The sequence below is a fragment of the Micromonospora sp. NPDC047644 genome (assembly GCF_040704315.1).
GTDB lineage: Bacteria > Actinomycetota > Actinomycetes > Mycobacteriales > Micromonosporaceae > Micromonospora.
In genome coordinates, this window is record NZ_JBEYSY010000011.1 from 173,015 (window position 1) to 285,504 (window position 112,490).

The 112,490-nt window shown below is 71.4% G+C and carries 108 protein-coding genes, 1 tRNA gene and 1 other RNA gene (2 of these 110 running past the window's edge); 65 read left to right on the forward strand and 45 right to left on the reverse strand.

All coding sequences use genetic code 11. From position 1 onward, the window contains the following. The 7 genes from ftsE to AB0877_RS19765 all read left to right on the forward strand — a co-directional run. Positions 1-470, forward strand: the 3' portion of a protein-coding gene (ftsE, locus tag AB0877_RS19735; protein ID WP_030331491.1) for a cell division ATP-binding protein FtsE. It extends 211 nt beyond the left edge of the window; 470 of the gene's 681 nt are visible here — the last part of the coding sequence; its start codon lies beyond the left edge, outside the window; its stop codon occupies positions 468-470. 67 nt (positions 471-537) lie between these two features. After that, entirely contained in the window at positions 538-1,413 is an 876-nt protein-coding gene (gene ftsX, locus AB0877_RS19740; RefSeq protein ID WP_366610459.1) for a permease-like cell division protein FtsX, read from the forward strand. 218 nt (positions 1,414-1,631) lie between these two features. Beyond that, positions 1,632-2,111 carry an SsrA-binding protein SmpB gene (gene smpB / locus AB0877_RS19745; RefSeq protein WP_357690599.1) on the forward strand — a complete coding sequence of 160 codons (480 nt, stop codon included), beginning with the start codon at positions 1,632-1,634 and terminating at the stop codon, positions 2,109-2,111. 104 nt (positions 2,112-2,215) lie between these two features. Next, positions 2,216-2,591: a transfer-messenger RNA gene (gene ssrA, locus AB0877_RS19750) on the forward strand. A gap of 69 nt (positions 2,592-2,660) precedes the next feature. After that, positions 2,661-3,338, forward strand: coding sequence for a hypothetical protein (locus AB0877_RS19755; RefSeq protein ID WP_366610461.1), 678 nt, complete (start codon positions 2,661-2,663; stop codon positions 3,336-3,338). Between the two features lie 159 nt (positions 3,339-3,497). Beyond that, positions 3,498-4,022 (forward strand): hypothetical protein, encoded by a 525-nt coding sequence (locus AB0877_RS19760; protein WP_366610462.1) that lies wholly within the window; start codon positions 3,498-3,500, stop codon positions 4,020-4,022. A gap of 44 nt (positions 4,023-4,066) precedes the next feature. Next, complete coding sequence (locus tag AB0877_RS19765) at positions 4,067-5,020, forward strand: hypothetical protein (protein WP_366610464.1); 954 nt, start codon at positions 4,067-4,069, stop codon at positions 5,018-5,020. Between the two features lie 29 nt (positions 5,021-5,049). Here the strand turns inward: AB0877_RS19765 and mdlC are convergent, their stop codons facing one another. Next, positions 5,050-6,645 (reverse strand): benzoylformate decarboxylase, encoded by a 1,596-nt coding sequence (gene mdlC, locus AB0877_RS19770; RefSeq protein WP_366610466.1) that lies wholly within the window; start codon positions 6,643-6,645, stop codon positions 5,050-5,052. A 310-nt stretch (positions 6,646-6,955) separates the two neighbouring features. On the opposite strand from mdlC, the gene AB0877_RS19775 reads away from it, so the two are divergent. Together AB0877_RS19775 and AB0877_RS19780 are read left to right on the forward strand one after the other, a co-directional pair. Next, a complete protein-coding gene (locus tag AB0877_RS19775; protein ID WP_112582369.1) occupies positions 6,956-7,546 on the forward strand; it encodes a YqgE/AlgH family protein in 591 nt (196 codons plus the stop codon). Between the two features lie 88 nt (positions 7,547-7,634). After that, positions 7,635-7,707, forward strand: a tRNA-Ala gene (locus tag AB0877_RS19780). A gap of 74 nt (positions 7,708-7,781) precedes the next feature. Here the strand turns inward: AB0877_RS19780 and AB0877_RS19785 are convergent. Next, positions 7,782-8,042, reverse strand: a complete 261-nt coding sequence (locus tag AB0877_RS19785) for a YciI family protein (protein WP_366610467.1) — start codon at positions 8,040-8,042, stop codon at positions 7,782-7,784. A 130-nt stretch (positions 8,043-8,172) separates the two neighbouring features. Next, on the reverse strand, positions 8,173-8,295 hold the full coding sequence (locus tag AB0877_RS19790) for a 50S ribosomal protein L36 (RefSeq protein WP_366610469.1): 123 nt from the start codon (positions 8,293-8,295) through the stop codon (positions 8,173-8,175). 124 nt (positions 8,296-8,419) lie between these two features. On the opposite strand from AB0877_RS19790, the gene AB0877_RS19795 reads away from it, so the two are divergent. Then, complete coding sequence (locus tag AB0877_RS19795; protein ID WP_366610471.1) at positions 8,420-8,764, forward strand: SdpI family protein; 345 nt, start codon at positions 8,420-8,422, stop codon at positions 8,762-8,764. A 108-nt stretch (positions 8,765-8,872) separates the two neighbouring features. Beyond that, the gene (locus tag AB0877_RS19800) at positions 8,873-9,037 is read left to right on the forward strand and encodes a hypothetical protein (RefSeq protein ID WP_366610472.1); all 165 of its coding nucleotides are present in this window, start codon (positions 8,873-8,875) and stop codon (positions 9,035-9,037) included. A 58-nt stretch (positions 9,038-9,095) separates the two neighbouring features. Here the strand turns inward: AB0877_RS19800 and mgrA are convergent, their stop codons facing one another. Then, positions 9,096-10,091: an L-glyceraldehyde 3-phosphate reductase gene (gene mgrA / locus AB0877_RS19805; RefSeq protein WP_366610474.1), complete on the reverse strand. Its 996-nt coding sequence runs from the start codon at positions 10,089-10,091 to the stop codon at positions 9,096-9,098. A 70-nt stretch (positions 10,092-10,161) separates the two neighbouring features. On the opposite strand from mgrA, the gene AB0877_RS19810 reads away from it, so the two are divergent. The 8 genes from AB0877_RS19810 to AB0877_RS19845 all read left to right on the forward strand — a co-directional run bounded on the left by AB0877_RS19810 (position 10,162) and on the right by AB0877_RS19845 (position 18,712). Then, a complete protein-coding gene (locus tag AB0877_RS19810; protein WP_366610476.1) occupies positions 10,162-11,142 on the forward strand; it encodes an aldo/keto reductase in 981 nt (326 codons plus the stop codon). A 5-nt stretch (positions 11,143-11,147) separates the two neighbouring features. After that, positions 11,148-11,645: a hemerythrin domain-containing protein gene (locus AB0877_RS19815; protein WP_030331463.1), complete on the forward strand. Its 498-nt coding sequence runs from the start codon at positions 11,148-11,150 to the stop codon at positions 11,643-11,645. Positions 11,646-11,700: 55 nt separating this feature from the next. Further along, complete coding sequence (locus tag AB0877_RS19820) at positions 11,701-12,945, forward strand: histidine kinase (RefSeq protein WP_366610477.1); 1,245 nt, start codon at positions 11,701-11,703, stop codon at positions 12,943-12,945. Beyond that, positions 12,942-13,592 (forward strand): response regulator transcription factor, encoded by a 651-nt coding sequence (locus tag AB0877_RS19825; protein WP_355005536.1) that lies wholly within the window; start codon positions 12,942-12,944, stop codon positions 13,590-13,592. The genes AB0877_RS19820 and AB0877_RS19825 overlap by 4 nt, the downstream gene beginning before the upstream one ends. Positions 13,593-13,668: 76 nt before the next feature. Next, the gene (locus tag AB0877_RS19830; protein WP_366610478.1) at positions 13,669-14,745 is read left to right on the forward strand and encodes a hypothetical protein; all 1,077 of its coding nucleotides are present in this window, start codon (positions 13,669-13,671) and stop codon (positions 14,743-14,745) included. Between the two features lie 58 nt (positions 14,746-14,803). Then, positions 14,804-16,264 carry a sigma 54-interacting transcriptional regulator gene (locus AB0877_RS19835; protein ID WP_366610480.1) on the forward strand — a complete coding sequence of 487 codons (1,461 nt, stop codon included), beginning with the start codon at positions 14,804-14,806 and terminating at the stop codon, positions 16,262-16,264. 2 nt (positions 16,265-16,266) lie between these two features. Then, complete coding sequence (locus tag AB0877_RS19840; RefSeq protein WP_366610481.1) at positions 16,267-18,219, forward strand: VWA domain-containing protein; 1,953 nt, start codon at positions 16,267-16,269, stop codon at positions 18,217-18,219. Between the two features lie 28 nt (positions 18,220-18,247). Further along, positions 18,248-18,712, forward strand: coding sequence for a hypothetical protein (locus tag AB0877_RS19845; protein WP_366610483.1), 465 nt, complete (start codon positions 18,248-18,250; stop codon positions 18,710-18,712). Positions 18,713-18,821: 109 nt separating this feature from the next. On the opposite strand, the gene AB0877_RS19850 is transcribed toward AB0877_RS19845, so the two are convergent. After that, on the reverse strand, positions 18,822-19,952 hold the full coding sequence (locus AB0877_RS19850; RefSeq protein ID WP_366610485.1) for a helix-turn-helix domain-containing protein: 1,131 nt from the start codon (positions 19,950-19,952) through the stop codon (positions 18,822-18,824). 52 nt (positions 19,953-20,004) lie between these two features. On the opposite strand from AB0877_RS19850, the gene AB0877_RS19855 reads away from it, so the two are divergent. Further along, the gene (locus tag AB0877_RS19855) at positions 20,005-21,309 is read left to right on the forward strand and encodes an MFS transporter (protein ID WP_366610487.1); all 1,305 of its coding nucleotides are present in this window, start codon (positions 20,005-20,007) and stop codon (positions 21,307-21,309) included. 48 nt (positions 21,310-21,357) lie between these two features. On the opposite strand, the gene AB0877_RS19860 is transcribed toward AB0877_RS19855, so the two are convergent. Both AB0877_RS19860 and AB0877_RS19865 read right to left on the reverse strand, forming a co-directional pair. Next, a complete protein-coding gene (locus tag AB0877_RS19860; protein ID WP_366610489.1) occupies positions 21,358-22,071 on the reverse strand; it encodes an RICIN domain-containing protein in 714 nt (237 codons plus the stop codon). Between the two features lie 64 nt (positions 22,072-22,135). Then, complete coding sequence (locus AB0877_RS19865; RefSeq protein WP_366610492.1) at positions 22,136-22,606, reverse strand: YbaK/EbsC family protein; 471 nt, start codon at positions 22,604-22,606, stop codon at positions 22,136-22,138. Positions 22,607-22,699: 93 nt separating this feature from the next. Here AB0877_RS19865 and AB0877_RS19870 point away from each other — a divergent pair, with 93 nt between their 5' ends. From AB0877_RS19870 to AB0877_RS19885, 4 genes are all read left to right on the forward strand, one after another. After that, positions 22,700-24,097 carry an FAD-binding oxidoreductase gene (locus AB0877_RS19870; RefSeq protein WP_366610494.1) on the forward strand — a complete coding sequence of 466 codons (1,398 nt, stop codon included), beginning with the start codon at positions 22,700-22,702 and terminating at the stop codon, positions 24,095-24,097. Beyond that, complete coding sequence (locus AB0877_RS19875) at positions 24,094-25,437, forward strand: class I SAM-dependent methyltransferase (protein WP_366610496.1); 1,344 nt, start codon at positions 24,094-24,096, stop codon at positions 25,435-25,437. The genes AB0877_RS19870 and AB0877_RS19875 overlap by 4 nt, the downstream gene beginning before the upstream one ends. A gap of 102 nt (positions 25,438-25,539) precedes the next feature. Further along, on the forward strand, positions 25,540-26,097 hold the full coding sequence (locus tag AB0877_RS19880; protein WP_355005525.1) for a helix-turn-helix domain-containing protein: 558 nt from the start codon (positions 25,540-25,542) through the stop codon (positions 26,095-26,097). Further along, positions 26,090-26,959 (forward strand): SRPBCC family protein, encoded by an 870-nt coding sequence (locus tag AB0877_RS19885; protein WP_366610499.1) that lies wholly within the window; start codon positions 26,090-26,092, stop codon positions 26,957-26,959. Before AB0877_RS19880 ends, AB0877_RS19885 begins: the two co-directional genes overlap by 8 nt. 125 nt (positions 26,960-27,084) lie before the next feature. On the opposite strand, the gene AB0877_RS19890 is transcribed toward AB0877_RS19885, so the two are convergent. Further along, positions 27,085-27,402: a helix-turn-helix transcriptional regulator gene (locus AB0877_RS19890; RefSeq protein ID WP_366610500.1), complete on the reverse strand. Its 318-nt coding sequence runs from the start codon at positions 27,400-27,402 to the stop codon at positions 27,085-27,087. After that, complete coding sequence (locus AB0877_RS19895) at positions 27,399-27,764, reverse strand: type II toxin-antitoxin system RelE/ParE family toxin (RefSeq protein ID WP_366610502.1); 366 nt, start codon at positions 27,762-27,764, stop codon at positions 27,399-27,401. The genes AB0877_RS19890 and AB0877_RS19895 overlap by 4 nt, the downstream gene beginning before the upstream one ends. 92 nt (positions 27,765-27,856) lie before the next feature. Between AB0877_RS19895 and AB0877_RS19900 the strand changes: the two genes are divergently transcribed. From AB0877_RS19900 to AB0877_RS19915, 4 genes are all read left to right on the forward strand, one after another. Beyond that, complete coding sequence (locus AB0877_RS19900) at positions 27,857-28,090, forward strand: zinc-ribbon domain-containing protein (protein WP_366610503.1); 234 nt, start codon at positions 27,857-27,859, stop codon at positions 28,088-28,090. 315 nt (positions 28,091-28,405) lie between these two features. Next, the gene (locus tag AB0877_RS19905) at positions 28,406-30,661 is read left to right on the forward strand and encodes an EAL domain-containing protein (RefSeq protein ID WP_366610505.1); all 2,256 of its coding nucleotides are present in this window, start codon (positions 28,406-28,408) and stop codon (positions 30,659-30,661) included. 50 nt (positions 30,662-30,711) lie between these two features. Then, the gene (locus AB0877_RS19910; RefSeq protein WP_366610506.1) at positions 30,712-31,470 is read left to right on the forward strand and encodes a MerR family transcriptional regulator; all 759 of its coding nucleotides are present in this window, start codon (positions 30,712-30,714) and stop codon (positions 31,468-31,470) included. 53 nt (positions 31,471-31,523) lie between these two features. Further along, positions 31,524-32,294 carry a hypothetical protein gene (locus AB0877_RS19915; protein WP_366610507.1) on the forward strand — a complete coding sequence of 257 codons (771 nt, stop codon included), beginning with the start codon at positions 31,524-31,526 and terminating at the stop codon, positions 32,292-32,294. A 7-nt stretch (positions 32,295-32,301) separates the two neighbouring features. Here AB0877_RS19915 and AB0877_RS19920 read toward each other — a convergent pair whose 3' ends face one another. Beyond that, positions 32,302-33,669, reverse strand: a complete 1,368-nt coding sequence (locus AB0877_RS19920; RefSeq protein WP_366610509.1) for a serine hydrolase — start codon at positions 33,667-33,669, stop codon at positions 32,302-32,304. A 225-nt stretch (positions 33,670-33,894) separates the two neighbouring features. Here AB0877_RS19920 and AB0877_RS19925 point away from each other — a divergent pair, with 225 nt between their 5' ends. Then, positions 33,895-34,179: an antibiotic biosynthesis monooxygenase gene (locus AB0877_RS19925; RefSeq protein ID WP_355005518.1), complete on the forward strand. Its 285-nt coding sequence runs from the start codon at positions 33,895-33,897 to the stop codon at positions 34,177-34,179. Between the two features lie 6 nt (positions 34,180-34,185). Here AB0877_RS19925 and AB0877_RS19930 read toward each other — a convergent pair whose 3' ends face one another. Then, on the reverse strand, positions 34,186-35,763 hold the full coding sequence (locus AB0877_RS19930) for a gluconokinase (RefSeq protein WP_366610511.1): 1,578 nt from the start codon (positions 35,761-35,763) through the stop codon (positions 34,186-34,188). Between the two features lie 133 nt (positions 35,764-35,896). On the opposite strand from AB0877_RS19930, the gene AB0877_RS19935 reads away from it, so the two are divergent. From AB0877_RS19935 to AB0877_RS19945, 3 genes are all read left to right on the forward strand, one after another. Next, positions 35,897-37,042 carry a hypothetical protein gene (locus AB0877_RS19935; protein ID WP_366610512.1) on the forward strand — a complete coding sequence of 382 codons (1,146 nt, stop codon included), beginning with the start codon at positions 35,897-35,899 and terminating at the stop codon, positions 37,040-37,042. Positions 37,043-37,087: 45 nt separating this feature from the next. Further along, positions 37,088-37,621 carry a hypothetical protein gene (locus tag AB0877_RS19940; RefSeq protein WP_366610513.1) on the forward strand — a complete coding sequence of 178 codons (534 nt, stop codon included), beginning with the start codon at positions 37,088-37,090 and terminating at the stop codon, positions 37,619-37,621. A 94-nt stretch (positions 37,622-37,715) separates the two neighbouring features. Further along, a complete protein-coding gene (locus AB0877_RS19945) occupies positions 37,716-38,930 on the forward strand; it encodes a hypothetical protein (RefSeq protein ID WP_366610514.1) in 1,215 nt (404 codons plus the stop codon). Between the two features lie 24 nt (positions 38,931-38,954). Here the strand turns inward: AB0877_RS19945 and AB0877_RS19950 are convergent, their stop codons facing one another. Next, on the reverse strand, positions 38,955-39,392 hold the full coding sequence (locus AB0877_RS19950) for a VOC family protein (RefSeq protein WP_366610516.1): 438 nt from the start codon (positions 39,390-39,392) through the stop codon (positions 38,955-38,957). A gap of 96 nt (positions 39,393-39,488) precedes the next feature. Here AB0877_RS19950 and AB0877_RS19955 point away from each other — a divergent pair, with 96 nt between their 5' ends. Beyond that, the gene (locus AB0877_RS19955; RefSeq protein WP_366610517.1) at positions 39,489-40,253 is read left to right on the forward strand and encodes an alpha/beta hydrolase; all 765 of its coding nucleotides are present in this window, start codon (positions 39,489-39,491) and stop codon (positions 40,251-40,253) included. Positions 40,254-40,263: 10 nt separating this feature from the next. Here the strand turns inward: AB0877_RS19955 and AB0877_RS19960 are convergent, their stop codons facing one another. After that, a complete protein-coding gene (locus AB0877_RS19960; protein WP_366610519.1) occupies positions 40,264-43,347 on the reverse strand; it encodes a DUF3427 domain-containing protein in 3,084 nt (1,027 codons plus the stop codon). Positions 43,348-44,090: 743 nt separating this feature from the next. Between AB0877_RS19960 and sepF the strand changes: the two genes are divergently transcribed. Then, positions 44,091-44,444, forward strand: coding sequence for a cell division protein SepF (sepF, locus tag AB0877_RS19965; RefSeq protein ID WP_366610521.1), 354 nt, complete (start codon positions 44,091-44,093; stop codon positions 44,442-44,444). A 16-nt stretch (positions 44,445-44,460) separates the two neighbouring features. After that, on the forward strand, positions 44,461-45,297 hold the full coding sequence (locus tag AB0877_RS19970) for an SLATT domain-containing protein (RefSeq protein WP_366610523.1): 837 nt from the start codon (positions 44,461-44,463) through the stop codon (positions 45,295-45,297). Between the two features lie 146 nt (positions 45,298-45,443). On the opposite strand, the gene AB0877_RS19975 is transcribed toward AB0877_RS19970, so the two are convergent. From AB0877_RS19975 to AB0877_RS19985, 3 genes are all read right to left on the reverse strand, one after another. Next, positions 45,444-46,004, reverse strand: coding sequence for a GNAT family N-acetyltransferase (locus AB0877_RS19975; RefSeq protein ID WP_366610525.1), 561 nt, complete (start codon positions 46,002-46,004; stop codon positions 45,444-45,446). Beyond that, on the reverse strand, positions 46,001-47,425 hold the full coding sequence (locus tag AB0877_RS19980; RefSeq protein ID WP_366610527.1) for a hypothetical protein: 1,425 nt from the start codon (positions 47,423-47,425) through the stop codon (positions 46,001-46,003). The genes AB0877_RS19975 and AB0877_RS19980 overlap by 4 nt, the downstream gene beginning before the upstream one ends. Before the next feature lie 203 nt (positions 47,426-47,628). Beyond that, positions 47,629-48,147, reverse strand: a complete 519-nt coding sequence (locus tag AB0877_RS19985; protein ID WP_366610528.1) for a flavoprotein — start codon at positions 48,145-48,147, stop codon at positions 47,629-47,631. Positions 48,148-48,359: 212 nt separating this feature from the next. On the opposite strand from AB0877_RS19985, the gene AB0877_RS19990 reads away from it, so the two are divergent. Continuing rightward, the gene (locus tag AB0877_RS19990; protein WP_366610530.1) at positions 48,360-49,466 is read left to right on the forward strand and encodes an FAD-binding oxidoreductase; all 1,107 of its coding nucleotides are present in this window, start codon (positions 48,360-48,362) and stop codon (positions 49,464-49,466) included. Positions 49,467-49,665: 199 nt separating this feature from the next. Here AB0877_RS19990 and AB0877_RS19995 read toward each other — a convergent pair whose 3' ends face one another. Beyond that, positions 49,666-50,544 (reverse strand): cellulose binding domain-containing protein, encoded by an 879-nt coding sequence (locus AB0877_RS19995; protein ID WP_366610532.1) that lies wholly within the window; start codon positions 50,542-50,544, stop codon positions 49,666-49,668. A gap of 206 nt (positions 50,545-50,750) precedes the next feature. Between AB0877_RS19995 and AB0877_RS20000 the strand changes: the two genes are divergently transcribed. Beyond that, positions 50,751-51,656 (forward strand): hypothetical protein, encoded by a 906-nt coding sequence (locus AB0877_RS20000; protein WP_366610534.1) that lies wholly within the window; start codon positions 50,751-50,753, stop codon positions 51,654-51,656. A gap of 55 nt (positions 51,657-51,711) precedes the next feature. On the opposite strand, the gene AB0877_RS20005 is transcribed toward AB0877_RS20000, so the two are convergent. Together AB0877_RS20005 and AB0877_RS20010 are read right to left on the reverse strand one after the other, a co-directional pair. Then, positions 51,712-52,080 (reverse strand): DUF4180 domain-containing protein, encoded by a 369-nt coding sequence (locus AB0877_RS20005; protein WP_366610536.1) that lies wholly within the window; start codon positions 52,078-52,080, stop codon positions 51,712-51,714. Further along, on the reverse strand, positions 52,073-52,519 hold the full coding sequence (locus AB0877_RS20010; RefSeq protein ID WP_366610538.1) for a helix-turn-helix domain-containing protein: 447 nt from the start codon (positions 52,517-52,519) through the stop codon (positions 52,073-52,075). The genes AB0877_RS20005 and AB0877_RS20010 overlap by 8 nt, the downstream gene beginning before the upstream one ends. Before the next feature lie 168 nt (positions 52,520-52,687). On the opposite strand from AB0877_RS20010, the gene AB0877_RS20015 reads away from it, so the two are divergent. After that, a complete protein-coding gene (locus AB0877_RS20015) occupies positions 52,688-56,017 on the forward strand; it encodes an AAA family ATPase (RefSeq protein WP_366610540.1) in 3,330 nt (1,109 codons plus the stop codon). A 144-nt stretch (positions 56,018-56,161) separates the two neighbouring features. On the opposite strand, the gene AB0877_RS20020 is transcribed toward AB0877_RS20015, so the two are convergent. Genes AB0877_RS20020 through AB0877_RS20030 form a run of 3 tightly spaced genes read right to left on the reverse strand, consistent with a single transcriptional unit; the run spans position 56,162 to position 58,614 of the window. Next, on the reverse strand, positions 56,162-57,022 hold the full coding sequence (locus AB0877_RS20020; protein ID WP_366610542.1) for an ABC transporter permease: 861 nt from the start codon (positions 57,020-57,022) through the stop codon (positions 56,162-56,164). Next, on the reverse strand, positions 57,019-58,032 hold the full coding sequence (locus AB0877_RS20025; RefSeq protein WP_366610543.1) for an ATP-binding cassette domain-containing protein: 1,014 nt from the start codon (positions 58,030-58,032) through the stop codon (positions 57,019-57,021). The genes AB0877_RS20020 and AB0877_RS20025 overlap by 4 nt, the downstream gene beginning before the upstream one ends. 27 nt (positions 58,033-58,059) lie before the next feature. Further along, positions 58,060-58,614: an NAD(P)H-dependent oxidoreductase gene (locus tag AB0877_RS20030; protein ID WP_366610545.1), complete on the reverse strand. Its 555-nt coding sequence runs from the start codon at positions 58,612-58,614 to the stop codon at positions 58,060-58,062. 131 nt (positions 58,615-58,745) lie between these two features. Here AB0877_RS20030 and AB0877_RS20035 point away from each other — a divergent pair, with 131 nt between their 5' ends. After that, positions 58,746-59,261: a GNAT family N-acetyltransferase gene (locus AB0877_RS20035; RefSeq protein WP_366610547.1), complete on the forward strand. Its 516-nt coding sequence runs from the start codon at positions 58,746-58,748 to the stop codon at positions 59,259-59,261. Positions 59,262-59,286: 25 nt separating this feature from the next. Here AB0877_RS20035 and AB0877_RS20040 read toward each other — a convergent pair whose 3' ends face one another. Then, a complete protein-coding gene (locus tag AB0877_RS20040; protein ID WP_366610549.1) occupies positions 59,287-60,273 on the reverse strand; it encodes an aldo/keto reductase in 987 nt (328 codons plus the stop codon). 83 nt (positions 60,274-60,356) lie between these two features. Next, positions 60,357-61,109 carry an SDR family oxidoreductase gene (locus AB0877_RS20045; protein ID WP_366610551.1) on the reverse strand — a complete coding sequence of 251 codons (753 nt, stop codon included), beginning with the start codon at positions 61,107-61,109 and terminating at the stop codon, positions 60,357-60,359. Between the two features lie 102 nt (positions 61,110-61,211). Between AB0877_RS20045 and AB0877_RS20050 the strand changes: the two genes are divergently transcribed. After that, on the forward strand, positions 61,212-62,054 hold the full coding sequence (locus tag AB0877_RS20050) for a helix-turn-helix transcriptional regulator (RefSeq protein ID WP_366610552.1): 843 nt from the start codon (positions 61,212-61,214) through the stop codon (positions 62,052-62,054). A 95-nt stretch (positions 62,055-62,149) separates the two neighbouring features. On the opposite strand, the gene AB0877_RS20055 is transcribed toward AB0877_RS20050, so the two are convergent. Both AB0877_RS20055 and AB0877_RS20060 read right to left on the reverse strand, forming a co-directional pair. Further along, a complete protein-coding gene (locus AB0877_RS20055; protein ID WP_366610554.1) occupies positions 62,150-63,001 on the reverse strand; it encodes an aldo/keto reductase in 852 nt (283 codons plus the stop codon). 97 nt (positions 63,002-63,098) lie between these two features. Further along, positions 63,099-64,064 (reverse strand): LysR family transcriptional regulator, encoded by a 966-nt coding sequence (locus AB0877_RS20060; RefSeq protein ID WP_366610555.1) that lies wholly within the window; start codon positions 64,062-64,064, stop codon positions 63,099-63,101. A gap of 52 nt (positions 64,065-64,116) precedes the next feature. Here AB0877_RS20060 and AB0877_RS20065 point away from each other — a divergent pair, with 52 nt between their 5' ends. After that, on the forward strand, positions 64,117-65,028 hold the full coding sequence (locus AB0877_RS20065; protein WP_366610556.1) for a serine hydrolase: 912 nt from the start codon (positions 64,117-64,119) through the stop codon (positions 65,026-65,028). Positions 65,029-65,182: 154 nt separating this feature from the next. Then, the gene (locus AB0877_RS20070; RefSeq protein ID WP_366610557.1) at positions 65,183-66,163 is read left to right on the forward strand and encodes an MBL fold metallo-hydrolase; all 981 of its coding nucleotides are present in this window, start codon (positions 65,183-65,185) and stop codon (positions 66,161-66,163) included. A gap of 41 nt (positions 66,164-66,204) precedes the next feature. Here the strand turns inward: AB0877_RS20070 and AB0877_RS20075 are convergent, their stop codons facing one another. Genes AB0877_RS20075 through AB0877_RS20085 form a run of 3 tightly spaced genes read right to left on the reverse strand, consistent with a single transcriptional unit; the run spans position 66,205 to position 68,596 of the window. After that, complete coding sequence (locus tag AB0877_RS20075; RefSeq protein WP_366610559.1) at positions 66,205-66,744, reverse strand: DUF1697 domain-containing protein; 540 nt, start codon at positions 66,742-66,744, stop codon at positions 66,205-66,207. Between the two features lie 29 nt (positions 66,745-66,773). Beyond that, positions 66,774-67,442 carry a response regulator transcription factor gene (locus tag AB0877_RS20080; protein ID WP_366610561.1) on the reverse strand — a complete coding sequence of 223 codons (669 nt, stop codon included), beginning with the start codon at positions 67,440-67,442 and terminating at the stop codon, positions 66,774-66,776. Further along, a complete protein-coding gene (locus AB0877_RS20085) occupies positions 67,439-68,596 on the reverse strand; it encodes a sensor histidine kinase (RefSeq protein ID WP_366610562.1) in 1,158 nt (385 codons plus the stop codon). The genes AB0877_RS20080 and AB0877_RS20085 overlap by 4 nt, the downstream gene beginning before the upstream one ends. A gap of 169 nt (positions 68,597-68,765) precedes the next feature. Between AB0877_RS20085 and AB0877_RS20090 the strand changes: the two genes are divergently transcribed. The 3 genes from AB0877_RS20090 to AB0877_RS20100 are packed head-to-tail and all read left to right on the forward strand — an operon-like array spanning position 68,766 to position 73,015. Next, positions 68,766-69,515, forward strand: coding sequence for an ABC transporter ATP-binding protein (locus tag AB0877_RS20090; protein ID WP_366610563.1), 750 nt, complete (start codon positions 68,766-68,768; stop codon positions 69,513-69,515). Beyond that, positions 69,509-71,938 carry an ABC transporter permease gene (locus tag AB0877_RS20095; protein WP_366610564.1) on the forward strand — a complete coding sequence of 810 codons (2,430 nt, stop codon included), beginning with the start codon at positions 69,509-69,511 and terminating at the stop codon, positions 71,936-71,938. The genes AB0877_RS20090 and AB0877_RS20095 overlap by 7 nt, the downstream gene beginning before the upstream one ends. A gap of 42 nt (positions 71,939-71,980) precedes the next feature. After that, complete coding sequence (locus AB0877_RS20100; protein ID WP_366610566.1) at positions 71,981-73,015, forward strand: hypothetical protein; 1,035 nt, start codon at positions 71,981-71,983, stop codon at positions 73,013-73,015. Between the two features lies 1 nt (position 73,016). On the opposite strand, the gene AB0877_RS20105 is transcribed toward AB0877_RS20100, so the two are convergent. From AB0877_RS20105 to AB0877_RS20120, 4 genes are read right to left on the reverse strand one after another with little or no spacing between them, the layout of a single operon-like run. After that, positions 73,017-73,580 carry a heme-binding protein gene (locus tag AB0877_RS20105; RefSeq protein ID WP_366610567.1) on the reverse strand — a complete coding sequence of 188 codons (564 nt, stop codon included), beginning with the start codon at positions 73,578-73,580 and terminating at the stop codon, positions 73,017-73,019. A gap of 32 nt (positions 73,581-73,612) precedes the next feature. Then, a complete protein-coding gene (locus AB0877_RS20110; RefSeq protein WP_366610569.1) occupies positions 73,613-74,365 on the reverse strand; it encodes a hypothetical protein in 753 nt (250 codons plus the stop codon). A 2-nt stretch (positions 74,366-74,367) separates the two neighbouring features. Continuing rightward, positions 74,368-75,159, reverse strand: coding sequence for an ABC transporter permease (locus AB0877_RS20115; protein WP_366610571.1), 792 nt, complete (start codon positions 75,157-75,159; stop codon positions 74,368-74,370). Next, entirely contained in the window at positions 75,156-76,052 is an 897-nt protein-coding gene (locus AB0877_RS20120; RefSeq protein WP_366610572.1) for an ATP-binding cassette domain-containing protein, read from the reverse strand. Before AB0877_RS20120 ends, AB0877_RS20115 begins: the two co-directional genes overlap by 4 nt. Before the next feature lie 132 nt (positions 76,053-76,184). On the opposite strand from AB0877_RS20120, the gene AB0877_RS20125 reads away from it, so the two are divergent. The 4 genes from AB0877_RS20125 (at position 76,185) to AB0877_RS20140 (ending at position 80,207) form a co-directional block, all read left to right on the forward strand. Beyond that, entirely contained in the window at positions 76,185-77,438 is a 1,254-nt protein-coding gene (locus AB0877_RS20125) for a histidine kinase (protein WP_366610574.1), read from the forward strand. Then, positions 77,417-78,157: a response regulator transcription factor gene (locus AB0877_RS20130; protein WP_366610627.1), complete on the forward strand. Its 741-nt coding sequence runs from the start codon at positions 77,417-77,419 to the stop codon at positions 78,155-78,157. Before AB0877_RS20125 ends, AB0877_RS20130 begins: the two co-directional genes overlap by 22 nt. 252 nt (positions 78,158-78,409) lie before the next feature. Continuing rightward, on the forward strand, positions 78,410-79,711 hold the full coding sequence (locus AB0877_RS20135) for a DUF234 domain-containing protein (RefSeq protein WP_366610575.1): 1,302 nt from the start codon (positions 78,410-78,412) through the stop codon (positions 79,709-79,711). Between the two features lie 145 nt (positions 79,712-79,856). After that, positions 79,857-80,207 (forward strand): hypothetical protein, encoded by a 351-nt coding sequence (locus tag AB0877_RS20140; protein ID WP_366610577.1) that lies wholly within the window; start codon positions 79,857-79,859, stop codon positions 80,205-80,207. Positions 80,208-80,309: 102 nt separating this feature from the next. On the opposite strand, the gene AB0877_RS20145 is transcribed toward AB0877_RS20140, so the two are convergent. Then, the gene (locus tag AB0877_RS20145) at positions 80,310-81,089 is read right to left on the reverse strand and encodes a D-Ala-D-Ala carboxypeptidase family metallohydrolase (protein WP_366610579.1); all 780 of its coding nucleotides are present in this window, start codon (positions 81,087-81,089) and stop codon (positions 80,310-80,312) included. Between the two features lie 304 nt (positions 81,090-81,393). Between AB0877_RS20145 and AB0877_RS20150 the strand changes: the two genes are divergently transcribed. After that, on the forward strand, positions 81,394-82,032 hold the full coding sequence (locus tag AB0877_RS20150) for a hypothetical protein (protein WP_366610581.1): 639 nt from the start codon (positions 81,394-81,396) through the stop codon (positions 82,030-82,032). Between the two features lie 42 nt (positions 82,033-82,074). Beyond that, the gene (locus AB0877_RS20155) at positions 82,075-82,536 is read left to right on the forward strand and encodes a PPOX class F420-dependent oxidoreductase (protein WP_366610582.1); all 462 of its coding nucleotides are present in this window, start codon (positions 82,075-82,077) and stop codon (positions 82,534-82,536) included. Positions 82,537-82,725: 189 nt separating this feature from the next. Here AB0877_RS20155 and AB0877_RS20160 read toward each other — a convergent pair whose 3' ends face one another. Further along, entirely contained in the window at positions 82,726-83,958 is a 1,233-nt protein-coding gene (locus AB0877_RS20160) for a serine hydrolase domain-containing protein (protein ID WP_366610583.1), read from the reverse strand. A gap of 97 nt (positions 83,959-84,055) precedes the next feature. On the opposite strand from AB0877_RS20160, the gene AB0877_RS20165 reads away from it, so the two are divergent. The 3 genes from AB0877_RS20165 to AB0877_RS20175 all read left to right on the forward strand — a co-directional run bounded on the left by AB0877_RS20165 (position 84,056) and on the right by AB0877_RS20175 (position 86,232). Beyond that, positions 84,056-84,649, forward strand: a complete 594-nt coding sequence (locus tag AB0877_RS20165; RefSeq protein WP_366610584.1) for a pentapeptide repeat-containing protein — start codon at positions 84,056-84,058, stop codon at positions 84,647-84,649. A gap of 297 nt (positions 84,650-84,946) precedes the next feature. Continuing rightward, a complete protein-coding gene (locus AB0877_RS20170; RefSeq protein WP_366610586.1) occupies positions 84,947-85,786 on the forward strand; it encodes a hypothetical protein in 840 nt (279 codons plus the stop codon). Positions 85,787-85,902: 116 nt separating this feature from the next. After that, positions 85,903-86,232 carry a hypothetical protein gene (locus AB0877_RS20175; protein WP_279517138.1) on the forward strand — a complete coding sequence of 110 codons (330 nt, stop codon included), beginning with the start codon at positions 85,903-85,905 and terminating at the stop codon, positions 86,230-86,232. Positions 86,233-86,280: 48 nt separating this feature from the next. Here the strand turns inward: AB0877_RS20175 and dacB are convergent, their stop codons facing one another. Together dacB and AB0877_RS20185 are read right to left on the reverse strand one after the other, a co-directional pair. Continuing rightward, positions 86,281-87,864, reverse strand: coding sequence for a D-alanyl-D-alanine carboxypeptidase/D-alanyl-D-alanine-endopeptidase (dacB, locus tag AB0877_RS20180; protein ID WP_366610587.1), 1,584 nt, complete (start codon positions 87,862-87,864; stop codon positions 86,281-86,283). A 66-nt stretch (positions 87,865-87,930) separates the two neighbouring features. After that, positions 87,931-88,647 (reverse strand): aquaporin, encoded by a 717-nt coding sequence (locus AB0877_RS20185; RefSeq protein WP_357227241.1) that lies wholly within the window; start codon positions 88,645-88,647, stop codon positions 87,931-87,933. A 339-nt stretch (positions 88,648-88,986) separates the two neighbouring features. Between AB0877_RS20185 and AB0877_RS20190 the strand changes: the two genes are divergently transcribed. Continuing rightward, positions 88,987-89,268, forward strand: coding sequence for an adhesin (locus AB0877_RS20190; RefSeq protein ID WP_179782354.1), 282 nt, complete (start codon positions 88,987-88,989; stop codon positions 89,266-89,268). A gap of 9 nt (positions 89,269-89,277) precedes the next feature. Here AB0877_RS20190 and AB0877_RS20195 read toward each other — a convergent pair whose 3' ends face one another. Then, on the reverse strand, positions 89,278-90,348 hold the full coding sequence (locus AB0877_RS20195) for a hypothetical protein (RefSeq protein ID WP_366610588.1): 1,071 nt from the start codon (positions 90,346-90,348) through the stop codon (positions 89,278-89,280). 91 nt (positions 90,349-90,439) lie between these two features. On the opposite strand from AB0877_RS20195, the gene AB0877_RS20200 reads away from it, so the two are divergent. From AB0877_RS20200 to AB0877_RS20210, 3 genes are all read left to right on the forward strand, one after another. Beyond that, positions 90,440-91,318 carry a sulfotransferase domain-containing protein gene (locus tag AB0877_RS20200; RefSeq protein ID WP_366610589.1) on the forward strand — a complete coding sequence of 293 codons (879 nt, stop codon included), beginning with the start codon at positions 90,440-90,442 and terminating at the stop codon, positions 91,316-91,318. A 233-nt stretch (positions 91,319-91,551) separates the two neighbouring features. Further along, complete coding sequence (locus tag AB0877_RS20205; RefSeq protein ID WP_366610590.1) at positions 91,552-91,944, forward strand: cupin domain-containing protein; 393 nt, start codon at positions 91,552-91,554, stop codon at positions 91,942-91,944. A gap of 257 nt (positions 91,945-92,201) precedes the next feature. Further along, positions 92,202-94,001, forward strand: coding sequence for a glycoside hydrolase family 15 protein (locus AB0877_RS20210; RefSeq protein WP_366610591.1), 1,800 nt, complete (start codon positions 92,202-92,204; stop codon positions 93,999-94,001). A gap of 38 nt (positions 94,002-94,039) precedes the next feature. Here AB0877_RS20210 and AB0877_RS20215 read toward each other — a convergent pair whose 3' ends face one another. Beyond that, the gene (locus AB0877_RS20215) at positions 94,040-95,230 is read right to left on the reverse strand and encodes a threonine synthase (RefSeq protein WP_366610593.1); all 1,191 of its coding nucleotides are present in this window, start codon (positions 95,228-95,230) and stop codon (positions 94,040-94,042) included. Between the two features lie 206 nt (positions 95,231-95,436). Here AB0877_RS20215 and AB0877_RS20220 point away from each other — a divergent pair, with 206 nt between their 5' ends. The 3 genes from AB0877_RS20220 to AB0877_RS20230 all read left to right on the forward strand — a co-directional run bounded on the left by AB0877_RS20220 (position 95,437) and on the right by AB0877_RS20230 (position 97,468). After that, the gene (locus AB0877_RS20220; RefSeq protein ID WP_366610595.1) at positions 95,437-96,225 is read left to right on the forward strand and encodes an aldo/keto reductase; all 789 of its coding nucleotides are present in this window, start codon (positions 95,437-95,439) and stop codon (positions 96,223-96,225) included. Positions 96,226-96,350: 125 nt separating this feature from the next. Next, positions 96,351-96,503 carry a hypothetical protein gene (locus AB0877_RS20225; protein WP_238666485.1) on the forward strand — a complete coding sequence of 51 codons (153 nt, stop codon included), beginning with the start codon at positions 96,351-96,353 and terminating at the stop codon, positions 96,501-96,503. Next, the gene (locus AB0877_RS20230) at positions 96,503-97,468 is read left to right on the forward strand and encodes an N-acetylmuramoyl-L-alanine amidase (RefSeq protein ID WP_366610597.1); all 966 of its coding nucleotides are present in this window, start codon (positions 96,503-96,505) and stop codon (positions 97,466-97,468) included. Before AB0877_RS20225 ends, AB0877_RS20230 begins: the two co-directional genes overlap by 1 nt. A gap of 73 nt (positions 97,469-97,541) precedes the next feature. Here AB0877_RS20230 and AB0877_RS20235 read toward each other — a convergent pair whose 3' ends face one another. Both AB0877_RS20235 and AB0877_RS20240 read right to left on the reverse strand, forming a co-directional pair. Beyond that, positions 97,542-99,092 (reverse strand): SulP family inorganic anion transporter, encoded by a 1,551-nt coding sequence (locus tag AB0877_RS20235; protein ID WP_366610598.1) that lies wholly within the window; start codon positions 99,090-99,092, stop codon positions 97,542-97,544. Positions 99,093-99,262: 170 nt separating this feature from the next. Further along, on the reverse strand, positions 99,263-100,384 hold the full coding sequence (locus AB0877_RS20240) for a cellulose binding domain-containing protein (protein WP_366610599.1): 1,122 nt from the start codon (positions 100,382-100,384) through the stop codon (positions 99,263-99,265). A gap of 299 nt (positions 100,385-100,683) precedes the next feature. Between AB0877_RS20240 and AB0877_RS20245 the strand changes: the two genes are divergently transcribed. Beyond that, positions 100,684-101,790, forward strand: coding sequence for an FAD-dependent monooxygenase (locus AB0877_RS20245; RefSeq protein WP_366610600.1), 1,107 nt, complete (start codon positions 100,684-100,686; stop codon positions 101,788-101,790). Between the two features lie 130 nt (positions 101,791-101,920). Continuing rightward, a complete protein-coding gene (gene ctaD / locus AB0877_RS20250; protein WP_210780947.1) occupies positions 101,921-103,681 on the forward strand; it encodes a cytochrome c oxidase subunit I in 1,761 nt (586 codons plus the stop codon). 857 nt (positions 103,682-104,538) lie between these two features. Here ctaD and AB0877_RS20255 read toward each other — a convergent pair. The 4 genes from AB0877_RS20255 to AB0877_RS20270 are packed head-to-tail and all read right to left on the reverse strand — an operon-like array spanning position 104,539 to position 110,440. Then, positions 104,539-105,786, reverse strand: a complete 1,248-nt coding sequence (locus AB0877_RS20255) for an MFS transporter (protein WP_366610602.1) — start codon at positions 105,784-105,786, stop codon at positions 104,539-104,541. Between the two features lie 40 nt (positions 105,787-105,826). After that, complete coding sequence (locus tag AB0877_RS20260) at positions 105,827-106,408, reverse strand: isochorismatase family protein (protein WP_366610603.1); 582 nt, start codon at positions 106,406-106,408, stop codon at positions 105,827-105,829. 50 nt (positions 106,409-106,458) lie between these two features. Continuing rightward, on the reverse strand, positions 106,459-107,745 hold the full coding sequence (locus tag AB0877_RS20265; RefSeq protein WP_366610605.1) for a nicotinate phosphoribosyltransferase: 1,287 nt from the start codon (positions 107,743-107,745) through the stop codon (positions 106,459-106,461). A gap of 16 nt (positions 107,746-107,761) precedes the next feature. Then, entirely contained in the window at positions 107,762-110,440 is a 2,679-nt protein-coding gene (locus tag AB0877_RS20270) for a LuxR C-terminal-related transcriptional regulator (RefSeq protein WP_366610606.1), read from the reverse strand. 194 nt (positions 110,441-110,634) lie between these two features. Here AB0877_RS20270 and AB0877_RS20275 point away from each other — a divergent pair, with 194 nt between their 5' ends. Both AB0877_RS20275 and clpS read left to right on the forward strand, forming a co-directional pair. Continuing rightward, positions 110,635-112,185, forward strand: a complete 1,551-nt coding sequence (locus AB0877_RS20275; RefSeq protein WP_366610607.1) for a hypothetical protein — start codon at positions 110,635-110,637, stop codon at positions 112,183-112,185. 148 nt (positions 112,186-112,333) lie between these two features. Beyond that, positions 112,334-112,490, forward strand: partial view of an ATP-dependent Clp protease adapter ClpS gene (gene clpS / locus AB0877_RS20280; RefSeq protein ID WP_088946433.1) — the 5' portion only. The gene runs 134 nt beyond the window's last position; the window shows 157 of its 291 coding nt (coding positions 1-157); the start codon lies at positions 112,334-112,336; its stop codon lies off the right edge, out of view.

The window sequence follows — 112,490 nt, forward strand, 5'->3', positions numbered from 1 at the left end:
GCTCCTGGAAGCGACCCCACTTCCGGCGCTCGATCGGCTGCGTCTTCCAGGACTTCCGGTTGCTGCCCAACCGCACCGCCTACGAGAACGTGGCGTTCGCTCTCGAGGTGATCGGCAAGACGAAGGCGGTCGCCCGCCGGGTCGTGCCGGAGGTGCTGGAGCTGGTCGGGCTCGGTGGCAAGGAGCACCGCTACCCGCACGAGCTCTCCGGTGGTGAGCAGCAGCGGGTCGCCGTCGCCCGGGCGTTCGTGAACCGTCCGCTGATCCTGCTGGCGGACGAGCCCACCGGAAACCTGGACCCGGACACCTCGATCGAGATCATGCGCCTGCTGGACCGGATCAACCGCACCGGCACGACCGTCGTGATGGTCACCCACGACTCCAACATCGTGAACCAGATGCGCCGCCGCGTCGTTGAGATTGAGAGCGGTCGCATCGTGCGTGACCAGGCCCGCGGCGTCTACGGGTGAGCCGGCGCTCCACCCCTGCGCAGCCTGACGACGAACACCTCATGCCGGAGACCCGGAGGAAATCCCGATGCGCGTGAAATACGTCCTGTCCGAGGTACTGGTCGGACTGTGGCGCAACGTGACCATGTCCATCGCGATGATCATCACGATGGCGGTCTCGCTGACCATGCTCGGCGCCAGCGGTCTCATGTACCGCCAGGTCGACGACATGAAGGACCTCTACTACAAGAACATCGAAGTCTCGATCTTCTTGACCCAGGAGGTGACCGAGCAGGAGCGCACCGAACTCCAGACCAAGCTCGACAGTGACCCCCTGGTCAAGGACGTCCTCTACGTCAACAAGGACGAGGCGTACAAGCGCTTCAAGGAGATGTACCAGGACGCGCCGGACCTGGTGAACGCGGTCAAGCCGGACCAGTTGCCCGAGGCGTTCCGGCTCAAGCTGAACAACCCGGAGCAGTACAAGAACGTCTACGACCAGTACAAGGACACCGCGGGTGTCGAGGAGATCATCGACCAGAGTCGACTGCTCGACAAGATCTTCAACATCCTCACCTCGATCCAGAACATCGCGCTGGCTGCCGCCGTCGTGATGGCGATCGCCGCCCTGCTGCTGGTCGCGAACACCATTCAGGTGGCCGCGTACAGCAAGCGGCGTGAGGTGGCGGTCATGAAGCTGGTCGGCGCGTCCAACTGGTTCATCCAGGCGCCGTTCGTGCTGGAGGCGGTGGTGGCCGGCCTGATCGGCTCACTGCTCGGTCTGGTGGCCCTGGTCGCGGCGAAGTATCTGCTCTTCGACGGGTCGTTGAGCGCGTTGCAGGGTCTGCTCTCGCCGATCACCTGGGGCGACATCCTGTTCATCTTCCCGCTGATGGCCGGCGTCGGTGGTCTGGTCAGCGCGGGTACCGCCTGGATCACCCTGCGGTTCTACCTGCGGGTCTAGGCACCGTACGGGTCGTCCCGTGGTCTCCCAAGGACCCTCCCGCAGCCGGAAATAAACGGCGCGGGAGGGTCCTTGTGATTGAGGCTCATTCGGGCGGTCCTCACGATGGCACGACCTGCCTGACGGCCAGAGCCCGAATAAGCCTCATTCGGGTAGCATGATCGGTTGTCCGGCCGGGCTGAGCCCGGCCGCGGACGCCAGGAGAGGGGGTGGCACCGATGCCACGGGAAAAGGGGCGCAAGGTGGTCGCCTCCAACAAGAAGGCGCGTCACGACTACGCCATCCTCGACACGTACGAGGCGGGCATGGCGCTGACCGGCACCGAGGTCAAGTCTCTGCGGGCTGGTCGGGCGTCACTCGTGGACGCGTTCGCGCAGGAACGTGACGGCGAGTTGTACCTGCACGCGATGCACATCCCGGAGTACACCCAGGGCACCTGGACCAACCATGAGCCCCGGCGTACCCGCAAGCTGCTGCTCAACCGGGTCGAGATCGACAAGCTCGTCGGCAAGACCCGCGAGGGTGGCTTCACCATCGTCCCGTTGCAGGTCTACTTCTCCGACGGCTGGGCGAAGGTCGAGATCGCCCTGGCCAAGGGTAAGAAGTCGTACGACAAGCGTCAGGACCTCGCCAAGCGGGACGCGGACCGGGAGATCGCCCGGGTGTCCGGTCGACGCGGCAAGGGCATGGACGACTAGTTCGTCCCGTTTGTCCGGGTCGGCTCGTCGGCCCGGGGCTCGGGATGAAAGCCGTTGCGGCAGGCGTTAGTCTTGTCAGTGCCACCACATCGGTGGCCTGTCGAGGGGGTGACTGGTTTCGACTTCGTACGCAGCGACAGGGGAAGCGAGCCGAGGAAGCCGACGTCGTCTCGAGAATCGGTCGTCGGAAACTTATAAGCGCCAAGCACCAACGCGCTGACTTCGCTCTCGCCGCCTGAGGCGAGTAGTTGAGTCTGTCGGCCTGGGAACGCCTTCGTCCCAGTAGCCGGCATCAGCTAGGAGGCTGGCCAATCGGACCCGGTCGCGGGGTCCGTGCGGCGAGATTAATCAGCGACTGGGCCCGTCACACCAACTTGCTCGCGTGAGCGGTGGGGCCGAGTAGAGGCATAGCGAGCTGCGCTCGGAGAAGCCCTGACAAACCGGCGAAGGACCCGGGTTCGATTCCCGGCACCTCCACCACCTCGAACGAAGCGCCCCGGCCCAACAGCCGGGGCGCTTTCGTGTGGAGCGGGTCTTACGCTGCCCCCTGTGACCAACCAGGAGTTGCGCCTGTCGGTCGGCGCGTCGCCCGGCCAGCGCGTCGTGGCGGTGGTGTTCGGTGTCCTGCTGGCGGCGGTGGGCGCGGCGTTCGTGGCACTGCCCCTCGTCGCCGATGGGCTGCTGCGCCGGCTGACCGGCCCGGGTGACCCCTTCGCCTCCTATGAGGAGGCTCGCGACCTTCCTCCGGGGTTGCTGCCGCCCGCGCTGCGCGACTCCGCCGACCCGAACCAGTCCGGTCCGAGCCCGCTCATCGGCCTCTGCGGCCTGCCCTTCGTCCTGCTCGGCCTCTATCTGGTGCTGCGGGTGCTCCGTACGGCCGCCTGGTTGGACGGCAGCCGTGCTCGGGTACGCGGCGCGCTGCGCACCCGCACCGTCGACCTCGCCACCGCGCGGATCGAGTCCGGCGCGGTGTCGTACCGCGAGGCGGACGACGACGGCCCGACCTCCGGGCGGCAGGTGCGGGCCGTCCTCGCGACCGACCGGGGGAGCGCACGCGGGGTCACCATCCCCCTGCGCGGCATGGGCCTGCCCGTCTTGCCGCCGTCCGAGCTGCGGGCGCTTGCCGACGCCATCACGACACATCGGCCAGGCGACGAGTGGGCCGGCGAGGCGCACGCCGTGGCCGACCACCTGCGCCGGCTGGCAGAGCGCCCGTCGGCCGACTGAGGCGCTCGTACGCCCCGGCAGGCCGGTGTGGGGGCTGGAGACCACTACAGCGGGGCTGGTGGGGTCAGCGGGGTCAACGGGGCAGATGAGACGAGCCGGGGCCCTGGACAGGGCGGGCCGGGCAGCCTCACCATCGCGGTATGGGGTAGCAGAGCCGCCGTGCGGGAGGTGCCAATGGTCACCGGTCCGGTCCAGCAGCCGTCAGTCGTCGCCCACGCGCGCGTCGCACATCCGGCGGGGCTTCCCGCCGATCCTCATGCCCTCGGTCTGCCCGGCATGCCGCGCCCGGCCGGCCTCGCCGGTGACGTGCATGCCCTCGGCCGGGCCGTCGCCGTCGCGAGCACCGAGCCGCGCTGGCGCGAGGAAATTCTCCTTCGGCTGCGTCCGGTGCGCCACGGCTTCGCCGAGCACGTCCGGGTCACCGAAGGTCCCACCGGCCTCTACCGGGAGTTGCTCAGCCAGTCGCCCCGGCTGGACCACGGGGTGCGGCTGCTGACCCGGGAGCACGTGGCGATCGTCGCCGCGATCCTGGCTGTTCAGCAGATCGCCGAGCGGCCCGAGACGCGCCCCGATGAGCTGCGGCACCGGGCCGGGCACCTGCTGCGGCGGTTGGCCCGGCACCGGCGGCGCGGCGCCGACCTGCTCTGGGAGGCGTACCAGACGGATCTGGGTGGCGAGACCTGACTCAGGTCGGGAACCGGCCGGTCGGCGGGGGCGTCGAACCGTTCATGAATCGGCTCGCCCTGCTGCTCGTACCCCCGCTGTTGCTTCTGGTGGGTTGTGCCGCGACCGACGCCGGTCCGGTCGGCGGCCCGCCCGGCCGCACGGACGCGGCGGAGGCGTTCGACCGGCGGGCCGCTCAGGTCGCCGAGGCGTGGCGGCCCGGCGTCGAGTGGCGCACGGGTTACGTGCCGTTGGAGGGGCCGACCCTGCTCACCGGTGACCCGGGCTTCACCCCCGAGACCGAGGCGGCGTTCCGGGCCGGGTGGTACCGCGAGCAGGTCGGCATACCGCCCACCCGGGTCGGCGGCGAGATCCGGTTTCCGGACGGACGGTTGACGCTGCCGTTGGTCAGTGCCGCCGAGGCGTACCGGCAGCTCGACCAGGGTGATCCGCTGCCCTGCCCGGGGCGGCCGAAGCGGCCCGGACGGCCCACCCCCGGCGGCCCCACGGTCGAACCGGGGCCCGACGGGTGGGTCACGAGCAGCACGCAGACCGCCTGCCTCCCGCTCACCGTCACCGCTGTCACGTTGGGCGCCGTGCCGGTGCGGACGAGTCGTGGAGTGGCGCAGGTCCCGGCCTGGCTGTTCACCATCAAGGAGCTGACCACGCCGGTGGTCCGGCTCGCCGTCGCGCCGACGGCGGTCACCCCGGTGCCCGAGCCGACCACGCCGGCCCCGCCGCTGCCGGACGGGTTGGTGGCGGCCCAGAACCTGGGCGCCGTCGACGGCGCCCGGTTGACAGTGCGCCTCGGCGTCGGCGCGTGCGACACCGGGATCACGCCGTTGGTGTGGGAACGGCCGGACGTCGTGGTGGTCGGTGGCGGCGTCACCCGGGCCACCGGCGAATGCATCGACCTGCTGAAGGTGGAGCCGGTGACCGTGACCCTGGCGACACCGCTGGGCAGCCGACCGGTGCTGGACGTCTCCACCGGTGCCCCGCTGTCGATCGGACCGCGCTGACCCGGCTCATCGGACCGCGCTGACCCGGCTCAGAGGATGCTGGGCACTTCGGTGCTGATCGGTACCGGCACCACGGTGGGCCGGTCGGCGCGCAGCCCGGCGGCGAGCGCCGCGCCGAGTTGGTCGGGGGTCTGGGCCACCTGCGTGGCACAGCCGTAGCCGGCCGCGATCGCGACGACGTCCAACCCCGGCAGGTCCAGGCCGGGCACCCCGGGAGTGTGCTTCAGCTCGGCGAACGCCTTGAGGATCGCGTACTGCTGGTTGACCGGGACGACGACCACCACCGGCAGTGCCAGGCGCGCGGCCGTCCAGAGTGCCTGCACCGAATAGTGAAGCGATCCGTCGCCGATCACCGCCACCACCGGGCGACCGCGCCCGGTGTCCCGCTCGGCCAGGGCGATGCCGACGGCCGCCGGCAGGCCGTAGCCGAGGCCGCCGCTGGCCATCGTGAAGTACGACGCCGGGCGGGTGATCCGCAGCTGACGACGCAGCGCGGACAGATTGGATGGTGACTCCTGGACCAGCACGCCGTCGGGCGGCCAGTGTGCGGCCAGTGCGGCGAACAGGGCGTCGGCGCTGAGCGGGGTGGTGATCTCCGGCGGCGCGAGCGCGTCCCGCCGCCTCGGTGCCGGCCGGTCGCTCGGCGGCACCCCTTCGAGCAGCGCCGCCAGGGCCAGTCCCGGGTCACTGAGCAGGCTGTCACCGACCGGGGCCCGCGCGGCCTCGTCGGCGTCGTCGGTGACGTGCAGCAGGCGGGCCCCCTCGGGCAGGTGCCCGCCCGGCACGTACGGGTAGTAGCGGAACACCTGGGCGCCGACGACCAGCACCGTGTCGTGCCCGTGCAGCGCCTCGGCGAGCGGACCGATCGCGTACGGCAGCACGCCGCGAAAGTGCGGGTGGTCCTCGGGGAACACCGCCCGTTCGGTGGCGGGCGCCGACCAGACCGGCGCGGCGAGCCGCTCGGCCAGCGCGACCGCCGTCGACCAGCTCGCGGAGCGGTCCACCCCCGGCCCGTACACGAGCACCGGGTTGCGGCTCTCGGCCAGCACCCGGACGAACTCCTCCAACCGCTGCGGGTCCGGCGCGAAGCGGGTGGCCACCGTTCGCGGCGCGGGCGGCGGGTCGGCCGGCTGGGCCCAGTCGTCCATCGGCAGGGAGAGGAAGACCGGCCCGGCCGGTGGCTGCACCGCCGTCGCGTACGCCCGCAGCACCGCCGCGGGGATGTCCTGCGCCCGGGCCGGCTCGTAGGACCACTTCACGTAGGGCTGCGGCAGTTCGGTGGGCCGGCGGCTGGCCAGCCGGGGTTCCAGGAGCAGCATCTCCCGGGTCTGCTGGCCGGCGGTGACGATCAGCGGGGTCTTGTTGTGCCAGGCGGTGACCAGGTTGCCCATGCCGTTGCCGGTGCCCGGCGCGGTGTGCAGGTTGACGTGGGCGGGCATCCCGGTGGCCTGGGCGTAGCCGTCGGCCATCGCGACGGCCGTCGCCTCGTGCAGCGCGTGGACGTAGTGGAAGTCGGCGGGGAAGTCCTGCAGGAACGGCTCCTCGGTGGAGCCGGGGTTGCCGAAGACAGTGGTCATACCGAGGGTGCGGAGCACGTCGTACGTCGCGTCCCGGACAGTAGCCATCGCACCCGCCTCCGTCTCGCGGGCAGGGGCAACCGCGCTCGCCCTCCCGATCAGCCGAATCTATCGGGATGTGACGGACCTTTCGGGCGTTTCTCGGCCGTCGGTGGCCCCGATTGGTCGATCACCGGGACGTCCGCCACCGGGTGCGTCTCAACTGTCCGATCACCCGCCGGTCAGACCTTAGCCAGCACCCAGCACGCAGGCTATGGTGCCAGGCATGGCGTTGACAGCGCGGCTGAACCCGATGCGGCGGGCGGATCCGGTCGATGACCGGCGCCCGGCGCGGGCTCACGGTTGACGGGTGTGTGGCATGCAGGGAGAGGGCCAGGCGATCGGCGGACGAGCGATGGAGTCGATGACCGGGCGGCTGCTGGTCGCGACTCCGGCGCTCAAGGACCCGAACTTCGACCGTACGGTGGTGCTGCTGGTCGCCCACGAGCCGGGCGGCGCGCTCGGCGTGGTGCTGAACCGGGCCACCGAGGTGCCGGTCGCCGAGGTGCTCGGTGACTGGAGCGACCTGGCCCGCCACCCGGCCGTGCTGTTCGAGGGTGGCCCGGTGCAGCCCGACTCGGCCATCTGCCTCGCCCGGATGCGGCACCCGATGCGCCGGGTGAAGGGCTTCCACCAGGTTTCCGGAGCGGTCGGCACGATCGACCTCTCGGTCGACCCGGAGCGGCTGCGGGAGAGCATCGGCGGCATCCGGGTCTTCGCCGGCTACTCCGGCTGGGGCAGCGGCCAGTTGGAGCAGGAGATCGCCGACGGGTCCTGGTTCGTGCTGGACGGGCTGCCCGGGGACGCCTTCGTCGACCGGCCCGACGACCTGTGGCCGATGGTGCTGCGCCGGCAGGGCGGGATGATGGCCGCGGTCGCGCACTTTCCGCCGGACGTGGCGCTCAACTGACCCGGCCGGGCGGGGGACCCCGCGAGATGACCATGCGGGCCGGTCTGTGTATAGTTTCCCAGTGCCCGGGCGACCGGGACGACAGCAAGGGGCCGTGGCGCAGCTGGTAGCGCACCACACTGGCAGTGTGGGGGTCAGGGGTTCGAGTCCCCTCGGCTCCACCCTTGAGAACGCCCTGGTCGGGATAATCCGACCAGGGCGTTCTGCTGTTGCTGGCGATTCTGCCGCAGCGTGGCTACCGCACGATCGGTGACCACTCCCGCTGGCTGACGATCGTCACGCCGGGGGTCCGGTAGTAGGGATCTTCGGCGACGACAGCGGCGAAGGCTTCGGCGTCCGGGACGTCGAAGATCAGCAGTGCTCCGGAGTCGTCGGCGAACGGACCGGCCATGACCAACTGGCCCCCCTGGTGCAGGGCTTGGAGACGCTCCCGGTGCGCCGGTCGGGCGGCGAGCCGGTCGGGTTCGTCGCCGAAGGACAGCTCCAAGATGAACACCGGTTCCTCCTCGTCGGGGTGATCTTCCGAATCACCCTAGTCGATCCGCCGGGCCGCTCCAGCACGCAGAACGCCCCGACCGGATGACCCGGTCAGGGCGTTGGCGACTGGATGTCCGCTAAGGGCGCAATCAGCCTTGGCGGCTCTTCCACTGCGGGTTGGCGCGGTTCACCACGACCACCCGGCCGCGACGGCGGACCACCACCGAACCCGGCTTCTGCGTGAGCGCACGCAACGAGCTACGTACCTTCATGTCTGCCTCCTCGGTGCTAGCGGTTCCGAGTATCGAAACGCCGCACCCACCCGGGGGATTCCCGCCCCCTACGCTGATGGTTGGCGATGTGCGAGGAGGTACGGAAGTGTGGCCCGGGGCTTTTGTGACTGTCGTCTACGCGTTCCTCGGATGGCTCGTGGCGTACACCGCCCGGGTCGCGCTGCGACCGACGGTGAACAGAAACCGCAGCCCCGGCGTACGGACGCCGGCCACGATGCGGTCGGCCGAGCACTGGGACGCCGCGCACCAACGGGTCGCCCGCCCCCTGCGCCGCACCGGCATCCTGCTGGCGATCGCCTCTCCGCTGCCGATTCTGCTCGGGGCCGCCTACGGTGATCCGCCGGTGATCGCGGCCGTACTGGTGCTCGCCCTGCTCGTCGTGCCCTACCTGCTCTACCTGGCCTACCGCGCCGATCGCGCCGCGGCGGCCGTCGACGGGAAACGGTGACCAGAGCCGCCGTCGAACCTTTGCCGCCTGCCGGCCGTACCAGTGGGCGGAGGTCATCCTCGTGCCCGTACGCAGGCTCGTCGCCACGGTGCTGGTCGCTGCTCCGACGTGGTGTTTCGCGGTGCCGAGGCCACCGGTGCCACGGCCACCCCCACCCCGGCGAAGGCCGCCGCGACGAAGAGCGCGCCGCGTACCGCCGCGAGTGGTCCGGTCGCCACCGAGGCGGCGGTGGCGGCGCGCAGCACCGGTGGGCCGGCAGTGCGAGGTGCGTAACCACCGGGCCGGGCGGTGCCGGATCTGGTGAACCGACCCGCCCGGAACCCGACGGTGTTCAGCCCAGGTGGCGCTCGATCTCGGCCAGCTCGTCGGCCGTGAAGTCGAGGTTGTCCAGGGCGGCGATGTTCGTCTCCAACTGCTCGACGCTGCTCGCCCCGATGATCAGGCTGGTCATCCGCGGGTCACGCAGCGCCCAGGCCAGCGCGAGCTGCGCGAGGGACTGGCCGCGCCCGTCAGCGACCGCGCCGAGCCCACGGATGGTGGCCATCTTCTCGTCGCTGAGGTCGCTCTCGTTGAGGAAGACGCTGGTGCGAACCCGCGAGTCGGCCGGGATGCCGCCCAGGTAGCGGTCGGTCAGCAGCCCCTGCGCCAACGGGCTGTACGCGATGCAGCCCGCACCGACCTGCTCCAGCGTGTCGAGCAGGCCGTCGGACTCGGCCCAGCGGTTGAGCATCGAGTACGACGGCTGGTTGATCAGCAGTGGCGTACCCAGCTCACGCAGGATCGCGGCGGCGCGCGTGGTCTGCTCCGAGTTGTAGTTCGAGATGCCGACGTAGAGCGCCTTGCCGGAGCGGACGATGGCGTCGAGCGCCCCCATCGTCTCCTCCAGCGGGGTGTCCGGGTCGAACCGGTGCGAGTAGAAGATGTCGACGTAGTCCAGCCCCATCCGGCCCAGCGACTGGTCCAGCGACGAGATCAGGTTCTTGCGCGAGCCCCACTCGCCGTACGGGCCGGGCCACATCAGGTACCCGGCCTTGCTGGAGATGACCAACTCGTCCCGGTACGGCTTCAGGTCGGTGGCGAGCATCCGGCCGAAGTTCTCCTCTGCCGAACCGGGCGGCGGGCCGTAGTTGTTGGCCAGGTCGAAGTGGGTGACACCCAGGTCGAAGGCGCGGCGGACGATGTCGCGCTGCCGTTCGAACGGGCGGTCCGGACCGAAGTTGTGCCACAGCCCGAGCGAGACGGCAGGCAATCGCAGGCCACTGCGTCCGCTGCGCCGGTAGGTCATGGTGTCGTAGCGGTCATCCGCGGCGAGGTAAGTCACGATCATGAGCCTAGCTCCGGCCCGCCCTGGCGTGGATCGGGCGTGGAAACCAGGACATCGGGGTAGTTTCGACGCCATGCGTTTCATTGCGCTCGACACCCCCAAACCGCTGTCCAAGATCGGGTTGGGCACCTGGCAGTTCGGCTCCCGGGAGTGGGGGTACGGCCCGGACTTCGAGCGGCAGGCGGCGCAGATCGTCCGGCGAGCCGTCGAGCTGGGCGTGACGGTCTTCGACACCGCGGAGATCTACGGCTTCGGGCGCAGCGAACGCATCCTCGGCGCGGCCCTCGGCGCCGACCGGCCGAAAGTCGTCGTCGCCAGCAAGATCCTGCCGGTGCTGCCGGTGGCCGCTGTGGTGCAGCAGCGGGCGGTCGCCTCGGCGGCCCGGCTCGGCGTCACCAGCATCGACCTCTACCAGCTGCACCAACACAACCCGCTGGTCGCCGACCACACCACGATGCGCGGCATGCGGACCCTGCAGGACATCGGGCTGATCGGCGAGGTCGGCGTGAGCAACTACGGGCTGCGTCGCTGGCAGATCGCCGAAGCGGCGCTCGGCCGGCGGGTGCTCAGCAACCAGGTCCGCTACAGCATGCTGGACCGCGCGCCCGAGCAGGACCTGCTGCCGTACGCGCGGCAGGCCGGCCGGGTGGTCATCGCGTACAGCCCGCTGGCGCAGGGCTTCCTCTCCGGCCGCTACGACGCCAAGAACCCGCCGAGCGGTGCGGTCCGGCGTGCCAACCCGTACTTCCTGCCGGAAAACCTGGAGCGCGGCGCGGCCCTGATCGACACCCTGCGCCAGGTCGCCGACGCCCACGACGCCACCCCCAGCCAGATCGCGCTGGCCTACCTGCTGCGCCACCCGAACGTGCTGGCCATCCCCGGAGCTTCCGGGGTCGAGCAGATGGAACGCAACGCCGCCGCCGCGGACATCGACCTCGCCGACGACGAGCACACGGCGCTGGCCGAGGCGGCGAAACGCTTCCGCCCGATCACCGGGCTCGCCGCGATGCCGGCGATGCTGCGTGCCCGGTTCGGCAACCCAACCGGAAAGTGAGCACAGTGGACGACATCACCGCGCTGATCCTGGACGACCACGCCGCCTTCCGGCGTGGTTTCGCCCGCCTCGACGACGCCCGCGACGAGCAGGAGATGCTCGCCATCTGGGACGCTCTCGCCCTGCACCTGGACATCCACGCCGAGGCGGAAGAGGCGATCCTCTACCCGCACCTGGTCAAGCACGGCGACGACGGCGAGGACGAGACCGCCGACGCGATCGGCGACCACAACAAGATCCGCGACGCCATCGCCGAGGCGAAACTGCACCCGGTCGGCTCGGACCAGTGGTGGGAGGCGGTCGGCACCGCCCGCCGGGAGAACAGCGAACACCTGGCCGAGGAAGAGGACGAGGCGCTGCCCGACTTCCGCCGGCACGCCAGCACCGAACTCCGCGCCGAGCTGGGCCAACGTTGGCTGACCTTCTACGGCGAGCACAAAAACGGCCGCAACCTGCCGTTCCGCGACAAGGACCCGCAGCAGTACGTCGCCGACCACCGCTGACATCTCCCCGACGCGGGGGAGTCGGCGGGACCCGTCCGGGCCGCAGAATGACGAGGTGACCCTCCGAGCGGCGCTGGCCCCGCTGGTCGCCGGCACCACCTGGCGACGCGGCGTGTTCCTGCTGCTCGGCGGCGTGCTGGCACTGCCGTACGGGCTGCTCGCGGTGACCTTCGCGCAGCTGCTCGCCGACTCGGCGATCCCCCGTCCCATGGTCTACGTCCTACTGGTCGTCGCCGTACTGATCGCCCTCGTCCCGTTGCTGCTGGACGGCAGTCGGGCCTTGGAGATCGCCGCCGTCCGGGCCCTGCTCGGCGTCGACCTGCCCGACCCCGCACCCGGGCACCACGGCGACCGGGAGACCCGGCTGCGCAGCGCGCTCTGGATCGCCACCCACCTCATCGTCGGCGCGCTGGTGATGATCGGGTTGTTCAGCGCACTGCCGATGGCACTGGCGTTCATCGCCCAACAGTTCGGCATCGGCACCGAGCTGATCAGCCGGGAACAGTTCGGGCCCCTGGACGGAGAGGACAGTGGCTGGCTGACGGTGACCGGGGTGCTCCTGCTGGTCGTCCTCGGCTATGCCGTCGCCGGGCTCGGCGCGCTCGCCGGAATCATGGCACCGGTGCTGCTCGGCCCGGCCCAGGCGGAGCGGATCGCCGCCCTCGAAGCGCGGGCCGCCCGGCTCGCCGAACGCAACCGGCTGGCCCGGGAGCTGCACGACTCCGTCGGTCACGCGCTGACCGTTGCCACCCTCCAGGCCGGGGCCGCCCGCGAGGTCATCGACACCGACCCGGAGTTCGTCCGGCGGGCGCTCACCGCCATCGAGGACGTCGGGCGGACCGCGATGGACGACCTCGACCACGCGCTCGGGCTGCTCCGGGAGAACGGACGTGACCGGCCCGTGGTGGCGCCGCAGCGTACCCTCGCCGACCTGGACCGGCTGGTCACCGACGCGCGCGCGGCCGGCCTGGCCGTGCACGCGCAACGCGCCGGCGACCCGACCCGGGTGCCCGCTGTGGTCTCCCGGGAGGGCTACCGGATCGTCCAGGAGGGACTGACCAACGCCGCCCGGCACGGCCGCGGGCCGGTGACGGTACGCGTGGACCTGCGCGGCGACGCGCTGGAGCTGGAGCTGACCAACGCGGTGCGCCACCCCGACCAGGGCCGGCCGGGGCGGGGCGGTCGCGGCCTGGACGGCATGCGGGAGCGGGTGCTGCTGCTCGGCGGCCGGCTGACCGTGGGCCCGGACGGCGACCAGTGGCTGATCCGGGCCCGCCTGCCCTACGAGGAGACGACATGACCACCGGAGTGCTGATCGTCGACGACGACGAGCTGATCCGGGTGGGGCTGCGCGCCATCATCGACGCCCAACCCGACCTGCGCGTGCTCGCCGAAGCCGCCGACGGGGCCGAGGTGCCGCCGCTGGTCGCCCGGCACCGGCCCGACGTGGTGCTGATGGACGTACGGATGCCCGGCATCGACGGCATCCAGGCCACCCGACACCTGATGGCCACCTCCGCCGACCCGCCCCGGGTGCTGGTGGTCACCACCTTCGCCAACGACGAGTACGTCTACGAGGCGCTGCGCGCCGGCGCCTCGGGGTTCCTGCTCAAACGGGCCCGGCCCGCCGAGGTGGTGGAGGCGGTCCGGGTGGTCGCGGCCGGCGAGTCACTGCTCTTCCCGGCCGCGATCCGCCAGCTGGTCGGGGCGTACGGGCCGGCCGGCGGCGACCGGTTGAGCACCGCCCGGCTCACCGAACGGGAGGCCGAGGTGCTGCGGTTGATGACCACCGGCCGGTCCAACCCGGAGATCGCCGCGCACCTGGTGGTCGGGGTGGAGACGGTCAAGACGCACGTCGGCAACGTGCTGGCCAAGCTGGGCGTCCGCGACCGTACGCAGGCGGTCATCGCCGCCTACGAGTCCGGCTTCGTCACCCCGTCCGGCTGAACGGTCCCTCCACCGGGGGAGCGGGTTCACCACCGGCCGGGAGGGAATCCGGCGGCTGTCGGTCGAGGCTGAGAGCATGACGACGATCGATTACTCGCCACCCCGTTCCGACTCCCGCTGGCCGGACCCGCTCGCCCCACTGGCCGCCGGTTGGCTCGGCCTGTGGGGCGTGCTCGCCCTGCTCAGCACCCTCACCGGCACCGGCTACCCGTTCGGTCCGAACGACCCCAACGGCGGCGACGTCAGCCTGCTCCGCCTGGTGCCGGTGGAGGTGGCCACCCCGCTCTTCGCCGGTGTGCTGCTCACCGCCGCGGTGGCCGCCCTGGCCATGAGCCGCCCGGCGGCGCGATCACCCGGCCCGCTGCGGGCGCTGCTCGCCGGCTACGGCTGGGCGGTCGCGTTCGCCCTTGTCCTGGTCGTGCCGGACGTCCGAGTGCTGATCGTCCTCGGCTACCTGCCGATACTCCTCGTCGGCGCGCCGTTCGGCTGGCCGCCCATCGACTACTCCGATGTCTTCAACTGGGCGCTGTTCGCCCGGTTCGCGGCGTTGGCCGGCGGGCTGCTGCTGGTCGGGGCGGTACTCGCCTGGCAGCGCCGTACCGCCGGGGCCTGCGTCGGCTGCGGCCGCGCCGCCACCGGCCAGCGGTGGACCACCCCGGCCGCCGCCACCCGCTGGGGTCGGTGGGCCGCCGGCATCGCCGCGGTGATCCCCCTGACGTACGCGGTGACCCGGTTCGCCTGGGCGGCCGGCATCCCGCTCGGCATCTCCCGGGAGTTCCTGACCGAGATGCAGGACACCGGGCTGGTCTGGGCCGGGCTCGGGCTGGGCGCCTTCGCCACCGTCGGCGCGATCCTCACCCTCGGACTGGTGCAGCGCTGGGGCGAGCGGTTTCCGCGCTGGATGCTCGGCCTGGCCGGCCATCGGGTGCCGGTGAAGCTGGCCGTGGTGCCGGCCACCCTGGTCGCCATCTCCGTGACCGCGGCCTCGCTGGGACTGCTCAGCAATCCCGAGTTCTGGCGGCTGACCGGCGGATTCAGCATGACCGGGGCGCCGATGCTGCTCTGGCCGCTGTGGGGCGTGGCCCTCGGCGTCGCCACGTACGCGTACCACCTGCGCCGTCGCGGTGCCTGCCGGCGCTGCGACCGGGGCTGAGGGTGGAAGCCGGGGGTGCCCCCTGATGCCCGGGGCGCCCCCGCGAATGTGAGCTAGCGTGGGTCGGGTGACTGCGCCTACCCCGGTAATCCCGGTTCCACCGGCCGACCTGCCCGGCACGCTCGGCGCGCTACGGGCGGCCGGTCACCAGTACCGCACCGTCAAGCAGGAACTCCGCGACAACCTCCTCGCCCGGATGCGCTCCGGCGAGACCCGTTTCCCCGGCATCGTCGGCTACGACGACACAGTGCTGCCCGAGGTCGAGCGGGCCCTGCTCGCCGGGCACGACATGGTGCTGCTCGGCGAGCGCGGCCAGGGCAAGACCCGGCTGATCCGCTCACTGGGCGCGTTGCTCGACGAGTGGACCCCCGTTCTGCCCGGCTCGGTGCTCAACGAGCACCCGATGCACCCGCTCACCCCGGCGTCGGTCGCCCAGGTCGCCGAGGCCGGTGACGACCTGCCGCTCGGTTGGCTGCACCGTTCGATGCGGTACGGCGAGAAGTTGGCCACCCCGGACACCAGCGTCGGGGACCTGATCGGCGACGTCGACCCGATCCGCATCGCCCAGGGTCGTACCCTCGGCGACCCGGAGACCATCCACTTCGGGTTGGTGCCGCGCACCAACCGGGGCATCTTCGCCGTCAACGAGCTGCCCGACCTGGCCGAGCGGATCCAGGTGGCGCTGCTCAACGTGCTGGAGGAGCGGGACATCCAGGTTCGCGGCTACCAGCTGCGCCTGCCGCTGGACCTGCTCCTGGTGGCGAGCGCCAACCCGGAGGACTACACCAACCGGGGCCGGATCATCACTCCCCTCAAGGACCGGTTCGGCGCGGAGATCCGCACCCACTACCCGGTCGAGTTGGAGTTGGAGCTGGCGCTGATCCGCCAGGAGGCCGACCTGGTCGCCGAGGTGCCGGAACACGTGCTGGAGGTGCTGGCCCGCTTCGCCCGCGCCGTCCGGGAGTCGCCGTCGGTGGACCCGCGCTCCGGTGTCTCCGCCCGCTTCGCCATCGCCGCCGCCGAGACGGTCGCCGGTGCCGCGCTGCGTCGCGCCGGTCTGCTCGCCGCCTCCGAAACCCCGGACGGACGCCCCGAGGCCGCCGTCGCCCGCGTCGGTGACGCGGTGTCGGTGACGAGCACCCTGCGCGGCAAGGTCGAGTTCGAGAGCGGCGAGGAGGGCCGGGAGACCGAGATCCTCGCTCACCTGCTGCGTACGGCGACCGCCGAGACGTTCCGGGCCCGCCTCGCCGGGCTGGACCTGTCCGGGTTCACCGCCCTGGTCGAGGACGGCGCCGCGATCGAGACCGGCGAGTTGGTCAGCGCCGCCGAGCTGCTGCGTCAGGTCGGCACCGTACCCGGGTTGGCGAAGGTCCTGGACCGGCTCGACCTGGGCGACGCGCCCACCTCGGAGGAGGCCGCTGCCGCCGTCGAGTTCGTGCTGGAAGGGCTGCACCTGACCCGCCGGCTCGGCAAGGACGTCACGGACTCGGGGCGCACCGTCTACGGCGGCCGGGGCTGACCGTGGCCGGCAACCGGTTCCGTTACGGGCAGTGGAACGGCGGGCCCGACCCGCTCGCACCCCCGTACGACGTGCGCGAGGCGGTGGACGCGGTCGGTGCCGAGGTGCTGGCCGGTGGCAGCCTGCGGGAAGCGCTGCGTGATCTGCTGCGCCGTGGCCCGCAGGGACGGGGTGGCCTGGACGACCTGGCCGCCCGGGCTCGACGGCTGCGCCGGGAGGCGCTGCGCAGGGGCGACCTGGACGGGGCGGTGACCCGGGCCCAGGCCCTGCTCGACCAGGCACTCGCCGCGGAGCGGGACGAGCTGCGGGGCCGCGACGACGACGCCGCGCGGTTCGCCGAGGCGGTGCTGGACAATCTGCCGCGCTCGACGGCGCGGGCGGTGGAGGAGCTGTCCGGCTACCAGTGGGCCAGCGACGATGCCCGCCGCGCGTACCAGCAGATCCTCGACCAACTCCGCGACGACGTGCTCGGCCAGCGCTTCGCCGGGATGCGCGACGCGGTGCGCGCCTCCGCCGACCCGGCCGCCCAGCAGCGGCTCGCCGAGATGATGGGCGATCTGAACGACCTGCTGGCCCGGCACGGTCGCGCGGAGGACACCACCGACGCGTTCGCCGAGTTCATGCGCCGACACGGCGACTTCTTCCCGGAGAAGCCGGCGAACGTCGACGAGTTGATCGACGTCCTGGCCCGACGTGCGGCCGCCGGTCAGCGGCTGATGAACTCGCTCTCCGAGCGGCAGCGCGCCGAGCTGGCCGGCCTCATGCAGCAGTCGCTCGGCGACCGCCTCGCGGGGGAGTTGTCCGCGCTCGACGCGAACCTGCGCGCGCTGCGACCCGATCTGCGCTGGGGGCGGGGCGAGCGGGTCCGCGGCGACCAGCCGCTGGACTACGCCGACGCGGCCGGCGCGCTGGGTGAGATCGGCGACCTGGACGACCTGTTGGACCAGCTCGACCAGGAACACCCGGGGGCGACCCTCGACGACGTGGACGTCGACGCGGTGGCGCGCACGCTGGGCCGGGACGCCGCCGACGACGTTCGCCGGCTGCGTGACCTGGAGCGGGAGTTGCGTCGCCAGGGTTGGGTCAGCCGGGACGCGGAGGGGCTCACGCTGAGCCCGAAGGCGCTGCGCCGGCTCGGCGGGACCGCGCTGCGGCAGGTCTTCGCGGAGCTGACCGCCGGGCCGCGTGGCCAGCACGACCTGCGCTCGGCCGGTGCGGCGGGCGAGGTCAGCGGCGCGTCCAGGCCCTGGCAGTACGGCGACGAGCAACCGTTGGACGTGGTCCGCACGTTGACCCGGGCAGTCAGTCGGGCCGGGCCGACGGTCCCGGTGCAGCTCGCGGTGGACGACTTCGAGGTGGTGGAGACCGAGAGACGGGCCTCGGCCGCTGTGGTGCTCTGCGTCGACCTGTCGTACTCGATGATCTCTCAGGGTCGTTGGGGGCCGATGAAGCAGACGGCGCTGGCGTTGGCGCACCTGATGGAGACGCGCTTCCCCCAGGATGCGCTGCAGATCGTGGGCTTCGGCCGGGAGGCGATGACGCTCACCCAGCAGGAGTTGGCGGCCGTGGAGCCGGACATGGAGCAGGGCACCAACCTCCAGCACGCGCTGCGGTTGGCGGGCCGGCACCTGCGCCGGCACCCGGACGCCGAGCCGGTCGTGCTGGTGGTCACCGACGGCGAGCCGACGGCGCACCTTGACCCGGACGACGGGGAGGCGCTCTTCCACTGGCCGCCGCTGCCGGAGACGATCGAGGCGACGGTCCGTGAGGTGGACCGGCTGAGCCGTTACGGTGCCACGCTCAACCTGTTCATGCTCGGTGACGACCCGGGCCTGCGACGCTTCGTCGACGCGGTGGCCCGCCGCAGTCGGGGTCGCATGTTCACGCCGGACACCGACGACCTGGGCGAGTACGTGGTCAGCGACTACCTCCGCTCCCGCCAATCCCGCCGCTAACTTCCGCCGCGGCGGGTTGACTGGGGGGATGGAGAGCGGGGGATTGCGGCGGGCCTACGGTGCCCTGTTCGCGGAGGTCGACGCCGGCGGGTTCGGTCCGGCCCCGGAGGGGCAGCTCACTGCCGAACAGATCGTCGCGCATCTGGTCGCCAACGACGAGCTGATGATCCACGCCACGGAGGCGTTGCTGGCCGGGTCGCCGTTCGCGTACTACGAGTTGGAGGAGGACGTGCACCGCCCGCAGCTCGACGCGCTCGCCGCCGAGCAGGGTGGCCTGCGTGGCCTGACCGCCCTGTTGCACGGCACCAGCGACCGGCTGTGCGGGCTGGTCGACCAGCTCGGCCTGGCCGCGGAGACCCCCGTCGAGACGCACCTCCGCGAGGGCTTCGACCTCGTGGTCGACGAGCCACTGCCCTGGTCCCGCACCCTGGACCTGCACACCCGGGTGCACCTGCCGAAGCACCAGTCCCAACTGCACCTGCTCCGCTCCTGAGCGGCGGCGGTCCGGGCGGCGGCTGATTACTGTGACCCGGCGCGGGGCGCCGTGGTCTGTTGAGCGTGATGTCTGTGAGTCATCTTGATGACCCACAGACATCACGCTCTCAAGTAGTGCTGCCCGGCCCCGCCCCTGGTGCCCCGTGCCCCTGCTCCACGCGATCTTGCACTTCCTGTCCCCGCAATTGGTGCATACCGCCCAGACGAACGACCGAAAGTGCAAGATCGCGGGCGTGGGGCGGGGGCGTGGGGCGGGGGTGGAAGGTGCGGCGGTAGGTGGACGGGGCCACGCCGATGCGTTGGTGCAGTTGTTGACGTAGGGCGGCGGTGGTGCCGAAACCGCAGCGGTGGGCGATCTGGTCGACGGTGAGGTCGGTCGTCTCCAGCAGCAGTCGCGCGTGGTCGGTGCGCTGGTGCAGCAGCCACTGCGCCGGGCTCAGGCCGGTCTCCGACCGGAAGCGTCGGGTGAAGGTGCGCACGCTCATCCGTGCCTGCTCGGCCAGGTCGCGTAGCGCGATCGGTTCGTGCAGCCGCTGCCGCGCCCACTCCCGGGTGCCCGCCGTGCTGGTGTCGGTCGCCTTGGGTACCGGCTGCTCGATGTACTGCGCCTGACCGCCGTCGCGCCACGGCGGCATGACGCAGCGGCGGGCCGCCCGGTTGGCCACCTCGCTGCCGTGGTCGAGGCGGATGACGTGCAGGCAGAGGTCGATGCCGGCGGCGACTCCGGCCGAGGTGAGCACCCGGTCGTCGGCGATGAAGAGCACGCCCGGGTCGAGGTCCACCCGGTCGTGCAGGCGGCGGAACTGCTCGGCGTACGCCCAGTGGGTGGTCGCCCGCCGCCCGTCGAGGAGTCCGGCGGCGGCGAGCACGAACGCTCCGGTGCAGATCGACATGATCCGGGCACCCCGGTCGTACGCCGCGCGCAGCGCCTCGGTCACCTCCGGCTGCACGGTGCCCGAGGACAGGACGGTGCCGTCGTGAATGCCGGGGACGATCACCGTGTCGACGGTGTCGAGCAACTCCAGCCCGTGGTCGGGGAGCACCTGGAAGCCGGCCGTGCTGCGTACGGGCTGCCCATCAGGGGTGCACACCCGGACGTCGTAGAAGGGTGTCCCGTCGGCGGCCCGGGCCGTGCTGAAGACCTGGGACGGGGTGCCGAGGTCCAGGCCGACCACCTGGTGCAGGGCGAGCACGGCGATCCGGTGCGGGCGAACGGTCATGGCCCGATTATTGCGCATGATGGCTTTCCGGCCACTCGTCGAGGTGGGTGGACCGGCTCAGACTTGTCCGGTGACCAAGAACCGCCGTCTGCATCCCGCCTGGCTGGTCGCCGCCGTCGCCTTCGTGGCGCTGGTCGGCGCTGCCGGCTTCCGCGCCACCCCGTCGGTGCTGCTGCACCCACTGCACGAGGAGTTCGGCTGGCCGCTGGCCACGATCTCCGCGGCCGTCTCGGTCAACCTGCTGCTCTACGGGCTCACCGCGCCGTTCGCGGCCGCCCTGATGGACCGGTTCGGCATCCGCCGGGTGGTCTCGGTGGCGTTGCTGCTGGTCGCCGCGGGCAGCGGTCTGACGGTCTTCATGACCGCCAGTTGGCAGCTTCTGCTCTGCTGGGGCGTGCTCGTCGGGCTGGGCACCGGCTCGATGGCGCTGGCGTTCGTGGCCACCGTCACCGGCCGTTGGTTCGTGCACCGGCGGGGCCTGGTCACCGGAGTGCTGACCGCCGGCGGGGCGGCCGGGCAACTGGTGTTCCTGCCACTGGTCGCCATCCTGGTACGCGATCACGGCTGGCGTACCGCCGCACTCGTGGTGGCCGTGGCGGCGCTGGCGGTCGTACCCCTGGTGGTGTGGCTTTTGCGCGAGCACCCGGCGGATCTCGGTCTGCCCGCCTACGGGGCGACCGAGGTCGTCGCGGCGCCGCCGGCGACCGGCGGCGCGGCGACCCGGGCGCTCGGCGCGCTGGCCACCGCGGCCCGGACCCGACCGTTCTGGCTGCTGGCCGCAGGCTTCGCGATCTGCGGGGCGACCACCAACGGCCTGGTCGGTACCCACTTCGTGCCGGCCGCGCACGACCACGGCATGGCCCAGACCACGGCGGCCGGGTTGCTCGCCCTGGTGGGGCTCTTCGACATCGTCGGCACCATCGCCTCCGGCTGGCTCACCGACCGGGTGGACAGCCGGTTGCTGCTCGGCCTGTACTACGCGCTGCGCGGGTTGTCCCTGCTGGTGCTGCCGAGCCTCTTCTCCGGCACGGCCGAGCCGAGCATGTTGGTGTTCATCGTCTTCTACGGCCTGGACTGGGTGGCCACGGTGCCGCCGACGGTGGCGCTGTGCCGGGAGTACTTCGGTGGCGCGGGCGCTGTGGTGTTCGGCTGGGTGTTCGCCGCGCACCAACTGGGCGCGGCGGCCGCCGCCACCGGCGCGGGGCTGGTCCGGGACCGGCTGGGCGACTACGCGATGGCCTGGTACGTGGCGGGCGCGCTGTCGATCGGGGCCGCCGGGCTGTCGTTGCTGTTGCGCCGCCGACCGGGCCGAGCGGTGCCGGAGGCCGTGCTGCTGGCCGCGACCGCGCCCAGGGCGTGGAGCTTCCGGGGTTGACCCGCGCTGAACCTGACGGCCGCACGGGACGTGCGACGCGTCGGCCGGTCAGCTCAGGGTCCACTGCTGGGCCGGCCGGCCGTCGCACTGTCGCTGCCGGATGTCGTCGCCCGCCTCCACGGCGTCGTCGTCGGCCTGGGCGCACCTGTTGCTGTGCGCGGCGATGAGCAGGACCGCGCTGGTGCCGGTCCCGCCGAACCGCCACTGCTGGTTGGCCCCACCGTGGCAGGGGAACTGCAGCAACCGCGCGCCGTCGTCCTGACTGCCACCCTCGACGTCGAGGCACTGCCCGTACGCGGCGTTGGTCAACGTCAGCACACCCGTGCCGGCCGGGCTGATGACCCACTGCTGCTCCGGGGTGCCGGTGCACACGGCCAACTCGGCCTTGGCCTCCTTGCCGTCACCGTCGAGCCCCAGGCAGAGGCCCGAGGCGGCGCGCAGCACCCGGGGCCCGGTGGGCGGTGCGGCCGGCGTGCTGGCCGACGGGGTGGGTGACGGCTCGGCCGGCGCGGTCGGGCTCGGCTCGCCGGCCGGCTCGCTGGGCTGCGCCGCGCTGGACGGCGTACCGACCGATGCCGGCACGGAAGGCTCGTCGTCACCGTCGAGCAGCCCGGTGGCGAAGACGACCCCCAGGAGTACGCCGACGGCCCCGACCGCCGCCGCGACGCGCAGCAGCGGATCGGCCAGCGGGCCGGAGCGCGGTGCCCGGTGCCCGCCGTAGACGGTGCCGGCGGGGTCGGGGCGTTCCTCGGGCGCGGACATACGCGCCATCCTCACCCACGACGTCGCGCCGGAGCCAGCCCGGCGGTGCGGGGGGCGGCGAGGCTCAGCGGGTGGGCTGCTCGTCGGTGACGTCGGCCACCGTGGCGTCGAGGGCGGCGATCGCGGTGTCGGCGTCGATCGCGATGGCGAGACCCCGCTCGCCGGCACCCAGGGTGATCTCCCGGCCGCGCAGTCGCTCGTCGGCGACCACCGGCCAGGCGGTGCTCGCGCCGAACGGGGTGATGGTGCCGCGTTCGTAGCCGGTGGCGGCCAGTGCGCCCGCCGCGTCCGGCATGGAGAGCCGGTGCACCCCGAGCAGGGCGCGAAGCTTGGGCCAGGAGATGACCCGGTCGCCGGGGGTGAGCACGAACAGGTGATCGTCTTCACCGCGCCGGACCACAATCGTCTTGACCACGTCGGGGACGCTCACGCCCCGGGCGGCGGCGGCCTCCGCGAGGCTGCCGACGGCACCGTGGCTGACCAGCCGATACGGCAGTTGGGCGGCGTCCAGGGCGGTGATCGCTGGCGATGGCATGCCCGCCACGGTAGCCGTCGGGCCCGCCACCGGACGGGAAACTGCCACCGCCGACATCCCACGGTTTCCACAAGGCGAGCGTAAGGTGATCACATGCGCGCTGAGCGTGTGGATCACCCCATTGACCATGATCAAGCGGTGGACACGCTGCGACGGTCGTACGCCGCGGTGCCCACGGGCGAGCCTGTCCGGCTGGCCAAACGCACCTCCAACCTGTTCCGCCCCCGGTCCGCTCCCCGGACTCCGGGGCTCGACGTGAGTGGCCTGAACGGTGTGCTGTCGGTCGACCCGACCGGTCGCACCGCCGACGTGCAGGGCATGTGCACCTACGAGGACCTGGTCGACGCGACGCTGCCGCACGGCCTGATGCCGCTGGTGGTGCCGCAGTTGCGCACCATCACGCTGGGCGGCGCGGTGACCGGCCTCGGCATCGAGTCGACCTCGTTCCGCAACGGCCTGCCGCACGAGTCCGTCCAGGAGCTGGACGTGCTCACCGGCTCCGGCGAGATCGTCACCGCCCGACCCGACGGCGAGCACGCCGACCTGTTCACCGCGTTCCCCAACTCGCTGGGCAGCCTCGGCTATGCCACCCGGCTGCGCATCGAGCTGCAACCGGTCGGCCGGTACGTGGCGTTGCGCAACGTCCGGTTCACCCAACTGGAGGCGCTGACCGACGCGATCGCGGAGGTGACCGCCACCCGGTCCTGGGCCGGCGAACCCGTGGACGCGATGGACGGGGTGATGTTCAGCCCCGGCGAGGCGTACCTGGTCTTCGCCACGTTCACCGACGGGGCCGACCCGCCCAGCGACTACACCGGTCAGGCGATCTACTACCGGTCGCTGCGCCAGCGCACCCGCGACGTGCTCACCGCGTACGACTATCTGTGGCGCTGGGACACCGACTGGTTCTGGTGCTCGTCGGCGTTCGGCGCGCAGCACCCGGTGGTGCGCAGGCTCTGGCCGGCGCGTTACCGGCGCAGCGACTTCTACCACCGACTGGTCCGGCTGGAGCACCGCCACCAGGTGGCGGCCCGGATCGACCGGCTGCGCGGGCAACCGGCCCGGGAGCGGGTCGTGCAGGACGTGGAGATCCCGCTGGACCGTACGGCCGACTTCCTGCGCTGGTTCGCAGGCAGGGTGGGGATGAACCCGGTGTGGCTGTGTCCGTTGCGACTGCGTGAGCCGGCGGGGCCCGGTTCGGCGCGGTCCTGGCCGCTGTATCCGCTGCGGCCGGGGCAGGACTACGTCAACATCGGGTTCTGGGGGAGCGTGCCGATCGCGCCGGGCGCCGCCGACGGCGACGTCAACCGCACGATCGAACGCAGGGTGTCGGAGTCGGGCGGGCACAAGTCGCTCTACTCCGATGCGTACTACGACCGGGACGCCTTCGATCGCCTCTACGGCGGCGACACGTGGCGCGCGGTGAAAGACCGCTACGACCCGGACCACCGGCTGACGGGACTGTACGAAAAGGCGGTAGCACGAGCATGAGCCTGACCGACAGAGATCAGGGGGCGGCGAGCGTCCCCGCCACCCCGCCGGCGGGGGGCCGGCACACGGGTCCGACCGTCGCGGATGTCGTCCGCGCGGTCACCACCGGGCCGTTGCCGGTGCGGATCACCGGGTACGACGGCAGCGCCGTCGGCCCGTCCGACGCCGGCATCACCCTGGCGATCCAAACCGAGCGTGGGCTGTCGTACCTGCTCACCGCGCCCGGCGACCTGGGCATGGCCCGGGCGTACGTCAGTGGCGACCTGGCGTTGCAGGGCGTGCACCCGGGTGACCCGTACGAGGCGTTGCGGGTGCTCAAGGACGAGCTGCGGTTACGCCCACCGTCGCTGGCGGAGGGGTTGGCGCTGGTCCGTGGGCTGGGCTGGGAGCGGCTGATGCCGCCGCCGGCGCCGCCGCAGGAGGCGCAGCCCCGCTGGAAGCGGGTGGTGAACGGGCTGCGGCACTCGCGGGTGCGGGACAGCACGGCCATTTCGCACCACTACGACGTCTCGAACGCCTTCTACGAGAAGGTTCTCGGCCCGTCGATGACGTACACCTGCGCGGTGTTCCGTTCTCCGGACGACACGTTGGAGCAGGCCCAGGCGGCGAAGTACGACCTGGTCGCCGGCAAGCTGGCGCTGAAGAAGGGGATGCGGCTGCTGGATGTCGGGTGCGGCTGGGGCGGCATGGTGCGGCACGCGGCCCGCGAGTACGGCGTCAAGGCGCTCGGGGTGACCCTGTCGAAGGCGCAGGCGCAGTGGGCGCAGGCCGCGATCGAGCGGGAGGGGTTGACCGAGCTGGCGGAGGTGCGATACCTCGACTACCGGGACGCGCCGGCCGAGCAGTTCGACGCCATCTCCTCGATCGGGTTGACCGAGCACATCGGGGTGCGTAACTACCCGACCTACTTCGGGGCGCTGCGCACCCGGCTGCGCCACGGCGGGCGGCTGCTCAACCACTGCATCACCCGCGCGGACAACCGCGCGCCGCACCGCTCGGGAGCGTTCATCGACCGGTACGTCTTCCCGGACGGTGAGCTGGCCGGTCCGGGTCGACTGGTCAGTGAGGTGCACGACGCCGGGTTCGAGGTGCACCACGAGGAGAACCTGCGCCAGCACTACGCGCTGACGCTGGCCGCCTGGTGTCGCAACCTGGTCGAGCACTGGGACTTCTGCGTCTCGGAGGTGGGCGCGGGCACCGCCCGGGTGTGGGGGCTCTACATGGCCGGGTCGCGGATGGCGTTCGAGCGCAACGGCATTCAGTTGCACCAGGTGCTGGCCACCCACAACGGCCCGAACGGCGTGAGTGGCTACCCGCTGCGACCGGACTGGTTGCCCTGATCACCCGCTGACCGTCGCCTGAAGCCGCGTCGAGAAAAAGTCGGCGCGGCTTCTCGCGAAGCAATTGACAAAGAAGTTTTGTACGTACAAACTGATTTTGCCATGAGAGACGTCCTGTACCTGGAGCAGATCGAGCAGGCCGAAGTCCTGCTCAAGCCGCATCGCGTCGAGGTGCTGCGGCAACTGGCCGAACCGCGCACCTGCACCGAGGTCGCGGCCCGACTCGACCAGACGCCACAGCGCGTCTACTACCACGTCAAGCAGCTCGTCGCGGCCGGCCTCGTCGAGCTGGTCAACGAACGCAAGGTCCGCGGCATCACCGAAGGCATCTACCAGGCCGCCGCCCGCTCCTACTGGCTCTCGCCGCGACTCGTCGGCCGGATCGGCCTGCGCCGGGCCCGCGACGAACTGAGCCTGGGCTACCTGCTCGACCTGATGGAGGAGGTCCAGGCCGACATCGCCGGCCTGGACCGGGCGGCACCCGAGCTGCCCTCGATCGGGGTCTCCGGCGAGATCCGGGTGCCGGCCGAGCAGCGTCAGCAGTTCCTGCACGACCTGCAAACCGCGCTTCAAGACCTGTTCACCCGCTACGGCGGCAGCGAAGGGGACGCCTTCAAGCTGGCCGTCGCCTGCTATCCGAAAGGAAACGACAATGAGTGAGCCGATGAAGGTCAAGGCCCGTCTCTCCGCGCCCGTCGGGCGCGTCCGGCAGGCCCTGACCGACCCGGCCGAGCTGCGTCTCTGGCTGGCCGAGCACGCCGAGGTCGAGCTGCCCCGGCGGTACGAGTTCTGGGGCCGTTACACGCCCGAAGGCGACGCCCCGCACCAGCGGCTGCTGCACGCCGACGACGACACGCTGCGCTTCGGCTGGCTGCTCGACGGCGTGGAGACCACCACCGAGTTCCAGTTGACCGCCGAGGGCACCGACAGCACGGTGCTCACCCTGATCCAGAGCCACTTCGACTTCGCTGAGGCGATGAGCGGCTCCACCATCCGGGGCGTGCTCCAGACGTACTGGGCGCTGTCCATCGCCAACCTGGCCGCCCACCTGGAGGGCAAGCCACTGCTGCCCCGCACCGACTTCACCTCCGCCGACCTGCGGGGCGAGCTGGTCATCGCCGCCCCGGCCGACAAGGTGTGGGAGTCGCTGACCGACTCCGAGCAGGCCAGCGCGTGGTTCGGCTACCCGATCGGCATCGAGCCCTGGGTCGGCGGCCGGTACGCCATGGGCGGCTTCGAGACCGGTTACGCGGCGAAGGTCGTCGACCTGGAGCCCGGTCGCCGGATGTCCGTCGACTGGGGACCGACCGGCGTGACGAGCTGGGAGCTGGCGGAGTCCGGCGGCCGGACCACGCTGACCTTCGTGCAGAGCGGCTTCGACGAGGCCAACCCGCCGTACGGGGCCTGGAGCGGGTCGGTTGCCGGGCTGTTCGAGCTGCGCCGCTTCCACGAGATGCCGAACTGGCAGCCGATCTGGCTCTCCGAGGAGATCCCCGGCCTGGAGCCCGCGCCGACCAACTGACAGCCGCGCAGTGATCGCGTCACCGTGATCGTCTCGCCTTGATCGTGCTCGATCATGGATGTAGTGGCCTTCCCGCCCCGGAAGCCACTACATCCTGGATCGAGCACGATCTTGCGCTGGTGGCTTCACGCGATGGCGGCAATGTCACCGTCGTCGAAATAGATCGCCTGGTGGAGCCGACCGCCGAGGGCGGCAGCGTATCGGGCCACCACTTCCTGGCCGGAGATTTTGCCCTGCTCAATCTGGGACACGCGGCCCTTGGTCACGCCCATCCGCTCAGCGATCTGCTGCTGGGTGAAGCCGCGGGAGCGTCGCACCTCCGCGAGGCGGTGCCCGACGACCTGCGCCAGCAGCTCTTCCTTGCCCGCCTCGACAGCCGCCTCACCGCCAGCCCGCTGCACGTACTCCGCTCGGATATCCGCCCATCGCACATGACCACTCACCGCTGTCCCCCTTCCTGCTGTGCGCGTTCCTTCAAGTAGATCTCATACCGCTGCTCGGCGAGCGGGATGGCCTGTCGATACCAGCTCGTCCATTGGCCCGATTTGTCGCCGGCAACCAGCAGAATGCTTGCGCGCCAGGGGTCGAAGACGAAAAGGATGCGGACGGTGCCAGGACGCAACTCCTTCAAGTTCGCTATCGCCGACCCGCTGATCGTGTCGACCAGCGGTCGTCCCAGCCCGGGGCCAGCTTCGGAGAGCGCGTCGATGGCCTGGACGACCCGGGCGAACGTCGGCTCGTCCAGGCCATCGATCCAGCTGCGAACCTCGTCGACGACGAAGACATCCCACTCTTCCTGACTCACTACCAGAGTATACCAATCGCTATACACGTGCGTTGGCCGGCGAAACTCCGGGATCTGGTGACTTTTCGCGGTTGGGTGGGTACTGGCTGGCGATGTTCTTCATCTTTGGTCTGCGTACCAAGGTCGACCGGTCCGGTGTCGTGCAGCAGGTCTGCCGCCACTGCGGCAACCAGGCCGCACAGGTGATCACCCGCCGTTCGACGAAATTCACCCTCTTCTTCATTCCGCTCATCCCGATTCGCACCCGGTACGCGCAGCAGTGCACGTTCTGCGGGGCGGAGTACGAGATTGCCAGGTCCGACGCCGAGCGCCTCCCGGTCGGCTGATCCGACGATGGAACGCTTCCTCTGCTGGTTGATCGGCCGACAGACGTCCTCGGTCGACGTGGCGGTGCACACCGTTGCCCGCCCGCCCTGCACCCCCGGTCGGCGCAGACGCCGCCGCGCACGCCGTCCGTTGGCCGGGACCGCGCTGCCCCGCTCACCCTGGAACCGATCTGCGGGCCGCTGACGGCAGGCCGGAGCCGCAGCGGGGTGAACGTTCGGCTGTGGCGGCGTTTCTGGGCGCTGGTTAGGCTTTCGGGGTTTGCCGTGGACCGGCGCCGCCGAGGGTGCACGTACGACGAAAGAGCCGGAGCGACCGTGTCCCGACAGGACGGAAGGCAGGCTGCGGGGGCGCTGAACCCCGCCGGTGCTTTCGTCGCGGCTGCTGTCATCCTGCTGGAGGCGGGCTGGCTGTTCGCCGCGTTGCCCGGTGCCGCGCTGGTCAGCGACATCGGCGCGATGCTTGTCGCCGGTTGGGCGACGGTCGCGTGCGTCGGGGTGGCCCGCCGGCATCCGCCGCCGCTGCGCCGGTTCTGGACGCTGCTCGCTCTCACCATGGGGCTGGCCGCGATGGGTCGGGCGATCTGGACGGTGCAGCGGCTCGTCGGCGATGACCTGCCGCACACGCCGGTGGTCGGGGTGGTCTTCACCGCCGGCATCCTCACCGGCACGGCCGCGCTGCTCAGCTCGCCGTCGGCACCGAAGAGCGCGGTGGGGCGAGCCCGGACGTTGCTGGACGGGGTGATCGTCGCCCTGGCCCTGGTGCCGATCGGGTGGGTGCTGGTCTTCCGGGGGGTCGCCGCCGCCGAGCTGGCCGATCCGGCGCGCACGCTGGGGCTGCTCTTCCCGATGTTCGACCTGATGCAGCTCACCATCCTGGTGGCGGTCTCCGGGCCGGCCCGGCCGATGTGGCGGCCGATGACGATCCTCGCGGCGAGCCTCACCCTGCGGGTCGTCGCCGACGTCGTCTACGTGTCGCTGGTCGCCCGTGCCGACTACACCGCCGGTCACCCGATCGACCTGTGCTGGCCGTTGAGCTACCTGCTGATCGGCCTGGCCACCCGGAACCCGCCGCCACCGGACTGCGACGGCACCGACGACACCGCCGAGTCACCGCTGCCGCCCTGGTGGCGGGTGGCGCTGCCGTACCTGCCGGTGGGTGGGGCGATCATCGCGGTGGTGCTGGCCCGGCGGCCCACCGGGCAGACCCCGCAGCTGGTGTTCGTGACCATGATGGTGTTGCTGGCCGCCCTCGCCGTCCGGCAGGGGCTGGCGGCCAACGAGAACCTGCGGTTGGTGGCCCGGCTGCGCCGGCTCGCGTACGGCGACCAGCTCACCGGGCTGCCCAACCGGCTGTTGTTCAACCGGCGGCTGCGTCTGGCCCTGCGCGACGGGCGGCCGGTGGCGGTGCTGCTGCTCGACCTGGACGGGTTCAAGCAGGTCAACGACCGGTTCGGGCACGCCACCGGTGACACCCTGCTGACCGGGCTGGCGGCCCGCATGCACACTGCCGTGAACGGTGACGGCACCATCGCCCGGCTCGGTGGTGACGAGTTCGCCGTGCTGGTCGACGGCGACCGGCCGGTGTCACCCGAACGGCTCGCCGAGCGGCTGCTGGACGCGTTGCGGCCCTCCGACGACGAGGAGGACGTCGGGGTGCACCCGTCGGCGAGCATCGGTATCGCCGAGTACGGCCCGCAGCACGCCTCCCACAGCGACCTGCTGCGCGACGCCGACATCGCCATGTACGCGGCCAAGGCGGCCGGGAAGTCCGCGTACCGCACGTGCACGGCGGCGTTGCGCGAGTCGGCCGTCTCCCGCGCCGAGTTGATCGCCGATCTGCGCCGTGCCGTCGACGAGGACCAGTTGCACCTGGAGTTCCAACCTATCGTCGACCTGGGCACCGGCGCGGTGCGCAGCGCTGAGGCGCTGGTGCGCTGGCGGCACCCCCGGCTGGGGATGTTGCCGCCGTCGAGGTTCCTGCCGTTGGCCGAGGAGACCGGGCTGATCCTGCCGATCGACCGGTGGGTGATCCACGAGGCGTGCCGGGCCGCCGCCACCTGGCGGGACCGGATGCCGGAGGCGACGGTCGCGGTGAACATCGCCGCCGCGCACCTGCGCCGGCCGGACCTGATCGCCACGGTCACCGCGGCGACCAGCGCCGCCGGGTTGGCGCCGCGGGCGTTGACCCTGGAGTTGACCGAGTCGGCGTTGATCGAGGGCACCGAGGCGGTGCTGGAGCGGCTGCACCAGCTGCGGGAGTTGGGCATCCGGATCGCCATCGACGACTTCGGCACCGGCTACTCGTCGTTGAGCTACCTGCACCGCATCCCGGCCACCGAGCTGAAGATCGACAGGTCGTTCGTGGCCCGGCTGGGCACCGACGACCGGGCGTACGCGACGGTGGAGATGGTCACCCGCCTGGCCGGCGCGTTCGACCTGGCGGTGGTCGCCGAGGGGGTGGAGACCGAGCGTCAGCACGAGGCGGTCACCGCGATCGGCTGCCCGCGAGGTCAGGGCTATCTGTACGGGCGGCCGGACGGCCCCGCCATGGTGGGCCAGAATCGGAGTTGACTCTCACGTAGCGGCAGGCAGGAGCCTGGTTCCCGGAAGGGAGGGGGACCATGGCGTACACGGTGGGTCAGGTGGCGAAGGTGGCCGGCGTGACGGTGCGGACGCTGCACCACTACGACGAGATCGGGTTGCTCTCGCCCAGCGGGCGCACTTCGGCGGGTTACCGCCGCTACGACGACGCGGACCTGCAACGGCTGCAACTCGTCCTGTACTACCGGGAGCTTGGTTTCCCGCTTGAGGAGATCACCGCGATCATCGACGACCCGGCGGCCGATCCGGCCGCGCACCTGCGCCGGCAGCACGAACTGCTGACGGTACGGCTCACCCGGTTGCAGGAGATGGTCGCGGCGATCGAGTTCGCGATGGAGGCGAGCAGGATGAACATTCAACTCACGCCGGAGGAGCGGTTCGAGGTCTTCGGGGACTTCGACCCGGAGCAGCGCCGGGCCGAGGCGGAGCAGCGCTGGGGTGACACCGACGTGTACCGGGAGTCGAACCGGCGGGTGTCCCGCTACACGAAGGACGACTGGCTGCGGAACAAGGCGGAGAACGAGGACTGGGGTCGGCGGATGGTCGCGGTGCTGACCTCGGGCGCTGCGGCGGACAGCCCGGAGGCGATGGACCTGGCCGAGGAGCACCGGCAGCTCATCAGCCGCTGGTTCTACGAGTGCTCGTACGAGATCCACACCGGGTTGGCCGACATGTACCTGGCCGACGAGCGGTTCACCGCGTTCTACGAGAACATCGCCCCGGGGCTGGCCGCGTATCTGCACGAGGCGATCCACGCCAACGCGATCAGCCGGGCGTGACGACGGGCGGTCCGGCTAGTCTGGCCGGACCGCACCGCCCCGGGGAGATGACAGTGCCGAAACCGAAGCTGATCGCCGCTGTCGCCGTGCTCGTGGTGGCGGTCGGTGCCGGGGCGTGGGCGCTGGTCGCCGCCGGCGACGACGACCCGGGCCCGGGTCGTCCGGCGGTGTCGGCGAGCGCCGATCCGGTCGGTGTGCTGAAGGCCGCCGCCGCGAAGGCCGACGAGCAGCCGTACAAGCTGACGGTCGGCACCGGCGGTACGGATGGCGACGCCACTGTGCTGCTGTGGGACCCGACGGCGAAGCGTGGTCTGGAGACCACGTCGCTGAAGGTGCCCACCGGCGTGGTGAAGATCGAGCGGTTGACCACCGGGCCGGACGTGTACGTGCGGGTCACCGCCCCGGACCGCCGCGTCCCGGTCTGGGACGGCAAGACCTGGTGGCACGTCGGCAAGGCCGGTGCCCCGGCGGCCAAGCAGGGTCTGGACAACACCCGGTTGGCCAGCACGCTGGGCGCGCCGACGGGGGTCCGGCTGATTGCCGAGCGGGAGTACGCGGGCACGCTGGACCTGCGTCAGAGCGGCGCGGTGCTGGGCAGCGGCGTCGGCACCGTGCTGGGTGACCGGGCCGGGGCGGTCCCGTTCACCGCCGCCGTGGACGAGCAGGGTCGGCTGGTCCGTTACCGCATCGAGTTGGCCAGCGAGCAGTCGCAGACCGCCCAGCTCGACCTGACGTACTCGGACTTCGGGTTGAACGTGTCGGCGGACCCGCCGGCGGCCGACCTCGTCGGCGAGGACCCGCCGGCGAACATTCCCGGCGCCTGAGGGCGGCTCACTCCTCGACCGCCCCCTCGATGGGGGTGACCAGGAAGTCGTAGACGGTGCGGGCCATCCGCCGGACCGTCTCGTCGCCGGTGGCCATGGGGCCGGAGGTGAGGAACGCGACGGCGGTCTCGGTGCCGGGGATCAGGTAGTAGCCGACGTCGTGGGAGGCGTCCGGCAGGTCACCGGTCTTGTGGGCCACCGGCACGCCGGGGGGCAGCGCCGCCGGGATCTTCGTGTTCAGGGTCTGCTCCCGCATGAAACCGATCATCAGGTCGCGGGAGGCGGGGGTGAGGATCTCGCCGTCCCAGACCGCGCCGAGCAGTGACACCACGTCGTCCGGGCTGGTGTAGTTCTCCTCGCCGCGTTGCGCCGCCGCGCTGTCGAGCATCCGCCGGGCCAGGATGGTGGACCGCTGGTTCATCGAGTCGATCAGCGCGTTGACCGGGGCGAACCCACCCAGGTAGGTGATCAGCACGTTCGCGGCGACGTTGTCGCTGTACTTGATCAGGTACTGGGCGAGCCGGTGCACTGTGACCACCTGCGGGAACGTCTCGAACTGCAGTTGGCCGGTGCCGCCGACCACGTCCTGGGGGGTGACCAGCACACCGTCGTCGAGGGAAACCTGTCCACAGTCGACCCGGCGGAGCAGCTCGACGAGGATCCACAGCTTGATGACGCTTGCCGCCTTGGGGCGCAGCGAGCCGTTGACGGCGATCTGCTGGTCGCCGTAGCGGCCGGACAGGTCGCGCACCGTGACCCCGGCCGGGTTGAGGCTGGCGTCGGCGACCACCCGGGCGAGCTGGCCGCTGAGCGGGAACAGCCGGGCCCCGGCGACCGGGTCGGTGGGTGGCTGCGGGCTGGTCACCACCGTTCCGGTGAGCGTCGTCGGCGGGCGGTGCCGCTGGATCACCTCCAGCGTGCCCTCGCTGCGCCCGACCAGCGGCACCCGGTAGCGGTAGGCGGTGCCTCCGACGACGACAGTGCCGCTGGCCACCCCGGCGGTGACCCGCATGCCCGGGTCGGCGACCCGACCGGTGTCGCCGTCGCAGGCGCGGTAGCGCACCGTGTGCCCGAGCGAGTCCACGGCGAACACCCCGCCGGGAAACGACAGCCAGGACACCTCACTGGTCGGCGGGCGCTCCGGCGTCGGGTCCACCCCGGGCTCGTGGCTCTGGCCGTCGCCGGGCTGCACCCCGTACCCCGGCTCGGTCGTCCGCGCCGGGTCCGCGCCGGGCGCGCGACCCGGGCCGTCCGCGGTGGCCGGCCCGGTCGTCGCGAGCACCGCGAGCGCGACCGCCGCCGTCAACACCTTCAGAGGTACGCGGGCAGAGTTCCCCAGCAGGGAAGATGAGCGCCTCTTGTCGCTTTTTCTCACGTTTGCACGATATGGAGCGCCGGGGGCGGGTGGGACCGGCGGGACCGTCGTCACCCGTCCGGGCGGCAATGTCCCCCTCAGCGGTGGCCCGCAGGTATAACTGTGACCCGGCAGGTAATCACGCTTTGCTCTGCACCCGCCGATGCGCCGGTTACGGACCGTGCCTGGCGCACGGGCGGGTGCAGAGCAAAGGTCAGCCACTCGGCCAATCACCCCGGAGGACCCGTGCTGATCATCGCCGGCAGCCTGACTGTCGAACCGGCCACCCGCGAGGCGTACCTGTCCGACTGTGAGCAGGTCATCGCGCGGGCGCGCGCCACCGCCGGTTGCCTCGACTTCCTGCTGGCGGCCGACCCGTTGGAGCCCGGCCGGATCCACGTCTACGAACGCTGGGAGTCACCAGAGCAGTTGGCCGCGTTCCGGGGCTCCGGGCCGGACGACGCGCAGGAGGTCGCCATCCTCGACGCCGACGTGCGGCGCTACCTGATCGCCGGGGTCGAGGCGCCCTGACCCTGGTCACGCCGACGGTTCGGGGCCGGTGGGCAGGCCGGGCGCCATCCGGCGGATCGAGGTGAAGGTCGGCGTGAGGGCCTCGTACAGCTCGGCGAAGAGCGGCAGCAGCGCCGCGTAGGTGGCCGCGGCGGCCGGGTCGGGGCGGACCGTCTCCTCGATCCGCACCAGGTCGGCGGCGACGTCCATGCTGGGGATCAGCCCGAGCGCCTCCATGCCGAGCAGCGCCGCCCCGAAGCTCGACCCCTCGTGCGCGGCCGGGAAGCTCACCGGCAGGCCGAGGGCGTCGGCCAGCATCTGCCGCCACAGGCCGCTGCGGGCGAATCCGCCACCGGCCCGGACCTCCCGGACCTCGTTGCCGGCCGCGCGCACCGAGCTGAGCACCAGCGCGAGCTGTTGGCAGACGCCCTCCAACGCGGCCCGCACCAGGTGCTCACGGCGGTGGGCGTGGGTCAGCCCCACGTACGCGCCGCGCGGCAGGGCGCTCCAGTGTGGGGCCCGTTCGCTGTGCAGGTACGGCAGCATGATGAGCCCGCCCGAGCCGACCGGCGCGCGGGCCGCCAGGGTGACCAGGTCCTCCTCGGAGTGCTCGCCCAGGTCCGGGGCGAGCGCCGCGCCGGCCCACTTCAGCACGATGCCGCCGTTGTTGATCGCGCCACCGACCGCCCAGCGGTGCTCGGTCAGCGCGTAGCAGAACACCCCGCCGAGCGGGTCCACGCCGGGCCGCTCGACCATCACCCGCATCGCGCCGCTGGTGCCGATCGAACAGGCCACCATGCCCGGGTGCACCGCGCCCAGACCCAGGTTCGCCAGTGGCCCGTCGCCGGCGCCGACCACCACCGGGGTGCGCTCCGGCAGGCCGGTCTCCGCCGCGGCCTGCGGGGTGAGGTTCGGCAGCACGGCGGTGGTGGCGACGAGCTGCGGGAGCTGTTCCTGGGTGATGCCGGCGATGGTCAGCGCCTCGTCGTCCCATCTCAGCTCGTGGATGTCGAGCAGGCCGGTGGCCGAGGCGATCGAGTGGTCGGTGACCAGTACGCCGCAGAGCCGCAGCAGCACCCACTCCTTGATGCCCACCCAGTGCGCCACCCGCTCGAAGAGTTTCGGCTCCTGCTCGGCGAACCAGAGCAGCTTGGGCAGCGGCGACATCGGATGCATCGGTGTGCCGGTGCGCCGGTGCAGGGCCAACCCCGACGGCACCGCCCGCAACCGCTCGGCCTGCCGGGTGGACCGCGAGTCGGCCCAGGTCACCGACGGGGTGAGCGGATTGCCGTCCCGGCCCAACCCGATCAGGCTGTGCATCGCCGAGCCGAACGACAACCCGGCCACCGGCTGGACCAGCTCCGCCACGACCATGCTGACCGACTTGAGCACCGCGTTGAGGATGAGCTGCGGGTCCTGCTCGGCGTAGCCGGGTTGCGGGTTGTCCAACGGGTAGCCGACCAGGTGACTGCCGAGCTGCCGGCCGTCGGTGTCGTACGCGACGGCCTTCGTGCTGGTGGTGCCGATGTCGACCCCGATCACGACCTTGGGCAGCGTGACTGCCGGCACGACCGTCACCCCCTCGGAGAACATGAATGTTGGCATCAGTATCCCCCTATCGTGCTGGTTGCTCCGCCGATCGGGTAGTTCGCCCGTTTCGGCGTGTCCGGGTGCCGCGCCGCGCCTGTTAAACCGTGTGACACCCCAGATTGGTGGCCTGCGCGGCGAAGGAGTCGGCGTGGCAAAGACTGATTCGACGGGTTCCACATGGCGGTACCGGTGGGCGCACCGGCAGAACGTGCGGCGGGTCAGCACGTACCGCGGCGCTGAGACGGCGTGGCGGCGACGCGACGACGAGTTACGGCGGCTACGTGCCCTGGCCGCCGACTTCCAGGGCTCGGCCGCGGCCGGCGCCGGGCTGGCGTTGGAGTTGGCCGCCGACGAGGTGGTGCTCTGGGTGCTACCCGCGGCGCAACTGGTCGAGGTACGGCACACCGCTGTCCTGCCCGCGCCGGACCTCACCGTCGCCCCGCGAACCGGGCCGCTGCGCCCGCGCCGCCCGGACGGCGTACGCGTCACCGACGCCGGCATGGCCGTGATCACCAGCCGTCGACTCGTGCTGCTCGGCGGGCGGGGCCGGCGCGACTGGGCGTACGGGCGGATAACCGGCCTGTCCCACGACCCGACGGCCCCGGTCACCCTGATCCAGGTGCTGGACCGGCGGCGTACCTCCGGGTTGTTGCTGCCCACCGACGCCGCGCCGGACTTCCGGTTCACGCTCACCCTGGCCTTCGCCGACGCGATCGAACAGCGCGCCGCGGTGATCGCCCAACTCGACGAGCTGATCGCCGAGCACGCCCAGCTCAAGCCGTTCCGGCCGGCCGCGGCCACCCCCGGGCAGGCCCGGCTGTCGTCGTTCGTGCCCGGTGGCCGCAGGACCATCGCGGTGGCGGCGGCCATCGCGCTGCTGGTGCCGGCGGCACTCATCGAGTCGAACCCGTCCGACCCGAGAGGTGGCGCGGAGATCGCCGCCGCAGCCACCCCGGCGCCCACCGTCAGCGCCGCACCCGCGCGGATCGGCCCGGCGCTCGCCCTGAAACCCCCGCCGTCGCCGAAGCCGACGAAGTCGCCACGCCCGTCGCCCAGCGCGACCCAGGGCCCGCGCTGCGGGGCACCGGAAAACCCGCTGGGGTACGACTTCTGCGGCGGCACGCGGATCCGCAAGCCGGCCGCCGAGGTGTGCGACTGGTTCGCCTGTGTACCGCAGTTCTGGGCCGGACGCGGCTACCTCGTGCAGTGCCGCGACGGTTCGGTGAGCCTGGCCGGCGGCCGGTCCACCGCCTGCGCCGAGCACCAGGGCGTGCGGCGGACCGTCACGAAGTGACCGATTCGGGGCCGAAAGTCCGCTTCGCTCGGCCAGAATGATCGAGTGGAGATCCGGTCTGACGATGGCGCTCGGGTGCGGGTGCGCCCGGTGGGCTACCAGCCCGGCATCGACCCGCCCGACGACCCGGACGGGGTCACGCCCGGCTGGCACGACTGGCTGCTCATCGAGGTGGACGCCCGCACCGCCGACGGCCAGACCTGGTCACACCACTACCCGAGCCTCATGGTCGAGGAGGCCCGCGCGCTCGGCGGCTGGCTGCACGGGCAGGCCACCGCCGCCCTCGGGCTGAGCGCGCCACCGGCGACGGTCCGGTTCACCGAACCCAACCTGGCCCTGCGCAGCCGGGTGCTGCGCCGCCGCCGGCTGGAGCTGACAGTGGAGTTCTCCGCCGAGTCACTGCCACCGTGGATGCGTCGCCCGTCCACCGCGATCTACCCGCTGATCCTCACCGTCTCCGCTGACGCCCTGGTCACCGCCGCCGAACACTGGGCCGAGCACTGCGAGGCGTACCCACCGCGTACCCAGTCGCGGTTCCCGACCCACGGTCCGCAGCCGTACCGCCGACGCGCCGGCTGATCACCTGCAACTCTCTCCTTCCGGGCACAAGGGGACACATCGATCCCGGTCGCGTTGCCTGTCACGTACGTGAGCGGTTGTACCGCGTGTGACCGTGACCTCTGTGGCCCACGCCCCCTGGCGGATCGCCTGGGCCGAGCGCGAGAACGAGCGCCGGCAGCGCGCGTACCGCGACGCCACCGACGCCTGGCGGCACCGCGCCGACCACCTGGCCCGGCTCCGCATCGAAGCCGCCAGCTTCCTCGGGTGTACGCAGCCCCGCACCGGCCTACCGGTGGCGCTCGACGACGACGAACTCGTCTTCCGCGTCCTCCCCGTCGCCACGCTGGTCGAGGCTGAGGCGCGGCACGTCCCCGGTCTGCCCACCCCTGGCCCATGTTCCTTCGCTGAGCCCTCTTCCGACGCCCTACCGCCGGGCCTACGGATCGTCGACGCCGGGATGGCCGTGGTGACCAGCCGGCGGGTGGCCTTCGGCGGACGGGAGCACCGGCGCGAGTGGCGGTACGCGGACCTGGTCGGCCCCGCCCACCACCCCGACGTGCCGGTCACCCTGCTGCCGGACCGCTGTCGACTTGACGGGCTGCTGGTCCCGGCCAACGCCGTGGTGAACTTCCGCTTCTATCTCACCCTCGCGGCTGCCGACGATCGCGCTGCCGTCATCGCGCAGATGGACGCGCTGCTGGCCGCACACCGGGCCGATCCCCCCGCGCCTCCTCCGGTGGTGGACCCCGACGACGCGCCGCTGACGGCGGTACGCCCCGACCGCCGGGCGCTCGGCGCTGCCGCCGTCGCCGCGGTGGTGTTCGTGACGCTCGGACCGGGCGCGCTGGGGCCCACCGCTCTGGGGCCTGGCGCGTGGGGTCCTCGTGGGCCGGTGCCCTCGGCGGAGATCATCGCCTGGGACGTGCCGAAGGCTGGGACGGTTCTTGTTCCGACCGGTCCGGTGGCACCCCGGTCGCGGGTCGGCTCAGCCGACAGTGCCGTATGGCACCCGCCGTCCGCCCCGGTCGTCCGGCCGTCCGCCTCGGCAGAGGTCTCCACAGTGCCGTCCCGGGTGGTGGCGGTGGCCCTGCCGCCGGCCGCTACGCCCCCCGTCGTGCCGACCCCGTCGGCCAGTTCGGTGCCGACGTCAGCCCCGCCCGTTTCGGCTTCTCCTACGCCGCCCGTCGCGTCGGCCTCGCCGCTGCGGACCCCGACCGTAACGCCTACTCCTACGCCCTCGCCGGATCCGGGATTGCTGGCGATCTGCCTGGACCCTGTTCAGCTGCCGGTGCTGGACCCGCTGCTCTGCCCGTCTCCGGCGCCCTGATCGGCGTCTCCGCCTGCCGTTCGCTCAGTTCATGGCGCTGAAGTCGGGGACGGTGAGGGAGCCGTCCTCCGCGAGGGTGAAGCCGGGGTTCCAGGCGATCTCCCAGAGGTGGCCGTCCGGGTCGGCGAAGTAGCCGGCGTAGCCGCCGTAGAAGGTTTCCCGGGCCGGCTTGGTCACCGTCGCGCCGGCCCTGGTCGCCGTGGCGATCACCTCGTCGACCTCGGCTCGGGAGCGGACGTTCTGGGCGAGCGCCATCCCGCCGAAGCCGCCGGTGCCTGGGTCGTCGATGCCCGCGTCCTCGGCCAGCTTGTCGCGGCTCCAGAGGACGAGGGCCAGGCCGCCGGCCTGGATGAAGACGGTCTCCTCGACCTCCTGGCCTCGCCAGCCGAGCTGCTCGTAGAAGGTCTTCGCGCGGGCCACGTCCGCGACTCCCAGGGTGATCAGGCTGATCCGCTGCTCCATGGTCCTCAACCTAGCGCTAGGAGTTCTCCCGCACCCCTCGTCCCCAAAGCGTTCGTGCAACGGAAGCCGGCGGTCGTTGATCTAGGATTCCAGGTCATGCAAGAGTTCTTCACGGTCGGCGGTCGGAGGCTCTCGTATCTGGACTTTGGCGGTCCGGGTCAGCCCCTCCTGGCTCTGCATGGGCACTACAACGAGGCTTCGGCTTTCGCGCCGCTGGCGGAGGCGTTGGCACCACATTGGCGGGTGATCGCGCTCGACCAGCGTGGGCACGGAGAGTCCGATCGTGCCGAGAGCTACGAGCGAGACGACTACGTTGCCGACCTCGCCGCCTTTCACCGGTATCTCAAGGTGGGCCCGGCTGCGGTGCTGGGCCACTCACTCGGTGGGGTGAACGCCTACCAGTACGCCAGCCGGCACCCGGATCTGGTCACTGCGTTGATCGTCGAGGACATCGGCGCGGTCGTGGACTGCGATTGGTCGTTCACCACCCGCCTTCCTCCCCGAGCACCATCCCGCGATGCGCTGGCCTCGGCACTGGGCGCGGCCGCGTCCTATCTGGAGTGCTCCTTCCGCCAGTCGGAAGACGGCTGGGGCTTCTCCTTCGGCATTGATGACACGGTGGCGTCCCAGAAAGCGCTCAACGGCGACCACTGGAAGGACTGGGTAGCGGTGACCTGCCCTACCCTTCTGATCCGCGGCACGCGCAGCGACGAGCTGGCCGCCGATCATGCTCGCGAGATGATCGCCCGCCGCCCAGGCCAGGCTCGGCTCGTCGAGCTGCCAGCAGGTCACGTTGTGCATCACGATGCGCAAGCGCAGTTCGCCGCAGCGGTCAGCGCCTTTCTGTCCCAGCGCGGCTGAGCGAGGAGGATCAGGCAGCGATGGTTCGGGCGGTGGCGTAGACGTCGGCGGGTAGGGCGTGGTGGAGCTGCCACAGGACGCGCATGGGTCGGTCGCCCGTGTGCGAGTCGTACGTCATGGTGCCGGCGTACAGGTAGGGCGGTGCGCCCAGGTCGCGGTCGGCGATGCGAGTCTCCCGAATGAAGAGGTGCACTGTCGATCCACCTGATGTGTAACGCTGCCCGGTCGCCGACGCCGAGGAAGTGGTGCTCTGCGACTCCCATTGGAACAGGGTGTCGGTGATGGCCCGGTCGGCGTACATGGTGGTGGGGGAGTAGTGGGCTTCCGACTTGACCAGGGTGACGAAGAACAGGTCGGCCTGGGCGTCGGGCAGCCACTTCACACCCTCGCGTAGCGATCCCGGGTTGGTCATTCCGAAGGCGGCGCATGCCTCGTTGCGGCTGTACCGGGCGTGCACCCGCAATGGCACCGCCCCCGCCGCGAGCGTGGGCGTAACCCGGTGGATGCGGTCCCGCAGCACCTCGGCGACCTGCCGCAGCTCGGCGCAGCGGGCCGGCTCCTTCCACAGCCGCGCCAGACGTTCGTCTCGTGCCGCCAGCGAGGCGTTCGGCCCCCAGAGGCTGAAGTGCAGCATGTCGAGCAGTCGGCTGTTGCCCGCGTACACCTGCTGACCTGGCGCGGGCGGTCCGGCCGCGACCTTCGTCAGCAGCTCTAGCCGGTCGACGTCGTCGGTATGCAGCATGCGACCGATGGCCCGGCCCAGCTCGCGGTCGTCCGGGCCGGGCGCGGCCGTCTCGATGCCGGCGAGCCGCCGCAGCCCGGTCCAGCCGCCGATGCTGGCTGATCGGTACACGTCCTCGATCTCCAGGCCGGTCTCGCGCAGGAACGTCGCCAGGGTGACGTCGCCGAGTTGCCGCAGCTCAGCGACCAGGCCAGCCTTCGAGGTGGGCAACGCCGATCGCAGGTTGGCGAGGACGATCTCCTTCGCCACCCGGTCCAACTCGATGTGGCAGCCGCTCGGCAGGCTCGGGAAGTCATCGCGCACGGCCTCGGTGATCGCCCGTCGGCTCACCCCGGTCAGGGCACGCCACCGTAGGTCGAAGCGGAAGTTGGCGTTCTGCCCGCCGATGAAATCGAGCACGGTCAGGCAGGGCTTGTCGTCATCGAGTCGCAGACCACGGCCGAGCTGTTGCAGGAAGATCGTGGCGCTCTCGGTGGGCCGCAGCATCAGGATCGTGTCGACCATCGGCAGGTCAACGCCCTCGTTGAACAGGTCCACGGTGAAGAGCACCCGCAGCTTGCCAGCTTTGAAGTCCCGCAACAGCCCTGCGCGATCGGTGCCGGCCCGCGAGGTCATCGCCGCCGCCTCGACACCGTGCTCCCTGAACCGGGCGGCCATGAACTCGGCGTGCCCGATGCTCACGCAGAAGCCGAGCGCACGCATTCGCCCAACGTCCACCTTCTCGTGGACCGCGCGCAGCACTGTCAGCGCCCGAGCATCGTTGGCGGTGTAGATGGTGGTCAGCTGCGTCAGGTCGTAGCCCTGGCCGCGTTTCCAGGTGACGTGCGACAGGTCCTCGTCGTCATGCAGCCCGAAGTACTGGAAGGGCGACAACAACTGCCGCTCCAACGCGTCCCACAGGTGCAGCTCAACCGCCGACCGCCCGCCGAACCACCGGCGCACGTCGCCGCCGTCGGCCCGGTCTGGGGTTGCGGTCAGTCCGAGGAGTACGCGGGGACGCAGCCGCTCCAACAATCGCGTGTACGTCGGCGCTTCGGCGTGGTGGAACTCGTCGACAATCACCATGTCGTACGCCTCGGGGTCGACCTCGCGGCGGTCCAGCGACTGGATGGAGGCGAAGACGTGCTTCCAACCATTGGGTCTCTCGCCCGCGACAAGCGTCTCGCCGAAGCTACCGTCCCCCATGACCTGCCGGAACGTGGACAGGCTCTGCCGCAGGATCTGCTCCTGATGAGCGACGAAGAGCAGCGAGTCTGCTCGTTTCGCCTTGTGTAGCCGGCGATAGTCCAGGGCGGCGACGACGGTCTTGCCGGTGCCCGTTGCCATCACCACCAGGTTGCGCCAGCGCCCGTGCACCAGGCGCTCGGCGTCCAGGTCGGCAAGGATCTCCGCCTGGTACGGGTACGGGCGCACGTCCAGGTTCGAGATCGCGGTCGGTGCGTCGTCGCGGCGTTCCCCGCTCAACGCATGCCGGAGCCGGTCGGCGTCCCTGGTCGCGTCGTACGCCTCGAACGCCGGATCGTTCCAGTAGTCCTCGAACGTCGCCGTGAACGTGTCGATGACGTGCGGCTGCTCGATGTTCGAGACGCGGACGTTCCACTCCACGCCGTCCACCAGGGCGGTCTTCGACAGGTTCGACGAGCCGACGTAAGCGGTGGTGGTGCCGTTGGCACGGCGGAAGAGCCATGCCTTGGCGTGCAGGCGCGTGGTCCGCGTCTCGTACGACACCTTGACCTCTGCGCCCAGCTCCTTGAGCCGGTCCAGCGCTCGCTGATCGGTCGCGCCGAGGTAGGTGGTGGTGATGACGCGAACCTTGCCGCCTCGGGCGATCAGGTCTCGGATGGCGTGCTCGACGATGCGCAGGCCGTACCACTTGATGAACGCACAGAGCAGATCGACGCTCTCGGCCGACGCCATCTCGTGGTTGACCTCGTGGCCGATGCGGGGCTGATGGCGGCCGTTGACCAGCAGCGCGCCGGTGGAGAGGGGGGTAGTGGGGCGCTGCGGGAAGGCTGGCAGCGCCGGTGGGGTTGGTGGGGCGGCGATGGCGTGCAGCAGGTGCTTGGCGTCCGCTACCTGGTCCTGATCCGTCGCTGCCTTGGGGCTCAGGGTGGCGATGGCTTCGGCGATCTGGTTCGCCATCGCGATCTGGTGGTGGAGCTTGTCGTCCCCGCTGGGGACGGACTGGAGGGCTCGCGCGGCCAGGGTGGCGATGTGCCGGGCAAGGGCGGTGTGGGCGTCAGCCGGGTCGAGCTTGTGGTGCTGGATCAGGGCGGGGTCGACGTGCTGGAGGTGATCGGCCAGCTCACGGGTGATCAGGTGCTCGTACACACCCCGCTCAAGATCCGTCATCCAGGCAATCTAATCGGTCGTAACGCTCTTGCGTTGCCCTTGCCAGGCGTTGAATTCCATGTGTCGGCTCGCCGACAGATGAGTACAGCGGCATACAAGCCTCTTGGCGCTGGTGCCTGGAACAGCCGGTAGCGATGCGGGTTCTCGGCGTCCGCGCGGCAAGGCCGCTACCTGCGTAAACAACTCCTCAGACGAAGGTCGTTAAATCGTTGAATTTGACTTCCTTGGTAGAGCGCGGAGGAGATGCGCCGGCCGACTTGGCTGAACGAGTGATCACACGGTCTCCCGCTGTTGGCCGCTGGCCGGTAATCTCCCCGAGCACGTCTTTGGAACCGTTGGCTCGATGCTCGTTGGGTTGAGGGAGCGCGACATGTTGAAGTGGCCTCTGCGACACCAGCTGCGGCCCGTCCTGTACTCGGCTGACGAACACGGCATCGGGGCCGGCGCGACGTGGGCAACCATAACGTCCAACCTGGTAACTCGCGTGAGCCTCGGTTCGGTCGCCGTTCCAATGCGACAGGCTCCTCTCTGGGAGCGGACGGCACGTCGCCAATCTTCCAATAGGGCGAGCTGGGGCTACTAGTGTGCCTTCGGTGGATCCTGCCTTGGAATAGGAATTCTCGAATTATCCCAACGATCGAGAGCTCGGCACTATGACAGAGTGGCCTCTCGGTTCCATTGCGTTTATCGCGCTGGCTGCTCTGGTTGCCGCTGCTTATCGCTTGGGTGCGCGACCTGTAGCGATGAGGGAGCGAAGTGTAGATTTTGGCCGCGTGTGCCGCCGAGATCATGCTTCAGAGCTAGAACGGTCTTTGGAATCGGCCGTGCGGGCGAATTCGTATAGGCTCGATCGCGATGCGGCTCCCGGTGTCCGTCTGGAAGCGGCTCTTCGCGTGACTCCGCGTGACTTCGGCGTCGGCGCTGCCGAGATTGCTGAAATCCTCCAGGCGGGCCGAGTTGCTTCTATCGACTTGTCTCACATGGAGCCTTACGAGGCTGCGCGCCTCTTGAACTATTGCCACGGCCTGACAGTCATGGCAAACGGCTGGATTTTCCGCCTGGCTCAAAGCGTAATTGTCATAACTCCCGGGTCTTGAGGTAGAAGGAGCTTTCTTGCCCACGCCTAGCCAGCCAGAGCAAGTCTTGGTATTGAACCATGCAATTCGCCAGACGGAGCATGAGCTAGAGTATGCGCGAATGCGGCACCGGTGGTCGAACCTGTCCATGGCCTTCGGTCCAGTGCTGCTTGTCGTGCTTTATGCCTTGTATTGGCTGCCCTGGCTGAGTGGCAGTGCGAAGAGGGTCGTCCTCACGCCCGCATTCATTGTTGCCATCCTGTTCGGAGTTGCGGCGTACTTACTCAAGCGTTATCCCGGCGGGTATGTGCCAAAGGGTGCTTCGATTACTGCGATTCGCCCGTCTGAAAGCGACCTCGAACTCAATTTGGCCCGCTTGCGTGACGAGCGGAAGCTCCTAGTGGCAAGCCTCGAGGGAGATCTAAAGGTCCGTCGAGTTGCATATAAGGAAGACGCCTATTTCGATATCGATCAGCTGAGGAGTGAGAGTAGGCAATATAGGCTGGTCAACAACATTTTCCAAGGCTTCCTAATTATCGGATCCCTGGCGGCAACGGGAATCGCAGGAATTTCCGAGAGCATGACGTGGGACCGTTGGACAGTGCTCGGTATCACGTTCCTTGTTGGTACTGCGAGCGGGTTCATGGGTTACTTCAAGTACAAGGAACGCAGCTTCTATCTGCAACAAACTGCCGACGCGATTGAAGCAGAGTGGGAGGCTGTTGAAGTTGGTGTCGGCAGGTACAAGCGCATCCCGTCCGAGGAGGAGCAGCTGGCCGAGTTTGTTGAGGAAGTGCATCGCCTTAAATCAGAACAGAAGAAGCGCCAGCAGAATCTTGAACAGCCCCCAGAGTCGCGGAATCAGGGCGAGTAATTTCTGGATCTCTCGTCGGCGCTCATCGGTATGGACCGTGCACAAACCTCCGGTTCGGTGGAAATTGCGCTGGATGGGTCGTGTTACTGTCAATACTATTTGAGTAGGGATTCGGCACAGATTGTCTTCAGCGTCAGCCGCGACGGCTAGCTAAGGGTACGAGGGCAATTCTGGACGATGCGGACCATGACATCGAACGTTGGTGCGGTCGCCCAGTCGGGTCGCAATTTAGTCACCTTGTTCCAGCCCCAGGATTGGTATGCCGCCTGGGCGGCATCATTATCGGGACGGACCAAGAGCGTGGTTCGCGGCTCAGCCCTGCCCGCGACCAGTTCGTCATGCAGTGCCGTCGCAATGCCCTCACGTCGCCAGCCGGGGTGTACCAGCAGCTCACTGATGGCGAAGGTGCGACTCCCATCCTCCTCGGTAAACCCAGGCGGCACCGGCTCATGGATGCCTTCCCACCACCGTGTCTGCTGGGGCAGAGGAAATCCGTAGATGTAGCCGACCAAAGCCGCGTTGATAGTTGCGGTGACCAGCTCCCACCCAGCTCGCTGCATGTGGAGGTCGAGCTGGCGCCGGTAGCGGTCCTCGCTGTAGAACTCGCCGCAACCCGCGTAGACCTCCAGGTAGAGGTCAACGAGCTGATCGAGGATCTCCTCAGCCTCGTCAGCGCTGTAATGGCGAAGCTGTAAGCCCTCGATCACAGGTTCACCGCCTGGTCGTAGGTGTCAACGAACTGACGGGTCGTCGTGGTCGCTTGCCGTGGCGCCGCCAGCTTTCTGCGCACCTGCGAAAGATGCTGACTTACCCGCTTCGAGTTGATCTGACGCACGGCAGGTAGGACGTCCAGAGCGATGCGCGCCGCTTCGTTGACGTCGCCCTGCTGGTACGTCGCCTCCGACAGCCGCACCGTGTAGTAGACCTGGTTGCGTCGATGACCAGGCGAGGGATTGGCAGTGATCGCGCGCAACGACTGAACAGCGCGCCCAGGTCTGTCGAGGGCAAGGTAGGAGAGCCCTTCGATCCCGTTCAGCTCCTGGGCGTTCACGAAGTGCACGAAACTCTGGTCATCCTCGTGGGGGCCGCGGTCCAACTCATGCCGGGCCTTCGTCATCTCGCGGCTGAACCCACTGGCATCCGCGAGGACGGCGTAGGCATGTGCTCTCCGTAGGCGCAGGAGGGTGGTGAGTCGAGGTGTGGCCCAGCCGGCGGAGATCCGTAGGGCTGCTTCGGCGCAGTGCAGCGACTCGCCGGGCTGACTCTCGCGGATCAGCAGGGACAGGTGTGTGAGGGCGCGAACCTCCGCCTGTGGGTCGTCGGCGATTCGGGCGCGGGTGATCGCCTCATGCAGGTGCGGCCGCGCCTCAGATCGGCGATCCGCGTCGATGGCGAGCCAGGCGGCCTCGATGGACAGATCAGCCAGGGCGCTTTGCAGCGCGTCACCGACCTCACGGCTGTAGCTAGCCCGCGCTGCCCAGGCCGACAGCCTGGTGTGTGCCTGCATGGCGACGTCGCAGAGCAGGTCGGCCCCGACGGCCGCGTCAACCCGTCGGAGATCGTCGACCAGGGAACTGGCGAGCCGCACCTGCTCCATTCCGATGCTTCCGGGCGCCTCCGCAGATGGCCCGGGGAGCAGGTATGTGTGACCGCCTGCGGCGAGTCCCGCGAGTGCGGCCAGGACGTTGAAGCGTCGACGGTCCGTGACGCCACCCCCTTGGCTTGGTGCCTGCTCCACGTTAGCCGCCACGGCTGTCAGAGCGCCCTGATCGACGACCTGATCCTCGCCATCTGCACCACTTGTTTCGCCACGCATACGACTCGCATCGGTCCAGCAGTGCTGGCCGGGTAGGCGGAACCAGAGGCAGAACGCGGGTATCCCGAGAAGCTGAGCCCAGTGCGCCAGTCGGTCCAGGTGCACCAGCGGCGGGCCGTTCTCTACCCGACTCAACTGTGCCTGCGTGATCCCCAGCCATCCCGCCACCACGGACTGCGGCAGGGCGACCCGCCCGTGGTACGGATGGCACCGGTACGCCCGGACGACCCGCCCCAGATGCCGCTCGGCCAACGCGAGTCGCACCGGCTCGTGCTCCCAGAAGCTCGCCGGCACCTTCGGTGGCGCGCTCAACCGGTCCCGCTCGGCGGCCTGGCACGGCGTGCACCGTCCGCTGTCGTTGTCCCGGGCCAGCCGTCCGCCGCATCGAGGGCAGTTCGCGTGGGTCACCGGCGGCTCCGTCCGTCTCGCCTCATCGAGCCTGTCCATTGAACACGCTGCGTCGAGCATTGGTATACGCCCGACGCATATCGTCGAGGACCGCCGGACAGGCGAACTCAGGACGGGCGCGCCGCCCGCAGCGCGTCGATGACCGCGCCCCAGCGCCCCGGCCCGTTCATCGGGTCCAGCGGCTTTCCGTCGACCACGACCACGCCGGCGGCACGCAGCACCTCCAGGTGACCTGCGTACGCCGGATGCGCGGCCAACTCCGCCTTGGTGTGCGGAAACGCGATGATCGGCAGCCCCGCCCCCAGCGACTCGTTGAGGACGCCGAGCGCCAGGGTGTCGTTGATGCCCAGCGCCCACTTCGTCACCGTGTTGAACGTGACCGGGGCGGCCACCACCACATCGGCGGGCGGGTGCGGCTCGGGGTCGCCGGGCATCCGCCACTCCACGCGTACCAGATAGCCGGTCTTGTCTTGTAACGCCGCCCGGTCGAGCCACGGCGCGGCGGTGGGGCTGACGATCATGCAGACCCGCCACCCGTCGGCGATCAGGAGGTCGACCAGCTCGTCGATGTGTTCCGCCGGTCCCGCGGCGCAGACGACCAGATACAGCACCGGGCGTTCCGTCATGCCCGCAGTCTGCCCGATTCGACAGTTGCGGCGTGCAGCGCATACCGATCAGGTATGTCATCAACGATCACCGTGACATGCCGTTGTGCCTGGTCAGCCGCGACAGTCGACGCATGGCCCGGGGCGGGTGCTCGGCATCGGAGTTGCGCCGGCCCTCAACGGCGCAGCGCCTCCCGCCCCGGTGCCAGCCAACGAGTCGACTTGGAGCCGGCATGCCCACCGTGAACGACGACGACCGGCCGGCTCGGGTGGGTCTGGCCGCCGCCTGGGAGTCGGTCGACGTGCGGGCCGCCGCGGACTTCTGGTGCACTGTCGAAGACCGCCGAGCTGGGCTGCTCCCGCAGCGCGACGCGCCGCTGTTCTTCACCGCGCTGGGCCGCTTCCTGGTCGACGGCGACGACCCGGCGGGTCGGGCGGCGCTGCTCCGGGTGCTCGGCCGCGCGTACCGTCACTTCGACCTGCTCCCGCACGCCACCACCATCGGCGACGCGTTGCTCGCCACCGTCGCCCGCTACGCGCGCCCACTGTGGACGCCGCAGCTCACCGTCACCGCCGAGCGCGCCCTGTACCGCGCCACGCACGCCATCCGCCGCGCCGCCGCCCAGGCCGGCGACGGCCGGGCCTGGTGGCACGTCGAGGTCATCGGCCATGACCGGCCGTCGCCCGACATCGCCATCCTGACGGTACGTCCCTGGCGGCGACTGCCCTTCCAGCCAGGTCAGGCCGTGCCGGTCTGCACGCCGCGCCTGCCGGGGCACTGGCGCTGGCTCTCCCCGGCCAACGCCCCACGCGCGGACGGCACCGTCGAGCTGCACGTCCGCGCGGTACCCGCCGGCACCGTCTCCCACCGCCTGGTCCATCGGGTACGCCCCGGCGAGCTGCTCTGGCTCGGCCCACCCGTCGACACCGGGCTGAGCCTCGACCCGGCGAGCACGAACGATCTGCTGCTCGTCGCCGGTGGCACCGGGCTGGCGCCGCTGCGCGCCCTGGTCGAACAGGTCGCCGCCGCACCGGACGGCCGGCGGGTGACGCTGGTCGTCGGCGCACGCACGTTCATCGACCTGTACGACCCGATCGCCCTCGACACGTTGCAGTGCGCCCACGACTGGCTGACCATCGTGCCGGCCCTCTCCGACGACCCCTGCGCCGCGCCGGCCGAGCGGGGTGACGCCCTGACCATCGCCCTCGACCATCACCAGCCCGGCCAGGACATCTACGTCTGCGGCCCACCCGCGATGCTGGCCGCCGCGCGGTCACGGCTGCGCGCCCTCGGCGTCCCCTCCGCGCGCATCCACCTGCCCGAGGGCTTCCCCTGCTGATGGTGTGCCGGTGGCGGTCACCGCGCCGGTTCGGTGGCAAGCCGCGGCTCAGCGCCCAGGGCGCCCGAGGTTCGGGGGTGATGTGGCGAGGAGCGTGATGTCTGTGAGTCATCACGATGACTGACAGACATCACGCTCGTCAGGACAAGGCCACCCGGACCCGGGGCACGCGGGTCGGCGAGCGTATGGTCGGGTGGGGTCAGGAGTAGGTGTCGCCGAACTCGCGTACCCCGTCGACGTCCAGCGTGATCCGGTCGTTCGAGGTCCACTGGCCGGTGGCGGCGAGCCAGCTCGGGTCGTCGCGCTCGTCGATGGTGCTCCAACTGTGCCGGTGGTGCCGGAGCTGGATCGGCCCGGTCGACTGGCCCGGCGCGAGCGTGCCGTCGGTGAAGGTCAGCTCCACCCAGCCGGGGACGGGAGTGCCCGGCGGGGGATAAGGCGGCGCCGGCGTCGACAGCACGGACGGCCCACCCGGGGGTACGAAGAACTGCACCGTCTGCTGGATCCGGTCACAACCCAGCGCCGCCCAGTCGCAGTTGGGCACCAGCGAGGTGTTGCCGCCCTCGAAGCGCAGGTGGTAGCGCACCTGCACGGTGCTCAGGTCGAGCGGCCCGGTGCCGGTGTTGGTGACCTTCAGGAGGTGCTGGATCTGGTTGTTCGTCGGTGACCAGTCGAGGTTGAGGTAGCTGACCGTCGCGCGTCCGCTGGCGGTCCGCACGGTGATGGCGGGCGAGGTGTCCGAGTAGCCGCCGAGCGCGCGGGCGGCGATCGCGATCCGGTACGTCGTGCCGGGTGCCAGGTCGGTCAGAGTGATCGTGGTGTCCATGGTGGCGCCGAGGAAGCGGTACGTGTTCGGCCCCAGCGGCACCTGCACCTCATAGTTGATCGGCTGCCCCGTGCCGGGTTCGACCCAGGCCGAGGGTGACCAGCTCAGCGTGAGCTGATGCGGTGCGTTGGCGACCACGGTCGGGGCGCCGGGGGTGCTGATCGCCGGCCCGTCGGCACGGGCGGCATTGACGGCGAGCAGGCTCGCCAACGCGGCGAGGGCGATGGTGGCGGTGACGCGGCGAGCAGGCATGGCCGAATGGTATGCACGAGCATCGATGTCAGGGCATCGTCCGTCAGTCCAATGCTGCCAAGAGCGATTCCAGTCCGTTACGCGACGTAGTCGGTTTGGAGATAATGCCTGGTCAGGGGGCTACCTAGCGTCAACCCGTCATCACGAACGGCCTCGACGTCGGCGTCGCACCTGCCGCCCCGTCCGGCCTCAGACGGGAGAGAACTATGCGTACTCAGAACACCGGCCGGCGGTTCGGCGCTCGGGCGTCCGTACTCGTGCTCGGTCTTGTCGCGACCGGAGCGGTGCTCGCCCCGGCGAGCCCGGCCGCCGCCGCGGTCCCCGGCCTGGTGCGGATCGCCGCCACCAGCGTCAGCAGCTCGGCCGACTACCACAGCGTTACGGCGACCTGCCCGGCCGGCAAGGTGCTGACCGGCACCGGCTACGAACTCAACGGCGTCACCGGTGAAGGCGTCGTCGACGACCTGCGCCCCAACGGTGGCCCGGCCACCGCCCCGACCGCCGTGACCGTCGGCGCCTACGAGACCGAGGCGTTCGCGGGGAACTGGTCGGTGACGGCGTACGCGATCTGCGCCAACCCGGTGCCCGGCCTGGTCCGGGTCACCACGGCCGGCGTCAGCAGCTCGGCGGACTACCGCAGCGTCACGGCGACCTGCCCGGACGGCAAGGTGCTGACCGGCACCGGCTACGAACTCAACGGCGTCACCGGTGAGGGTGTCGTCGACGACTTCCGCCCCAACGGGGGCGTGGCCACCGCCCCGACCGCGGTCACCGTCGGCGCGTACGAGTCGGACGCCACCGCCCTGAACTGGTCCGCCACCGCGTACGCGATCTGCGCCAACCCCCTCGCGGGCCTGGTGCGCGCCTCCACCGTGGGGGTCAGCAACTCCCTCGACTTCCGCAGCGTCACGGCGACCTGCCCGGTCGGCAAGGTGCTGACCGGCGCCGGCTACGAGCTGAACGGGGTGACCGGCGAGGGCATCGTGGACGACTTCCGCCCCAACGGCGGTCCCGCGACCGCCCCGACGTCCGCCGCTTCCGGCGCGTACGAGGAGGACGCCTTCGCCGGCAACTGGTCCGACACGGCGTACGCCATCTGCGCCCTGCCGTAACGCCGCTTCGCGGTGGCCGTCCCGGAACAGGGGCGGCCACCGCCCGGACGCCCGGCTATCGGGTGGCGCGGAGGCGGGTGTCGAGGGCGTCGAGGTCGGGGACGAACCAGATCTGCCCGCCCTGGTTCGACTCGTGCACCAGCGCGCGCAACGCTGAACTCTCCGCGAGCTGCGCCGAGATGTCACCGACGACGGCCAGCCGCAGCCGGTAGTTGACGAACTTCTGCATCACGTCGCCGGCGAAACGGGTGCCCAGCGAGAAGAAGCGTTCGTCGAGTCGGTCGGCCGGCACGGCGACCACCTGGGCGCCGAGGAACGCCGCGCCGATCAGGTCCAGCGCGTCCTGCTCGGTGGCCACCGGCGGGCCGTCGGGGTCGCAGACCAGCACGGGCACTCCGGCGCGTTCCTGGATCTCGTCAGGCATCGTGGACCTCCCGGTCGAGCAGGCCGTTGCCGGCGTTGAGTACGGCGTCGAGCAGGTGCAGCAACTCGGCGGTGGCGGCCGGGTCACCCAGGATGATGATCTTCATGCGGTGGCGTTGCTCGTCGTACACGGTCTGCACCCGCAGTGGGCTGGCCTGGTCGTGGCCGGTGTTGGCGCTGGTGAGCACGAGCGTGCCGAGCCGGTCCGCGGCGGCCCTGTCGACACCGTCGACACCGACGATGCTCGACACCTCCGCCTGCCTGGCGACGCCGGGCGTGGTCTGGCCGGTGAGCGCGTCGAGGTCGCCGGCGGTGATCCGGTACTGCTTACCGATCCGCACCGCGCGCAACCGGCCCGAGCGGATGTAGCCGCGCACGGTGCGCACATGCAGGTTGAGCCGGTCGGCCACCTGCTCGACTGAGTACACTTCTTCCGTCATCGCTCCCTACGCTACCCCAATAGGGAAGTATAAGGAGTGATGGGGTCGACTAGTTTGCGGCATCAGCTCCAAAGGCTCCGAACCCCACCCGAGCCGGCCAAGCCCGCGAGGCGTTCCGCCGGTTAACCCCCTCGCCCTGTCGGAGGAGTCCAGTACCGTCTGGGAACCATGGACGCGCTCGGCGACGCCATCATCGGGCGGGATCACCCCGCGGGTCTGCTGCGCGCCGAGGTGGATCGCGCCACCACCAGCCACGGCGGTCTCGCCCTGGTCACCGGCGAGCCGGGCATCGGCAAGACGACCCTCGTCACGTCGGCGGCCCGGGAGGCACGCCAGCGGGGCGCGCTGGTGCTCGGTGCCGCCTGCTGGGACTCCGACAGCGCCCCCGGCTACTGGCCGTGGGTGCAGGTGCTGCGCGCTCTGCGGCGCTCCGCCGACGACTGGGCGGTGGCACGGCAGTCAGCCGAGCCGGCCCTCGCAGCCCTGCTCGGTCAGTCCGGTGCCGACGGCGAGCAGGCCGCCTGCCTCGTCGGTTGGGCGGACGTCCCCCCGGGCCCGGACGCCGCCGACCAGGAGGCGTTCGCCCTCTACGACGCGGTGACCGCCGCCCTGGTCGCCGTCTCCCAGCACCGGCCGGTGGTGGTCGTCCTCGACGACCTGCACTGGGCCGACCCGGCCTCACTGCGGTTGCTGAGCTTCGCCGCCCAGCACACCTGGTTCGAGCGACTCCTGCTGATCGGCACCTACCGCGACGCCGAGGTCGAGTCGGGCGAGCACCCCCTTCGCCCGCTGCTGATGCCGCTGGTGGCGAAGGCCACCACCATCACCCTCACCGGTTTCAGCCGCGACGAGGTGGCCGCACTGATGACCCGGACCGCCGGCCGGGAGCCCGAGGCCAGCCTCGTCGACGAGGTGCACCGGCGTACCGGTGGCAACCCGTTCTTCGTCGAACAGACCGCGCGGCTGTGGCACGCCGACGACGCGGTCGGCACCATCGCACCCGGCGTACGGGAGGCGGTGCGCCGCCGCCTCGCCCAACTGCCCGCCGCCGTGATGGAGGCGCTGACCGTCGCCGCCGTACTGGGTCGCGAGTTCCACCGTCAGGTCCTCGCGGCCTGCGCGGCCGCACCCGCGGCGCAGGTCGACCGGCTGCTCGACCGGGCGGTGACCGCCCGCCTGGTGGTCGCCCGGGGCGGTGGCCGTTTCGCCTTCGCCCACGACCTGGTCCGCGAAACCCTCTACGACGGGCTGACCGACGACGACCGGCGGGCCCGGCACGGCGCGGTCGTCCGGGCGGTCGACGACCTGCGGGAGCTGACCGACCGGCTGGTCCCCGCCGACCTCGCCCGCCACGCCTACCTCGCCGGCCCCGCGCTCGACCGGGCCCGGGTGGCCACGCTGCTGCTGGCCGCCGGCCGGGCCGCGTTCGCCCGGCTGGCGGGAGACGAGGCGGCACTGCACTTCCGAAGAGCCCTCGAAGTGGTCGAGGACCCAACCCAACGGGTGCGGATCCTCGTCGAGTTCGCCGAGTCGCACTACCACCACACCGAGCGGGAAGAGGTCACGAGGCTGCTGGCCGAGGCCGCCGAGCTGGCCCGGTCACTCGACGACCCGGTGCTGCTGGCCCGGGTCGCGCTCATCGTCAACCGCGCCCGGCAGGTGGACACCGCCCAGTCGACCGAAGCGGCCGAGCTGGTCCGCGAGGCGTACCGCCGGTTGATCAGCGAACCGGACGCGACCGCGCCGGTCGGCGCCCTGGTCGCCGACCTGATCACCGCCAGCGAGACGATCGCCCGTCGGGGGCAGGACGACGAGGCGCTCACCTTCAGCCTCTGGGCCCGCCACGACACGACCTGGGGGCTCGGCACCGCCGCGACCCGAGCCGCGCTCACCGCCGAGATCCGGGACGTGGCCCGGCGGACCGGCGACCGGGAAACTGAGCTGTGGGCCACCTCGCTGCGCTGGGTGGCGCTGCTGGAGCTGGGTGATCCGCGCTTCGTCGAGGAGTTCGTCTCCTTCGTGGACGCCGAACGGGAGGGCGACTTCGCCCGGCACCGGATGGCGGCGGCGGTCGACAGCGGGATCATCGCGGCGTTCCGGGGCGACTTCGCCACCGCCGACGAGCGGTTCACCCTCCTCACCGAACAGGCCGACCCGAGCTACGCCGAGTTCGGTTTCATGGGCCATCACCTGCGCTGGTCCCGGCTACTGCTCCAGGGCCGGGTCGCCGAGGCCGCCGCGCTCGTGGAGGGGCTCGCCCCGACCGACTACCCGTACCGGGAGCTGCTGAGAGCGATCACCGCCGCGGAGCGCGGCGACGGCGAGGCGGTGATCCGGTTGACCGCCGGCATCGAGGCCACCGCCACCCGGTACCCGCGCCCGGTGTCACCGCTCTGGCTCCGACTCCGCGCTCAGGCCGCCGCCGCGTCCGCCGACCCGCAGCGCTGCGATGCCGCGCGGGCCGCGCTCACTCCCCACCGTGGGGAGTGGTTGGTGGGGCTCTTCGGCTGCGACATCAGCGGCCCCGTCGACCACTGGCTGGCGCTGATCGACGCCGCCCAGCAACGCTGGGACGACGCCATCGCCGGGTTCACCACCGCCCGGGACTCCGCCGACCGGATGGGCTCCCGAACCTGGTCGCTGCTGGCCCGCACCGGCCTCGCGAACGCCCTCGCCGGCCGGGGGCACCCCGGCGACTCGACGACGTCTGCCGCGGTGCGCGCCGTCGCCATCCAGGAGGCGACCGCCCTCGGCATGACGCAGGTGCTCCACCGGCTCGCCGCCCCGACAGCCCTCCACACCGACCGCCCGGACCGGGCCCTCGCGGCAGGTCGAGCCGCCGGGTCAGATCAGGCCGTCTCGCTGGGTCAGGTTGCCGGGTGGGGCCGGGCCCTCGGGTCGGGTCAGGTTGTCGCGCCCGCTCGCGCCGCGCCGGGCGGGGCCGGGTTCAAGGGGTACGAGTTTCGGCGCGACGGGCAGGTCTGGCAACTGGCGTACGACAGTGTCGTGACGCACCTGCCCGACGCCAAGGGCCTGCACGACCTGCACCTGCTGCTCAGCCGGCCCGGTAGTGACGTGCCGGCCGTCGAACTGCTCGACCCGGCGGCCGGGCCGGAGCTGGTGGCCGCCCGGCGAATGGGCGCCGATCCGGTCCTCGACGACGAGGCGAAGGCGCGCTACCGGCGGCACCTCGCCCGTCTCGACGAGGAGATCGACCGGGCCGCCGCCCGCGACGACGACCGGAAGGTGTCCAAGCTGGACGCCGAGCGGGTCGCGTTGCTCGACGAGCTGCGTGCCGCGGCGGGCCTCGCCGGCCGGAGCCGTCGCCTGGGCGACGAGGCCGAGCGGGCGCGCAAGACGGTGACGGCGCGAATCCGCGACACGCTCCGCAAGCTCGACGACCGGCACCCGACCCTGGCGAGTCACCTACGCGAAACAGTCTCCACCGGCACCACCTGCCGCTACCAGCCCCCCAACCCACTGCCCTGGCAGCTCTAACCCCACCCCCCCGACCCACCCCCACCCCAGCCCTCCGCGATCTTGCACTTTCGGTTGCCGGTTCAGGGGGATTCATCACCCTTGTCGGGACAGAAAGTGCAAGATCGCGGGGGTGGGGGTGGGGTGGGGGTGGGGTGGGGTGGGTTAGCGGCGGTTGTATTTGTACATGGTCAGGGTGCCGAAGATCAGGACGAAGCCGGCGCTCCACAGCAGCAGCCACATCGTCGCCGACGGGTCCGGATCGCCGCTCATCGCTCCCCGGATCGCGGCCACCAGCTGCGTCACCGGGTTGACCTTCACGAACGCCTGGAGCCAGCCGGGCATGGTGCTCGGCTCGACGAAGACGTTGCTCAGGAACGTCAGCGGGAACAGCACCATCATGCTGACCCCCATCACCGACTTCTCGCTGCGCAGGATCAGCCCGAAGAACGTCCAGACCCAGGAGAACGCGAACGAGAAGACCACCAGCAGCCCGATCCCGGAGACAGCACCGACCACCCCGCCCTCGGGGCGGAACCCGAGCACCAGCCCGAGACCCAGGATCACCACGGCGGCGAGGATGTAGCGCAGCACGTCGCCGAAGATCATGCCGACCAGGGCGGCCGGACGCCAGATGGGCAGCGTCCGGAACCTGTCGAAGATGCCCTTCTCGATGTCGGTGTTGAGGCCGACGCCGGTGTACATCGTGATCATGACGACGCTGGTCACCATGATGCCGGGCAGGAAGAACTGCAGGTAGTCACGCGGGCTGCCGGCGAGGGCGCCACCGAACAGGTACGTGAACATCAGCACCATGATGATCGGGAACGCGGTCACGTCGAAGAGCTGCTCCGGCACGTGCTTGATCTTCAGCATGGCCCGCCAGCCGAAGGTGAGCGACGCGCTCAGCGCGCTCGGCCGGGGCGGTCGGGCACCGGGCGCGAGCACGGTGGCCAGCGCCTCGGCGGACGGCACGTAGACGGTCGGCGCCCGTTCGGTGGTGGTGGTTGTCGTGGTGTCGCTCATCGGGCTGCCTCCAGCTCGTCGTCGCGCTCGTCGGTCGGCACGGCGGGATGGTCGGTCAGGGCCAGGAAGACCTCGTCCAGGCTCGGCTGGCCGAGGGAGAAGTTGTCGACCACGATGCCGGCGCGGGCCAGGTCCCCGAGCACTCGGGCGGCCTGGGCGCTGGCGTCGAGGTCGGTGCCGGCCTCGCCGACGCGCGCGGTCAACGCCACCGGGTCGGCGGCGAGCTGCACCGGCACGTCGAGCGCCTCCCGGAGCACCCGCTCCGCCTCGGGGCGCTGGCCAGGGTCGCGTAGTCGCAGGTGGACGGTGCCGGAGCCGATCGACGACTTCAGCTCACCCGGGGTGCCCTCCGCGATCACCCGGCCGTTGTCGACGACAGCGATCCGCCCGGCGAGCTGGTCGGCCTCGTCGAGGTACTGGGTGGTCAGCAGCACCGTCGTGCCGTGCGACACCACCGCCCGGACGATCTCCCACACCTGGTTGCGGCTGCGCGGGTCGAGGCCGGTCGTCGGCTCGTCGAGGAAGAGCAGATCCGGGGTGTTGAGGATGCTGGCGGCGATGTCGATGCGTCGCCGCATCCCGCCCGAGTACTTCTTGACCTGGCGGTCGCTCGCATCGGTCAGACCGAACGCGGCCAGCAGCGCCGCGGCGCGGTCCCGAGCGGCCGGCTTGGGCAGGCCGAGCAGGCGAGCCAGGAGCACCAGGTTCTCCGTGCCGGTCAGGTCCTCGTCGACGGAGGCGTACTGGCCGGTGAGGCTGACCCGGGAACGAACCTTGTCGGCCTCGGTGACCACGTTGTGCCCGAAGACCCGGGCCGTGCCGCCGTCGGGCCGCAGCAGGGTGGCGAGCACCCGGACCGCCGTGGTCTTGCCCGCGCCGTTCGGGCCGAGCAGACCGTAGACGGTGCCGGCGGGCACCTGGAGGTCGATGCCGGCCAGCGCCCGGGTGTTCCCGAACGAGCGGGTGAGCCCCTCTGCCTCGATGGCCAGACCGGTGGTGCGTCTACTCATGATCCTTACCTTTCGTGTCGGACGTGTTCAGGAGACGTAGGGTCGAGCCGCCCGGCCGTCGCGCAGTGCCAGACCCCACCAGCGAAGCTGGTCGAGCAGGACGCCGACATCGCGCCGCAGCTCGTCGGTGCACCGCGCGGTCGGCTCGCCGGCCAGCAGGTCGATCCCGACGACGTCGCGCACCGTCATCGCGTGCAGTGCGGTGAAGACGGTACGTAACTGGTCGACCGCGTGCAGGCCGGTCGACCGACAGCCGTACGACACGAAGCCGACCGCTTTGGCCTGCCACTCGTCGTACGCGTAGTCGATGGCTTGTTTCAAGGGTGCCGGGAAGCTGTGGTTGTACTCGGGGGTGACCACGACGAACGCGTCCGCCCGGCCCACCTCGCCGACGAACGCCCGGATGGACGCGGTCGGCTCGGCGGGGTAGGTGGCCGGGAAGTCGTACTCGGTCAGGTCAACGACCGTGACCGTGAGGTCGTCGTGCCGCGCGGCCTGCTCGACGAACCAGCGCGCCAGCCGGTCGCCGACCCGCCCCTCCCGGGTGCTGCCGACGATCACGGCGATCCGCAACGCTGCCATGGCCCACCCCCCTTCCACAGTGAAGGCGCGAGGTGACGACAGACGCCCGCTAGATCAGATCTAGCGGGCGCGGTTCGGAGGCGAAATGTCGGTGGGATCGGCTTGACTGGGGGTCGACGAACGGGAGCGCAATGGCACAGGTACGCATCGAGCCGTGGCACGAGGACGACCTCGACCTGCTGCGGCAGCTCAACTCACCGGACACCCGCAAGCACACCGGCGGCCCCGAGACCGACGAGCAGGTGCTCGCCCGGCACGACAGGTACGTGAACTTCTCGGGCACCGAGCAGGGCTGCATGTTCACGCTGGTGCTGGCGGACGGGGTGCGGGCGGGCAGCGTCGGCTACTGGGCCCGCGAGTGGCGCGACCAGCCGGTGTACGAGCTGGGTTGGGCGGTGCTGCCCGCGTACCGGGGGCAGGGGCTGGCCACGGCGGCGGTGCGCGCGGTGGTGGACGTGGCCCGCGCCCGACGGGACCGGCGCTACGCCCACGCCTATCCCTCGGTCGACAATCCCGCCTCGAACGCGGTGTGCCGCAAGGCCGGCTTCACGCTGCTCGGCGAGACCGGTTTCGAATACCCGCCGGGGCGGATGATGCGGGTCAACGACTGGCAGCTCGACCTGACCGCCCCACCGACAGCAAGCTGAGGTCGGCGGGGCGGCCGGCGACCGGTCACCAGGTGGTGTCGAGTCGGTGCCGCTGCTCGGCGGTCAGCTCCAGGTCGACCGCTGCCAGGCTCTCCTCCAGTTGCGCCACCGACGAGGCGCCGACCAGCGGGATGGACGGCAGCTCGCCGCCCAGCAACCAGGCGAGCACCACCTGGTTCACAGTGGCGCCGCTCTGCCCCGCCACCTCCCGCAGCGCGGCCAGCCGCCGGGGCGCGCTCGGTAGGTCGTACGCCGAGCTGAGCGGCTTGTCCGCCCGGGTGAACGCCCCCTTGAGCAGCGGTGAGTACGCCACCAGGGTCAGCTCCGGCTCGGCGCGCAGATAGCTGAGCAGGTCTCCGCTGACACCGCCCGGCTCGCCGTCCGGGTCCAGTTCGCTGATCAGGTCGGTGCGGTTGGGCAGGTAGCTGCGGTGGTACTGGAGCACCTCGTAGCCGGGCAGGCCGGCGGCGGCGGCCAACGCGCGTGCCCGCTCCACCCGCCAGGCCCGGTGGTTGCTGGCGCCCAGCAGACCCACTGTGCCCTCGCCGACCAGCTCGGCGAAGCCGTCCACCGTCTCCTGGAGCGGCACGTTCCGGTCTTCGATGTGCGCGTAGAGCAGGTCCAGTCGCTCCACCCCGAGCCGGTCCCGGCTGCGCTCCGCGGACTCGCGGATCACCTTGGCGGAGAGGCCCTCGGCGTTGTCCAGGTAGCTGGTCCCCGGGGCGAGCGGTCGGGCGCCCAGCTTCGTGGCGATGACGATCTCGGGGCCGACGCCCCGGCTGCGCCGCCACCGGCCGAGCAGCTCCTCACTCTGCCCGCCCTGCCCGCCGTCCACCCAGAACGCGTAGTTGTCGGACGTGTCGATGAAGGTGCCGCCGGCCTCGACGTACCGGTCGAGGATCGCGTACGAGGTGGCCTCGTCGGTGGCGCTGCCGAAAAGCATCGCGCCGAGGCTGAGCACGCTGACCTCGCGCCGGGTCGCCGGGTCGGCGCCGATCGTGCGGTACCGCATGGGGATCTCCTCTCGTGCGCCCTACCGGTGGGCGCACCGATCACCCTCCAACCTGGAGTGCGCTTCAGGTCAAGCGTTCGCCGTCACCAGGGCAGCACGCCGTATCCACCGCCGCCGTCCATCTGGAAGCCCCAGAGCAGCCCGCTCGGCCCGTCGGCCGGCAGGGTGGCCAGGTGGACGCTCACCTCGGCGCCCTGGTCGGCCGTGCGGAAGCCGCTGTGGCCGTTGAGGTCGGTGGCGCAGTAGCCCGGGTTCGCCGCGTTCACAGTGATCGGGGTGTCCCGCAGCTCCTTGGCGTACATCGCGGTGAGCATGTTCAGCGCCGCCTTCGACGACGGGTACGGCACGGAGGTCAGCTCGAACAGCGCGCCGGCCGGGTCGCTCATCAACGCGATCGAGCCGACCTCGCTCGACACGTTGACGATCCGGGCGGCCGGTGCCCGGCGCAGCAGCGGCAGCATCGCGTTCGTCACCGCCACCACCGCGAAGACGTTCGTCTCGTACAGCCGGCGCAGCGTCGCCACCGTCGTCTCGCTGGGCAGCCCTCGTGCGCCGTCGGCGAGGACGATGCCGGCGTTGTTGACCAGCACGTCCAGCCGGCCGTACTCCGCCTCCACCCGCTTCGCGGCGGCCGTCACCGACTCGGCGTCGGTGATGTCGAGCGACAGGAACACGGCGTCCGCGCCGCCGTCGCGCAGTTCCCGTTCGGCTGCCCGACCCCGCTCGGCGTCCCGGGCGCCCACCAGCACTGTCATGCCCCGGGCGGCGAGCTGCCGGGCGGTGGCGAAGCCGATTCCCTTGTTGGCCCCGGTGATCAGGGCGATCGTGTTCGTCATGACGATGAGCGTGGCCGCGCCGACGGCGTTCGGGGAGAGACGGGCCGAGGCTGGGATTGGTGGTACCACCCTGGTCGGCCCGGGTCGAGGCATGCTGGGGTCATGACGAGCAGCGGGCTGCGGCGTGACGAACTGGCGGCGTTCCTGCGTACCCGCCGCGCCCGGCTGCGCCCCGCCGAGGTCGGGCTCCCCGAGGGCGAACGTCGACGCACCCCGGGGCTGCGCCGACAGGAGGTCGCCCACCTCGCCGGCATGTCGATCGACTACTACATCCGGCTGGAGCAGGGCCGCGGGCCGCATCCGTCCCGGCAGGTGCTCGCGTCGATGGCCCGGGCGCTGATGTTGAGCCGGGACGAGCGCGAGTACCTGTTCCGGATCGCCGGGGAGAACCCGCCGCCCACCGTCGGTCCGAGCCGGGAGGTGACTGCGGGGCTACGGCACCTGCTCGACGCCATGACCGAGACCCCGGCGTACCTCGTCGACGCCGCGTACCACGTGCTGGCCTGGAACCGCATGGCCACGTACTTCCTGGGGGACCTCGCGGCGGTGCCGGACGCGGAGCGCAACATGATCCGCTGGACGTTCCGGCAGCCGGTCACCGAGGCGCACTGGACCGATGCCGACGCCCGCCGCTTCGTGCACAGCACGGTGGCGGACCTACGGGCTGCCTACGGCCGTTACCCCGCCGACCCGGCGATCCGTGATCTGGTCACCGAGCTGCTCGGCACCTCACCACGGTTCGCCCAGCTCTGGGCCGAGCACGAAGTGGGGGAGCGCCGTCCCGTGATCAAGCGGGTGCCGCATCCCCGCCTGGGATCGTTGGAGTTCGAGTGCCGCGTGTTGCTGGTGCAGGAGACCGAGCAGCGGCTGATCGTCTACGTCCCCGAGCCCGGCTCGCCGACCCAGGCGGTGTTCCGCCGGATCGCCGAGCGCGTCGGCCCCTGATTTTGCCGAGAAGCGCCACACCTCAGAGTCGTGACTGTGGCTCCGAGGTGTGGCGCTCACCGGACCATCAACCGCCGGGCGGCCGGCGGTTCGGGTCAGTTGGGCAGGTAGGCGAAGGTGTCCGGGTCCGGGCCCTGCCGGCCGGCCGCGCCCTTGTCCAGCGCGGTGATCCGCTCCATCGCCGCGTCGTCCAGCTCGAAGTCGAAGATCCGGGTGTTCTCCTCGATCCGCTTCGGGGTGGTCGACTTCGGGAAGATGATGTCGCCGCGCTGCACGTGCCAGCGGAGCACCACCTGGGCGGGGGTCCGGTCGAGTTGCCCGGCGATGTCGACCACCGTCGGGTCGTCGAGCACCTTGCCCTGCGCGATGGGCGACCACGCCTCGGTGAGGATGTTGTGCGCACGGCCGTAGGCGCGGACCTCGTCGTTGGTGAAGTACGGGTGCGCCTCGATCTGGTTGACCGCCGGCACGACGCTCGCCTCGTCGGCCAGCCGCTCCAGGTGCGACACCTGAAAGTTCGACACGCCGATCGAGCGGGCCCGGCCGTCGCGCTGGAACTCCTCCAGGACCTTCCAGGTCGAGACGTAGTCGCCGTCGTACAGGGTCGGCAGCGGCCAGTGGATCAGGAACAGGTCGATGTAGTCCATCTTCAGCGCCGCGAGGGTCGAGTCGAACGCCCGCCGGGCGTCGTCGGGGCGGTGGAAGGCGTTGTTCAGCTTGCTGGTCACGTAGACCGAGCCCCGGTCGAGGCCGGACGTCCGTACCGCCTCGCCGACCTCGGCCTCGTTGCCGTACATCTCAGCGGTGTCGATGTGCCGGTAGCCCACCTCCAGGGCGGTGGTCACCGCGGCGGCGGTGTCCTTCGGCTCGATCTGGAACACCCCGAAGCCGAGCTGCGGAATGGTGGTGCCGTCGTTCAGGCTGATGTCGGGAATCGTGAGTGCCACTGCAACTCCTTCGCGTCTTCGTTACCTGTCATCCATACCCGGGCAGGTGGACCAATCACCGCCCAACCAGAGGTGACGAACGCAACGGCGGGCCGGTTCACCCGGTCGTGTCGAACAGCACCGGCCACGGCCGTTCCGCCGGCACGGACGTCGCGGGCGGCGCGGGCACCGTGGGCTCGGCGTCGCCCAGCACCTCCGCGGCGAGTTGGCCGAACATCGCCGCCGCCGGGTGCGCCGACCGGTCCGGCCAGGCCGCCGACATGCGCCTGGCCAGCGGCGCGTCGGTGATCGGCCGCCAGGCCGTGCGGGGTTCCCGGCGGGCCACGGCCGCCGGTTCCACTGCCACCCCGCCGCCGGCCAGCACCAGCCCGCAGAGGAACTCCGGGTTGCGGGCCGGACGCACCCGCGCGGGACGCCAACCGTGCTGCCGGCACACCGCCAGCAGGTGGTCGTGCCAGCCGGGGGCGGTGGCGCGGGGAGCGGCCACCAGATCGAGACCTTCCAGCGACGCGAGCGTCACCTCGCGGCCGCGGGCCAGCGGCGAGGTGCGCGGCAGCAGCACCCCCAGGGGTACGTCGACAGGGGCGCCGAAGCGCAGCCCGTCCGCCGCCACCGGGTGGTGCACGAGCCCCACGTCCAGGGTCCGCTCGGCGAGCATCCGCACCTGCTCGGCGGTGGTCAGCTCGTGCAGTTCCACGTCCAGGCCGGGTGCCCGGGTGGCGAGCCCGTCCAGCAGCGAGCGCAACGTCACGGCGGGCGTCTCCGGGGGCACCCCGGCCCGGAGTACGCCCAGCTCACCGGCGCGGATCTGCCCCATCAGGCTGCGGAGTCGGCCCTCGCCGGCCAGCAGTTCCTCCGCCTCGCCGAGCAGCAGCTCACCGGCGGTGGTGAGGCGCACCTGGCGGCGGGACCTGTCGAACAGCTCGACGGTCAGCTCCCGTTCCAACCGCTGGATCGACTGGCTCAGCGGCGGCTGGGCCATCCCGAGCAGTTCAGCGGCCCGGCCGAAGTGCAGTTCGTGTGCGACCACCACGAAGTGCCGCAGGTGCCGGAGCAGATCCACGGCCGGGACCCTACGCCAACGCCACCGGGGCGGCGCTGGTTACCGTGCTGGCGTGGACGTGGAGGAACGCATCGGGGCCATCTTCGCCGCCGTCGGGGTGACGGCCAGCCTGCACGTGGTCGACCTGGACGCCGTCGACCTGGACGCCGTCGGGGGTGGCGGCCGTCGTGAGGTCGGGGTGCGGGCCGACGAGCAGGTGGTGATCGCCTCGATCTTCAAGATCCTGCTGGTGCTGGAGTTCGCCCGTCAGGTCGAGGCCGGTCAACTGGACCCGACCGAGCGGGTGCTGGTCACCGCCGCCGACCGGCTCGGTGGGTGGGGTCTGGCCGGCTGCGACGACGACGCCGAGGTGTCGCTGCGCGACCTCGCGTACTTCGCCATGTCGGTCACCGACAACACGGCTGCCGACCTGCTGCTGCGCCGGGTCGGCCCGGACCTGCTGCCGATGCTCGCCGTCGAGCTGGGGCTGACCCGTACCCGCGTCCGCGGCGGCCCTCGGGAACTGGTGGAGATGATGCTCGCCGACGTGGGCGCCCGGACCGAGGCGGAGTTCGCCCGGATCTTCCCCACGCTGCCGGCGGACCGGGTCCGGGCGATGCGGGTCTTCGACCCCGCGCACACCACGTCCAGCACCGCCCGGGAGATCACCCGGCTGCTCACGCTGATCTGGCGGGACGAGGCCGGGCCGGCGGCGGCCTGCGCGAAGGTCCGCACCTGGATGGCCCGGCAGATCTTCTGGACCCGGCTGGCCGCCGGTTTCCCGCCCGGCGTCCGGGTCTCCGGAAAGACCGGCACCCTGCCCGGGTTCCACCTGGAGGCCGGGGTCGCCGAATACCCCGACGGCGGCCGGTACTCCATCGCCGTCTTCGCCCGCGCCGAACAGTTGACCCCGCGCCGCATCGACGTGGACCTGGCGATGGGGGAGGCCGCCCGCACCGCCGTCGAGGCGCTGCGCGGCGACTGATTTCGTGCCCCTGTGAGCGTCGCCGCACCCCTGCCGAGCAGCACCGATATCCGTCGGCGTATCGCAGCCGACGGCCCTTGATCTTGGACTGCGGCCCGGTGCCGCTGATTGGCTCGTGGTCGACACGTCACCCGACCACGGGGAGTACATCCGCATGCCCAGTCTCGACCGCCGACGCTTCCTGCGCGACGCCGCCGCCACCACCGCCCTGGTCTCCGCCGGTGGCCTCGCCGCCGGCGTCGCCACCCCGGCCCAGGCCGCGCCCTCGACCGCCGCAGCCCCCGGGCCGACCGCTCGCCGCAAGGGCGCGGTCAGCTTCCGCTGGTGGGGCACCGCCGGCTGGCGCGTCGACATCGGCGACCGCACCGTTCTCGTCGACCCGTTCCTCAGCCGGATCGACACCGGGCTGTTCACCGGGGCGTTCAAGACCGACACCGCGTTGACGGTGCGCACCGACGTGATCGACCCGCGGGTCGACCGGGCCACCACGGTGCTCGTCACGCACACCCACTGGGACCACTTCATGGACGTGCCGTACATCGCCAAGCGCACCGGGGCGCGGGTGTTCGGCACGCTGACCGCGTACCACCTGGGGTTGGCCTACGAGGTCCCGTCGACGCAGCTCAGCACCGTGAAGGGTGGGGAGGTGCTGGACTTCGGCGACCACAGCGTCGAGGTGGTCGGCTCGCTGCACAGCCGCAACCCGTCGTACTCGGTGGCCTTTCCCGGGGTGCGGGTGAGCCCGCCGCCGCAGCCGGCCACCATCGCCGACCTGCCGGAGGGCGACACGCTGGGCTACCTGCTGCGGGTCGACGGCGGACCGTCGGTCTACTTCACCGGGGCCAGTGACGTCGCCGAGCGGAACCTCACCGGCCTCGCACCCGACGTGGCGATGGTGGCCATGCAGAACGCCACCACCACCGGCGACTACCTGCCCCGGCTGCTGGCCGGCCTCGACTACCCGAAGGTCGTGGTGCCGGTGCACTACGACAACTTCGAGACGGAGCTGCGGAACCCGCCGCCGGTCGCCCCGACCGACCGCACCCGGCTGAACGAGATGATCGCGGCGGTGCGCCGGATCTCGCCGCGCAGCCGGGTGCTGGTGCCCGAGTACGAGACCGCGTACCACTTCTGAGCAGCGTCGGTGGGGGTCGCCCGGCCGCGACCCCCACCCGCTCAGGAGGCGGCCAGCTCCGCCAGGGCCCGCACCGACTTCCAGTTGCGGGAGGTGGACACCACGCCGAGCTTCTTCTCCAGGTACGCGTTGGTGAACTTCGACCGCCCGTAACCGCCGTCGACGTAGTGCAGGAACACCTCACGGCCGGTCACCGTGAACGACACGTTCTCCCCGCCCGGCACGGCCAGGGCATCCACCGTGGACCTCTCCGGTGCGGTGGCGAGGAAGGCCACCAGCAGCCGCGTCGGGTCGTCCTCCCGGTCGGCGTACGGGTTGCCGCCGGCGATCGCCGCCAACTCCCGGGCGCTGCGCACCAGCACCGGAACCGTCAACGCCAGCTCGTCGGTCAGCGCCCGCGCGATGCCGGCGGCCAGCTTCTCCGCGTCGCGCACCGAGCTGCCGAAGACCACGTTGCCGCTCTGCAGGTACGTCCGGGCGTCCTCGTGCCCGAGGTCGGTGACGATCCGGCGCAGATCGGCCATCGCCAGCCGGGTGCTGCCGACGTTCACCCCGCGCAGCAGTGCGACGTAGCGGGTCATGGCTCCTCCTCGCGGTGCGGACGACCGGCTCAGCGTAGGCCGCCCGGCCCCACCAGGCCCGTCTCGTACGCGACGATGACCAGCTGCGCCCGGTCGCGTACCGCCAGCTTGGTCAACAGCCGCCCGACGTGCGTCTTGACGGTGGCCTGGCTGAGGTTGAGGTGCGCGGCCAACTCCGCGTTGGACAGGCCCCGGGCGATCAACGCGAGGACCTCCCGTTCCCGATCGGTCACCCCGTCGAGCTGGCGGGGCAGCGGCCGGGTCGGCTCCGGCTGCCGGGCGAACTCGTCGATCAACCGGCGGGTCACCGTCGGCGCGAGCAGCCCCTCCCCGGCGGCGACCACCCGGATCCCGGTCAGCAGGTCCGCCGGTGGGGTGTCCTTGAGCAGGAACCCGCTGGCCCCGGCGCGCAGCGCCCCGTAGACGTACTCGTCGAGGTCGAACGTGGTCAGGATGATGACCCGGGTGTCGGCCGTCGCCGGGTCGGCGCAGATTCGCCGGGTCGCCTCGATGCCGTCCATCTCCGGCATCCGGACGTCCATCAGCACCACGTCCGGCCGGTGCTGCCCGGTCAACGCGACAGCCTCCACTCCGGTGCCCGCCTCACCGACAGTGGTGCAGTCCGGGCTGAGGTCGACCAGCAGCCGGAAACTGCCGCGCAGCAACGCCTGGTCGTCGGCGATCAGCACGCGGATCATGCGGTCAGCCGATAGGGCAGGCTGGCCGTCACCGCGAAGCCACCGTCGGAGCGGGGGCCGGCCCGGAACTCCCCGCCGTGCAACGCCACCCGTTCCCGCATGCCGATCAACCCGTGCCCCTCCCCGCCGAGCAGAACCGGCCGCTGGCCGTCGTCGGTCACCTCCACCCGCACCTCGTCGGGCAGGACGGTCACCGTGGCCCGGCAGGCGGCCGGCGCCGCGTGCTTCACCACGTTCGTCACCGCCTCCTGCACGATCCGGTACACCGCGAGGCCCACCGACTCCGGCACCGCGCCGGCCGGCTCCTCCCGCCGTACGTCGAGCCGCACGTCGACGCCGCCGATCGCCGCCTGCCGGGCGAGGACCGGCAACTCGTCGAGCCCCGGCGTCGGCGCGTACGGGCTGTCCTCCCGCAGGACGCCGAGCACCCGACGCACGTCGGTGAGCGCGGTACGGCCGGTCTGCTCGATCACCCGCAGAGCGGCACCCGCCTCGCGGGGGTCGGCCTCGGCGACGTGGTTGGCGACGGCCGCCTTCACCACGATGAGACTGAGCGTGTGCGCGACCACGTCGTGCAGCTCGCGCGCCACCCGCAGCCGCTCCTCGGTGGCGGCCTGACGGACCAGGTGGTCACTCTGCCGGACGGCGAGGGCGCGTCGCTCCCGGATCAGCCAACCGATCACCCAGGCCGGCGCGACCATGACGGCGGCGTAGACGACCGCGCCGGTCCGCGACCAGAGGTCGCCCGCGGTCAGCACCAGGCCGACGCTCACCAGCGCCAGGCAACCGGCGGCGCAGATCATCGACCAGCGGGTAGGCGTCGACACGGCCACCGTGTAGAAGGCCAGGGCTATGGCGAACGCCGGCGCGGCGGCCGCGAAGTTGGGTATCACCCCGGTGATCAGGGAGACGCTGGCGACGGCGCTGATCACGACGGCCACCGCGATCGGCCAGCGTCGCCGGACGGCCAACGGCAACCCGAGCGCCATTCCGACCAGCACGGACACCCAGAGCGGCTCGCGTACGCCTCCGTACAGCGGCGATTCCAGCGCCGCGTACGGGCAGAGCAGCCCGCCGACGGCCACCGCCAGCAGACCGTCCACCACGTACAGGTCCACCGGCCGCATCCGTCGGGTCAACAGGAGAGCAGTCACCCGTCGAACGGTAACGACCGGCTGGATCGACCGCGTCCGCCCACGGGTGGTCATCCCGGAGGACGACGCGCCGGTGCTGCCGGGCCTGTGACTCCACCCGGGGGAGGGCCGGAAAGTGCCCGCTGCGGCACGACGCGCCGCACCCCCGGCGTTCGGGACCGTAACGGTCATGACCACAGACACGGTGACCCTGACGGGGCTGCGCGCGGAGTACGGCACCGGGACCCGGCGGGTGAAGGCGCTCGACGGCGTGACCACCAGCTTCGCGAGCGGCACGTTCACGGCGGTGATGGGCCCCTCCGGCTCGGGGAAATCCACCCTGCTGCACTGCGCGGCGGGGCTGGACCGCCCGACCGAGGGGATCGTCACCATCGACGGCACCCGCCTCGACGACCTCGGTGAGGACGCGCTGACCCGGCTGCGACGCGACCGGATCGGCTTCGTCTTCCAGGCGTTCAACCTGGTGTCCACGCTGACCGCCGCGCAGAACGTCGAGTTGCCGTCGCGGCTGGCCCGTCGCCGCCCGCCGGCCGGGGACGTGGCCGCCGCCCTCGACGCCGTCGGTCTCGGCGACCGGGCCGGGCACCGGCCGAGTGAGTTGTCCGGCGGCGAGCAGCAGCGCGTCGCGGTGGCCCGAGCGTTGATCACCCGCCCGGCGGTGGTCTTCGCCGACGAGCCGACCGGGGCGTTGGACAGCGCGTCCTCCCGACAGGTGCTCCGGCTGTTGCGGGCGCTCGTGGACGACCACGGGCAGACCGTCGTCATGGTCACCCACGATCCCGCCGCCGCCGCGTACGCCGATCGGGTCCTCCTGCTGGCCGACGGTCGCGTCGTCGACGAGCTGACCGGCGGGATCACCGCCGCTGTCGTCGCCGCCCGGATCGCCGAGCGCGAGACCGACCGGGAGCTGTCGTGCTGAGCGTCCGGCGCTCGGCGAGCGCGTTCGTGGCCGTCGCCGTCGGGGTCACGCTCGTCGCGGCGGCCACCCTGCTGCTGGCTTCCGGTCGTCCCCAGGTGCCCGACCGGCTGACGAGGGCGGCGGTCGTGGTGCAGAGCCCCGAGGCGGGCGCGTCGGCCGACACGTTCATTCCCAGTCGGCCCTGGTCCGCCACCGTGGCGGCGGACCTCACCAGCAGGCTGGCCGGTCTGCCGGGCGTCGCGGCAGCGGTCCCGGACCGGACCTTCTACGCCCAGCCGCTCGTCGACGGCCGGCCCTCGGTCGCCGACAGCCGCCGGGAGGACGCCCACCAGGGGCACGGCTGGTCCAGCGCCCAACTGGGTGGAGTGCGCCTCACCGCTGGTGAGCCACCCCGCCGTCCCGGTGAGGTGGTTGTCGACAGCGCGCTCGGACTGCGCGCCGGAGCGCCGGTCACCCTGCTGACCGCGACGGGTCCGGAGCCGTACACCGTCACCGGCCTGGTCGACGGGCCCGGCGTCCATGTCGCGGACGAGGTCGCCGCCGCCCTCGCGCCCGGTGTGCGCGCCATCGGGCTGGTGCTCGCGCCCGGTGCCGAACCGGAGCGGGTGGCCTCGGCGGCCCGCGGCGTGGTCGGCGACGACGGACGGGTGCTGACCGGTGACGCCCGTGGTGCGCTGGAGCCGCGCGGCGACGCCCGCACCCGCTGGACCGGCATGCAGGTGCTCGCCGCCACGGCCGCCCTCGCCGGCTTCGTCACGGTGTTCGTGGTGGCCTCCACCTTCGCGTTCACCGTCGCGCAGCGCCGCCGTGAGCTGGGCCTGCTGCGTGCCGTCGGCGCCACCGGGCGTCAGGTACGCCGGATGGTGTACGCGGAGGCGCTCGCCGTCGGCGTCTCGGCGGGGATCGTCGGTCTGCTGGTGGGGGCGGCGCTCGCCCCGGTGCTGGGCCGGCTGCTGGTCGATGTCGGCTTCGAACCGTCGACCTTCCGGGTCCGCTACGAACTCTGGCCGATCGCGGTCTCGTTCGTCGCCGGCCCGGTGATCGCGGTGCTGGCCGTCTGGTCGGCATCCCGTCGGGCGGCACGGGTCCGCCCGTTGGAGGCGTTACGGGAAGCCGCTGTGGAACAGCGACCGGTCGGGCGGGTACGCGCCGCCACCGGCGTGCTGCTCCTCGCGGCCGGGGCCGCGCTCAGCCTCGGCACGGCGACCGCCGACGAGGCTCGGGTGGGGGCGCAGTACGCGCTCTACGCGGTGATGGCGCTCGTGGCCGGCACCACGGTGCTCGCCCCGGTGGTGGTCGGGCCGGTGGTGAGGTTGCTGCGTTCGCCGGTGCGTCGGTCCTATGGCGCGATCGGGATGCTGGTCCGGGGCGGGGCACTGACCGCGACCCGGCGGACCGCCGCCATCGCCGCCCCGGTGCTGCTCACCGTCGCGTTCGCGGTGCTGGTGTCCGGGATGGTGCGCACCGGCACCGCCGCGTACGCGGCGGGTCGGGCGGACACCGTGAACGCCGGCTGGATCGTCGTGCCGGACCGCGCACCCGGCCTCTCCGACCGGGCCGTCGCGGCCACCGGTGGCACCGCGCTGCTGCCGACCACCGTCTACCGCACCGACCCCGGAACGTCACCGGCGGACCGGCCGATGACCGCGCTCGGCGTGGATCCGGAGGGCTTCGCCGCCGCCAACCGGGTGCTCACCGTCGTCGCCGGTTCGCTGAACGACCTGCGGGGCGACGACACGGTGGTGGTCCCCGCCGCGGCGAACCGGCTGCCGTCCGAGCCGTACCCGGTGGTCTTCGCCGACGGGACGACGGTGTCGTTGCGCGTCGTCGCCGTGGTCGACGACACCTCGATCCCCGGCGACCTGCTGGTGCCCCGGGCCGTGGTGCGGGCGCACGACCCGTCGGCGCTGACGTCCACCGTGTACGTCCGGGACCGGGTCGAGCCGCCGGTCGGCGCGCGGACCGTCGACGTCGCCACCTGGGCGGCCGAGGCGGACGCCGCCGAGGACCGCCTCGTCTGGCTGTTCACGCTGCTGCTGATCGGGGTGTCCGCCGGCTACGGGGCCATCGCGGTGGCGAACACGTTGTTGCTCGCCGCCGCCGGGCGGGCCGCGGACCTGCGGCTGGTCCGACTGGCCGGGGCGACCCGGCGGCAGGTCATCTGGCTGGTCACGGCGGAGTCCGCCCTGGTGGTGTTCATCGGCGCGCTGCTGGGTGGGGCTGTCGCGTTCGTCGGTCTGCTCAGCATTCGCGCCGGCCTCGCCGAGCAGGTCGGCGCCCCCGTCGATCTGGTGGTGCCCTGGCCGGTGGTCGGCGGGGTGGTGGGGCTGTGCCTGCTGCTCGCCGTGCTGTCGAGCGTGCTGCCGACGTGGCGGCTGCTCCGTCACCGTCCCGCACGGTCAGCGGTCGGCCTGGTCGGCTGACCACGCCCCCCGTACGGGCGCGTGGGCCGTTACCGTCCATGGATGCGATTCGCGCGCCCGCTCGGGCTGCTCCTCTGCGCCGCCGCCGTCGCGCTCTGGGCGTACGGCATGACCACGTGGCAGCCATTGACCGAGCCGCTCGGCCCGTGGTCGGAGCGCCTGCCGGGCAACAACGCCTACTGGGCGCGCGACCTGCGGTTCATGGCGATCATGGCGGTGCCGCTCGGGTTGGTGCTGGCCGGGCGGGGGCAGGTGCGGTGGAGCGGCCCGGCTGTGGTGCTGGGCGGCTGCTGGATCGCCGCGGACGTGGCTGTCGACCGGGCCGACCTGATCGGCGTCGGCGCGACGGTGCGCCTCGCCGTCGCCGGCTACGCCGTGCTCGGCGTGGTCGCGGCGCTGCTGCTCTGGTGGGAGCGCGCCGTGCCGCCAGTGGGGGAGCCCGACACGCAGGCGGCCCGGGAGCGCGGCGCGACTCCGGCCACCGACCGGCGGGTGTTGACCGGCGCGGCCTGCGTGGCCGGGGTCCTGACGCTGGTGGCGGCCGGGATGGAGTCACCGACCGACCGGGAGCCGGAACTGCACCAGGGTGCCGTCGCCACGGCGGCGCTGCTGGTGGCCCTTGCCGTCGCTGCCGCGTTGGCAGCGGCTCCGGCGCGGACCCGGGCTCGCGTCGGGTTGGCGGCTGGCCTCACCGTGGTGGCCCTGCTCGGCGTCGGGTGGGTCCGTGCCACAGCGCCCGGCACACGCCTGGTGCCGGAGGCCGTTCTCGGGGCGGTGCTGCTCACCGGAGTCACACTGCTGGCCTGGGACTGGCCGGGTGGTCGGCCGATCTGGCGGCACCACGCCCTGGCCGCGCTCATCGCGCTCGTGGGTCCGGTGGTGTTCCTGGTGGCCACGGCCATCCCCATGATGATCCTGCTGCCGATCGGCGCGACGTTCACCGCGCTGGCCGGCAACAGCCCGATCAACGCCGCCGACTCCGACCTGCTGGTCTCCCTGGTCGGGCTGCTCGCCGGGTTGGGAATGGCGGTGCTGCTGGCGCGGCCGGGCGTCGAGGACCGTCGGCAACTCCGCTAGCTCACTCGACGACCGGCAGCACCACCTCGTTGCGGCGCAGGAACCACGGTTTCCACGGCGGGTCGAAGCGCGCGTACCGGATGGCACCTGTCGGTTGCAGCCCGGCCGCGGTCACCGACCGGCCGAGCATCGTGGCCCGCTGGCTGAACGCCTGCTCCGTCCACCGCCCGGAGAACCGCATCGCCGCCGCCAGTCGCGCCGGCACCTCGCGGATCCGCACCCGGGCGTCCACCGGCTCGGGCAGGGTGGCGGTGGTGAAGCTGGCCGGCATGACGAACTGGATCCGGTACGCGCCCGGCCACTCACCCTCGATCTGCACGACCGGCACGGTCATGGCGATCTTCTCCGAGCCGCGGACCGCCGCGAGCGCCGGCGCGGCGGAGCCGATCGGGTGCCGGGCCCGATTGGCGCCACCGATGTACGCGGCCAGCGGCCGGAACGCCTCGATCGGCGCCCGGGTGAACGACGCCTGGATCTGCATCTCGGCCACCAGGTGGGCGGGGTACCGACGCAGCTCGAAACCGGGGTGTCGGGACACCACCCGGTACGGCTGCTGTTCGGTCATCGCGCGGCTCCCAGGGTCTGCTGGGACAGACGCTACCGCCCGTCCGCCTCCCGCTCGGCCGAAGTCGGCCGCTCCGCCGGCCCGGGGGCGAGCGTCCGGGTGGTCAACCGCCAGTACTGCCGCTTGCCCTCGTCGCGCAGCACCACCCCGAGCTGGCCCAGCTCACGGCGCAACTCCCGGGCGTCGTCACGGCGGTCCCGCTGGACGGCCCGTTCCCGGGCCCGTAGCAGCGCGTCCGCGCCGGCGGGCAACCCGGGCAGGTCCGGAACCCACAGCCGGTACGCCGACCGGTGCGGGTCGTCGTCCGCCCAGCTCCAGCCGTGCTCCCGGAACGCCGCCGCCAGCTCGGCCGACGGCAGGTCCGTCGACTCCCGGACCAGTTCCGCGCCGTCGGCGTCCAGCAGCACCAGGTGCTTGTCGGCGACGAAGACCACCCGGGTGTCGACCCGGCTGATGGCCCGTTTCTCATCGGAGCGGCGCAGCTGGACCTGCGCCCCGTCGACGGTGACGATCAACCGTTCGGCGGTGCCGATCCCGGCTATGACCAGGCCGGCCAGGACGCCCACCCCGATCGTGCCGGCGGTGGCCTGCGGCTCGGGCAGCCGGTCCAACCACTCGATGAGATCGCTGAACGGCACCCAGGGCAGCCGGGCGAGCCAGCCCGTCGCCGCCGCGAGGAGCCATCCGGCGCCCGCGCCGAGCAGCGGGAAGCCACCCCACAGGACAGCCAGCTCCAGCAGGCCGCCGCTGACGACGGTGCGCGGACGGTAGCCGGCCACGTCCATGGTCAGGACACCTCCCGGCGCAGCGTCCGGAACAGGCCGGCGGCCAGCGGGAGGACCATCCAGGCCAGCAGGGAAACCGCCAGCCGACCCCACTGCTCGCCGGTGACGTGGCTGGTGAACAGCGGCTCCATGGTCCGGCTGGTGTCCAGCCACCCGGCCGGACCGCGCAGCGGCCGGACCAGTTCGCCGAGCACCGACCAGAGGGTCGGCAGCAGCAGGTAGCCGACGATGGCCAACGGCGTGTTGAGCAGCAGCAGACCGAAGGCGGCACCCATCAGCACGCCGGCGACCTGGACGATCGCCCCGTTCACGATCAGCGCCGCGTCGACCTGCCAGGTGCCCGCGCCGCCCGTGGCCGACGCCACGAGCGTCCCGACGCTTGCGACGGCCAGGGTGACGAGCACCGAGGCGAGCGCGGCCAGCACCATGGCGATCAGTTTCGCGGCGACCACCCGCTCCCGCCGGGGCACCAGCGCGTACGTGGTGAGGGCCGTGCGTTGGGACCACTCGCTGGTGATCGACAGGATGCCCAGCACCGGCAGGAGCACGTTGACGGGCAGCAGTGACGTGACGAAGAAGGTGAAGAAGGTCTGTTCGGGGCCCTCGGCGTAGATCAGCAGGAGGGTGACGATCGCGACGACGACCAGACCGATGGTGATCAGCAGCCATCGGCCGGCCCGGGTGTCCACGAGCTTGCGCAGCTCCACACCTGTCAGCCGGAGCAGCGACGGTCGGCGTACCGATGCACGATGCGCGGGTGCGACGGTGCTGGCGGGTGCGGTCGTGGCGGTCATCGGACGGCCTCCTTGGTGGATTCGCCGGCGGTCAGGGTGAGGAAGAGCTGTTCGAGGCCGCCGCCGCTGGCGGGGCGTAGCTCGGCCAGCGCGACGCCGGCATCGGCCGCCGCCTGGCCGACCGACTCGGCGTCGGCCTGCACGAGCAGACCGTCGGAGCTGTCGGCAGCGGTCAGGTTGGCGGCGTCCAGCGCGCGGCGCAGCGCCGCGTCGTCGCGGGCGCGCACCACAGTGCCGCCCCCGGCCAGCAGCTCGTTCTTGTCGCCCTGGGCCACGATCCGGCCACCCCCGATCACCACCAGCCGGTCCGCGACCGCCTCCACCTCGCGCAGCAGGTGGGACGAGAGCAGCACGGTGCCACCCCGGTCGGCGAAGTCACGCAGTAGCTGGCGCATCCAGAAGATCCCCTCCGGATCCAGGCCGTTGGCCGGCTCGTCGAGGATCAACACCCGGGGGTCGCCGAGCAGCGCGTGGGCCAGCCCGAGCCGTTGGCGCATACCCAGCGAGTACGCCCGGACCCGACGCTTCGCGGCCACCGCGTTCAACCCGACCAGGTCGAGCTTCGCGGCGACCTCGCGCCGGTCCAGACCCATCGTGTACGCGGACAGCGTCAACGCCTCGCGGCCGGTGCGCCCGGCGTGCTGGGCGGAGGCGTCCAGCAGCACCCCGACCTCCCGCCCCGGGTTGGGCAGGTCCCGGTACGGGTGCCCGGAGACGGTGGCGCGCCCGCCGGTCGGCGTGGTCAGCCCGCAGATCATGCGCATGGTGGTCGACTTGCCAGCGCCGTTGGGGCCGAGGAAACCGGTCACGGTGCCCGGCTCGCACTGGAACGACACGTCGTCCACGGCCGGGTGTGGCCCGTATCGCTTGGTGAGGTTCTCTACGACGATCATGTTGTCGAGCGTGCCGGGGCCGCCCGGCCATCCGCTTCGGCCACCGGTCGGTGCCGCGCCGACCTTTGTCGATGGCGGGGTCTCGACTTTGGTAGCTGGTTGCCGGGGCCTGCCGCTGCCTAGCATGGTCGGGTGACAAGCATCGCCGTCCCCGAGCACCCCTGGCTGCTGCCCGGGGAGCTGGTGGTGCCGGCGGAGCCCGCGCGCGCCCGTCCGCGTCGCACCACCCGCGACTGGGTGGTGGACAGCCTCGCCTTCCTGCTCGGGCTGCTCTGGGTGCTATTGGCCTTCGGGGACGCCCTGTCGCCCGCCCCGGAGATGGCGATCCCGCTGCCGCACGACTGGATGGTCGGCGTCGACACGGTGCTCGGGCTGCTCTGCTGCGGGCTGCTCTGGCTGCGCCGTCGGTGGCCGCTCGGGCTGGCGGTGGCCACCCTGCCGCTGAGTCTGTTCTCGATGGCATCCGCCATCCCGCTGTTGATCATCTACTTCACCGTCGTGGTGCACCGGCGGACCGCCGTCGCGGTCGCGATCACCGGCGTGGGGTTGCTCACCAACTTCGTCTTCAGCTGGACCCGTCCGGACCCGGCCATGCCGTACTGGCTCACCGTCACCTGGGGTGTCGTGCTCACCCTCGCGGTGCTGGCCTGGGGGATGTTCGTCCGGGCCCGCCGTCAGTTGATCGTGTCGCTGCGCGAGCGGGCCGAACGGGCCGAGGCGGAGCAGCAACTACGGATCGCCCAGGCCCGCCACCTCGAACGCACCCGGATCGCTCGGGAGATGCACGACGTGCTGGCCCACCGGATCTCGCTGCTCAGCCTGCACGCGGGTGCGCTGGAGTTCCGCCCGGACGCGCCGGCCGAGGAGGTGGCCAAGGCCGCCGGGGTGATCCGGGGCAGCGCCCACGCCGCCCTACAGGACCTGCGGGAGGTGATCGGGGTGCTGCGCGCCGAGGACGACGGTGCCGGCGACGCCCCCGAGCCGCCGCAGCCCACCCTTGCCGACCTGCCCGCACTGATCGCCGAGTCGCGGTCGGCCGGGGTGCGGGTCAACGTCAGCGACAGCGTCGCCAGCCCGGGGGAGGTGCCGGCGGCGCTGGGTCGGGCCGCGTACCGGATCGTGCAGGAAGGGCTGACCAACGCCCGCAAGCACGCTGCCGGCGCGGCCGTCACCGTCGACGTGGCGGGCGGGCCGGGCGCTGGACTGACGGTGGCGATCGGCAACCGGTGGCCGGTCGGTACGCCGGCCGGGGGCACCCTGCCGGGTGCCGGCACCGGCCTGGTCGGCATCAGCGAACGGGTCACCCTGGCCGGCGGGCGGCTCGCCTACGGTCGGGACGACAGCGGTGACTTCCGGCTGGCCGCCTGGCTGCCGTGGCCGGCGTGACCAGCCCCGCCGGACCGCCGGACGCGAACGGGTCGGCCGGACCGGCTACGCCGCCGGTACGCGTGCTGATCGTGGACGACGACGCGTTGGTCCGGGCCGGGCTATCGATGATCCTCGGCGGTCTGCCGGACCTGACGGTGGTCGGCGAGGCGGCCGACGGTGGCGAGGTGCCGGCGGCCGTGGCCGCGTACGCCCCGGACGTGGTGCTGATGGACATCCGGATGCCCCGGGTCGACGGGCTGACCGCCACCGAGGCGCTGCGTGCCCAACCGCACCCGCCCGAGGTGCTGGTGTTGACCACCTTCGACGCCGACGAGCAGGTGCTGCGGGCGCTCCGCGCCGGCGCGGCCGGCTTCCTGCTCAAGGACACCCCGCCGGCGGAGATCGTCCGTGCCGTCCGCCGGGTCGCGGCGGGCGAGGCGACGCTCTCGCCGACGGTGACCCGGACGTTGATCGCCCACGTGACCGCCGCCGCCCCCGGCCCGGTCGGCCCGGACCCACGCCGCGAACGGGCGCTGCGGCTCCTCGCCGGGCTCAGCGAGCGGGAGCGGCAGGTGGCGGTCGCGCTCGGGCGGGGCCACACCAACGCGGAGATCGCGGGGGAGCTCTTCATGAGCGTGGCGACGGTGAAGGCATACGTCTCCCGGCTGCTGACCCGACTGGAGCTGAACAACCGGGTCCAGGTGGCGCTGCTCGTCCACGACGCCGGCCTCGTCTGAGCTTGCCGCGCGCAGGTCGTCCGAGCGTTCCCGGACGGTTTTCACCCAGGCCAGTTAGGCGGCGCACCACCACAGATGAGGTTACACTCGTTTTTGGTTGTTTCATCGCTGGTAGTTTCAGGAGTGAACGTGGACGGCTTTGTCGGGCGAGACCAGGAGCTCCACCTCCTGGACGGCATGCTCTCCCGGGTGCAGCGGGGTGGCCGTGCGGGGCGGCCTGGGCGAGCCCTTCTCATGCGAGGTCGCCGACGGGTGGGCAAGTCCCGACTGGTCGAGGAGTTCGTGGAGCGGGCCGCGGTGCCGCATCTCTTCTTCACCGCCTCCGCGCAGCCGACCGTCGCAGCCGAGCTCGCCCTCTTCGTGGAGGCCGCCGCCACCTCCACCCTGCCCGGTGCGCAGATCCTTCGCCAGCAGCAACCACAGACCTGGGACGCCGCGCTGACGCTGCTGGCCGCCGCACTGCCGACCGACCGGCCGAGCGTCGTCGTCCTGGACGAGATGCCGTACCTCATCGCGGGAGACCCGGGCTTCGAGGGAACCCTGCAGAAGATCTTCGATCGCGAGCTGTCCCGGCGGCCGGTCCTCCTGATCTGCGTCGGATCGGACCTGGCCATGATGGAAGCACTCAACGACTACGGCCGGCCGTTCCACCAACGGGCCACGGAGATGGTCGTTCCGCCGCTGAGCCCCGCCGACGTCAGCGACATGCTCGGCCTGTCCGCCGCCGACGCGTTCGACGCCTACCTGATCTCCGGCGGTCTGCCGCTGATCCTCGACGAGTGGCCGACCGGTGCGTCCGTCCACGACTACCTGACCGACGCGGTACGGGATCCGACCTCCGCGCTGCTGGTGAGCGGTGAGCGGGCACTGGCGGCGGAGTTCCCGCCCCAGTCCCAGGCGGGTCTGGTGCTGCGGGCCATCGGCTCCGGTGAGCGGACCTTCTCACTGATCTCCCGCGCCGCGGGGGACCTTCCACAGGCGTCCCTCAACCGCGCCCTGCGTCTGCTGACCCAGAAGAGGGCCGTGGAGGTCGCCGTTCCACTGTCGACGAAGCCGTCGCGGGAGACCCGGTACGCGGTGGCCGACCCCTACCTACGCTTCTGGTTGTCGTTCCTGGGGCCGCACCTCTCCGAGATCGAGCGGGGGCGTGGCGACCTGACCCTGGGCCGGATCGACCGGTCGTGGGCGTCCTGGAGGGGGCGGGCCATCGAACCTGTCGTCCGGGAAGCCCTGCGCCGGCTGCCCGGTGACCACCTGCCGGCGCAGGCGGCGACGATCGGCGGCTACTGGACCCGGACCAACGACCCGGAGATCGACATCGTCGGCGCCGACCGTGGGCCCGTCGCTCAGCGGATCAGTTTCGTCGGATCGGTCAAGTGGCAGGAGAGCCGGCCCTTCGACGCGCATGACCTGGGCCGGCTGCTCCTGCACCGGTCTCTGCTTCCCGGCGCCGACGAGTCGGTGCCGCTCGTCGCCGTGTCCCGCAGCGGCACGGCGGTGGACGGCATCCGGGTGCTGTCGGCGGAGGATCTGCTTACCGCGTACCGGAATTGAACTTTCGTCCGGTGTCCGCCGTACCCATGGCCGAGGATGTCGGTGCGGTAGGTCCGCCGTACCGCTGCCGAACTGCGGGAGGCCTGCCGTGCGAGTTGGTGAGCAGTCGACGGATCCCATCGATCAGGTACTGGGTGAGGTGCCGATGCCGGCACCACTGACCCCGGAGGATGTCCGGCTCGCGGTCCGGGCGGTGGTCGTGCACACCGCCGAGGAGTGGCCCAATGGGCCGCTGTGCCGCAACGACGGCGCCTCCTACCCGTGCCGACTGCACCGCTGGGGGCGTCGGGTGTTGGAGACACACGGGCTCAACGAGCGGCAGATCGAGGCGTTGATCCGGCATGGCAATCCGTTCGTGCACGTGCCGTTTCCGTTCACGGCGACCGGGCCGTCGCGGCAACAGACCGCGCGCGTCCCCCAGGGGATACGGCCCACCACTACCGGCCGGCCGGTGACTCCCCCCGTCACCGCGCCGCGCTGGCCCCGGGCGAGCTGAGCGCTGTCCCCCTCCGCCCACCCGGCCCGGGGCGACACGACGTCGGCCCGGCGCGGAGATTCCCCCCTCCGCGTCGGACCGACGTCGCTCTGAGCGGTCGACTCAGTTGCCGACCCCGCAGTCCGGGGCGGACCAACTCGTCGTGTTCGAGCTGTCGTCGCTGTTGTTCTCCCGGCGCGAGTCCACGTGCACGTGGTCGTCGTGGTCGGGGTAGCCCGGCCCGTAGATCCCACTGAAGCCGTTGTTACGGGCGCCGCGGGCGACCTGGCACAGCGAGGACGTCCGTGAGGTCACGTCGGCCGCGTTGCCGTACAGGTGTTGGCTGTCGGACGCGCCGCCGACCTGGTTGTTGCAGGCGCTGCTGCGGAAGCCACTCGACACGTAGAGCGGCTTGTCGCCGAGGCTCTTGCGCAGCGCCTCCAGCTTCCACATGGTCCGCAGCGCGTTCTGCTTGGTCTGGTTCGCCGACAGCGGGCCGCCGCTCCACCCGCTTCCGCCGCACCCGTTGTCCAACTCGCTGTAGGTGAAGTGCGCGGGCGTGCAGTCGTTGTCCTGGAGTTGGTAGAGCTTGGCGAAGGTCTGTGGGCCGGCGATGCCGTCGGCGCGCAGCCCGTACGCCTGCTGGAACCGCTTGACCGCGGCTGCGGTCTTCGGCCCGTAGCGGCCGTCGTTCTCCACGATGTCCCGGTAGCCGGCCCACCCGGCGACCCGGATCTGCAACTGGCGGACGTCATCGCCGGAGCGCCCCTGGGTCAGGGTGCGGTTCCAGGTGTAACAGCCGTCCGCGTGTGCCGCCGGTGCGGCGACCACCGTGGCGATCGCGGCCCCGGGCAGTGCCAGCGCGAATGCGACGGCGACCCGCTTCAAGGTGTTTACGCGCACAGAAGTCCTCCCGATAGGAGAGCGAATGGGGTGGCTCCAGGACATCGACCGAGAAGTCCCGTGATTTCCACCCTCGCACTGATCAGTGCCGTTGGAGGTGGTTAACGAGAATCGTGCTCACAATCTGCTGTGCCTGGGTATTGGCTGGGAATTCGGCTGATTTGCGAAACTGCCATTTCCGCCGGATCACCCCTCCTGCGGTCAAGGGCACCGAACGTCGCAATCTGCCATACGGAGGGTGATGTTCCCGGGGTGATCGCGGCCGGTAACGTCAGCCCCGGGCGTCGGACTGGCGGAGGTGCACGTGGCACGCGGTGGCGTCTTCTGTGTCGAGGGTCAGTGGCACCGCGACCTCAACGAGCGGGGCTCGGTGCTGCCCACGCTGGAGCTGCTGGAGCGGCTGGGCAAGATCCGGTTCATCCACAAGGACGCGGCGACCCGCGACGAGTTGTTCTACTTCCTGGACCGATGGCTGCTCAAGCAGTACGCCGACCACCGGGTCGGCTTCTTCGCCATGCACGGCGAGCCGAGCCGGCTCTGCCTCACCGACTGGCAGTCGGTGGAGTTGAACGAGGTGGCCGAGCTGATGGCCGGCCGCGCGGAGGGGCGGCGACTCTATTTCGGCAGCTGCTCGGTGCTGCGCGCCTCGGACGCGGTGCTACGCGAGTTCCTGGAGGTCACCGGAGCCGCTCTCATCTGCGGTTTCACCCGGGAAGTCGACTGGGTCGAATCGGCGGCCTTCGAAACCGTGCTCCTCGACGTGCTGGCCAACGGCCAGCGACACAATGCCGCCGAACTGCGGATGGGCTCCGCCCACTGGGCGCCGCTCGCGTCGTACCTCGGCTTTCGGGTGATCTACGCCAACGGTCGGGCCTGGCGTCCGTCCGGCCGTCCCCGGGTGCCCACCCAGGCGGCGCGCCGCGCCGCGGCCCGACCCCGCTGACCCGCCGCCGCCGCTGCGCCCGCCCCCTGGTAGGAACGGGGAATGGCACGCAGCATCGCAACGAACACCCGGGTCGACCGGGACGGCCTGCTCGACTTCCTCCGGCCGCGACACCGCGTCGTGCTGATGACCACCCGGGCCGACGGGCGACCGCAGTCCTCCCCGGTCTCGGCCGGGGTCGACGAGCAGGGACGGCTGGTCGTCTCCACCTATCCCGAGCGGGCCAAGGTGAACAACATTCGTCGCGACCCGCGGGTCTCGGCCTGCGTGCTCAGTGACGACTGGAACGGCCCCTGGGTGCAGATCGACGGCACCGCCGAGGTGCTCGACCTGCCCGAGGCGCTGGAGCCGCTCGTCGAGTACTTCCGCAGCATCTCCGGTGAGCACCCGGACTGGGACGACTACCGGGCGGCGATGGTGCGTCAGGGCAAGTCGCTGATCCGGGTCACCATCGACGCCTGGAGTCCGATCGCCACCGGTGGCTTCCCGGCCCGCCTCGCCTAGATCGCGCGCCACCTCGCCCGCTGCCCATTCGCGTCGATCTGGCGGCCAACCCCGAGCTTCCGATCCTTTGCTCTGCTTACCTGGATGCGCCATTCGGCGTCATGTCGCAGATAGGCAAGCAGAGCAAAGGCGGGTTGGGCGGGGAGCATCTGTCGGCGGAGCGGCACGACAAGGGGCAGCAGGTGACCGTCAGTCGACCAGGGCGGCGTAGACGAGTTGGCGCAGCTGGGAGCGGAGCGGGTAGGTGCTCGACGGCATCAGCTGGGTGAACAGCAGCGCGGTGATCTCCTCGGCCGGGTCGACCCAGAACGCGGTGCTGGCCACCCCACCCCAGTAGTACTCGCCGACGCTGCTGGGCACCCGGCTGGGGACCGGGTCGTCGACCACCGCGAAGCCGAGACCGAAGCCGATCCCGTCCAGCGTGGTCTCGGCGAAGCCGCCGGTGGAGAGGGTGCCCAGATCCTGACCGCCGGGCAGGTGGTTGCGGGTCATGAACCGCACCGTGCGCGGCCCGAGCAACCGGACGCCGTCGAGCTCGCCGCCGCGCAGCAGCAACTGGGTGAACCGGTGGTAGTCGGCGGCGCTGGAGATCAGACCACCACCGCCGGAGAGCAACGCCGGCTTGCTGAACGCGAGCGACCCCAGGCTGTCGTAGCGGACGGCCCGGCCGCTGCGCGGATCCGGTACGTAGAGCGCGGCCAGCCGGTCGGCCTCGTCGCCGTCGGCCCACCAGCGGGTGTCGGCCATGCCCAGCGGGCCGAAGATCCGGTCGGCGAAGAACGCGTCGAGGCTCTGCCCGGAGATCACCTCGACGAGGCGGCCGAGCACGTCGGTGGCGACGGAGTAGCCCCACGCCGAGCCGGGCTGGAACAGCAGCGGCAGCTCGCCGAAGACCGCGCAGGCGCCGGCCAGGTCGACGTCCGCGGGCGGGTACAGGTCGTAGCCGGCCGCCCGGTAGAGCCCGTCGACCACCGAGGTCTGCATGAAGCCGTACGTCAGACCGGCCGTGTGGGTGAGCAGGTGCCAGACCCGGATCGGCTCGGCCGCCGGCACCGTGTACGGCTTGAGCGCCGACCCCTTGGAATAGACCCGCAGGTCGGCGAACTCGGGCAGCCAGCGGCTGATCTCGTCGGTCAGCTCGAACCGGCCCTCCTCCCACAGCATCATCGCCGCGACCGAGGTGACCGGCTTGGTCATCGAGTAGATCCGCCACAGGGTGTCGGCCTCGACCGGTGCGCCCGACTCGCGGTCGCGCAGCCCGTACGTCGAGGAGTGCGCCACCTCGCCGCGCCGGGTGACCACCACCTGCCAGCCGGCCAGCCGACCGTCGTCGACGTACCGGCCGAAGTGCTCGTCGATCCGCGCCAGCCGCGCCGGGTCGAAACCGATCTGATCCGGGTCCTTGCTCCGAGCCACACTCACGCCGCCGAACCTACTCGCCGGTACACCGGTGCCGGAAGGGGGCCGGCACCGGCCCGCCGACCGTCGGCTGCCGGCCCGCGCCCACTAGCCTGGCCGGATGCCGGAGTTGACCGAGGACGTGACCTTCCGCAACGAGGACTGGTACGCCGAGGAGTTGACCGACCGGCACTTCGTGGGCTGCGAGTTCTTCGGGGTGGACCTGACCGAGGCGGTGAGCAGGGGTGCGGTCTTCACCGGGTGCACGTTCGGCAACGTGGCGTTCAACGCCTCCCGGCATGTCGACTCCGCCTTCACCCGTTGCGTGTTCCGGCGGTGCAATTTCTTCGAGGCCGAGTTCACCGGCTGCAAGCTGGTCGGCAGCACCTTCAGCGAGTGCGATCTGCGTCCCTTGACGGTGGACGGCGGTGACTGGTCCTTCGTCGCGTTGCCCGCCGCCGACCTGCGTGGCGTCCGGCTGACCGGGGTGCGCATGCGCGAGGTGGACCTCACCAGGGCCAACCTCACCGGTGCTACGGTCACCGGAGTCGATCTTTCCGGTGCGCAGTTGACCAACGTCCGGCTCGACGGCGCCGACCTGCGGGGCAGCGATCTCACCGCGCTGGACCCGACGGTCGTCGAACGGGCCGGTGCCGTGATCGACGTCGAGCAGGCGGTGGTCGTCGCGCAACTGCTCGGCTTCCGGATCGGCTGACCCGCAAAGGGCTTCTGGTCTGCCCAGGTGCCCGTTCCGGGCGGTCGGGGTTGTCCGGCAGCGTCCCATTGTGGGCTGGACACGTCCGGCAGTCCGGATCTAGCGTGTCGTCCACGCCCGGGTGAACGTGAAACTGCCCACAGTGGTTGGTGTGGTCCTCGGCGGTCCAAGAACGGCCGGGCGGCGGAGTTGGAGGGGTCGGTGGCGGACGAAGACCGCACGCGGGCTGGTTCGAGGGCTGGCGATACGCCGTCCAAGCACCGTCCGCGTGCCATTACCGCCGGGACGACCCGCAGCGTGTTGCGCCGCGCCCGACAGCGGCGGCGCTGGGCGGTGGAGGGAGCCGCCGTACTCGTCTGCCTGGTGGTGTTGGTCTCGTATCTCGCCACCCGGTCCGGTCCGGCGCCGGGCGACGACCAGGCGGGTCCGGCCGGCGTTTCCGCCCGTTCCCCCGGTTTCCCGGCCGCCGAGGGGCGTACCGGCGAGGCGGGGCCGGCGACGCCCGGCCTGCGTCCGCGCCAGCGCCCACCCTCGCCGGACCCGACGCCGTCGGCCAGCACGCCCGCCCCGCCTCCGCCGCCGAAGCCCGGTTCGCCGGCGCTGACGGTGAGCCGGGGCGAGATGCCCGCCATCGTCGACCTCACCGCGGTGGGCGCCCGGGACTGGGTCCACTGGGGGGAACGTGGCGGCAGGTCGATGAACCGCAAGCGTTCCGGCTCCGGCGAGATCATTGACGGGGGAGGACCGGGCCGGCGGATCGGTTGGGACGGCAACCAGGAGTACGTGCGCTGGGCCGACGGCACGCCGGAGCGGTCGACGGACGGCAGCTCCAACGGCGTCTACGCGTGCGGTGCCGGAAACGGGTTCAGCCTCGCCGTCGCCGGCAGTGGCGAGCCGCGCACGGTCCAGCTCTACGGTGGCACCTGGATGGCCCGGGGGCGACTGGAAGCGCGGCTGTCCACCGGAGGGCCCGCCAGCATCGCCCGACTGGAAGACCCCTACACCAGTCAGAGCGCCCAGTTCACCATCCGCTTCACAGTGCCCAAGGGTGCCCGGCTGCTGCTGAACTGGACCGTCGAGAAGGTCTTCACGCAGCACTGCGGCAACGTCGGCCTCCAGGCCGTGACGGTGCGTTGACTGACTGACTGATCGCTGTGGGTCGGCCAGCGGGACAGTTTGTCCGTCGCGGACCGTCGAACACGTCGTAGCTTTCTGCTGTCCCCATCCGACCATCCAGTGTGGAGGCAGCGCCGATGAGCAGCAGCACCGCCCACCGCGTCCGTCGTGTCGCTTCGTCCGGCACCGGTGAAGCGTCCGGGGAGGTTCTTCGCGACATCCCCCTGCCGCCATACGTGACAGGCGAGGACACCCAGTTCGCCGTACGGGCGGTGGTGGTGCACGCCCCCCGACGGTGGTCCGGGGGCGTGGTCTGCCGCAACGACGCCAGCCCGCACCCGTGCCGTCTGCACCGCTGGGGCACCCGGGTGCTGGCGCTGCGCGGGCTGCGGGCCGCTGAGATCGCCGCCCTCATCGAACGCGGTGACCCGACGGCGGTGGTCCCCCCACCGGACCGTCCGGCCTGAGCGCTCGCCGGCGGCCGGGAGGCGCGCCCGCGCCTCCCGGCCACTGTTTCAGCAGGTGATCGGCTTGACCCAGGAACACTCGACGCCCTCCGGGGTACGCGGCGTCTCCGGCACGGCCGGCGGGGCCACCCGTGCCGTCGACGTGCCAGCCTCGCGGAAGCCGGCAAGCGCAACGGCGATCTGGTCCTCGAGCGACTTCACCGACGCCGTCAGGTAGTTGTTGAGCAGGATGGAGAACGCCAGCAGTCGGCCATCGGCGCTGGTCACGTAGCCGGAGAGCCCGGAGACACCGGTCAGGCTGCCGGTCTTGGCGTGCACGTTGCCCGCAGCCGGCGTACCGGCCATCCGGCTGCGCAGGGTGCCGCCGGTGAACCGCTCCGGCCGACCGGCGATCGGCAGCGCCGCGTACCAGGTCGCGAACCACGGTTCGGCCCGGACGGCGCTCAGCAGGTCGACGAACTCCGCCGCCGGGATCAGGTTGCGCCGGGACAATCCCGAGCCGTCACGCTGGCGCAGTCTTCCGGTGTCCATTCCGGTGTCGGCGACGTACTCGCTGATCGCGGTGAGACCGGCCGTCCAGGTGCCGGCGCCGGAGAGCACCCGACCGATCTCCTTGGTCAACACCTCGGCGTGCCCGTTGTTGGACAGCTTCAGAAATGGCGTCATCAGCTCGCCGAGGCTCATCGAGTCGTGGCGTGCCACCGGTTGCGCCGTCTCCGGGGTGGGCTGGCCGAGCACGGTCCGGCCGAGCACCCGGACGCCGTGTCGGTGCAGCGCCGACCGGAACACGTCGGCCGCGTAGCCGGTGGGTTCCCAGACGGTGACCCAGTCGCTGGCGGGCTCGTCCCCGACGGCGATCTGACCGGTCACCACGACGGTGTTGCCGCCGTGCTCGCGCTCGATCGAGATCGAGGTCTCGCCGTCGCTGACCGTCCGGGCGCGGTTGTCGACCTTGACGTACCCGGTCGCGGGGGTGGTGGTGACCACCGGCGGCGCGCCGGCCCGGTCGGCCGGTGCGGCGTGCACGATGACGGTGCCCGCGTCGTAGTCGGTGTTCGGGGCGACGGTGAGCGCGGAGACCTGCGCGGCGTAGTAGTAGGGCTCGTCGTCCCAGGTCCAGTCGGGGCCGAGTCGGGTGTTGTCGTAGCGGGTGTCGTCGGCGATCAGGTTTCCGGTGACCACCCGTACGCCGTCGGCGGCGACCCGCGCGGCGAGCGCGTCGTAGTCGGCGGCGAGCATTGTCGGATCGCCCCCACCGCGTAGGTAGAGGTTGCCGGAGAGCAGGCCGGCGCGGCGCTTCCCGCCAGCGAGCACGTCGGTGCCGAAGCGGTGCCCCGGGCCGAGCAGCTCAAGGGCCGCGGTCGAGGTCAGCAGCTTGGTGTTGGACGCCGGGACCAGCCGCCGGTCGCCGTTGCGGTCGTAGAGCGTCTGGCCCGTGCCGGTGTCGACGACCACGACCGACGCCTGCGCGCCGGCCAGCCGGGTGTCGGCGAGGATCGTGTCGATGGTGGCGTGCAGGCGGGTCGTCGCGGGGGTGGGCGATTCGGCTGTGGCACCGGGCGCGGCGGCGGTGGCCGCGGTGGCGACCAGCGCGAACAGCGCGAGGGCCCGGGGAAAGTGACGACGATGCATCCGCTGATGCTGTCACGGAGATATTCGCCGGAAAAGGCCCTCAGGCGAAAGAAATTACCGTCCAGGTCATTTCGGCCTGCCGACCGTCTTCTCGTGGCCACCCCAGTAATGCCGCTGCGCCCCCATGACCAGTGGTGCGACGAGCGCCGCGAGCGCCCCACCGAGCAGCGGGAAGACGATGAACACCCAGAGCTGCCGCAGCGCCACACCGCCCTCGAAGACCGCCGGGCCGAACGCGCGGGCCGGATTGACCGCGGCTCCGGTCAGCGTCACGCCCACCAGCTGGGTCACGGCCAGGGCCAGGCCGATGGCCAGCCCGGCGGTGCCCGGATTCTCGCTCCGGCTGGTCACCACCAGCACCACCAGCACGAAGAGGAAGGTCAGCACGACTTCCAGCACGGCTGCCCCGCCCCGGTTGATGTGCGCGCCGTAACCGTTGGTGCCCAGCGCCCCGGTCTGGTCCGCGACGTCACCCCAGCGGGTGAGCGCCCAGAGCACGAAGGCCGCGACTGTCGCGCCGACGAACTGCGCGATCCAGTACGCCACCGCGCCGAGCACCGAGATCTTGCCGGAGAGCAGCACACCGAGCGTCACCGCCGGGTTGACGTGGCTGCCGGAGAGGGGCCCGATCGTGTAGACGAGGGCCACCATCACGAACCCGAAGGCCAGCGCCACCACCACCACGCCGCCCTGGACCCGGGCGGCGACCGCGCTACCCACTCCGAAGAACACCAGCAGCAGGGTGCCGAGGAATTCGGCCGCGTACCGACGGAAGTCGCTCATCAACTCAGCGTAAGTGCAGGTCACCGGGCTGAAGCCGGAATGGCCGTCCATGACCTGCCCGGGCTGCCGATCGGAGCCAACCGGGCCGGCCGCGCGGCGGTCAACGAGATTCGCGCCTGGCTGGCGCCGGCCGCCGCTCTCCACTGACCTGGCTCTATTTGACGGATGCTCGGCCAGCGGGCACGGTGGGAGTGACGGGGCCGTCAGCTGCCCCGATTCGATGCGACGGCGATGATCGTTCGCCCCTCTGTCGCCTCCCACGTGTGCTCGTACGCGGACCGACTGTCCGGTCCGCGCGGTATCCGACCGCGAGCCGACAATCCACGAGGAGTTCCGTCAATGCTCACCATGACCGACAACGCCGTGCTGGTCATCCGTGACCTCGCCAACCAACAGGACGTCGCCCAGGACGGCGGTGTGCGAATCGCCGCCGACACCGAGGCAGGCTCGCTCACCGTCGAGCTGGTGCCCGAACCGGCACAGGGGGATCGGGTGGTCGACAACCAGGGCGCCCGGATCTTCCTGGACGAGGACGCCGCCGAGCTGCTCGGGGACGCGTCGGTGGACGCGACGGTCGACGACGAGGGCATCATCCAGTTCGGCTTCACCGAGAAGCAGTAGACCCCACCCTCAGCGCAGCGATCGTCCCCGCTGCGGTGGTGGCCCCTGCCCGGGGTGCCACCGCGGCGCGCCGTCGCCGGCCGGATGCGACAGCGTGGCGAGCACGTGGGCCAGGTGGTGCGAGGTGCTCCACGCCGCCCAGTTGGCGGTCGAGCCGGCCCCGGCACCCCGGCGGGCCCGGCGCAGCAGCTCGTGGTCACCCCAGGAGAAGGCCGCGCCGATGGTCGGCCAGTGCGGTGCCGACACCAGCGTGCGACACAGGTCGGCGAACCGGTCGTCGCCCCGGCCGCCGCGTCGCGCCCAGCGGTAGACCCACCAGCTGCCGTCGTCGGTGTAGCGCACGGTCGGCAACCGGTCGCCAGGGTCACCTCCACCCGGCCCGGCCGGGTGGACGCCGTAGTCGCCGTAGTCGACCCCGGCGTCGGCCAGCCGCCGCCACAGTCGCCAGTCCCACCGGTCCAGTTGGACCGGCTCGTCGGTGGGCAACCGGGACAGCGTCGGGGGCATCCCGCCGGCCGCCACCGTCACCGACCGCCAGGCGTGTCGGCGTGCCCAGTCCAGCAGGTGGCGTACCCGGGGCTCGGCGGTCCGCACATCCGCCGGGCAGCAGACGTCCCCCGCGTCCACCAGCAGGTCGCACTCCTCCGGGGCGAGGCCGGTGAACCGCCAGATCCGTTCCACCGCTGTGGTGCTCGCGTCCGGGCCGGCCCGGTCCTGACCGGCCCGGAGCCGGACGAGCGCCCGCCGGCCGTACGCCCGCGCCGCCGCGCCGTGCGCGACCAGCCGGTGGTCGCCCTCGGAGAGCCCGATCACCGGCACCACCGGTACGCCCCAACGGGTCAGCTCCGCCTCGGGGATGTCGGGCAGGGCGCTGACGTCGACGGCGGGCAGCAGCCCGGACGGCATCCGGCGAATGGCGTCCATCGTGGAGCGACCGATCTCACCGATCTCCAGGATCGGGGCGACCAGCGTGGCGTGCGCGGGATCGAGGTGGCTCAGGGCCTCAAGCTCGCCCCGTCGGTTGGCGAGGATGGGGCGGTAGACCGGTGCCGCCGCCCGGCCCCCGTGGGCGGGCACCATACTTCAATCTAGCCAGGCGTACGGACATGCCCCAGGAATGTAAGCCGGAATTCGGCTGTTCGACTGTCGGTTCGGCGACTAGCATCCCCCGATGCCCACGCCGATCCACCGTTACCGAACCGACGACGAGGACAGCGCGCGCTGGAGCGGGTTCCCGTTCCGCGACGGTGACATCGTGATCAGCACCCGCTCCAAGAGCGGCACCACCTGGATGCAGATGATCTGTGCGCTCCTGGTGCTGCGTACCCCGCAGTTGCCGCAGCCGCTGACAGTGCTGTCGCCATGGCTGGACTGGTTGGTCGAGCCGCAGGCCACCGTGTACGACCGGCTGGCCGCCCAGCCGCACCGGCGGTTCATCAAGACGCACACCCCGCTGGACGGGATTCCGCTCGATCCTCGGGCGCACTACGTGGTGGTGGCCCGGCATCCGCTGGACATGGCGGTCTCCCTCTACCACCAGGGCGCGAACCTGGATCGGGTACGCCTCGCCGAGCTGACCGGCCAACCCGTCCCCACCGGGGAATCTCCGCAGCGGCCCTCGGCGCGGGAGTGGTTGCCGAGCTGGGTCGACCGGGAGGCGGACCCGCGCGCCGAGCTGGATTCGCTGCCCGGGGTGCTGATGCACCTCACTGACGCGTGGGCCCGCCGGCACGAGCCGAACGTCGAGCTGGTGCACTACGACGACCTGCTGGCTGATCTGGGCGGTGAGATGCGCCGGCTGGCCGACCGATGGAAACTCCCGAGCCCGGGGCCGGACTTGGTGGAGGCGGCCACCTTCGGTCGCATGCGGGAGCAGGCCGACCGGCTCGCGCCGGACACGCTCGGTGTGCTGCGTGACCGCCAGGCGTTCTTTCGCCGGGGCGGCTCAGGTCAGGGGCGCGATCTCCTGAACGAGGCCGGCCTCGCCCGCTACCAGCGACGGGTCGCGGCGTTTGCGCCACCCGACCTGCTCACCTGGCTGCATCGCTGAGCCACAAGAGCGCGCGGCGCCGCTCCGTGGTCGGAACGTCGCCGCGCTCTGGCCGTCTCCCACCACCGCAGCCGTTCGGCGGTACGTCGGCGGGGACCTGGCTCGACCGGCCGTTCACGCCGGTCCGCTCCTCGATCCCCGGTACGTGCGGATCCAAACCCTCCCAGCGTGGGGAATTCCACCATTCGTGAAGCCCGGCGTGGCACACCGCCGGACGGGGTATGAGCGTGGACATGGAGCATTTCACTATCGCGACTGTCGCCGAGCAGAGCCCGGATTTCCGGCGCGTGCTGTGGACCGGTGAGCACACCCAGTTGGTCATCATGACCATCCCCGTCGACGGGGAGATCGGCGAGGAGGTGCACGAGGACATCGACCAGATCCTCACCTTCGTGAGCGGCGTCGGCGAGGCGCGGGTTGCCGGCTCGAAGCGGAAGGTCGTCGCGGGCGACCTGGTCGTGGTGCCGGCGGGCACCAAGCACAACTTCGTCAACACCGGCCCCAACCCGCTGGTGCTCTACACGGTGTACGGGCCGCCGGAGCACGCCGACAAGGCGGTGCACAAGACCAAGGAAGAGGCCGACGCGGCCGAGGCGGCGGGCGAGGACGAGCCACCGACCGAGTGATTCGTCCGCCGAGCGATGCCCGATGGGCAACCGGCCAGCCACGGAGCCGCCGAGGGCAATGTCGGGCAGAGCCTGATGTCTGTGAGTCATCGTGATGACTCACAGACATCAGAGTCAAAAGAACAACACGCTCCGGCCCCGCCGGTGACTCAGCCCAGCCTGTCGAGGGCCTTCTCGTTTCCGCGGATGCCACTGGCGCTGGTCGCGTCCGGGAAGGCGTCCGGCCTGATCCGGGCCGATTCGGGTACCCCCGGCGGGTGGAGCAGCAGCCGCAGATCTCCGACTACGGGTTCCTGTCGGACTCCCGTTCGGGTGCCCTGGTCGGCAAGGACGGCTCGATCGACTGGTGGTGCCCGAACCGGTTCGACGGGGCGTCCGTGTTCGCGCGGTTGCTCGACCCTGGAGCCGGTCACTTCCGGCTGGCGCCGGTCGGGGCCGGCGGCCCGGGTCACCGGGTGGAGCGCGCGTATCTGCCGGACACACTGGTGCTGCGAACGGTGCACCACACCCCGCACGGCAGTGTGGCGGTCACCGACGCGCTGGCCGCCGAGGTCGGCGCCCGCGCCCACGAGTTGGGCAAGAACTCACCCGCCGTGCTGATCCGGGTCGTCGAGGGGATCTCCGGGCGGGTACGGATGGCGTTGGACTTCGCGCCCCGCCCGGAGTACGGCCTGCTCACGCCGTACCTGCACGAGCAGCCGGACGGCGGGGTGCTGGCCGGTGCCGGCCCGGTGGTGCTGATGTTGCGTGCCGGCGGCCTGCACCTGCGGGCGGGCACCGACCGGGTGAGCCACGAGTTCGAGGTCTCCGCCGGTCAGGTGATCGGGATGGACCTCGCGTTCGGCGAGGCGTACGGCGACCCGCCGGCCCGGGTGGACCCGCTGACCAGCCTCGCCGAGACGACGCAGGCGTGGCGGGCGTTCCGGGAGACGCACACCTACTCCGGTCGCTACCCCGAACTCGTCACGCACAGCGCGACGGTCCTGACCGGCCTCACGTACGCCCGCAGTGGCGCGGTCGCCGCCGCGTTGACCTCCTCGTTGCCGGAGCAGATCGGCGGCGACCGGAACTACGACTACCGCTACTCCTGGTTGCGGGACTTCTCGTTGACCATGCGGGCTCTCTGGGTGGCGGCCTGCCCCGACGAGACGTCGCGGCTGTTCACCTGGGCGACCCGCTCGATCGGGCGGTTCGGCGACGAGCCCGTGCCGGTGCTCTTCGGGCTGGAGGGGGAACGCGACCTCTCCGAGCACCACTGCAACCACCTGCGCGGCTACCGCGACAGTCGACCCGTGCGGGTCGGCAACGACGCCTGGCGGCAGCGGCAGCTCGACGTGCCGGGTGAGGTGATGTCGGCGGTGTGGCGGCTGCGCGACTACCTGGGCACGCGGTTCGAGGACGAGCTTCTGGAGATGGTGCTCGGGCTGACCGAGCAGGTGGCCACGACGTGGCACCTGCCGGACCGGGGCATCTGGGAGACCCGCGACGAGGAGCGCCACTACCTCTCGTCCAAGGTGTCCTGCTGGTTGACCATGGACCGGGCGGTGGGGCTCGCCGACCGGCTCGGGGATCGGGCCGACCCCCGTCGCTGGGCGCGGGTCCGCGACGAGATCCGCGACACGGTGCTGCGCGAGGGGTGGAACGAGCGGATCGGCGCGTTCACCGGCGCGTTCGGATCGCCGGAGCTGGACGCCTCGGTGCTCGCCCTGCCGGTCACGCACTTCCTGCCGGCCACCGACCCGCGGATGCGCTCGACGATCGCGATGGTCGAGCGTGAGCTGGGTACCGAGGACGGCCTGCTGCGGCGCTGGACCACCGACCCCGCCGGATTCCTGCTGTGCTCGTTCTGGCTGGTGGAGTGCCTGGTGATGACGGGTGAGCCGAAGCGCGCCGAGGCGCTCTTCGAGCGGGTCGTCGGGTACTCCAACGACGTGGGACTGTTCAGCGAGCAGATCGACCTCACCACCGGCGCGCAACTGGGCAACACGCCACAGGCGCTCTCGCACATCGGGCTGATCAACGCGGCCTGGCGGATCACCGAGCCGGAGAGCTACTGATCCGACCGGCGAGGGTGCCGACGGGGCGCGCCGTCACCTCAGGCCATCAGGGGTACGCCGGAGACGTCGACGGTGTCCGGATACTTCAGCCCGGCACCGGTGTTGAGCACCACCACCCGTTCGCCGGCCCGGATCCACCCGCCCGCGCGCAACTGCCGGGCCGCCGTGAGGCAGGCCGCCCCCTCCGGGCAGAGCAGCAGCCCCTCCCGGGCGGCGAAGTCCCGCAGATCGGCCAGGATGTCCGCGTCGTCCACGGCGACCGCCGTGCCGGAGGACTCCCGCAGCGCCGCCAGGATCAGCTCGTCGCCCAGCGGGGCCGGCACCGTGATGCCGAACGCCACGGTGTGCGCGTCCGTCCACGGCTGGGCCCGATCCTCGCCGGCGGCGAAGGCCCGCACGATCGGGGCACAACCGGTGGACTGCACCGCCACCAGCCGGGGCAGCTTGTCGCCGATCCAGCCGAGCTCGCGCAGCTCGTGCATCGCCTTGTGGATGCCGATCAGGCCCACCCCGCCGCCGGTCGGATAGATGATCACGTCGGGCGCCTGCCAGCCGAGCTGCTCGACGATCTCGTACCCCATCGTCTTCTTGCCCTCCAGGCGGTAGGGCTCGCGCAGCGTGCCGGCGTCGAAGATCGTCCCGTTCGACTCCGCGATCAGCTCGGCCACCCGCCGACCGGCGTCACCGATCAGCCCGTCGACCAGGCGCAGGTCGGCGCCGGCGGCGACACACTCGCGCCGGCAGATGCCCGGCGCCTCCAGGGGCATGACGATCGTCGCGCCCATCGCGGCCCGCGCGGCGTACGTGGCCCAGGCCGAACCGGCGTTGCCGTTGGTGGGCATCGCGATCCGCTCGACGCCCAGCTCGCGGGCCCGGCTCACCCCGACCGCCGCGCCCCGGGCCTTGAACGAGCCGGTCGGGATCAGCCCCTCGTCCTTGACCATCAGATCCGCGATGCCGATCTCCATGCCGTACGCCGGAGCCCGCAACAGTGGCGTCCAGCCCTCACCCAGCGTGGTGACGTGCCGAGGGTCGGCGACCGGCAGCAGCTCCCGGTAGCGCCACAGGTCGGCCGGGCGCAGCGGAAAGTGTTCCGGGGTGACCGCGGTCGCCACGGCCGGCAGGTCGTAGCGGGCCAGCAGCGGCGACCCGCACTCGCAGAGATTCTGTAACCGGTCGGCGGCGTGCTCCTTGCCGCAGCGCGGGCAGTCCAGGTGAGTCAGGTACACGTCGCTCCTCGCCGTCACACCGCGTCGATGCTCAGCCGGTGCCGGCTGTGCCCGGGAACCACGGCGGAGTCTGCCAGTGCGTACCGGACAAGACCAGCCATCGAGCAGCTCCCGGCGTTGCGTGGCGGCCGGCGGACCGGTGCGCTGGACGTCGGAGTGTCCGGTTCGCTCGGCGGCCGGGGGCGCGGCGGGGTAGAACGGACCTCATGGACCTCACCGACCAGCCCACCGCCCTGCTCCCCGGTGACGTGCGGATGCCCCTGCTCGGCTTCGGCACCTGGCAGGCCACCGGCCAGGCCGGTTACGACGCCGTGCTGGCCGCGCTCGACACCGGCTACCGGCACCTCGACACCGCCACCGTGTACGGCAACGAGCGGGAGGTGGGCCGCGCGGTACGCGAGAGCGGGCTGCGCCGCGACGACGTCTTCATCACCACCAAGCTCCCACCCAACCGGGTGGGCCAGGAACGCGCCACGCTGGAGGCCAGCCTGGAGGCGCTCGGCGTCGACCACCTGGACCTCTGGCTGATCCACTGGCCGCCGTCGTCGCCGACGGACAGCATCCCGCTCTGGCGGGAGCTGATCGCCGCCCGGGACGAGAACCTCACCCGGGCGATCGGTGTCAGCAACTACAGCACCGCGCAGATCGACGAGCTGATCCAGTCCACCGAGGAGAACCCGGCGGTCAACCAGATCGAGTGGAGCCCCGCGCTGTACGACCGGCAGCGGCACGCCGAGCACCGGGACCGGGGCGTGGTGCTGGAGGGGTACAGCCCGTTCAAGACCAGCGACCTCAGTGACCCGGTGCTGGTGAGGATCGCCGCCGCGCACGGTGTGTCGCCGGCCCAGGTGGTGCTGCGGTGGCACATCGACCACGAGATCGTGGCGATTCCGAAGTCGGTGACCCCGGAGCGGATCACCGCCAACTTCGACGTCTTCCACTTCTCGCTCACGGCGGAGGAGATGCGCGACATCGACGCGCTCGGCGAGGTCTGATCGGCGAATTCCTTCAGTACGCGACGCGGCGGTGAAGGGTATCGACATCGACGTACGTGACGGTATAGCGTCCCGTCATCACGTTCGTCGATCCGTTCGTACCCGCCAGTCGCTGGAGGATCGCCATGGCCCGAACCCCGTCCATCCGTCTGCCCCGTCGTGGGGTGCTCGGCATCCCCGCCCTGGTGGTCGCCGCGCTGACCGTCGTCACCCGACCCGCCGCCGCGAGCGCCGCGCCGAAGGCCGAATGCCTCGCCGACCTGCTCCAGGACGCCTGATGGCGACGATTCCCTGGCTGGTGGACGTCCTGCGCGCGGCCGGGGTCCAGGTCGTCGTCGAGGGGGACTGGCTCAACCGGATGCGGCCCGGCTCGTTCGACCCGATCGGGGTGCTCTGGCACCACACCGCCTCGACCTCCAGCGCCAGCAACCCGCACCCCGCGCTCGGCATCTGCATCAACGGTCGGTCCGACCTACCGGGCCCGCTGTGCCAGGCGCTCGTCGACTACAACGGTGTCTTCCACGTCATCTCCGCCGGTCGGTGCAACCACGCCGGAGTCAGCGGCGGCAGCGGACCGATCCCCGCCGGGGACGGCAACACCCTGATGATCGGGTGGGAGATCGACTACAACGGTGTCAACCAGGAGATGACCGCCGCGCAGTACAACGCGTCGCTCGCCGCCACCGCCGCCGTCCTCACCCGGCTCGGGCGGGACAGCAGCTACGCCCGAGGCCACCGGGAGACCAGCACCACCGGCAAGATCGACCCGTCCTTCATCGACCTGAACGTCATGCGCGCCGATGTGGCGGCGAGAATGGCCGGCGGCGGCACGGCCTGGTCCTCCACCGTGGACAACACCACCAGCGGTCGGTTCACCGCCAGCGCCAACTGGGGTGTGTCGTCGTACTCCAGTCAGCGCTACGGCGCCGACTACCGGTACGCGGACCCGGTCGCCGCCAGCGACGTCGCGTGGTACCGGTTCAACGTCCCGGCCACCGCCACCTACCGGGTCGAGGCCTGGTGGCCCGCGAACTCCGGCTACAGCAGCGCCGCCCCGTACATCGTCGCCACGAGCGCCGGCAACCAGACCGTCCGGGTCGACCAACGGGCCACCGGCGGGCAGTGGCGTGTCCTCGGCACGTTCACGCTGCCGGCAGGGGACGCCAACCGGGTCGGCGTGAGCCGGTGGAGCAACACCACCGGCCTGGTCATCGCCGACGCCGTACGCCTCACCCGGGTCTGACCTCGGCTGGCCCTGGTTCGACGACCCGGCTTCCGGGGAGTCGGGGTGTTCCGAGCAGGCGGATGCCCCGACTTCACGGGATCGGAGTGGACCGAGGCGGCGGCAGCACGCGCGCATCCGGAGGCCGACGACCGCGGGTCGCGCACGGAGAGGTGCACTTGCCGGTGCCGAGCCCGTCGGTGCCCGCACGATGAAGCCACGAGCCGTGTACCTCGTTGACGTGGACGTCGCCACCCGCCCGCGTGTAGGACGCCTGCCAGTCGCGGATGGTCTCGTAGGCGCCGTGGTCGAGATAGTCCAGGTGCAGCTCGAGTTCGACGTGCTGCCCCGGGGGCAGGGCGGCGAGTCGGCGGGTGAGCCGGCCGGAGGCGACGAACGCGAGTGTTCCGGTGATCGACACGAGCCACGCGCCGGACGTCGGCTCGGTGACGTGGATCTCGCACCGGGCCAACCGCCACAACATGAAGAGCACCGCCGTCGCCATGCCCAGCCCGACCCCGATGAGCAGGTCCGTCGCGGCCACGCCGACGGCGGTGACCACGTAGATGGGCAGCTCCCGGTGTCGGGCGTAGGTGCGGATCTGGGCGAGGCTCACCAGCCGTACGCCGACCACCACGAGGACCGCGGCGAGCGCGGCCATCGGGATCATCTCCAGCAGCACGGCACCGGCCATCACGAACCCGGCGATCCAGACTCCGTGCAGGATGGCCGAGGCGCGGGTGCGTGCCCCGGCCGCGACGTTGGCCGAGCTGCGCACGATGACGCCGGTGACCGGGAGGCCGCCGAGCGTTCCGGACACGGCGTTCGCGGTGCCCTGGGCGATGAGTTCGCGATCGAGGTTCGCCCGTGGGCCGTGGTGCATCCGGTCGACGGCCACCGCCGAGAGAAGAGATTCCACGCTCGCCACCAGGGCGATGGTGAGGACTGCCGGGAGAACCTCCCACAGCGGTGCGTCGGGCCAGCGGGCGAAGGTGATCGCGCTCAGGGGGTTGGCCGGCAGATCGACCCGCTCCACGTCGGCGCCGGTGGCCGTCGCGACCACGGTGGCGACCACCACCGCCACCAGGGTCGCGGGCAGCATGGTGGTCTTGACCAGCCGCGACCAGACCAGCAACAGCGTCATGGTCAGCGCGCCGAGCAGCACTGACACACTGTGGTAGTCGGCGACCTGGCCGGGTAGGTCACGGAGATTCGCCCACGCCGAACTCTGGGGCGCGCCGCCGAGCGCGACGTGGACCTGGCTCAACGCGATGACCAGGCCGATGCCGGCCAGCATCCCGTGTACGACTGTTGGCGACAGAGCGAGCGCGGCCCGCCCGAGGCGGGTGATGCCCAGCAGGATCTGCAGGAGCCCGGCGACCGTCACGATCGCGGCCGTGCCGGCGAAGCCGAACTCGGCGATGGTGCCCGCGACGATCACCGTGAGCCCCGCCGCCGGCCCACTGACCTGGAGCGGCGCCCCGCTGAGCGCGCCGGCGACGATGCCGCCCACGACGGCCGCGATCAGCCCGGCCAGCAGCGGCGCTCCGGAGGCGGCGGCGATGCTCAGGGACAACGGGATGGCGATCAGGAAGACGACGACCGACGACGAGACATCGTGCCGAAATGACCTTAAAGCCGACATCTACCAAAAGGTACTTAGATAATATTAATGCATAGTTAAGCGTGATTCTTTCATCCTCGATATGGTGATTGGTCGCGCGGAATTTCCACCGCCGGTGTGCGTGAACCCGCGAGCAGCGACGTGCGGGGGCGTGACCGTCCAGGTCACGCCCTCGCCGTGGTGGTGTCGGCTCAGTTGCGGGAGCAGTTCGCCCCGTTGAGCGAGAAGCTTGTCGGCGACGAGTACGACCCGCTCAGGCTGCCCTGGTAGCCGAAGCTCGCGGTGCCGCCAGGCGCGATCGACCCGTTGTGGCCCACGTTGCGGGCGGTCACCGCTGACCCGCTCTGGCTCACCGTGGCGTTCCACGCGCTGGTGACCGTCTGCCCACCGGGCAGCGAGTAGTTGAGCGTCCAGCCGTTGATCGCGCTCGACCCGGTGTTGGTGATCTGCACGTCGGCCGTGAAGCCGTTGTTCCAGGAGTTCGCCGTGTACTTCACCGCGCAGCTCGCGCCGCCGCTCGGCGGCGGGGTCGTCGGGTTGGTGGGCGGCTGACCGCCACCGTTGACGCTGGCCGAGAAGGAGTTCACGGCCAGTCCGACGCCGCCCTGCCACGGCTCGAAGCCGGCCTGGATGCTGGTCAGGTACCAGGAGTTGGTGATCGCGCCCCGGTTACGGGTGTCGTTGATGAAGTCCAGCACGCTGAAGTTCAGGCTGGAGATCGCCGACTGCGCGACGTAGGAGATGACGTTGTTGGAGCCGTTGCTGCCCCGCCAGACCTCCCAGGTGCGGCCGGCCAGGTTGGTGGTGCCGACCACCGAGCCGATGGGCTGGATCGAGCCCTGCCGGTTGAGCCAGATCATGATCTCCATCTGGTTCACCCCGTCCCGCTTGGGCGACGGGTCCAGCCAGATGTCGTACGACGCGTTGTAGGTGGCGCCGCTGACGTACCGGTAGGAGATGCTGCTGGTGGCGCTGCTGATCTGACTCACCTGCATCGGCAGGTTCGTGCCGGGGGAGCAGTTGGTGTAGTGACAACCGAAGAACACCGAGGGGTACGCCGTCGGCGCTCCGTTGGTGGGGCTGCTGCCATTCAGCGTTCTGATCTCGAAGCCGTTGTTGGTGACGTTGATGCACTGCTGGGCAGTGGTGCCCCAGCGGTTGTTCTGCACCACGTAGCGGCCCTGGATGGTGGTCGAGCCGTACTGGTCACAGATCAGGGTGTCGGCGGAGGCGTTGCCACCGAGAGCCACGGCCACCAGCGAACTGGCGACCAGCAACCCGGCGGCGGCCAGGGCTCGAATACGACGTTTCATGACGCTCCTTGACTCGGCGCGTGCCGGGCGCCGGATGTGGTGGGGTGGTACGGGAGCGCTCCCACGCTCAACGACACATTTACATGCCTGAAACTGCTGCGCAACCGTCCGCGTCGATCCGGCGAATTGTGAGGATTGCCATTCCCCGCCGCACGGCTGCCGACGGACGGCCAGCCAAGCGGCCCGGCTCGCCGACGGGCGGCGGGGTGCCGACCGATTGGGCCTGGTGTGCGCCGATCGCTCCGAGTAGCGTGTTGCCTCCAACGCGTGCCGCTCCCCCTCCGGAGGCGTACACCACCATGGGTGGCTCCCCCCTGCGCATCCTCGTCGTCGGCGCGGGCATCGCCGGCCTGGCCGTAGCCCGGGCGCTGCGCCTGGCGGGCTTCCGGCCCGACGTCACCGACAAGCTGCCCCCGGGGGAGTCCACCGAGACCGGTCTCTACCTGCCCGGCAACGCCGCCCGCGCGCTGCACCGGCTCGACCTGCACGACCCCGTCCGGCCGACCGGACAGGTGATCCACCGGCAGCGGTTCTACGACGCCGCCGGAGCGCAACTCTGCGAGGTCGACCTCGACGCCCTCTGGGCCGGCGTCGGCGAGTGCCGGGCGCTACCCCGGGCCGACCTGCACCGGGTGCTGCTCAGCGGTGCCGGCGGCGCCGTCCGGCACGGCGCCGAGGTCCGCACCCTGGAGCTGCTCCCGGGAGCGGTGGGCGTCACCTTCACCGACGGCACCACCACGGAATACGACCTGGTGATCGGTGCCGACGGGCCACGCTCCTCGGTCCGCGCGCTGGCCGCGCTGGGCGGACCGCCGCGCCCGGTCGGGCAGGTCGTCTACCGGGCCGTCCTGCGCGACGGTCCACCGGTGCCCGAGTGGACCGCGCTGCTCGGCCAGCGCTCCGGGTTCCTGATGGTGCCGATCGGTGCCGGACGGCTGCACATCTACGCCGACGAGGCCGGCACCGAGGAACCCGCGGACCCCCTCGCCCGGCTGCGGGACCTCTTCGCCGACTACCGGGGCGCGGTGCCCGAGGTGTTGGCCGCCCTCGACGAGGTGCACGTCGGGATCACCGACGAGGTCGAGTTGGGTCGCTGGTACCGGGGACGGGTCCTGCTGGTCGGCGACGCCGCGCACGCCACCGCGCCGACGCTGTCGCAGGGTGCGGCGATGGCTCTGGAGGACGCCGTGGTGCTGGCCGAGTCGCTGCGCGCCGCCAACAGCGTGGAGGCGGCCCTGGTGGCGTACGAGAGTCGTCGCCGTCCGCGTACCCGATGGGTGCGGGACCGGACCCGGGACCGCAACCGCACCAGGGACGTCCCGCCGGCGCTGCGCGACCCGCTGCTGCGCGGACGCGGCGACCGCATCTTCGGGGAGCACTACCGGCTCCTGCTCGGCCCGCTGTAGGCCCGTAGTAGATCGTGTCACGCCACCCCACGCGGCGCTGCGACCTGCCGGGGACTATCCTCCTTGCGGATGACGGCCCGCCGATAACCAGCGTGTGCCGAGCGGGACAACCGAGAACCGGAGGCCACTCGTGACCACCGTCGCACCCAAGCCGGTCGTGACCCGGCCCTGGCCGGTCCGGGAGCCGGTCAAGGGGTCGGCCATCGCGCGGCTGCTGCGAACCACGGACGCGAAGCAGATCGGGATCATGTACATGATCACCGCGTTCGTGTTCTTCATGATCGGTGGCCTGATGGCTCTGGTCATGCGTGCTGAGCTGGCCCGACCCGGGCTGCAGTTCCTGTCGCCCGAGCAGTACAACCAGCTCTTCACGATGCACGGCACGATCATGTTGCTGTTCTTCGCGACGCCGATCGTGTTCGCCTTCGCGAACTACATCGTGCCGATCCAGATCGGTGCGCCGGACGTCTCCTTCCCCCGGCTGAACAGCTTCGCCTACTGGCTGTACCTGTTCGGCGGCACGATGGCGACCGCCGGATTCATCACCCCGGGTGGGGCCGCCGACTTCGGCTGGTTCGCGTACGCGCCGCTGAGCAGCGTCGAGCACTCGCCGGGCGTCGGCGCCAACATGTGGATCATGGGTCTGGCCATCTCCGGCCTGGGCACCATCCTCGGCGCCGTGAACATGATCACTACGGTGCTGACGCTGCGCGCGCCCGGCATGACCATGTTCCGGATGCCGATCTTCACGTGGAACATCCTGGTCACCAGTCTCCTGGTGATCCTGGTCTTCCCGCTGCTGGCCGCCGCGCTCTTCGCGCTCGCCGCGGACCGCATCCTCGGCGCGCACGTGTACGACCCGGCAACCGGTGGGCCGATGCTCTGGCAGCACCTGTTCTGGTTCTTCGGGCACCCCGAGGTCTACATCGTGGCGTTGCCGTTCTTCGGGATCATCAGCGAGGTCATCCCGGTCTTCTCCCGCAAGCCGATCTTCGGCTACAAGGGTCTGGTCGCCGCGACCGTCGCGATCGCCGCGCTCTCCATGAGCGTCTGGGCGCACCACATGTTCGCCACCGGCCAGGTGCTGCTGCCGTTCTTCAGCTTCCTGAGCTACCTGATCGCCGTGCCGACCGGTATGAAGTTCTTCAACTGGATCGGCACCATGTGGCGGGGCCAGATCAGCTTCGAGACGCCCATGCTCTGGGCGGTCGGCTTCCTGGTCACCTTCCTCTTCGGTGGTCTCACCGGTGTGCTGCTGGCCAGCCCGCCGATCGACTTCCACGTGTCGGACTCGTACTTCGTGGTGGCGCACTTCCACTACGTGCTCTTCGGCACCATCGTGTTCGCGGTCTTCGCGGGCATCTACTTCTGGTTCCCGAAGATGTTCGGCCGGATGCTCGACGAGCGCCTGGGCAAGGTGCACTTCTGGCTCACCATGATCGGCTTCCACACCACGTTCCTGGTGCAGCACTGGCTCGGCAACGAGGGCATGCCCCGTCGGTACGCCGACTACCTGCCCAGCGACGGCTTCACCACGTTGAACACGATCTCCACGATCGGCGCGTTCATCACCGGTATCTCCACGCTGCCGTTCATCTACAACTGCTGGAAGTCGTACAAGACCGGCCCGGTGGTCGAGGTGAACGACCCCTGGGGCCACGGCAACTCGTTGGAGTGGGCGACCAGCAGCCCGCCGCCGCTGCGCAACTTCGACCGGATGCCGCGGATCCGCTCCGAGCGGCCGGCGTTCGACGCGAAGTTCCCGGAGTTGGCAGCCGGTGGCCAGAGCCTGGCCGGCCCGCCGGAGGGTGGCGCCAAGCCGCTCACCAGCGAGTCGGACGGCGGAGCCAGCTACCGCGAGGACACCGCGAGCGACGTCGACCGACACTGACGCTCAAGCTCACCAGTACGACGGGCGCCGCCCCCGGGACACCGGGAGCGGCGCCCGTCGCCATGTTCCGCCCCGGTCAATCTCTACTGCTCGCCCTCGTCCCAGCCGCTCCCCATCACCGCCGAGGCCCGCTCGACGTCGACTCGGTCCGCCCTGGCCTGGCCTGGCCCGACCCGTCCCGACCCGTCCCGACCCGGCCTGGCCCGGCCTGGCCTGGCCTGGCCTGGTCTGGCGTGGTGTCCGTTCGCTCGGCCCGGTTGGGCCCAGCTCGGTTCGGCCCCCGCCTGGCATCGGTTCGCTCGGCCCGGCCCGGCTGCATCCCGGCGGTTGGGCGGTTGAAGCCTCGCGGCCACGTGGTTGGCTCGCTTCGGCCTGGCGTCGGTCCGGTTCGGCCCTTGGCGTCGACGCGGCTCTAGGGCGGGCAATGTCGCTGGTGAGCGTGATGTCTGTGAGTCATCACGATGACTCACAGACATCACGCTTAATGGCATGTATGCCTGCCGGCTGTCGGGCGGAAACCGCGATCTGCGGCTCCCGGCACGACTGAACTGGACTGGGCCGATTCAGCTACGTCAGACATAGAGCGCTCTGGCGACACTGCTTCTGCCCGGCCCGCCCCTGTCCGGCCCGCCCCTGTCCGGCCCGCCCCTGTCCGGCCCGCTCGGCCCGTGCTCGGCCCGCGGTGCTCGGCCCGTGCTCGGCCCGCGGTGCTCGGCCCGCCTGGTCCGGGGTGTCTGGCTCGGCAGGTCCGCCGGGGGCCCGGCCTGCTGCCCGGGGACCCGGCCGGGTTTGCCGCGCGGGGCGTGCGCGGCTTGCTGGCTCGGTCCGGGCTGGGCCGCTGGGTCTGGGTCCGGCTGTCAGCGGGCGGTTAGGGTGAGGTCGGCCTCGGCGGGCGGCGGGATGGCCGCTTCGGCGATGCGGCGGCGGCGCAGCTCGATCGGCAGCACCACCAGGGTGACCAGCGCACCGAGCGCCCCGGTCACCACGAAGCCCCAGAGTGGCGCGCTGGCGTCGATCACCGCGCCGGCGAGCGGTGCGCCGACCGCGATGCCGACGGTGACCGCGGAGCCGTGCAGACCCATCGCCTCACCGCGTACCTCGGCCGGAACCAGGCGGCTGACCGCGTCCGAGCCGGCCGCGATGGTCGGCGCGCAGAGCGCGCCAGCGGGGATCAACGCCAGGCACAGCAGCCACCAGTGCGCACCGCCCAGCCCCACCGGAATGGTGCACAGGGCAAGCGCGGCGGTCAGTGCCAGCGGGGAGAACGAGCGGTGTACCGCCCCGTAGGCGAAACCGCCGGCCAGCGAGGCGACCGCCCAGATGGCCAGGACAGCTCCGGTCCAGCCGACCTCGCCGCTGGCCCGCAGGACGGCGACCACCGCCACGTCGGTGCCCCCGAGCACCAGGGTCGCGGCCGCGCTGAGCGCCAGGATGGCGAGCAGTCGCGGGGTCAACCACTCGCGGCGCGGCACCCGGCGTTGTGGGCCGGTGGGCTCGGTCGCCTCCCGGATCGGTGGGTTGACCACCCACAGGGCGATTCCGGCGGCGACGATGCCGCCGCCGACCAGATACATGGTGGTCTGCGCGGAGATCGCGGTGACCAGGGCCACCGCCAACGCTGGGCCGATCATGAAGGACAGCTCCACCGACATCGAGTCCAGTGCGTAGGCGGGGCGGCGTTGGTCCTCGGGGACCCGCGCGGCGATCGACTGACGGACCACGGAGAAGATGGGCAGGGCCAGGGAGCCGGCCACGAACGCGGCCGGCAGGAGCACGGGGTACGCCAGCGACGGCGCGGTGGACCAGAAGATCGCCTCAGCGATCGCGGTGAGCACCAAAACCGGGCGCAGTCCACGCCGGTCCACGAGTCGACCGAGCAGCGGCCCGCCGATCGCCGCGCCCACTGTGACCGCCGCGCCCACCAGGCCGGCTGCCCCGTAGCCCCGATCGAGATCGAGCACGACGTGGAACGTCAGCGTCACCCCGGTCGCGGTGAGCGGGATGCGGGCGAGGACGGCAACCAGTAGTAGCGACCGCAGGCCGGGCAGGGCGAGCGCCCGCCGGTAAGGCTTCATGTTCACGTGGGTCCGTACCTCCGGCGTCATCCTCGACCGGCGGCGGCTCCTTGGCCAATCAATTAGCGCCTCATGCGGCCCTGATCACAGGCTGGCCGTGCATGACCACCCCGGCGCCCTCCATCGCGCGTAGGGCCACGTCGGTGGTCTCCGGGGCGACGGCGGCGGTCAACTCCAGCAGAACGGTGGTGGAGAAACCCTCCCGGGCGGCGTCCAGCGCGGTCGCCCGGACGCAGTGGTCAGTGGCGATGCCGACCACGTCGACCCGGTCCACGTCGCGCCGGCGCAGCCAGTCGGCCAGGCACTCGCCGTCGTCGGCATGGCCTTCGAAACCGGAGTACGCGGCCGCGTGCTCGCCCTTGTGAAAGATCGCCTCGACCTTCGCGGTGTTCAGTTCCGGGTGGAACTCCGAACCGCTGGTGCCGACCACGCAGTGCCGGGGCCAGGACTCCACGAAGTCCGGGGGATCGCCGAAGTGGGCACCCGGGTCGACGTGGTAGTCCTTGGTGGCGACCACGTGCGTCCACCGGTCCGGCTCGCTGGCGAGCAACCGGGAGATTCCGGCGGCCACCCCTGCGCCGCCGGCGACGGCCAGCGATCCTCCCTCGCAGAAGTCGTTCTGCACGTCCACGATGATCAGCGCGTTGGCCATCGGGGGGTTCCTCTCTCCGCGCGGTCGGTCGGTGGTGCTCGGGGGATGACTCAGCCAGCGGGTACGACGGTTACCGGCACGGCCGGGTCGCCGGCCGAGAGCTTCAGTCCTTCCCACGGGATGGAGATCAGGCACTCCCGCAGGTGCTCGCGTGACTCGTCGAGGGTCGGCAGCGGCACCGACTCGCCGGCGACCACGTACGACTGCTGGAGCAGGCGGTCGTTGGGCTGCCGATCGGGAACGCCCTGCGGGACGATGACCTCCTCGGTGGCGGTGCCGGTCGGCTTGTGCCGGCGGACCGCTACCTTCCGGCCGCCGATGGTGGCCTTGTGCTCGGAGCGCTTCACGACCGGCCGGCCCTCGACCTCGACCAACTTGTAGACCAGCCCGGCGGTCGGTGCCCCGGAGCCGGTGACCACGGCCGTGCCGGCGCCGTACATGTCCACCGGTTCGGCGGCCAGCGCGGCGATCGCGTACTCGTCCAGGTCACCGGAAACGATGATCTTGGTCTCGGTGGCGCCCAGCGAGTCGAGCAGTTCCCGGGACTGCGCAGCGATCACCGCGAGGTCGCCGGAGTCGATCCGTACCGCCCGCAGGTCCGGCCCGGCCACCGCGATGGCGTTGCGGATGCCCTGGCTGATGTCGTACGTGTCGACCAGCAGCGTGGTGTCCTTGCCCAGCGTGGCGACCTGCGAGGCGAACGCCGCCCGCTCGTCGTCGTGCAGCAGGGTGAACGCGTGCGCTGCCGTGCCCGCCGTCGGGATGCCGTAGCGCGCGCCGGCCGCGAGGTTGGACGTGAACCGGAATCCGGCCAGGTACGCGGACCGCGCCGCGGCCACCGCCGCCTCCTCGTGTGCCCGACGTGACCCCATCTCGATCAGCGTCCGGCCCCGCGCCGCGGTCACCATCCGGGCCGCCGCGGCGGCCACCGCGCAGTCGTGGTTGAGCACGGAAAGCGCCACCGTCTCCAGCACCACGCATTCGGCGAAGCCCCCGGAGACGGTGAGGATCGGTGAACCGGGGAAGAACAGCTCGCCCTCGGCGTACCCGTCGATGTCGCCGGTGAAGCGGTAGTCGGTGAGCCACGCCGCCGCCGTCTCGTCGACCACCCCGGTCCGCAGCAGGAAGTCGACCTCGGTGGGGTCGAACCGGAAGTCGCGGATCAGCTCGATCAGCCGGGCCGTCCCGGCGACCACGCCGTACCGGCGGCCGCTGGGCAGCCGGCGGCTGAACACCTCGAAGACACACCGGCGGTCGGCGGTGCCGTCCTTCAGTGCCGCGCTGACCATGGTCAGCTCGTAGTGGTCGGTCAGGAGCGCGGGGCGGTGGATGCTCACCGCCCCAGCCTAAGGTTCAGCTCGGGTCGCCGCCGTCGTGGCCCGGGATCGAGCGCAACGCCGCCCACAGTTCGGCCCGGCCGGTGACGCCGAGCTTGGCGTAGATCCGCTGGAGGTGGTTCTCCACGGTGCGCGCCGAGAGGTAGAGCCGTTCGGCGATGGCCCGGCTGGGAGCGCCGTGCGCGGCGAGGCGCGCCACCTGCCATTCCCGCTCGGTGAGCACTGGCGCGCCTGCCTGGAGCGCCGGCGTCCGGATCAGGTCGCAGCGCCCGAGCAACCCGGCGAGGCGTTCCCGGGCGTCGTTGGCGGCGGCCGAGTGTTGCCGGCGCAGCCGCTGGACGGCCTGGGAGGTGGCCTCGGTGGCGTAGACGGTCAACTCCAGCGCGGCGTAGTCGTCGGCGACCGCCAGCAGGTCGGTGGGGGAGTCGGTCACCGCGGCGCGGGCGTGTCGGGCCAGCAGCGGCGGGAGCACCCCGTCGACCCGCTCGGAGAGCTCGGCGAGGCGCTGCGCGACAGTGCGGCGGCTGCCGTCGGAGCAGGTGGGGCCGACAGCCATGCCCGCCTGGTCGAGTCGGACCAGGTCGTGCAGGACATGCACCTCGTGCCCGGCGAAGCCGTCCGAGCGCAGCCGGTCCACCAGGTCACCGAGGTGTTTGACCGCGCCCGGCAGGTCGCCCGAGGCGGCGAGCGAGGCGCCCCGGGCCTGCTCCAGCCACGGGTAGAGCACCGCCATGCCCGGCGCGTGCGTGCGGTCGGCTTCGGCCATCGCCGCGACCGCCTGCGCGGCGTCACCGCGCAGCGCCGCCGCCTGGGCGCGTTCGGCCTGGGCCAGACCGGCGTAGACCCGGCTCGTGGCCAGCACCGCGCAGGCACCCAGCGAGGTACGCATGGCCGCGTCGCTCTGCCCACGCAGCCGGGCCGCATACGCTTGGAGGATGGCCAGGTAGCCGGTGCCGAGGCGGAAGTCGCCGGCTCCGGCGAGGTCGGCGAACTCGTCGGCCACGATCGCGTCGATCCCGGCCAGGTCGCCGGTGAGCATCAGCCGGGTGCCTCGGGCCAGTTCCAGGGCCAACTGGAGGTACGGCATGTCGGTGCGCCAGCTCGCCGCGGCAGAGTGCACCTGGGCGATCGCCGTACCGCTGCGGGTCAGCTCGCCCTGCGCTGCCTGGACGTACGCGATGGTGGAACGGGCCAGCTCACGGGCGGCGACGCCCGCCGCCGGCCGGTCCAGCACTCGTCGGCTGAGCTGCACCGCGGCGGCCGTGTCCAGGCGGTGCAGGCGCATGATCGCCTCGAATGCGTGCACCCGGGACCGGTCGGCGGAGTCGCTGAGCTGCTCGGCCCGGCTGGCGATCTCCTCCACCGTGGACTCCCGGCTCAGCCCCCAGTAGCTGACCATGCCGCGGACGGTCAGCCACCGGCAGAGCCGCCGCTCGTCGCCGGGCTCGGGAGCGACCGCGTCGAGGACGTCGATCGCCTCGTCGGGCCGGTCGGCGAACATCAGGATGGTGGCCAGCAGCTCCGCCGCGTCGTAGCCGCCGTCGGTGTGCAGCGCGGCCCGCGCCAGGCGGGTCGCCAGCGGCACGTCGTAGCGGGTGAACGCCTGCACCGCGGCGTCCAGCAGCAGAGCCGGATCCTGTGCGGTGCCCGAGTCGAGTCGCCAGACCGCCACCCGCAACAGGTCGTCGCGTCGGCGTTTGCCGACCTGCTCGAGCAGCTCGGCGAGGTGTGCCTGAAGCCGGCGGGTGCGGCTGACCGGGCAGCGACGGCGCATGACCTCGCCGTAGAGCGGGTGTGCCAGCCGGACGTTCGTGCGCCGGTCGTGCTGGATGACGGTGATCAGCCCGCGTTCCTCGGCGGTCTCCACGTCCGACTGTTCGGCGGCCTGCCTCAGGAGGTGCAGGCCCAGCGGCTCGCCGAACGCGACCAGCTCGACGACCGCGCGGACGCCGTCGGTGAGCTTGCCGACCCGGGTGTCGATGAGGTCGGTCAGGTTGGGCGCCAGTTCCAGTCGCCCGGTCCACTTCCAGATCCCGTACGTGCGCTTCAACTCGGCGCTGCCGTTGGCGGCGTGCACCAGCTCGCGCAGCAGCAGCGGGTTGCCGGCCGACAGCCGGCCGAGCCGGTCGGCGGAGTTGGCGTCGACCGGGCCGCCCAGGATCGCCGCCAGCAGGTCGGTGGTCTCCTCCTGCGGCATCGGGGTCAGCTCGACGTGCTCGACCAGGTCGTCGGTCCAGAGTGCGCGGATCGGCAGTGGGATCTGCTCACCGTCGCGCAGGGTGCCGACCACTGTGGCGTTCTCGGCGCGGGCGACGAGATGCACGAGCGCGGCCGAGGGGGGATCGAGCAGGTGGGCGTCGTCGATGGCGAGCACGATCCGTCGGCCGGCCGCCTGCTGTTGCAGCACGTTGAGCGCCCAGCGCAGGATGCCGGCGGGGGAGAGGCCCTGCGGCTGCTCGGCGGGGAGGACCTGGACGAGCCCGCCGAACGGCAGCGCGGCGGTGGTGGCGCTGGCGGCGATGGACCAGATCGCGAACCGGTCGGTGGGCAACGCGCCCACGCCCTCGCGCAACAGGCGACTCTTGCCGATGCCAGCGCTGCCGCTGAAGAAGAGCCCGCGGCCGGCCTCGCCGGTCACGGCCTCCAGCAGGCGGTTGAGCTCATCCGTGCGGCCGACGAACTCCCATCGACTCATTCGCGCAGCATATCGACCGGAATCCGTCCGCGCCCGTACCGTCACCGTGCGAAGTTGAGTAATCGCACAATTACCGCTGAGTACTCGAGGTGTTCCGCTCGGTTGCCGGCCCGCCCGTAGTCTTCCGACATCCGGGTTGACGTACCGGAAATTTCGCGACCGGACCCCCGGTCACCTGCAACGGGAGGCACCTGATGAAGCAGGGCCCTCTCCCCTCGGTCGATTCGCCCGGCGACATGACCGGCCCAGCCGACCTGCCCACCTGCGGCCCCCTCCCCACCCGGGTCGGCGTGTCCGGCGCCGCCCCGGACGAGCCGCTCGGTGTGGTCGCCGTCGGTCCGGCCGGTGCCGAGCGGCGTGCGGTGCTGGCCACCCTGCTCGGGCTCGACCCGGTCATGCTCACCGTGCCGGCGGGCAGCTGGTTGGTGGTGCGCGACGCCAAGGTGCCCACCCGGGCGGCGTTCGTGCCCGGTTACCGGCAGCCGCACTCGTACGGCGCGGACCGGGACGCCGCCGGTCCGGCGTTGGCCCGCCCGCCCCGGCGTGTCGAGCTGAGCGTGCCTCAGCCGCTGCTGCGGCACTTCACCCTGGTCGACGTTCCGGACACCGCCACCCTCGGCGTGTCCGGCACCCGGGTGCTGCTCGAAGCGGCGGGCCGGGCCGGCGCGTTGCTCTTCGTGATCGCCGCCGACCAGGCCTTCACCGCCGCCGAGTTGAACCTGCTGGCCGAGGTCGCCCCGACCGCGGTGGAGGTCGTCTTCGCGGTCACCCCGGGTGCGGCGGGTTGGGCTCCGCTGGCCGACGGCACGGCGACTACGGAGGGCGCGGGGGCGTCCGTCCCGCCGGTCGGGGGTGCGGAGACCGAGGTGGATGCGGTGGCGGTCACTGTGGAGGCACACCGTGCGGCGCTCCTGGCCGCGGTGCCGGCGCTGGCCAGCGCGCGGTGGTTCCCGGTCGACGGGGCCGACACCGCCGCCGACCTGCGGCGGGCGCTGGTGGGTTGGGCGTCGCGTGAGGGGTTGCAGCGGGCCAGCGTCGACCCACCGATCCTGCCGGGCCAGCAGGGCCGCGTCGCCGTGGCCGCCGATCCGGGTGACTGGTCCGAGCGGCTCGACCGCCACGCCCGCTCGTGTGCTCAGCGGATCCGCCAGCACCTCGCCCTGGAATTGGCGAACATCCACCTACGGGCCGTTCAGGAGATCGTGTTCGGGGTCGGCCTCGCCGGCCTGCCGGATCTCCTCGACCGCGAGATGGCGGCGTTGTCGTTGCTGGCCACCGCACAGTGCGATCAGGCGGTGCGCGGCATCATGACCGACGTCGCGTCCCAGGTGCTCGGCGCGCCGCCGGCCGAGGGCGTGCGCCGCCGGATCGCCACCGCCGTGCGGTACGGCCTGGCCGACCACCGGCCCGGCCACGAACTGGACAAGGTGCTGTTGATCACCAGCACCGCCGGAGTGGCCGAGTTGACCGGCCTGGAGGCGATCGACGCCGCCGCCAGCTATCCGGTGGCGTCCCGTGACGAGGTGCTCCCGCCCATCGCGGTGGCGCTCTCCGGCGGGTGCTGGCAGCAGTGGCGTACGCCCGGCAACGGCGACCACAGCGCGGCGCGGGCCTGGTCCCAACGGGCGGTGCGTGAGGTCGAGTTGGGGTTGTCCCGGGAGATCTCCCGACGGTTCGAGGTGATCCGCCTCTCGCTGGGCGTGGTGCTCTCCGATGCAGTCGATCACGGCATTCTGCTCGCCTGACGGCGCGTCCACCGGTTGGTCCGGGTCCGGTCCGGACCCCACCTCCGATGGCGTCCAGGGCGGGTCGGGACGGCCCGGGGTGGGTGATCCGCGCCGGTCCGGCGTTCCGGTTCCTCGGTTCCGGGAAACCGGTGGCACGATGGGGGGCATGGCGGCTCCGCAGGTTGCACCGGTCGAGACGCCGGACACTGACGAGGTGCCGGCGTCCGACCGGCAGTGGGTGACGATCGTGTGGGACGACCCGGTCAATCTGATGACGTACGTGACCTGGGTCTTCCAGAAGCTTTTCGGCTACAGCCGGGAGA

Excerpts from the sequence above, each read along its gene's own strand:
- ftsX (WP_366610459.1), top strand. The coding sequence starts at position 538 with ATGCGCGTGAAATACGTCCTGTCCGAGGTACTGGTCGGACTGTGGCGC.
- smpB (WP_357690599.1), top strand. The coding sequence starts at position 1,632 with ATGCCACGGGAAAAGGGGCGCAAGGTGGTCGCCTCCAACAAGAAGGCG.
- AB0877_RS19765 (WP_366610464.1), top strand. The coding sequence starts at position 4,067 with ATGAATCGGCTCGCCCTGCTGCTCGTACCCCCGCTGTTGCTTCTGGTG.
- mdlC (WP_366610466.1), bottom strand. The coding sequence starts at position 6,645 with ATGGCTACTGTCCGGGACGCGACGTACGACGTGCTCCGCACCCTCGGT.
- AB0877_RS19775 (WP_112582369.1), top strand. The coding sequence starts at position 6,956 with ATGCAGGGAGAGGGCCAGGCGATCGGCGGACGAGCGATGGAGTCGATG.
- AB0877_RS19790 (WP_366610469.1), bottom strand. The coding sequence starts at position 8,295 with ATGAAGGTACGTAGCTCGTTGCGTGCGCTCACGCAGAAGCCGGGTTCG.
- mgrA (WP_366610474.1), bottom strand. The coding sequence starts at position 10,091 with ATGATCGTGACTTACCTCGCCGCGGATGACCGCTACGACACCATGACC.
- AB0877_RS19810 (WP_366610476.1), top strand. The coding sequence starts at position 10,162 with ATGCGTTTCATTGCGCTCGACACCCCCAAACCGCTGTCCAAGATCGGG.
- AB0877_RS19825 (WP_355005536.1), top strand. The coding sequence starts at position 12,942 with ATGACCACCGGAGTGCTGATCGTCGACGACGACGAGCTGATCCGGGTG.
- AB0877_RS19830 (WP_366610478.1), top strand. The coding sequence starts at position 13,669 with ATGACGACGATCGATTACTCGCCACCCCGTTCCGACTCCCGCTGGCCG.
- AB0877_RS19845 (WP_366610483.1), top strand. The coding sequence starts at position 18,248 with ATGGAGAGCGGGGGATTGCGGCGGGCCTACGGTGCCCTGTTCGCGGAG.
- AB0877_RS19850 (WP_366610485.1), bottom strand. The coding sequence starts at position 19,952 with ATGCGCAATAATCGGGCCATGACCGTTCGCCCGCACCGGATCGCCGTG.
- AB0877_RS19860 (WP_366610489.1), bottom strand. The coding sequence starts at position 22,071 with ATGTCCGCGCCCGAGGAACGCCCCGACCCCGCCGGCACCGTCTACGGC.
- AB0877_RS19865 (WP_366610492.1), bottom strand. The coding sequence starts at position 22,606 with ATGCCATCGCCAGCGATCACCGCCCTGGACGCCGCCCAACTGCCGTAT.
- AB0877_RS19870 (WP_366610494.1), top strand. The coding sequence starts at position 22,700 with ATGCGCGCTGAGCGTGTGGATCACCCCATTGACCATGATCAAGCGGTG.
- AB0877_RS19875 (WP_366610496.1), top strand. The coding sequence starts at position 24,094 with ATGAGCCTGACCGACAGAGATCAGGGGGCGGCGAGCGTCCCCGCCACC.
- AB0877_RS19880 (WP_355005525.1), top strand. The coding sequence starts at position 25,540 with ATGAGAGACGTCCTGTACCTGGAGCAGATCGAGCAGGCCGAAGTCCTG.
- AB0877_RS19885 (WP_366610499.1), top strand. The coding sequence starts at position 26,090 with ATGAGTGAGCCGATGAAGGTCAAGGCCCGTCTCTCCGCGCCCGTCGGG.
- AB0877_RS19900 (WP_366610503.1), top strand. The coding sequence starts at position 27,857 with ATGTTCTTCATCTTTGGTCTGCGTACCAAGGTCGACCGGTCCGGTGTC.
- AB0877_RS19910 (WP_366610506.1), top strand. The coding sequence starts at position 30,712 with ATGGCGTACACGGTGGGTCAGGTGGCGAAGGTGGCCGGCGTGACGGTG.
- AB0877_RS19930 (WP_366610511.1), bottom strand. The coding sequence starts at position 35,763 with ATGCCAACATTCATGTTCTCCGAGGGGGTGACGGTCGTGCCGGCAGTC.
- AB0877_RS19950 (WP_366610516.1), bottom strand. The coding sequence starts at position 39,392 with ATGGAGCAGCGGATCAGCCTGATCACCCTGGGAGTCGCGGACGTGGCC.
- AB0877_RS19955 (WP_366610517.1), top strand. The coding sequence starts at position 39,489 with ATGCAAGAGTTCTTCACGGTCGGCGGTCGGAGGCTCTCGTATCTGGAC.
- AB0877_RS19960 (WP_366610519.1), bottom strand. The coding sequence starts at position 43,347 with ATGACGGATCTTGAGCGGGGTGTGTACGAGCACCTGATCACCCGTGAG.
- sepF (WP_366610521.1), top strand. The coding sequence starts at position 44,091 with ATGAGGGAGCGAAGTGTAGATTTTGGCCGCGTGTGCCGCCGAGATCAT.
- AB0877_RS19985 (WP_366610528.1), bottom strand. The coding sequence starts at position 48,147 with ATGACGGAACGCCCGGTGCTGTATCTGGTCGTCTGCGCCGCGGGACCG.
- AB0877_RS19990 (WP_366610530.1), top strand. The coding sequence starts at position 48,360 with ATGCCCACCGTGAACGACGACGACCGGCCGGCTCGGGTGGGTCTGGCC.
- AB0877_RS19995 (WP_366610532.1), bottom strand. The coding sequence starts at position 50,544 with ATGCCTGCTCGCCGCGTCACCGCCACCATCGCCCTCGCCGCGTTGGCG.
- AB0877_RS20000 (WP_366610534.1), top strand. The coding sequence starts at position 50,751 with ATGCGTACTCAGAACACCGGCCGGCGGTTCGGCGCTCGGGCGTCCGTA.
- AB0877_RS20005 (WP_366610536.1), bottom strand. The coding sequence starts at position 52,080 with ATGCCTGACGAGATCCAGGAACGCGCCGGAGTGCCCGTGCTGGTCTGC.
- AB0877_RS20010 (WP_366610538.1), bottom strand. The coding sequence starts at position 52,519 with ATGACGGAAGAAGTGTACTCAGTCGAGCAGGTGGCCGACCGGCTCAAC.
- AB0877_RS20015 (WP_366610540.1), top strand. The coding sequence starts at position 52,688 with ATGGACGCGCTCGGCGACGCCATCATCGGGCGGGATCACCCCGCGGGT.
- AB0877_RS20020 (WP_366610542.1), bottom strand. The coding sequence starts at position 57,022 with ATGAGCGACACCACGACAACCACCACCACCGAACGGGCGCCGACCGTC.
- AB0877_RS20025 (WP_366610543.1), bottom strand. The coding sequence starts at position 58,032 with ATGAGTAGACGCACCACCGGTCTGGCCATCGAGGCAGAGGGGCTCACC.
- AB0877_RS20030 (WP_366610545.1), bottom strand. The coding sequence starts at position 58,614 with ATGGCAGCGTTGCGGATCGCCGTGATCGTCGGCAGCACCCGGGAGGGG.
- AB0877_RS20035 (WP_366610547.1), top strand. The coding sequence starts at position 58,746 with ATGGCACAGGTACGCATCGAGCCGTGGCACGAGGACGACCTCGACCTG.
- AB0877_RS20040 (WP_366610549.1), bottom strand. The coding sequence starts at position 60,273 with ATGCGGTACCGCACGATCGGCGCCGACCCGGCGACCCGGCGCGAGGTC.
- AB0877_RS20045 (WP_366610551.1), bottom strand. The coding sequence starts at position 61,109 with ATGACGAACACGATCGCCCTGATCACCGGGGCCAACAAGGGAATCGGC.
- AB0877_RS20050 (WP_366610552.1), top strand. The coding sequence starts at position 61,212 with ATGACGAGCAGCGGGCTGCGGCGTGACGAACTGGCGGCGTTCCTGCGT.
- AB0877_RS20070 (WP_366610557.1), top strand. The coding sequence starts at position 65,183 with ATGCCCAGTCTCGACCGCCGACGCTTCCTGCGCGACGCCGCCGCCACC.
- AB0877_RS20075 (WP_366610559.1), bottom strand. The coding sequence starts at position 66,744 with ATGACCCGCTACGTCGCACTGCTGCGCGGGGTGAACGTCGGCAGCACC.
- AB0877_RS20080 (WP_366610561.1), bottom strand. The coding sequence starts at position 67,442 with ATGATCCGCGTGCTGATCGCCGACGACCAGGCGTTGCTGCGCGGCAGT.
- AB0877_RS20090 (WP_366610563.1), top strand. The coding sequence starts at position 68,766 with ATGACCACAGACACGGTGACCCTGACGGGGCTGCGCGCGGAGTACGGC.
- AB0877_RS20100 (WP_366610566.1), top strand. The coding sequence starts at position 71,981 with ATGCGATTCGCGCGCCCGCTCGGGCTGCTCCTCTGCGCCGCCGCCGTC.
- AB0877_RS20105 (WP_366610567.1), bottom strand. The coding sequence starts at position 73,580 with ATGACCGAACAGCAGCCGTACCGGGTGGTGTCCCGACACCCCGGTTTC.
- AB0877_RS20110 (WP_366610569.1), bottom strand. The coding sequence starts at position 74,365 with ATGGACGTGGCCGGCTACCGTCCGCGCACCGTCGTCAGCGGCGGCCTG.
- AB0877_RS20115 (WP_366610571.1), bottom strand. The coding sequence starts at position 75,159 with ATGACCGCCACGACCGCACCCGCCAGCACCGTCGCACCCGCGCATCGT.
- AB0877_RS20120 (WP_366610572.1), bottom strand. The coding sequence starts at position 76,052 with ATGATCGTCGTAGAGAACCTCACCAAGCGATACGGGCCACACCCGGCC.
- AB0877_RS20140 (WP_366610577.1), top strand. The coding sequence starts at position 79,857 with ATGCCGGCACCACTGACCCCGGAGGATGTCCGGCTCGCGGTCCGGGCG.
- AB0877_RS20155 (WP_366610582.1), top strand. The coding sequence starts at position 82,075 with ATGGCACGCAGCATCGCAACGAACACCCGGGTCGACCGGGACGGCCTG.
- AB0877_RS20165 (WP_366610584.1), top strand. The coding sequence starts at position 84,056 with ATGCCGGAGTTGACCGAGGACGTGACCTTCCGCAACGAGGACTGGTAC.
- AB0877_RS20175 (WP_279517138.1), top strand. The coding sequence starts at position 85,903 with ATGAGCAGCAGCACCGCCCACCGCGTCCGTCGTGTCGCTTCGTCCGGC.
- dacB (WP_366610587.1), bottom strand. The coding sequence starts at position 87,864 with ATGCATCGTCGTCACTTTCCCCGGGCCCTCGCGCTGTTCGCGCTGGTC.
- AB0877_RS20185 (WP_357227241.1), bottom strand. The coding sequence starts at position 88,647 with ATGAGCGACTTCCGTCGGTACGCGGCCGAATTCCTCGGCACCCTGCTG.
- AB0877_RS20190 (WP_179782354.1), top strand. The coding sequence starts at position 88,987 with ATGCTCACCATGACCGACAACGCCGTGCTGGTCATCCGTGACCTCGCC.
- AB0877_RS20195 (WP_366610588.1), bottom strand. The coding sequence starts at position 90,348 with ATGGTGCCCGCCCACGGGGGCCGGGCGGCGGCACCGGTCTACCGCCCC.
- AB0877_RS20200 (WP_366610589.1), top strand. The coding sequence starts at position 90,440 with ATGCCCACGCCGATCCACCGTTACCGAACCGACGACGAGGACAGCGCG.
- AB0877_RS20205 (WP_366610590.1), top strand. The coding sequence starts at position 91,552 with ATGGAGCATTTCACTATCGCGACTGTCGCCGAGCAGAGCCCGGATTTC.
- AB0877_RS20220 (WP_366610595.1), top strand. The coding sequence starts at position 95,437 with ATGGACCTCACCGACCAGCCCACCGCCCTGCTCCCCGGTGACGTGCGG.
- AB0877_RS20225 (WP_238666485.1), top strand. The coding sequence starts at position 96,351 with ATGGCCCGAACCCCGTCCATCCGTCTGCCCCGTCGTGGGGTGCTCGGC.
- AB0877_RS20230 (WP_366610597.1), top strand. The coding sequence starts at position 96,503 with ATGGCGACGATTCCCTGGCTGGTGGACGTCCTGCGCGCGGCCGGGGTC.
- AB0877_RS20235 (WP_366610598.1), bottom strand. The coding sequence starts at position 99,092 with ATGTCGGCTTTAAGGTCATTTCGGCACGATGTCTCGTCGTCGGTCGTC.
- AB0877_RS20240 (WP_366610599.1), bottom strand. The coding sequence starts at position 100,384 with ATGAAACGTCGTATTCGAGCCCTGGCCGCCGCCGGGTTGCTGGTCGCC.
- AB0877_RS20245 (WP_366610600.1), top strand. The coding sequence starts at position 100,684 with ATGGGTGGCTCCCCCCTGCGCATCCTCGTCGTCGGCGCGGGCATCGCC.
- AB0877_RS20255 (WP_366610602.1), bottom strand. The coding sequence starts at position 105,786 with ATGACGCCGGAGGTACGGACCCACGTGAACATGAAGCCTTACCGGCGG.
- AB0877_RS20260 (WP_366610603.1), bottom strand. The coding sequence starts at position 106,408 with ATGGCCAACGCGCTGATCATCGTGGACGTGCAGAACGACTTCTGCGAG.
- AB0877_RS20270 (WP_366610606.1), bottom strand. The coding sequence starts at position 110,440 with ATGAGTCGATGGGAGTTCGTCGGCCGCACGGATGAGCTCAACCGCCTG.
- AB0877_RS20275 (WP_366610607.1), top strand. The coding sequence starts at position 110,635 with ATGAAGCAGGGCCCTCTCCCCTCGGTCGATTCGCCCGGCGACATGACC.